Source organism: Bordetella ansorpii, assembly GCF_900078315.1.
GTDB lineage: Bacteria > Pseudomonadota > Gammaproteobacteria > Burkholderiales > Burkholderiaceae_B > Bordetella > Bordetella ansorpii.
In genome coordinates this window covers 1,096,768-1,185,525 of the sequence record NZ_FKBS01000029.1, presented here as the reverse complement: position 1 = coordinate 1,185,525, position 88,758 = coordinate 1,096,768, and the positions used below count along the sequence as shown (strand labels likewise).

General features: G+C 65.2%; 82 protein-coding genes, 1 tRNA gene and 1 pseudogene (1 of these 84 only partly in view). 47 read left to right on the top strand and 37 right to left on the bottom strand.

Annotated elements, in window-relative coordinates:
• Positions 1 to 189 precede the first annotated feature (189 nt).
• Genes A7W11_RS26940 through A7W11_RS28940 form a run of 3 tightly spaced genes read left to right on the top strand, consistent with a single transcriptional unit; the run spans position 190 to position 1,651 of the window.
• On the top strand, positions 190 to 1,053 hold the full coding sequence (locus A7W11_RS26940) for a hypothetical protein (RefSeq protein ID WP_218188635.1): 864 nt from the start codon (positions 190 to 192) through the stop codon (positions 1,051 to 1,053).
• Positions 1,054 to 1,104: 51 nt separating this feature from the next.
• Positions 1,105 to 1,431 (top strand): hypothetical protein, encoded by a 327-nt coding sequence (locus tag A7W11_RS28945; RefSeq protein ID WP_235816982.1) that lies wholly within the window; start codon positions 1,105 to 1,107, stop codon positions 1,429 to 1,431.
• A 10-nt stretch (positions 1,432 to 1,441) separates the two neighbouring features.
• On the top strand, positions 1,442 to 1,651 hold the full coding sequence (locus A7W11_RS28940; protein WP_235816981.1) for a hypothetical protein: 210 nt from the start codon (positions 1,442 to 1,444) through the stop codon (positions 1,649 to 1,651).
• A 220-nt stretch (positions 1,652 to 1,871) separates the two neighbouring features.
• On the opposite strand, the gene A7W11_RS26930 is transcribed toward A7W11_RS28940, so the two are convergent.
• Positions 1,872 to 2,171, bottom strand: a complete 300-nt coding sequence (locus A7W11_RS26930) for a DUF4148 domain-containing protein (RefSeq protein WP_066421554.1) — start codon at positions 2,169 to 2,171, stop codon at positions 1,872 to 1,874.
• Between the two features lie 308 nt (positions 2,172 to 2,479).
• A complete protein-coding gene (locus A7W11_RS26925) occupies positions 2,480 to 3,583 on the bottom strand; it encodes a porin (protein ID WP_066421547.1) in 1,104 nt (367 codons plus the stop codon).
• Positions 3,584 to 3,948: 365 nt separating this feature from the next.
• On the opposite strand from A7W11_RS26925, the gene A7W11_RS26920 reads away from it, so the two are divergent.
• The 3 genes from A7W11_RS26920 to A7W11_RS26910 all read left to right on the top strand — a co-directional run bounded on the left by A7W11_RS26920 (position 3,949) and on the right by A7W11_RS26910 (position 5,506).
• Positions 3,949 to 4,665 carry a winged helix-turn-helix domain-containing protein gene (locus A7W11_RS26920; protein WP_066421546.1) on the top strand — a complete coding sequence of 239 codons (717 nt, stop codon included), beginning with the start codon at positions 3,949 to 3,951 and terminating at the stop codon, positions 4,663 to 4,665.
• 146 nt (positions 4,666 to 4,811) lie between these two features.
• Entirely contained in the window at positions 4,812 to 5,141 is a 330-nt protein-coding gene (locus tag A7W11_RS26915) for a hypothetical protein (protein WP_066122522.1), read from the top strand.
• An 83-nt stretch (positions 5,142 to 5,224) separates the two neighbouring features.
• A complete protein-coding gene (locus tag A7W11_RS26910) occupies positions 5,225 to 5,506 on the top strand; it encodes a DUF4148 domain-containing protein (protein WP_066122519.1) in 282 nt (93 codons plus the stop codon).
• A 205-nt stretch (positions 5,507 to 5,711) separates the two neighbouring features.
• On the opposite strand, the gene A7W11_RS26905 is transcribed toward A7W11_RS26910, so the two are convergent.
• Positions 5,712 to 6,011, bottom strand: coding sequence for a DUF4148 domain-containing protein (locus tag A7W11_RS26905; protein WP_066122515.1), 300 nt, complete (start codon positions 6,009 to 6,011; stop codon positions 5,712 to 5,714).
• A gap of 525 nt (positions 6,012 to 6,536) precedes the next feature.
• Here A7W11_RS26905 and A7W11_RS26900 point away from each other — a divergent pair.
• Positions 6,537 to 7,691 carry a porin gene (locus A7W11_RS26900; protein WP_066122512.1) on the top strand — a complete coding sequence of 385 codons (1,155 nt, stop codon included), beginning with the start codon at positions 6,537 to 6,539 and terminating at the stop codon, positions 7,689 to 7,691.
• Between the two features lie 91 nt (positions 7,692 to 7,782).
• Here the strand turns inward: A7W11_RS26900 and A7W11_RS26895 are convergent, their stop codons facing one another.
• From A7W11_RS26895 to A7W11_RS26885, 3 genes are all read right to left on the bottom strand, one after another.
• Positions 7,783 to 8,469: a heavy metal response regulator transcription factor gene (locus A7W11_RS26895; protein ID WP_066123683.1), complete on the bottom strand. Its 687-nt coding sequence runs from the start codon at positions 8,467 to 8,469 to the stop codon at positions 7,783 to 7,785.
• 273 nt (positions 8,470 to 8,742) lie between these two features.
• Positions 8,743 to 10,077 carry a heavy metal sensor histidine kinase gene (locus A7W11_RS26890; RefSeq protein WP_173678839.1) on the bottom strand — a complete coding sequence of 445 codons (1,335 nt, stop codon included), beginning with the start codon at positions 10,075 to 10,077 and terminating at the stop codon, positions 8,743 to 8,745.
• Entirely contained in the window at positions 10,077 to 10,769 is a 693-nt protein-coding gene (locus A7W11_RS26885; RefSeq protein ID WP_066122508.1) for a heavy metal response regulator transcription factor, read from the bottom strand. Before A7W11_RS26885 ends, A7W11_RS26890 begins: the two co-directional genes overlap by 1 nt.
• 390 nt (positions 10,770 to 11,159) lie before the next feature.
• Between A7W11_RS26885 and A7W11_RS26880 the strand changes: the two genes are divergently transcribed.
• From A7W11_RS26880 to A7W11_RS26855, 6 genes are all read left to right on the top strand, one after another.
• Complete coding sequence (locus A7W11_RS26880; protein ID WP_231885871.1) at positions 11,160 to 12,326, top strand: TolC family protein; 1,167 nt, start codon at positions 11,160 to 11,162, stop codon at positions 12,324 to 12,326.
• Between the two features lie 15 nt (positions 12,327 to 12,341).
• A complete protein-coding gene (locus A7W11_RS26875) occupies positions 12,342 to 13,808 on the top strand; it encodes an efflux RND transporter periplasmic adaptor subunit (RefSeq protein WP_231885870.1) in 1,467 nt (488 codons plus the stop codon).
• Positions 13,809 to 13,823: 15 nt separating this feature from the next.
• Complete coding sequence (locus tag A7W11_RS26870) at positions 13,824 to 16,982, top strand: CusA/CzcA family heavy metal efflux RND transporter (RefSeq protein ID WP_066421545.1); 3,159 nt, start codon at positions 13,824 to 13,826, stop codon at positions 16,980 to 16,982.
• A gap of 121 nt (positions 16,983 to 17,103) precedes the next feature.
• Positions 17,104 to 18,138 carry a glycosyltransferase family 2 protein gene (locus A7W11_RS26865; RefSeq protein WP_066421544.1) on the top strand — a complete coding sequence of 345 codons (1,035 nt, stop codon included), beginning with the start codon at positions 17,104 to 17,106 and terminating at the stop codon, positions 18,136 to 18,138.
• Complete coding sequence (locus A7W11_RS26860) at positions 18,122 to 19,576, top strand: ArnT family glycosyltransferase (protein ID WP_066421541.1); 1,455 nt, start codon at positions 18,122 to 18,124, stop codon at positions 19,574 to 19,576. Before A7W11_RS26865 ends, A7W11_RS26860 begins: the two co-directional genes overlap by 17 nt.
• Positions 19,577 to 19,597: 21 nt before the next feature.
• Positions 19,598 to 22,048 carry a heavy metal translocating P-type ATPase gene (locus A7W11_RS26855; RefSeq protein ID WP_066421538.1) on the top strand — a complete coding sequence of 817 codons (2,451 nt, stop codon included), beginning with the start codon at positions 19,598 to 19,600 and terminating at the stop codon, positions 22,046 to 22,048.
• Positions 22,049 to 22,097: 49 nt separating this feature from the next.
• Here A7W11_RS26855 and A7W11_RS26850 read toward each other — a convergent pair whose 3' ends face one another.
• Entirely contained in the window at positions 22,098 to 23,087 is a 990-nt protein-coding gene (locus tag A7W11_RS26850) for a cation diffusion facilitator family transporter (protein ID WP_066421535.1), read from the bottom strand.
• Positions 23,088 to 23,529: 442 nt separating this feature from the next.
• Positions 23,530 to 24,915 carry an MFS transporter gene (locus A7W11_RS26845; RefSeq protein WP_156523250.1) on the bottom strand — a complete coding sequence of 462 codons (1,386 nt, stop codon included), beginning with the start codon at positions 24,913 to 24,915 and terminating at the stop codon, positions 23,530 to 23,532.
• A gap of 129 nt (positions 24,916 to 25,044) precedes the next feature.
• Between A7W11_RS26845 and A7W11_RS26840 the strand changes: the two genes are divergently transcribed.
• The 7 genes from A7W11_RS26840 to A7W11_RS26810 all read left to right on the top strand — a co-directional run bounded on the left by A7W11_RS26840 (position 25,045) and on the right by A7W11_RS26810 (position 30,874).
• A complete protein-coding gene (locus A7W11_RS26840) occupies positions 25,045 to 25,959 on the top strand; it encodes a LysR family transcriptional regulator (RefSeq protein WP_235816980.1) in 915 nt (304 codons plus the stop codon).
• A gap of 70 nt (positions 25,960 to 26,029) precedes the next feature.
• The gene (locus A7W11_RS26835; protein ID WP_066123668.1) at positions 26,030 to 26,350 is read left to right on the top strand and encodes an ArsR/SmtB family transcription factor; all 321 of its coding nucleotides are present in this window, start codon (positions 26,030 to 26,032) and stop codon (positions 26,348 to 26,350) included.
• A gap of 63 nt (positions 26,351 to 26,413) precedes the next feature.
• A complete protein-coding gene (locus tag A7W11_RS26830; RefSeq protein WP_066421532.1) occupies positions 26,414 to 27,700 on the top strand; it encodes an arsenic transporter in 1,287 nt (428 codons plus the stop codon).
• A gap of 30 nt (positions 27,701 to 27,730) precedes the next feature.
• Positions 27,731 to 28,159: an arsenate reductase (glutaredoxin) gene (gene arsC, locus A7W11_RS26825; RefSeq protein WP_066421529.1), complete on the top strand. Its 429-nt coding sequence runs from the start codon at positions 27,731 to 27,733 to the stop codon at positions 28,157 to 28,159.
• The gene (gene arsH / locus A7W11_RS26820) at positions 28,113 to 28,865 is read left to right on the top strand and encodes an arsenical resistance protein ArsH (RefSeq protein ID WP_082887512.1); all 753 of its coding nucleotides are present in this window, start codon (positions 28,113 to 28,115) and stop codon (positions 28,863 to 28,865) included. Before arsC ends, arsH begins: the two co-directional genes overlap by 47 nt.
• Before the next feature lie 227 nt (positions 28,866 to 29,092).
• Entirely contained in the window at positions 29,093 to 30,052 is a 960-nt protein-coding gene (locus tag A7W11_RS27810; protein ID WP_082887511.1) for a TonB-dependent siderophore receptor, read from the top strand.
• 303 nt (positions 30,053 to 30,355) lie between these two features.
• The gene (locus A7W11_RS26810) at positions 30,356 to 30,874 is read left to right on the top strand and encodes a DJ-1/PfpI family protein (protein ID WP_235816979.1); all 519 of its coding nucleotides are present in this window, start codon (positions 30,356 to 30,358) and stop codon (positions 30,872 to 30,874) included.
• Positions 30,875 to 30,990: 116 nt separating this feature from the next.
• Here the strand turns inward: A7W11_RS26810 and A7W11_RS26805 are convergent, their stop codons facing one another.
• From A7W11_RS26805 to A7W11_RS26785, 5 genes are all read right to left on the bottom strand, one after another.
• Positions 30,991 to 33,159, bottom strand: a complete 2,169-nt coding sequence (locus tag A7W11_RS26805) for a TonB-dependent receptor (protein WP_066421524.1) — start codon at positions 33,157 to 33,159, stop codon at positions 30,991 to 30,993.
• Positions 33,160 to 33,201: 42 nt separating this feature from the next.
• Positions 33,202 to 34,662 (bottom strand): ABC transporter permease subunit, encoded by a 1,461-nt coding sequence (locus tag A7W11_RS26800; protein ID WP_066421521.1) that lies wholly within the window; start codon positions 34,660 to 34,662, stop codon positions 33,202 to 33,204.
• A gap of 10 nt (positions 34,663 to 34,672) precedes the next feature.
• The gene (locus A7W11_RS26795; RefSeq protein WP_066421512.1) at positions 34,673 to 36,061 is read right to left on the bottom strand and encodes an ABC transporter permease subunit; all 1,389 of its coding nucleotides are present in this window, start codon (positions 36,059 to 36,061) and stop codon (positions 34,673 to 34,675) included.
• Positions 36,058 to 36,768, bottom strand: a complete 711-nt coding sequence (locus A7W11_RS26790) for an ABC transporter ATP-binding protein (protein ID WP_066421508.1) — start codon at positions 36,766 to 36,768, stop codon at positions 36,058 to 36,060. The genes A7W11_RS26795 and A7W11_RS26790 overlap by 4 nt, the downstream gene beginning before the upstream one ends.
• 129 nt (positions 36,769 to 36,897) lie before the next feature.
• Positions 36,898 to 37,809, bottom strand: a complete 912-nt coding sequence (locus A7W11_RS26785) for a LysR substrate-binding domain-containing protein (protein WP_066421500.1) — start codon at positions 37,807 to 37,809, stop codon at positions 36,898 to 36,900.
• A gap of 110 nt (positions 37,810 to 37,919) precedes the next feature.
• Between A7W11_RS26785 and metC the strand changes: the two genes are divergently transcribed.
• The 5 genes from metC to A7W11_RS26760 all read left to right on the top strand — a co-directional run bounded on the left by metC (position 37,920) and on the right by A7W11_RS26760 (position 43,231).
• Positions 37,920 to 39,068: a cystathionine beta-lyase gene (gene metC / locus A7W11_RS26780; protein ID WP_066421498.1), complete on the top strand. Its 1,149-nt coding sequence runs from the start codon at positions 37,920 to 37,922 to the stop codon at positions 39,066 to 39,068.
• Between the two features lie 67 nt (positions 39,069 to 39,135).
• Positions 39,136 to 40,215, top strand: a complete 1,080-nt coding sequence (locus A7W11_RS26775; RefSeq protein ID WP_066421495.1) for an amino acid ABC transporter substrate-binding protein — start codon at positions 39,136 to 39,138, stop codon at positions 40,213 to 40,215.
• Between the two features lie 24 nt (positions 40,216 to 40,239).
• Complete coding sequence (locus tag A7W11_RS26770) at positions 40,240 to 41,382, top strand: amino acid ABC transporter permease (protein WP_066421483.1); 1,143 nt, start codon at positions 40,240 to 40,242, stop codon at positions 41,380 to 41,382.
• Complete coding sequence (locus A7W11_RS26765) at positions 41,379 to 42,473, top strand: amino acid ABC transporter permease (RefSeq protein WP_082887510.1); 1,095 nt, start codon at positions 41,379 to 41,381, stop codon at positions 42,471 to 42,473. The genes A7W11_RS26770 and A7W11_RS26765 overlap by 4 nt, the downstream gene beginning before the upstream one ends.
• Before the next feature lie 29 nt (positions 42,474 to 42,502).
• Positions 42,503 to 43,231 (top strand): amino acid ABC transporter ATP-binding protein, encoded by a 729-nt coding sequence (locus tag A7W11_RS26760; RefSeq protein WP_082887509.1) that lies wholly within the window; start codon positions 42,503 to 42,505, stop codon positions 43,229 to 43,231.
• Positions 43,232 to 43,314: 83 nt separating this feature from the next.
• On the opposite strand, the pseudogene A7W11_RS27805 reads toward A7W11_RS26760, so the two are convergent.
• Together A7W11_RS27805 and A7W11_RS26755 are read right to left on the bottom strand one after the other, a co-directional pair.
• Positions 43,315 to 43,443, bottom strand: a pseudogene (locus tag A7W11_RS27805) (DUF1993 family protein); the annotation flags it as partial.
• Positions 43,419 to 43,916: an Lrp/AsnC family transcriptional regulator gene (locus tag A7W11_RS26755; RefSeq protein ID WP_066421479.1), complete on the bottom strand. Its 498-nt coding sequence runs from the start codon at positions 43,914 to 43,916 to the stop codon at positions 43,419 to 43,421. The gene A7W11_RS26755 and the pseudogene A7W11_RS27805, both read right to left, overlap by 25 nt.
• 130 nt (positions 43,917 to 44,046) lie before the next feature.
• Here A7W11_RS26755 and A7W11_RS26750 point away from each other — a divergent pair, with 130 nt between their 5' ends.
• Complete coding sequence (locus A7W11_RS26750; protein ID WP_066421476.1) at positions 44,047 to 44,991, top strand: DMT family transporter; 945 nt, start codon at positions 44,047 to 44,049, stop codon at positions 44,989 to 44,991.
• Between the two features lie 64 nt (positions 44,992 to 45,055).
• Here A7W11_RS26750 and A7W11_RS28230 read toward each other — a convergent pair whose 3' ends face one another.
• Positions 45,056 to 46,072, bottom strand: a complete 1,017-nt coding sequence (locus tag A7W11_RS28230; RefSeq protein ID WP_162270315.1) for a GlxA family transcriptional regulator — start codon at positions 46,070 to 46,072, stop codon at positions 45,056 to 45,058.
• On the bottom strand, positions 46,047 to 47,021 hold the full coding sequence (locus tag A7W11_RS26740) for a Bug family tripartite tricarboxylate transporter substrate binding protein (protein ID WP_066421474.1): 975 nt from the start codon (positions 47,019 to 47,021) through the stop codon (positions 46,047 to 46,049). The genes A7W11_RS28230 and A7W11_RS26740 overlap by 26 nt, the downstream gene beginning before the upstream one ends.
• 186 nt (positions 47,022 to 47,207) lie before the next feature.
• On the opposite strand from A7W11_RS26740, the gene A7W11_RS26735 reads away from it, so the two are divergent.
• The 5 genes from A7W11_RS26735 (at position 47,208) to A7W11_RS26715 (ending at position 51,383) form a co-directional block, all read left to right on the top strand.
• A complete protein-coding gene (locus tag A7W11_RS26735) occupies positions 47,208 to 47,897 on the top strand; it encodes a DJ-1/PfpI family protein (protein ID WP_066421471.1) in 690 nt (229 codons plus the stop codon).
• A gap of 101 nt (positions 47,898 to 47,998) precedes the next feature.
• Positions 47,999 to 48,838 carry a metallophosphoesterase gene (locus A7W11_RS26730; RefSeq protein ID WP_066421468.1) on the top strand — a complete coding sequence of 280 codons (840 nt, stop codon included), beginning with the start codon at positions 47,999 to 48,001 and terminating at the stop codon, positions 48,836 to 48,838.
• 110 nt (positions 48,839 to 48,948) lie between these two features.
• On the top strand, positions 48,949 to 49,848 hold the full coding sequence (locus A7W11_RS26725) for a helix-turn-helix domain-containing protein (protein ID WP_235816978.1): 900 nt from the start codon (positions 48,949 to 48,951) through the stop codon (positions 49,846 to 49,848).
• 135 nt (positions 49,849 to 49,983) lie between these two features.
• On the top strand, positions 49,984 to 50,958 hold the full coding sequence (locus tag A7W11_RS26720; RefSeq protein WP_066421465.1) for a Bug family tripartite tricarboxylate transporter substrate binding protein: 975 nt from the start codon (positions 49,984 to 49,986) through the stop codon (positions 50,956 to 50,958).
• A gap of 107 nt (positions 50,959 to 51,065) precedes the next feature.
• Positions 51,066 to 51,383, top strand: a complete 318-nt coding sequence (locus tag A7W11_RS26715) for an NIPSNAP family protein (protein ID WP_066421462.1) — start codon at positions 51,066 to 51,068, stop codon at positions 51,381 to 51,383.
• 50 nt (positions 51,384 to 51,433) lie between these two features.
• Here A7W11_RS26715 and A7W11_RS26710 read toward each other — a convergent pair whose 3' ends face one another.
• The 5 genes from A7W11_RS26710 to A7W11_RS26690 form a co-directional block, all read right to left on the bottom strand.
• The gene (locus tag A7W11_RS26710) at positions 51,434 to 52,042 is read right to left on the bottom strand and encodes an HD domain-containing protein (RefSeq protein WP_066421450.1); all 609 of its coding nucleotides are present in this window, start codon (positions 52,040 to 52,042) and stop codon (positions 51,434 to 51,436) included.
• Positions 52,043 to 52,186: 144 nt separating this feature from the next.
• Positions 52,187 to 53,203, bottom strand: coding sequence for a Bug family tripartite tricarboxylate transporter substrate binding protein (locus A7W11_RS26705; protein WP_066421448.1), 1,017 nt, complete (start codon positions 53,201 to 53,203; stop codon positions 52,187 to 52,189).
• Positions 53,204 to 53,284: 81 nt separating this feature from the next.
• Positions 53,285 to 54,247: a 2-hydroxyacid dehydrogenase gene (locus tag A7W11_RS26700; RefSeq protein ID WP_066421446.1), complete on the bottom strand. Its 963-nt coding sequence runs from the start codon at positions 54,245 to 54,247 to the stop codon at positions 53,285 to 53,287.
• A gap of 43 nt (positions 54,248 to 54,290) precedes the next feature.
• Entirely contained in the window at positions 54,291 to 55,010 is a 720-nt protein-coding gene (locus tag A7W11_RS26695; RefSeq protein WP_156523248.1) for a ribonuclease activity regulator RraA, read from the bottom strand.
• Positions 55,011 to 55,038: 28 nt separating this feature from the next.
• A complete protein-coding gene (locus tag A7W11_RS26690) occupies positions 55,039 to 56,238 on the bottom strand; it encodes a mandelate racemase/muconate lactonizing enzyme family protein (RefSeq protein ID WP_066421445.1) in 1,200 nt (399 codons plus the stop codon).
• Between A7W11_RS26690 and A7W11_RS26685 the strand changes: the two genes are divergently transcribed.
• The 8 genes from A7W11_RS26685 to A7W11_RS26650 all read left to right on the top strand — a co-directional run bounded on the left by A7W11_RS26685 (position 56,225) and on the right by A7W11_RS26650 (position 64,141).
• Complete coding sequence (locus A7W11_RS26685) at positions 56,225 to 57,034, top strand: FadR/GntR family transcriptional regulator (RefSeq protein ID WP_235816995.1); 810 nt, start codon at positions 56,225 to 56,227, stop codon at positions 57,032 to 57,034. The genes A7W11_RS26690 and A7W11_RS26685 overlap by 14 nt on opposite strands.
• 203 nt (positions 57,035 to 57,237) lie before the next feature.
• A complete protein-coding gene (locus A7W11_RS26680) occupies positions 57,238 to 58,212 on the top strand; it encodes a Bug family tripartite tricarboxylate transporter substrate binding protein (protein ID WP_082887505.1) in 975 nt (324 codons plus the stop codon).
• Between the two features lie 66 nt (positions 58,213 to 58,278).
• Positions 58,279 to 58,956 carry a hypothetical protein gene (locus A7W11_RS26675; protein WP_066421422.1) on the top strand — a complete coding sequence of 226 codons (678 nt, stop codon included), beginning with the start codon at positions 58,279 to 58,281 and terminating at the stop codon, positions 58,954 to 58,956.
• 447 nt (positions 58,957 to 59,403) lie between these two features.
• Positions 59,404 to 59,778, top strand: a complete 375-nt coding sequence (locus A7W11_RS26670; RefSeq protein ID WP_066421418.1) for a manganese efflux pump — start codon at positions 59,404 to 59,406, stop codon at positions 59,776 to 59,778.
• A gap of 8 nt (positions 59,779 to 59,786) precedes the next feature.
• The gene (locus A7W11_RS26665) at positions 59,787 to 60,707 is read left to right on the top strand and encodes a LysR family transcriptional regulator (RefSeq protein ID WP_066421405.1); all 921 of its coding nucleotides are present in this window, start codon (positions 59,787 to 59,789) and stop codon (positions 60,705 to 60,707) included.
• A gap of 153 nt (positions 60,708 to 60,860) precedes the next feature.
• Positions 60,861 to 62,405 carry an acetolactate synthase large subunit gene (locus A7W11_RS26660; protein ID WP_066421400.1) on the top strand — a complete coding sequence of 515 codons (1,545 nt, stop codon included), beginning with the start codon at positions 60,861 to 60,863 and terminating at the stop codon, positions 62,403 to 62,405.
• Positions 62,406 to 62,562: 157 nt separating this feature from the next.
• Complete coding sequence (locus A7W11_RS26655) at positions 62,563 to 63,543, top strand: Bug family tripartite tricarboxylate transporter substrate binding protein (RefSeq protein WP_066421397.1); 981 nt, start codon at positions 62,563 to 62,565, stop codon at positions 63,541 to 63,543.
• A 247-nt stretch (positions 63,544 to 63,790) separates the two neighbouring features.
• A complete protein-coding gene (locus tag A7W11_RS26650) occupies positions 63,791 to 64,141 on the top strand; it encodes a PaaI family thioesterase (protein WP_066421913.1) in 351 nt (116 codons plus the stop codon).
• Between the two features lie 52 nt (positions 64,142 to 64,193).
• Here A7W11_RS26650 and A7W11_RS26645 read toward each other — a convergent pair whose 3' ends face one another.
• On the bottom strand, positions 64,194 to 65,414 hold the full coding sequence (locus A7W11_RS26645) for a pyridoxal phosphate-dependent aminotransferase (RefSeq protein WP_066421394.1): 1,221 nt from the start codon (positions 65,412 to 65,414) through the stop codon (positions 64,194 to 64,196).
• Positions 65,415 to 65,628: 214 nt separating this feature from the next.
• Here A7W11_RS26645 and A7W11_RS26640 point away from each other — a divergent pair, with 214 nt between their 5' ends.
• From A7W11_RS26640 to A7W11_RS26625, 4 genes are all read left to right on the top strand, one after another.
• Complete coding sequence (locus A7W11_RS26640) at positions 65,629 to 66,129, top strand: DUF6314 family protein (RefSeq protein WP_082887504.1); 501 nt, start codon at positions 65,629 to 65,631, stop codon at positions 66,127 to 66,129.
• Between the two features lie 98 nt (positions 66,130 to 66,227).
• Complete coding sequence (copC, locus tag A7W11_RS26635) at positions 66,228 to 66,584, top strand: copper homeostasis periplasmic binding protein CopC (protein WP_066421388.1); 357 nt, start codon at positions 66,228 to 66,230, stop codon at positions 66,582 to 66,584.
• A gap of 4 nt (positions 66,585 to 66,588) precedes the next feature.
• Entirely contained in the window at positions 66,589 to 67,467 is an 879-nt protein-coding gene (copD, locus tag A7W11_RS26630) for a copper homeostasis membrane protein CopD (protein ID WP_066421386.1), read from the top strand.
• A 188-nt stretch (positions 67,468 to 67,655) separates the two neighbouring features.
• On the top strand, positions 67,656 to 69,095 hold the full coding sequence (locus A7W11_RS26625; protein ID WP_066421384.1) for an NAD-dependent succinate-semialdehyde dehydrogenase: 1,440 nt from the start codon (positions 67,656 to 67,658) through the stop codon (positions 69,093 to 69,095).
• 51 nt (positions 69,096 to 69,146) lie between these two features.
• On the opposite strand, the gene A7W11_RS26620 is transcribed toward A7W11_RS26625, so the two are convergent.
• From A7W11_RS26620 to A7W11_RS26605, 4 genes are all read right to left on the bottom strand, one after another.
• A complete protein-coding gene (locus tag A7W11_RS26620; RefSeq protein ID WP_066421381.1) occupies positions 69,147 to 69,647 on the bottom strand; it encodes a GNAT family N-acetyltransferase in 501 nt (166 codons plus the stop codon).
• A 175-nt stretch (positions 69,648 to 69,822) separates the two neighbouring features.
• Entirely contained in the window at positions 69,823 to 70,797 is a 975-nt protein-coding gene (locus tag A7W11_RS26615; RefSeq protein WP_066421378.1) for a 3-hydroxyacyl-CoA dehydrogenase NAD-binding domain-containing protein, read from the bottom strand.
• Between the two features lie 75 nt (positions 70,798 to 70,872).
• Complete coding sequence (locus tag A7W11_RS26610; protein WP_082887503.1) at positions 70,873 to 71,562, bottom strand: class I SAM-dependent methyltransferase; 690 nt, start codon at positions 71,560 to 71,562, stop codon at positions 70,873 to 70,875.
• Positions 71,563 to 71,937: 375 nt separating this feature from the next.
• The gene (locus tag A7W11_RS26605; protein WP_066421906.1) at positions 71,938 to 73,398 is read right to left on the bottom strand and encodes a phospholipase D-like domain-containing protein; all 1,461 of its coding nucleotides are present in this window, start codon (positions 73,396 to 73,398) and stop codon (positions 71,938 to 71,940) included.
• Between the two features lie 143 nt (positions 73,399 to 73,541).
• Between A7W11_RS26605 and A7W11_RS26600 the strand changes: the two genes are divergently transcribed.
• The 3 genes from A7W11_RS26600 to A7W11_RS26595 all read left to right on the top strand — a co-directional run bounded on the left by A7W11_RS26600 (position 73,542) and on the right by A7W11_RS26595 (position 75,352).
• Positions 73,542 to 73,617: transfer RNA gene (locus A7W11_RS26600), tRNA-His, on the top strand.
• Positions 73,618 to 73,885: 268 nt separating this feature from the next.
• Entirely contained in the window at positions 73,886 to 74,152 is a 267-nt protein-coding gene (locus A7W11_RS27790) for a PIN domain-containing protein (RefSeq protein WP_412778753.1), read from the top strand.
• Between the two features lie 306 nt (positions 74,153 to 74,458).
• Positions 74,459 to 75,352, top strand: coding sequence for a LysR family transcriptional regulator (locus A7W11_RS26595; RefSeq protein WP_066421375.1), 894 nt, complete (start codon positions 74,459 to 74,461; stop codon positions 75,350 to 75,352).
• Positions 75,353 to 75,518: 166 nt separating this feature from the next.
• On the opposite strand, the gene A7W11_RS26590 is transcribed toward A7W11_RS26595, so the two are convergent.
• Genes A7W11_RS26590 through A7W11_RS26555 form a run of 8 tightly spaced genes read right to left on the bottom strand, consistent with a single transcriptional unit; the run spans position 75,519 to position 83,504 of the window.
• Positions 75,519 to 76,817: an ABC transporter substrate-binding protein gene (locus A7W11_RS26590; protein WP_066421373.1), complete on the bottom strand. Its 1,299-nt coding sequence runs from the start codon at positions 76,815 to 76,817 to the stop codon at positions 75,519 to 75,521.
• 27 nt (positions 76,818 to 76,844) lie between these two features.
• On the bottom strand, positions 76,845 to 77,978 hold the full coding sequence (locus tag A7W11_RS26585; protein WP_066421371.1) for a zinc-dependent alcohol dehydrogenase family protein: 1,134 nt from the start codon (positions 77,976 to 77,978) through the stop codon (positions 76,845 to 76,847).
• A 19-nt stretch (positions 77,979 to 77,997) separates the two neighbouring features.
• Complete coding sequence (locus A7W11_RS26580; RefSeq protein ID WP_066421368.1) at positions 77,998 to 78,750, bottom strand: glucose 1-dehydrogenase; 753 nt, start codon at positions 78,748 to 78,750, stop codon at positions 77,998 to 78,000.
• A gap of 23 nt (positions 78,751 to 78,773) precedes the next feature.
• Entirely contained in the window at positions 78,774 to 80,210 is a 1,437-nt protein-coding gene (locus A7W11_RS26575; RefSeq protein ID WP_066421366.1) for an aldehyde dehydrogenase family protein, read from the bottom strand.
• 17 nt (positions 80,211 to 80,227) lie between these two features.
• The gene (locus A7W11_RS26570; RefSeq protein WP_066421364.1) at positions 80,228 to 80,884 is read right to left on the bottom strand and encodes an ABC transporter ATP-binding protein; all 657 of its coding nucleotides are present in this window, start codon (positions 80,882 to 80,884) and stop codon (positions 80,228 to 80,230) included.
• A 3-nt stretch (positions 80,885 to 80,887) separates the two neighbouring features.
• Positions 80,888 to 81,628: an ABC transporter ATP-binding protein gene (locus A7W11_RS26565; RefSeq protein WP_066421355.1), complete on the bottom strand. Its 741-nt coding sequence runs from the start codon at positions 81,626 to 81,628 to the stop codon at positions 80,888 to 80,890.
• A complete protein-coding gene (locus A7W11_RS26560) occupies positions 81,625 to 82,599 on the bottom strand; it encodes a branched-chain amino acid ABC transporter permease (RefSeq protein ID WP_066421346.1) in 975 nt (324 codons plus the stop codon). The genes A7W11_RS26565 and A7W11_RS26560 overlap by 4 nt, the downstream gene beginning before the upstream one ends.
• Positions 82,599 to 83,504: a branched-chain amino acid ABC transporter permease gene (locus A7W11_RS26555; protein WP_066421344.1), complete on the bottom strand. Its 906-nt coding sequence runs from the start codon at positions 83,502 to 83,504 to the stop codon at positions 82,599 to 82,601. Before A7W11_RS26555 ends, A7W11_RS26560 begins: the two co-directional genes overlap by 1 nt.
• Positions 83,505 to 84,363: 859 nt before the next feature.
• On the opposite strand from A7W11_RS26555, the gene A7W11_RS26550 reads away from it, so the two are divergent.
• Complete coding sequence (locus tag A7W11_RS26550) at positions 84,364 to 84,912, top strand: hypothetical protein (protein WP_066421341.1); 549 nt, start codon at positions 84,364 to 84,366, stop codon at positions 84,910 to 84,912.
• A 46-nt stretch (positions 84,913 to 84,958) separates the two neighbouring features.
• On the opposite strand, the gene A7W11_RS26545 is transcribed toward A7W11_RS26550, so the two are convergent.
• Both A7W11_RS26545 and ligD read right to left on the bottom strand, forming a co-directional pair.
• Positions 84,959 to 86,056 carry a porin gene (locus tag A7W11_RS26545; RefSeq protein WP_066421338.1) on the bottom strand — a complete coding sequence of 366 codons (1,098 nt, stop codon included), beginning with the start codon at positions 86,054 to 86,056 and terminating at the stop codon, positions 84,959 to 84,961.
• Positions 86,057 to 86,278: 222 nt separating this feature from the next.
• Positions 86,279 to 88,758, bottom strand: the 3' portion of a protein-coding gene (ligD, locus tag A7W11_RS26540) for a DNA ligase D (RefSeq protein WP_066421335.1). 64 nt of this gene lie beyond the right edge of the window; 2,480 of the gene's 2,544 nt are visible here — the last part of the coding sequence; its start codon lies beyond the right edge, outside the window; its stop codon occupies positions 86,279 to 86,281.

The following is an 88,758-nucleotide window of genomic DNA, read 5'->3' as shown; positions in this document are numbered from 1 at the left end:
ACCGCCGACGAGGCCGTTTTACTTTAACCAAATGGCCTCCGCGATACCCGGGGCGATTCAGGTCTGTCTGAGGACTACAAGAGCTGGCGGTTCGAGAATACGAAGAGCATCCTGCGTGCCATTTACACTGCCGATCCGACTTCGTTGAAATCGCTTAAGAAGAGTCAGAAGAAAATTGTCGTGCGACTCTTGGACAAGCTCGCGGTGTCCAATGAGAACGATGCAATCTTCGAGATACTCAATAGTGTTCTGGAACTAGACGATGCCTCAACTAAGTTGCTCGCCAAGCAGCTCAAGAGTGTGTCGCTGCAAAGTATCGTGTCGGCGATTGAGGTGCTGCGTCACAGGCACGAGGTGGCTGACAAGCTGCGAACGTTGATGAACGATCACTATACGGAGACGCTCGAGACGCCGGACTTGCAGGGCATCATCGAAGCCAATACGTGGTTGTTCGGCAGCTCCTATGAAACGCTCGGGGCCGAGGAGGATACATTCACAAAAATCGCAAAATCGCTTCGCGATGCGGTCAAGGGAATCGACGATCTTGTCTTGGAGGACTTGGACTCGACTGACGCTGAAGCCATTGAAGGCGCAAGCAAGCAGACCGATTTGTTCCTCGCGCGTAAGGTGCCGCATCACGACTCCATGGGGCGCAGAATTTATCGCTGCATCGTGATCGAAATCAAACGGCCAAGTATTTCACTCAACTACAAGCACCTTCAGCAGCTTGATGGTTACGCGCAGCTCATAAAAAAGCATGCGGAGTTTGGCAGTAGCGCGATGCACTTCGAGCTCATTCTGATTGGGCGAAAGATCTCCGAGGCGGACACAGAGATTCGCAGTCGTATGCAAGGCCAGGTCGCGAAGGGGTTGCCTGGTCTGGTCAGTGATGATGAGCGCATGAAGCGTTTCGTGCTCAACTGGTATACGTTGTTGGACAACTTTCTACTGACGAATCAGACGATGATCGACGCACTGAAACTGAAGCGTGACTCCTTCGATGACGTCTCGCGCCAGGATTTGGTTGCAGATATGCAGAAAGCGACCGCGTGACGTTAGTGGCACTGACCTGCTCCTCGTGCCGAACTGTCGTCCAGCGCGCAGTTGCTGCGTTCCACCGCGATTGCTGCCGGTGTTGCCGTCGTGCTGCTCGTGACGACCATCTTGCCTGGTGAGTACGGCATTGATCCGACGGGCGCAGCCCGAGTCCTGGGGTTGACGTCGATGGGCGAGATCAAGGTTCAGCTGGCTCAGGAGGCCGAGGCCGGTGCGCAAGCTGGCGTGGCACCGACGAGTACGCCTGGCATGCAGGCCGCCGTCGTGGCGCCTGCCCCCGACTCCGACGCAGGCTGCTACACCCGTGCAGGCGCAGACGCCGGTACAGGCGCCGCCTGCTGCCTCTGCTTCACCGACGCAAATGGCTGCCGCTAAGCGCGACCAGATGACGTTGACGCTCAAGCCGGGACAGGGCGCGGAAGTCAAGATGGTGACGAAGCAGGGCGCCAAGGTCACGTTCGTCTGGACGACCAACGGGAGACCCGTGTTTTGGCGCAATCGGACCAAGAGTGACGTGACGATCACGCTGGAGACCGAGGGCGACTACCAGGGGCCCAAGCGCGTTATGTGGTCTGCCTGCGGTGTTGAGACTTGATTTCTGCACCGCAACCTGCAGCAGGCGGAAGTCAGCTTCTGCTTGCTGCATTACTGAGTACCACCGGCTTGCACAGGCTAAGTGTGCAGTGCACCGACTGATCGCACAGCAGAATTTCTGTGCATCCAGGTGAGTGCCCAGAAAAAAACGCATAGCACCGAAGTGGTATGCGTGGAATAAGATCTCTTCCCCCCGCGGTGGGGGAATTCAGGATCGTTGGCTATTGCGTCAGGCGTTGCAGTTCCTGCTGATATTCGGGGCCGTTGCGCATGCGTCGGTACTCGGCTTCGGCCGTGCGGTACTCGCGGCTGTATATGTCGGGAGTGCTTTCCATGCGCCAGAACTTGTCCATCCCTGCGCGCCGCCAGACGGCCAGATCGGCTTTGACTTCTGCGCGCGTTAGTTCATGGGGTTGATACGCCTGTGCGTCTGCGGTTCGCGGCGTCGAGGCGCTCGCATAGGAGGCTGATGCTGCGCAGAGTGCCAGCGCGGAAAAAAGGAATTTCAGGGGGGCTTTCATCTATCGCTCCTTGACAGGTCCGCGCGACACAGTCGTGGCGGATCGTTGGGTACGTTGATCGTTGGTGCATCAGAACGTAGAGAAATTCTATCTATGCGTTCTCGACCTGAACCCCACGCCGACATTACGTTTTAGTCAGCATCCCGGTATTCGCCGATAAAGAAAACTGACTCGCCAGATTGGCGAAGAGCCCATGAAATCAATGAGACGAAATACTGCTCTGTAGCGGCCTTTGTTCGTCAGGCAAGCGGCTTCTCGAGCATACAGAGCCGACGCGCACGGAGCGTGGCGTCGGCCTGCTATCGACTTTAGAAGCTGTGGCGCATGCCGATGCCGATGGATTGCGTCGTGTTGCCCGACACGAAAGCGACGTTGCGGCCATAAGCGCCTTGCGCGTACAGATTGGTGCGCGCGGACAGCTTGTAGGTGTAGGCCAGGCTGAAAATGTGCTGCGGCTTCAGGTCGCGGCCGGCATAGGCGGTGCCGCCGTCACGCGGATCGACCATTCCCCAGCCCGCCAGCACCTTGCCGCGCGAACCCGCGTCGACACTCATGCCTACGCCGTACGAATAGGCGCGGAAGCCATCGTTGAAGGGGCGAATGCTGCCGAAGCCCATGTCGGAGTTGCGCAGTTGCGACGGGGTGCCGAACCAGCCGTCGTCGGTGATGCCGAGGCCCAGGTTCACTTCAAGCACTTCGAAGTCATAGCTGCCAGCCAGGTTCCACGACTTCGCCGTCACGCCCGTGGCAGTCTCAGCGTCCTTGTTCTGGTCGTAGGTCAAGACGGTTTTCAGCGGGCCGTTCACGTAGCGCAGCCCGGTGGTCAGGGCGCGCGTGTTGGGATCCTGTCCGTCGTTCCGCTTGAACCTCTGCTCTCCGTCGGCGTTGAAGGAGTAACCCACGCCGACCTGGAAGCCCGAGAAGGTGGGGCTCAGGTATTGGATCTGGTTGTCATAGCGGACTTCGGCGGGGCTGAACGTGCCGGCTGTGCGCGACTGGTCGTAGTTGTTGCCGAAGGGGGTGGCCACGCCCGCCAGCCAGCGGTAGGCAATGTTGCCTTGACGGCCCATCGTGAACTCGCCCCAGGAGGCCGACTTCAGGCCAACGACGGCTTCACGTCCGAACAGGCGGCCGCTTTGGCTTTGCGTGCCGTTCATCAGGCTGAAGCCGCCCTCCAGGGTGAAGATCGCTTTCAGACCATCGCCCAGGTCTTCGCTGCCGCGCAGGCCCCAGCGATTGCTGGACTGGCCGCCGTCCCATGCGCCGAAGCGCGAACTCTTGGCATCGTCGCTCTTGAACTGGGTGTAACCCACGCCGCCATCGGTCAGTCCATACATCGTAACGGACGACTGGGCGTAGGCCGTGCCCGAGACAGCGCTGATGACAGCGGCGGCCAGAATACTCTTCTTCATGAAAACTCCAGAATTTTTGATCTTCCCAATCCGTTGGCCGGGTAAGAGCCATCGGGGGGACTTCGTTTGAGGAAGTGGCGGCATTTCATCAAGCTGTTGTTGCGTCGCTTGTGAAAGAAAGCCGCGATCCGTGTTTCATGACGCAGATGTAATGAATGGGAAATAGCCGCGTTAGAAAGGTCTCCTCGACACCGCACTTTCACGTGCCCTCTGTCGCAACCGGACCACACGGAGAGACGTACCTGGCGTTTGCATGCAGGGTCTGGGCAACCTTACGGTTGTGTAATCGGCGTGTTCGCGGATTGTCGTAGTGGTGCCAGTACAGTGGCGCGCAAAACTTCTGGCTTGACTAGGCATGATCCGCAGTGAAGATTCTGATCATTGATGACGAAGATGATTTCTCGGCCTACATCGGCCAAGCTTTGCAGGACGACGGCCATGTGATCGATGCCGTCTGTGATGGCGTCAGTGGCCTGCAGCGGATACGGGAGGCCCCTTATGACCTGGCCATCATCGATGTAGCCTTGCCCGGCATGAATGCGTTCGAGCTGTTGTCCCATCTGCGTCGCAACGATCATCTGTTCATCATGATGCTGGGCAGAGACTCGCGTATCGACGTGCGGGTGCGCAGCCTGCGTGAGGGCGCGGATGACTACCTGACCAAGCCGGTCTCGCTGTCGGAGCTTCTTGCCCGGGTGTTTGCATTGGGGCGCCGCAGTCTGCGGCATCGTGCGGATAGCGCGGGAAGCGGATTGATCAAGGTGGCGGACCTCGAACTCGATCTTTTTCGCAGGCGTGTGTTCAGGAATCGAAAGCGACTCGATCTGACCGCGAAGGAGTACAGCCTGCTGGCGCTGATGATGCGCAAGCGCGGTGAAGTGCTGTCCCGTCTGGTCCTGGCGGAGCAGGTCTGGGATATGAAATTCAAGAGCAACACCAACGTGGTCGAGGTGGCGATCCGGCGTCTGCGCAGCAAGATGGATGACCCGTTCTCGCGGCGGTTGCTGCACACGGTGCGCGGCATGGGATATGTGCTGGAAGACCGTGGTCCGGTTCCCGGCATGCGACTGCACGCTTGCTGAATTTCCATTTTCAGATGCCTGGCCTGGCGCCGCCAACACCCATTACCGAAACGTAATCCGACAGACCGGGAACTGTCGACGGCCTGTCCTTAAAGTACGTTCATGCGCCTTCGTGCGCGGAACTCTTAACGATCAAGGACTGCAAGATGAAATACCTTCCCACCGCCATTGCACTGGCCGTTTCCCTCGGCGCCGCTTCCGCCGCACAGGCGGATACCTGGCACCAGACGAATACCGAGGCTGGCTACGAAATCCACATCGAGAACAACGCAGGAAAGAGCGCCGAGACGGTGCGCCAGGAACTGTTGGCCGCCAAGGCCGACAAGCAGGCCTGGTACTACTCGTATCGCGCCCAGCCCAAGCCTTTCTGGTTGACGGAATCCGAGAAGACCCGCGAGCAGGTGCGGGCCGAGCGTGACGCCGTCACGCCGCAACAGCGGGCCCGCCTTGCCGAGATCTACGGCGCCGGCGCTTGACAGACCATGCCGTCTGACGTGCTCGGCCGGTCTATGCCGGCCGCACGCATGGCGGAGCGTTTTCCACAGGAATGGAGTCGACCATGAAATCCCTGATTCTCGCCCCCGTCGTTCTCTTGGCGCTCGCAGGATGCGCAGGCGCCTCTCAGGATCCAGTGTCCGAAGGAGGACGGTCGCGCGCTGAAGTGCAAGCCGATCTGGCCATGTGGAAGCGCGCGGGGATGGACAAGTACTACCGTGGGCACAACACCCAGGCGTTTTTTTCGCCCGAGTATCGCCGTCGCTATGCGCAGTACGAAAGCCTGCGCAACGGTCCTGCTTATCAACAGGAGCTGGAGCGTTTGCGTGGTCGGCAGAGCGATTGAGTGTGCCGGCGTCGTCCACGCGTATCACCCGCCCGCTTTCATGCGGGCTTTTTTTTGGGCGCGGCAATCGGCAATCGGCAGGGGATGCAGATCCGCTTTCCGACAGTCATGAGCACAGGCAAAAAAAACGCATACCACCGAAGTGGTATGCGTAAAAAAGGACCTCTTCCCTTCGCGGTGGAGGAGGTCACTCAGGATCGTCGAGTTACTTCGTCAGGCGTTGCAGTTCCTGTTGGTACTCGGGGCCGTTGCGCATGCGGCGATATTCAGCCTCGGCGGTGCGGTACTCGCGGCTGTAGATGTCGGGCGTGGTGTCGGTGCGCCAGAATTCATCCATGCCGGCGCGCTTCCATACGGCCAGATCGGCGCGCACTTCCGCGCGAGTCAATTCGCGCGGCTGGTAGGCCTGGTTGTTGGCGGGCTGTTGCGACGCGGATGTGGCGTATGCGGCCGAGGTTGCGGCCAGCGCCAGCGCGGCGCAGAGGAATTTCACGGGTGCCTTCATAAGTCGCTCCTTCTGTACTGATCCACACATCACAAGCGTTGCGGATCGTTGGCTACGTTGATCGTTGATTCATCAGAACGTAGAGAAATTCTAGCGATGCACCTTCGACCAAATGCGCACTGCGAGATTACGTTTTCGTCAGCAATTCGACATCGTGCGTGGCGTGCGATATCGCTACAGAAAAACACGCTATGAATGTGGCGGGATTGCTACAGAAGAGCATCTTCATGAACATTGAAGGCGCTGCATTTGAATGGCCTTTGCAATGCGGCTTCCTGTCCTCAATCAATGGAAAAACATGGACTTGGAGAGAGTTTCCGGTCAGTGCGAAATGGCTCGATGACAGCAGGCAAACATATTTGTAATTCTCGCGTTCGATTCCTGTCGATTGCCCCTGCACACACTTGCCTTGGCTAATGCCGATGGACGAGAGGGTTGTCATTTTTCTGACGACGCAGCGACCCCTGCACCCGATTCGGACACCGGCCTGGCACCTCAGTCTGACTCTGTGCAAAGGAGCACTTCTTGAAAAAGACGATCCTGCTGGCCGCATCCGTGGCCGCCTTCTCCACCACCGCGCAAGCGGAAACGTCGGTCACCTTGTATGGTCTGATCGACACCGGCATTGGCTATGCGAATGTCGATGGCTCGGTCAGGAACCCCGCGACGGGCGCACGTACTTCGTTCGACGCCAGCCGCATCGGCTCCACGACCGGCACCACCGCCGGTTCGCGTTGGGGCCTGCGTGGCAAGGAAGATCTGGGCGATGGCCTGTACGCCAGCTTCCGCATGGAGTCGGGCTTCGACAGCAACAACGGCAACTCGCTGCAGAATGGCCGCCTGTTCGGCCGTGAAGCTACCGTGGGCCTGGGCAACAAGGCTTGGGGCGACTTCACCATCGGCCGCCAGTACAACGTGGCCAGCCGCCTGTACTCCGCCATGTTCGGCGCCCAGTACGGCGGCTTCAGCCAGCTGAACACCGGCGCCGGCCTGGGTTTCAGCGCCGCGAACTTCGTGCGCTACGACAACCTGGCGCTGTTCGAAAGCGCGCGCTTCTCGGGGTTCCAGTTCTCGGCGGGCTACTCGTTCAACGCCGATGACCGCAACACCGCGCAGACGGGCTTCGCCACGGCGGACAACACCCGCGCGATCACCGGCGGCGTCAGCTATGCCAACGGTCCCGTGATGGCGTTCGTCTCCTACGACCAGCTCAATCCGTCGGGCAAGCTGTCGAACGCGCAGCGTGCGACGACGCCGCGCTCGTTCACCGTCGGCGGTTCGTACGATTTCGAGGTGGTGAAGCTGGCGCTGGCATACGAGCGCATGAATGATGGCTGGTTCGCCGGCAAGAGCCTGCCCAACGGGGCCGCCATCGGTTCGTTCCGCGGCACGCCGTCCACGTCGTTCGTCGATGGGTTCAGCACCAATTCGTACCTGCTTGCGCTGTCCGCACCGATGGGCAAGGCCGGCACGATGTTCGGTTCCTGGCAGCGTGTTGACCCCAACAACGATTCGCTGACCGGCGGTGACTCGACCACCAACACGTTCTCGCTGGGCTACAGCTATGCGCTGTCGAAGCGCACCAATGTGTATGCGGTGGGTCAGTACACCAAGAACTATGCGTTCCTGGATGACGCCAAGGCCACCGAGGCCACGATCGGCGTCCGCCACGCGTTTTAAGACGCGGGCGTAGTTCGTGGGAGGGCCGGAAGAAATGACAGTCTCTTCCGGCCTTTTTCGTGGTCTGGCTCATGCCGTCGAAGACAGCAGTTCAATCGGCCTGATGCTCCAACATATACCCCATGCCGCGCACGGTGTGCAGCAGCTTGATGTCGAAGGGATCATCCACCTTGGCGCGCAAGCGTCTGATGGCGACCTCGACCACATTGGTGTTGCTGTTGAAGTTCATGTCCCAGACCTGCTCGGCGAGCACCAGGCGAGAAAGAACCTCGCCTTGTCTGCGCATCAGGAACGTCAACAAGCCGAACTCCTTGGCCGTCAGGTCGATGCGGGCGCGTCCGCGCATGACGCGGCGGCGCAGTAGGTCGAGCTCCAGGTCGGCGACCCGCAGTACATTTTGGCCCTGGGCGGTGTCGGCGCCGGCACCGCGCCGTTTGATCGCCAGCACGCGTGCATGCAGTTCGGACAATGCGAACGGCTTGATGAGGTAGTCATCGGCGCCTTGCTCCAGTCCGCGGACCCTGTCTTCCAGGCTGGCCCGCGCGGTCAGCATCATGATCGGAACCGCGTCGTTCTGCCGGATCCGGTGCAGTACTTCAAAGCCTTCCATATCCGGAAGGTTCACGTCCAGGATGATCAGGTCGTACTGGGATTCGTAGGCAAGGTGCAGTCCGCTGGCTCCATCCAGGGCAATGTCGACGAAGTAGCCATTCTCGGTCAGGCTGCGCCTGAGTGTCTCTGCAAGTTTTTTCTCGTCATCGATAACAAGTATTTTCATCTGATCGTTGGTGCTGCCTGCCACGGCTGCGGCATGAGGGTGATGTCGCATGTGCCAACGTGGAGCTGCTGCCGCTGTCTCGGCGATTCGTGCGGTGAAGACGAACGCCTTCGCAGCGCGGTGCAACTGCACGCCAGCGCCTGCGATCGTAGACACTCACTTTAGCGATCAGGCCGCGTCAGAACCCGAACGTGCGAATTACGAATATGCAATCGCTGGATAGGGCGTTTGTAATCTCGCTGACGGAATCGGCGCCGCGGCACGGGCTTCGCGTTATGCCTGCGCGACCGCCATGCAGAAGCCTATGCTGGTGACCCCGCCTTCCGACATCGCATGGGGCTTGCCGCCATGCATGCGCGCGATGGCCGCAACGATCGCCAATCCCAACCCGTGATGATTGGCCTCGCTGGTGCGCGAGGAGTCCTGGCGATAGAAACGATGAAACAGGCGCGGCAGATGCTCGGCGCCGATGGGGTCGCCCAGGTTCTGCACGCGCACCAGAACTTGTCCTGGCTGCGGGCTGTCGATGAGCACCTTGACCTCGGAGTCCGGCCGCGCGTAGCGCACGGCGTTGGAGAGGAGATTGGAGATGGCGCGCTGGAACAGCGGCGCATCCACCTGCGCAAGGTGGTCTCCCATGACGCTGAGCCGCACGCCGGCATCCAGGGCTTCGGCCTCGTGATACTCCAGGACTTCTTCGACCAGCGCACGCAGTTGGGTGGGCTGGCTGACCCGGGCCTGGGCGCCGCGGTCGGCCTGTGACAGGAACAACATGTCGTTGATGATGGCCGACATGCGTTGCAGCTCCTCCAGATTCGAGCCCAGCACTTCGCGCAGGTCCAGGGGGTGCCGGCGTGAAGACAGCGCCAGTTCGGTCTCGCCGATCAGGGTGGCAAGGGGCGTGCGCAGCTCGTGCGCGACGTCCGCGTTGAAGCCTTCCATCTGGACGTAGGCGCGTTCCAGGCGTTGCAGGACGGCATTGAACTGCCGTACCAGCGGCTTCAGTTCAACGGACAGGCCGCTTTCATCCAGCCTGTCGCCGATGCGGTCCGGAGACAGCATTTCGGCCTGCTTCCCCACATCGTGCAGCGGGGATAAGGCGCGGCGAACCATGATGTCGCCGATCAGGCTGACGACCATGGCGCCGACCACGGCGCAAGCGAACAGCGTCCAGGCCAGCACCGCCCTCAGGTGATGATCGGCCGAGGTGTCCAGCAGCAGCTCTCCATGCATGCTGAGATTGGGCTGTTCGGGGATGGACATGCTGAAGATGACCTGACGGAAGTGCCCCTCGTTTTCATACAGGTTGTTCTCGCCGTAAAGCGAGGTGGCCTTGTCGATCGTCAGGCTCAGGCTGAACTCGGAACGTCCGTAGAAGAAATCCCGCAGCTTGTGGTCCATCTGGGATAGGTCGCCTTGACGGGCGTATTCCTCGACCAGATGTTCGATGACTTCCTTTTTCTGTTCCAGCAGGGCCCGTTGCCGGGATTGCAGGTTCATGTTCAGGGAGACGTACACCACCAGGCAGACGAGCCCCAATGCCGCGAATGTCAGCAAGGCCAGCCAGCGCGACAGCCAGCGGCGCAGGGACTTGGGCGAACGCAGCATTACTCGTTGTCTCGCAGTTCCAGCACATAGCCCATGCCGCGCACCGTATGCAGCAGCTTGACCGGGAAGGGATCGTCGACCTTGCCGCGCAAGCGGCGCACGGCCACCTCGACGACGTTGGTGTTGCTGTTGAAATTGATGTCCCAGACCTGTTCGGCCAGATCCAGCCGGGACAGCACTTCGCCCTGGCGTCGCATCAGCAGCGCCAGCAGCGTGAATTCCTTGGCGGTCAGGTCCAGGCGCGCGCCGGCGCGGTTGGCACGGCGGCGCAACAGGTCCAGTTCAAGGTCACCTACCTTCAAGACGTTCTGGCGGCTGGGCTCGATGATGGCGTTGCCCCGGCGGCGTCCCAGCGCCAGGACGCGGGCCAGAAGTTCCGACAGGGCAAAGGGCTTGACGAGGTAGTCGTCCGCGCCATCCTGCAGTCCGCGCACGCGGTCCTCCAGCTTGTCGCGGGCGGTCAGCATCAGGACGGGGACGCGGTCGTGCTTGCGAATCTCGGCCAGGACGGAGAAGCCGTCCATGCCGGGCAGCATCACGTCCAGCAGGATCAGGTCGTACTGCGTCTCCTTGGCCAGGTGCAGCCCGCTGATGCCGTCCGACGCCACGTCCACGACGTAGTTGTGCTCGGACAGCGCCCGCTTGAGGTATTCCGCGAGCTTGCGCTCGTCTTCGATGATCAGGACTTTCATGTGTCGCCACTCGATGCGTGGTCTGTCTTTTGTTCGCGCAAGGCCACTTGGGATCGGGTCTGGTAGGCCCGTGACGGTCATTCTACGGACGGGGCCTCGCCAATTCGCCTACCGGCAGATTACGAAGTTGTAATGCGCCGGCGGGATGCCGCCAGATTACAAAATTGTCATTTTTCTGTCGAAGATCTGACTGTTGCCGTTAGCTAGAGTACCAGCCGTTCCCGCCGACCCTCTGCCGGCGCCTCTCTCTACAAGCGTTGCGTGCGTCGCGCCGCTTTCCCCCAGTCAGGTCGAATCATGCGTTTCAAGCCCTTGCCGCTCGTGGTCGCGGCGCTATGTCTTCTCGCGCCGCCGGCGTGGGCCCAATCTGGAGATAGCGGCGCGTCCGCCGTGCTTCAGCCCTCGGCGTCGGTCACGGGTGTACTGACGCTGCAACAAGCCCTGGATCGTGCGTTGGAAGACAGCCCCCTGTTGTCCGCGGCGCGTAACGAGGCCAAGGCCGCGGATGGCCTGCTCGAGCAGGCGGGCCTGATCCCTAACCCCAGTCTGGACGTCAGTGTCGAGGACCAGAAGAAGGCGACGCGCACGACCACGACCATGCTCAGCGTGCCCATCGAGTTGGGCGGCAAGCGTGGCGCGCGGACCGAAGCGGCACGGCTGGCACGCGACGTCGCGCGTTTGGATGCCGACGCCAGCCGCGCGGAGGTGCGCGCATCGGTCATGGCGGCATTCTTCGACGTCGCCGTGGCACAGGAAAACGTCCGGGTGGCGGGCATTTCGCTGGATGTCGCGCGACAGGCGCAGCGGATCGCGACCCAACGCGTGGAGTCTGGCAAGGCGGCGCCCATCGAGCGCACTCGCGCGGACGTCGAGGTCAGCAATGCGCGCCTGGCCGAGCGGGCGGCGCGGATCGCCTTGGAAGACTCCCGCCGTACGCTGGTGCTGTCCTGGGGCGAGAGCACGCCGGGATTCGAGAAAGTCGACGCCGATCTGGACAGTCTTCCGGCCCGGCCCTCGCTCGACGAGCTGCGCAACAGCCTGAACGCTTCGCCGCGCATGGCGTCCAGCCGCACCACTGTGGAACTGAGCCAGGCCGAACTGGAGGTCGAACGCAGCAAGCGCTTTCCCGACATCACGCTGAGCGCTGGCGTGGCGCGGGACAACGAGATGGGCCGCAATCGCGGACAAGTGGGCGTTTCGATTCCGTTGCCTTTGTTCGATCGGAATCAAGGCAACGTCTATGCCGCCTCCATGCGCGCCTACAAGGCGCAGGACGTCTATCGGGACATGACGGCCCGCAATACCTCCGAACTGCTTCAGGCCGCATCGCGCTACGACCTGGCCGTGGCGTCCGCGCAGGAGTATCGGGACGCCGTGCTCCCTGGCGCGGCCCAGGCATTCGACGCCGCGCGAAAAGGCTTCGAGGCCGGAAAGATGGGCTACCTGGAAGTCCTGGACGCACAGCGCGCGCTGTCGCAGGGCAACGTCTCCTACCTGAACGTTCTGGCCGAGGCTTATCAGGCCCGGGCGCAGATCGATCGCATCATTGGCCGATAAATGAAAGAGCAATCCATGACCCGTCGTCCCCCTTTACTTTCTTCAGTGCGTATCCTGGTGCTGGCCGCCGCTTTGTTCGGTCAGCCGATGGCCTGGGCCGAAGAGGCCGGGCATGCCGCCGAGGGCAGCGAGGCGAAAGCCTCCGGCCCGAATGGCGGCGTGGTCACCCAGGATGGCAGCGATGCCGTCGAACTCAACGTGGCGGAAGCCAATGGCCAGAGCCGCCTGCAAGTGTGGGTGACGGCCGGCGGCAAGCCGGTGAAGCCGGCGGATCTGACCGTCAGCGCGGTGCTGAACCGTCCTGGTTCGAAGCCGGAGCCGTTGAAGATGATGGTGGAGCCTGGCGTAGTGTCCAGCGCGGGCAGCATCGATGAGCCGCATTTCTTCGATATCGACGTCGAGGTGAAGTGGCCAGGCCGGACCGCGCCGTTGCGTGCTGAGTTCCACAAGGATGAGGGGCTGATTGCCCTGACTGCGGAACAGATCGCCAATGCGGGTATCAAGACATCGGAAGCCGGTCAGGGGAATGTGGCCACCAGCGCGCGCTTTCCCGGCGAGGTGAAGTTCAACGCGGACCGCACGGCGCACGTGGTGCCGCGCGTGGCGGGTGTGGTCCAGCAGGTGTCGGCCGAGCTGGGGCAGGCGGTGAAGAAGGGCGACCTGCTGGCGACCATCTCCAGCCCGACCCTGTCTGAAATGCGCAGCGAGCTGGAGGCGGCGACGCGTCGCCGCGAACTGGCGCGCACCACGTACGATCGTGAGCAGAAGCTCTGGAAGGAACAGGTCTCGGCGGAACAGGACTTCCAGCAGGCGCGAACCGCCTTGCAGGAGGCGCAGATCGCCGTGCAGAACGCCGAGCAGAAGTTGCGCGCCATCGGCGGCGCATCGCGCGCGAAGGACCGCAGCCTGCTGGAAGTGCGAGCGCCGTTCGACGGCATCGTCGTGGAGAAGCACATCGCCCTGGGCGAGGCCCTGCCCGATACCGCCAACATCTTCACGATTTCCGACCTGACCACGGTCTGGGCCGAATTCCTGATCGCGCCCAAGGACCTGCAGCAGGTGCGCGTGGGCGAGTCGGCGCAGGTCAGCTCCACCGCGTTCGAGCAGACGGCGCATGGCAAGGTGTCGTACATCGGTTCGTTGCTGGGCCAACAGACCCGCACCGCCACGGCCCGCGTCACGCTGGACAATCCCGAGTCGGCCTGGCGTCCGGGCCTGTTCGTGTCGGTCAATGTGGTGGTCGACAGCGCCGACGTGGCGGTGGCTGTTCCGGCCGATGCCGTGCAGACGGTCGAGGACAAACCGACGGTTTTCATCGCCGTGCCGGGCGGATTTCTGCCGCAGCCGGTCACCTTGGGCAAGACGTCGGGCAAAGAGGTCGAGGTTATCTCGGGCCTGGCGCCGGGAACAACCTACGCCACGCAGAACACCTTCGTGCTGAAGTCCGAGCTCGGCAAGGCCAGCGCCGAACACGGCCATTGAACGGAGCGACGCGACATGTTTGAACGTCTTATCCGTTTCGCCATCGAGCAGCGATGGTTGGTGTTGTTCGTCAGCCTGGCCATGGCGGCGATCGGCGTGTTCAATTACAACCGCCTGGCCATCGACGCGGTGCCTGACATCACGAACGTGCAGGTGCAGATCAACGTCAGCGCGCCCGGTTATTCACCGCTGGAAACCGAGCAGCGCATCACCTATCCGATCGAAATCGTCATGGCGGGCCTGCCCGGGCTGCAGCAGACCCGTTCGCTGTCGCGCTACGGGCTGTCGCAGACGACGGTGATCTTCGACGACAGCACCGACATCTACTTCGCGCGGCAACTGGTCAGCCAGCGGCTGCAGGAAGCCAAGGAAAATCTGCCGGATGGCATCACGCCGGTCATGGGGCCGATCTCGACGGGCCTGGGGGAAATCTTCCTCTGGACGGTCGAGGCCGAACCGGACGCCCGCAAGCCGGATGGGTCTGCCTACACGCCGACGGATCTGCGTGAGATTCAGGACTGGGTGATTAAGCCGCAGATGCGCAACGTGCCTGGGGTAACCGAGGTAAACACCATCGGTGGGTTCGCCAAGGAATACCAGGTTGCGCCCAACACCGAGAAACTGGCCTCGTACGGCCTGTCGCTGGCCGACATCATGACGGCGCTGGACCGCAACAACGCGAACGTCGGCGCCGGCTATATCGAGCGCAAGGGTGAGCAATACTTGATCCGTGCACCGGGCCAGGTGCAATCGATCGAGGATATCCGGCAGATCGTGCTGACCGCCGTCCAGGGGCAGGCCATCCGCGTCGGTGACGTCGCGGACGTGACGATTGGCCGTGAACTGCGCAGCGGCGCTGCGACCGACAACGGCAAGGAGGTCGTGCTGGGCACGGTGTTCATGCTGATCGGCGAGAACAGCCGCGCCGTGTCGCAAGCCGTGTCCGATCGCCTGGCGGCCATCAACAAGACCATGCCGGAAGGCGTGAAGGCGATTCCGGTCTATGACCGCTCCACGCTGGTGGACAAGGCCATCGCCACGGTGAAGAAGAATCTGGTCGAGGGGGCGACGCTGGTCATCGTGATCCTCTTCCTGTTCCTGGGCAACATCCGTGCCGCTCTGATCACCGCGATGGTGATTCCACTGTCCATGCTGTTCACGTTCACGGGGATGGTCACGTATAAGGTCAGCGCCAACCTGATGAGCCTGGGAGCGCTGGACTTCGGCATCATCGTCGATGGCGCCGTGGTGATCGTGGAGAACTGCGTCAGGCGCCTGAGCCATGCGCAGGAGCACCATCGGCGTCCGTTGACGCGCAGCGAGCGCTTCCACGAAGTCTTCGCGGCGGCGCGAGAGGCCCGGCGTCCGCTGCTGTTCGGCCAGTTGATCATCATGGTGGTGTATTTGCCGATCTTCGCCTTGAGCGGTGTCGAGGGACGTATGTTCCATCCGATGGCGCTGACGGTGGTGATGGCCCTGCTGGGCGCCATGATCCTGTCGGTGACGTTCGTGCCCGCCGCAGTGGCCCTGTTCATCGGCAAGCGCGTCTCCGAGAAGGAGATCCGCGTGATGTCGTGGGCGCGGCGCCGCTACGAGCCGCTGCTGGATCTGGCGTTGCGCCGCACGCCGGCCATGCTGGGCGGCGCGCTGGCCTTGCTGGTGCTGTGCGGATTCCTGGCCACGCGCCTGGGCAGCGAGTTCATTCCGAACCTGAATGAAGGAGACATCGCCATCCAGGCGCTGCGTATTCCGGGGACGAGCCTGACGCAATCGCTGGAGATGCAAAGCCGCCTGGAGGTTCGGCTGAAGGAGAAATTCCCGGAAATCGAGCGTGTGTTTGCGCGTACGGGTACGGCGGAGATTGCCTCCGACGCCATGCCGCCGAACATTTCGGACGGCTATATCATGCTCAAGCCGCTGGACCAATGGCCCGAACCGCGCAAGACCCATGCGGAACTGCTGGCCGCGATCCAGGAAGAGGCGGCCAAGATGCCGGGCAACGTCTACGAGTTCTCGCAACCAATCCAGTTGCGCTTCAATGAACTGATATCGGGGGTGCGTAGCGACGTGGCGGTCAAGATCTTCGGCGACGACAACGATGTGCTGAACAAGACCGCGTTGGAGATCTCCGAGGCGCTGCAGAAGGTATCCGGCGCATCGGAAGTTAAGGTGGAGCAGACCACCGGCCTGCCCATGCTGACCGTCGACATCGACCGGGCCAAGGCCGCGCGCTATGGCCTGAGCATGTCCGACGTGCAGGACACGATCGCGATTGCCGTGGGCGGCAAAGAGGCCGGTACGTTCTTCCAGGGCGACCGACGTTTCAAGGTGGTGGTGCGTCTGCCGGAGAGCGTGCGCGAGGACGTGGATGCACTGCGCAGGCTGCCCATTGCCCTGCCCGCCGTCGAGGGGCAACCCACGGCCTACGTCCCGCTATCCGAGCTGGCCTCGTTGACCTTGGCGCCCGGACCGAACCAGGTGTCGCGCGAGGATGGCAAGCGTCGTATCGTGGTCAGCGCCAACGTGCGTGGCCGCGACCTGGGTTCGTTCGTTCAGGAGGCCGAGCAGGCGATTGCGCCGGTCCGCATTCCGGCGGGGTACTGGACAGCCTGGGGCGGCACGTTCGAGCAGCTCGAGTCGGCCACCAACCGCCTGAAGGTCGTCGTGCCGGCGGCGTTGGTGCTGGTGTTCGCGCTGTTGTTCGCCATGTTCGGCAATGTCAAGGACGGCCTGATCGTCTTCACCGGAATTCCGTTCGCGTTGACGGGCGGCATCCTGTCGCTGTGGATCAGGGGATTGCCGCTATCCATCACCGCGGCGGTCGGCTTTATCGCGCTATGCGGGGTGGCGGTGCTCAACGGCCTGGTGCTGCTGTCCTTCATCCGCACGCTGCGCGAGGAAGGGCTACCGCTGGAGGCTGCGGTGCGTGAAGGCTCGTTGACGCGTCTGCGGCCGGTGCTCATGACTGCGCTGGTGGCGTCATTGGGCTTCGTGCCGATGGCGCTGGCGACGGGCACGGGCGCCGAGGTGCAGCGGCCGCTGGCCACGGTCGTCATCGGCGGCATCATTTCCTCGACCATCCTGACGCTGCTGGTGCTGCCCGCTTTGTATCGGTGGCTGCATCGCAAGGATCCCGAGGAACTGGAGTTGGAGCAGGCCACGCTGCCGTCTTGACCCATCCGGTGAGCCTGCGGAAGCACCCTTCCGCAGGCTTTCAAATTTGTAATGTACGAGTCCAGGGATTGTCGCAGCGCCACTTATAGAGTGGCGCTTCGTCATTCTTACTGCGACTTCCATGCAAGACCACGCACGTTTTTCGCGGCATCCGGGGGCCGGGCATACGCCGCCGGAATGCCTGTCCATCGTCATTCCCTTCCTGAACGAGCTCGATGTCCTGCCACTGTGCGTGCTTCGGCTCGTTTCGTTGCTGGAGCAACAGCGAGAGTCCTACGAGCTTGTCTTCGTCGACGACGGCAGCACGGATGACAGCGTCGCGTGGTTGCGTGGCGCGATGCGCGCCAACCCCGCGATTCGCGTCGTGCGCCTGAGCCGGAATTTCGGAAAAGAGGCTGCCATGACGGCCGGCCTTGCCCATGCACGCGGCGACGCCGTCATCGTGCTGGACGCGGATCTGCAGGATCCCCCCGAGCTGATCCCCGACATGCTGCGGGCCTGGCGGGACGGGGCCGATGTCGTCTGCATGCGGCGCCGGTCGCGGCAGGGCGATGGCTGGCTCAAGCGCCTGTCTGCGCACATCTTCTACCGCGTGCTGCGCCGGCTGAGCCGCGCCGATATCCCCGCGGATACCGGTGACTTCCGCCTGATGAGCCGGCGCGCGGTGGATGCGCTGCTGAGCCTGCCCGAACGATGCCGCTACATGAAAGGCCTTTACGCTTGGGTCGGCATGCCGACCCGGGTCATTGATTACGACCGGGCGCCACGGGCGGCGGGCAGCACCAAGTGGAGCTACTTCGCGCTGTTCGGATTGGCGCTGGAGGGGATCACTTCGTTTTCTGCACGTCCCTTGCGTTGGGCCACGGGGATCGGGGTGCTCGTCGCGCTGTCGGGCGGCATCTTCGGGCTGACCATCGTGTTGAAGACGCTGATACTGGGTCATCAGGCACCCGGCTATCCCTCGTTGATGGCCGTGATCACCTTGTTCAGCGGCATCCAGCTGGTGACCATCGGCCTGCTGGGCGAGTACCTGGGCAAGGTCTACATCGAGACCAAGCAGCGTCCGATCTATCTGGTGAGCGAGATTCTGGAAACGGCCGAGCGGGCTGAGACGCGCGGTGCGCATTTGGAGTTGGTCGATGCGCGTCAGCAGTAAGGTGTTCTGGTCGGTCATGGGCGTCGCCGCCGTGGCCAGGTTGTTCTCGATGGCGGTGCTGCCTTTGGCGGATACCTCCGAACCGAGGTATGCCGAAGTGGCCCGGCTGATGGCGCAGAGCAATGACTGGATTACGCCGTGGTTCGAACCCGGTGTGCCATTCTGGGGCAAACCGCCGCTGGCGTTCTGGGCCCAGGCGTTGAGCATCAAGCTGTTCGGCGTGAGCGAGTTAGCCGTGCGCCTGCCCGCTTTCCTGGCGATGGCGGCGTTGCTTGCCATGGTGTATTGCTTCGCGCGTCGAGTATTCGGCCAACCCGCCGCGCGGTGGTCGGCCTTGGTGCTTGCGACGATGCTCCTGCCCCTGCTTAGCGCGGGCGCCGTGCTGACCGATCCGTTCCTGGCCTTTGCTATCACGTTGTCGATGCTGTCGTTCATATCGGCAAGACGGGATGGGCCTTGGTATCAAGGGCTGGGATTCTTCCTGGGCCTGGGACTGGGCATGTTGGCCAAGGGCCCTTTGGCCGTCGTGCTGATCGGCGGCGTCTGCGCGGGCTGGATGCTCTGGCAACGTAATTGGCGCGGACCGTTGCGGGCATTGCCCTGGGCGCTGGGCATCCCCCTGGCGCTGATGGTGGCAGTGCCGTGGTATGTGGCCGCGGAGTTCAAGACGCCCGGCTTCCTGCAGTACTTCATCGTCGGAGAGCACTTCCTGCGGTTCGTCGATTCGGGCTGGGAGGGCGACCTGTATGGCACGGCCCATGCGCGTGCGTTGGGCGCGATATGGCTGGATTGGATCGGCGCGGCCGCGCCCTGGAGCGTCCTGGTCATCGGGGCGGGGGTTCTGGCGTTGTTCCGGCCCGCCGCACGCCAGGCCGTGCGCGTGTCGCTCGCGGATGGCGGGCGACGGTTCCTGCTGCTGTGGGCGGTCGCGGCGCCAGCCCTGTTCACGCTTTCCGGGAACATCCTGTGGACCTACGTGTTGCCGAGTCTTCCCGCGGTGGCGCTATTGCTGGGATGTGGCTTGGCGGCATGGCAGCCGGGCCGCTTCGTGGGCCTGGCCAACCGAGCATTGCTGGCCGGCATGCTGTTGGTTCCCTCGGCGGCGGCGGTTCTCAGTATCCAGGCGCTGGGGGACCCCTTGCATTTCAAGACCGAGAAGGGGCTCGTTCAGGCCGCGGCTGCTCTCAGGAATGCAGACCAGACACTGTATTACGTGGGGGAGCGGCCATTCTCGGCCCGTTACTACTCGGAGGGCGCCGCTGTCCTGCTGCCTTGGGACACGGCTGACCTGCGGCCATTCTGTCGCGGTAGCGGGATGCTGACGGCGGTTCGCCGTGATCGGCCCTGGCCCATGCTGGCGGCGCCTGGCGTCACCGCGCGGGCGGTGTACTCCAGCAAGCGATACACCCTGTACGAGATCCAGGGCTGCGCCCAGTGACTTTCCAGTGAACCTGATGATATGACCGATACCCTTCGCCTGGATGTTCCCATTGTGCTACCCGCTGCCAGCGGCGCTTCGGATGCCTGCGTCGCACGACTGATCGGTGCGCTCGAGGCGCGTCGCGATGTCGAGCGTGTGCATGTAGAGAGTCCGGCGGGGCAGCCTGCGCAGCTTTGCATTCACTACGATCCGCAGCGTCTGTCGATGTCCCGCATTCGGGCGATCGTCATCGCCGCCGGCGCTGAGGTATCGGGACGGTTCGGCCATGCTGCCTGGCGCATGCGCGGCATTACGCATATGCGGCGGGCCGCCACCGTGAGTGCCCATCTGCGCGGGGTGACAGGCGTGGTCGATGCAGACGTCGATGCCACCGGCGAGGTACGCGTGGAGTTCGACCGGCAGCGGGTGGATGAGGGCGTCATTCTGTCCGAATTGGCATCCTTGGATGTGACGCCCGCTGAAGCCCCGCGGGATGCGTCCCGCGGTGGCGATGAGGACAAGCACGATCATGGCGCCTGGCTTGGCCCTCGCAGCGAGTTGGTCTTCTCCCTGGCATGCGGCGCCTTGCTGGGCGTGGGCGTCGCCGTGGAGAAGCTCTGGCCTGCCGTGGCGGCCTGGCTGCCGTTGGCGTGCTTCATGGCGGCCTACGTGGCCGGCGGCTTCTTCACGCTGCGTGAGGCCTTGGACAATCTGCGGTTGCGCCGTTTCGAGATCGATACCTTGATGCTGGTGGCCGCGGCGGGCGCGGCCGCGCTGGGAGCATGGGCCGAGGGGGCGTTGCTGCTGTTCCTGTTCAGCCTGGGGCATGCGCTGGAGCACTACGCGATGGGGCGTGCGAAGCGGGCCATCGAGGCGTTGGCCGCGCTGGCGCCGAAGACCGCCACCGTGCGCCGCGACGGCATGACCCGCGAAATGCCCGTGGATGAGCTGGTTGTGGGCGATGTCATCCTCGTGCGGCCCAACGAGCGGGTACCGGCGGATGGATTCATCACGCGGGGGACGACCAGCATCGACCAGGCTCCCGTCACCGGTGAAAGCATGCCCGTGGACAAGCGGCCGGTGACGGATCCTGCGGCCGCAAGGCAGCGTCCAGATGCCATCGATGCGCAGTCCCGGACCTTCGCGGGCACGATCAACGGTGCAAGCGCCATCGAGATCGAAGTCACCCGGCTGTCTTCGGAGTCGACGCTGGCGCGTGTCGTGAAGATGGTCGCCCAGACCGAGGTCCGGAAGTCGCCCACTCAACGCATGACCGACAGGTTCGAACGCATCTTCGTCCCATCGGTTCTGTTGCTGGCGGTGGCGATGTTGTTCTCGTGGCTCGTGGTCGATGAGCCGTTCCGCGATAGCTTCTATCGCGCCATGGCGGTGCTCGTGGCCGCCAGCCCGTGTGCGCTGGCCATCGCCACGCCCAGCGCGGTGTTGTCCGGCATTGCCCGGGCCGCGCGCGGCGGCGTGCTGATCAAGGGCGGGGCTCCACTGGAGATGCTCGGCGGCCTGGATGCGATGGCCTTCGACAAGACAGGGACATTGACGCAAGGCCGTCCGCGCATCACGGATGTGATGCCCGTCGGCGGTACGACCAAGCAGGAGCTGTTGCGGGTGGCGGTGGCGGTCGAATCGCAGAGCGATCATCCCCTGGCGGCAGCGATCACCCGTGATGGCCGCGAGTTGTTGGACGCGACCGAGCTTGACCTACGCGCGGATGCCGTCGAAAGCCTGACGGGGCGAGGGTTGATGGGCCGGGTAGATGGCGAGCCGGTGTGGGTCGGCAAGGCGGAGTGGTTCGGTCAGGATGGCATGGCGCCGCTGGGCAACGAGGCCGAGCGCGCGATCACTACGCTGCGCAACGCGGGCCGCACGACCATGGCGGTGCGCATGGGCAGTCGTGATCTCGGCGTGATCGGCCTGCTCGACACGCCCCGAGAAGGGGCACGCGATGCCTTGCAGGCGCTGCGTGACGTCGGTATCTCGCGCATGATCATGATCTCGGGCGATCACCAGAAGGTCGCGCAGGCCGTCGCGGACGAGGTGGGCCTGGACGAAGCATGGGGAGATCTCATGCCGCAGGACAAGGTCGATGCCATCAAGAAGATGGGGGCCGAGACGAAGGTCGCCATGGTCGGTGATGGGGTGAACGACGCACCCGCCATGGCCAGCGCCACCGTCGGGATCGCCATGGGCGCGGCGGGTTCGGATGTGGCGCTGGAGACCGCTGACGTGGCCCTCATGTCGGATGACCTGCGCAAGCTGCCTTTCGCGGTCGGCCTGAGCCGGCATACCCGGGCGGTCATCCGGCAGAACGTGTTCGTCAGCCTGGGTGTTGTCGCCATCCTCGTGCCGGCCACCATCATGGGAATGAGCATAGGCGCCGCCGTGGCGGTGCACGAGGGCTCCACGCTGCTGGTGGTGATCAATGCCCTGAGATTGCTGGCTTATCGGCCAGCGGCAGATTCGACACAAGCATGATGCGAACGTAGAAGACGCAAAGCGCAGTTTGAATGCAGCGCGGGTGATCCTACCCGTGTTCGCGATCCAGTCGTCCTGGAGGATCGACCTGCACAGTGACGTGATCGATAGCGTAGCGCTTCTTCAGCCATGCGGAGACCAGTGGCGGCAATGACAGTGGATCCACGCCCATCGCAGGGCTGACGTGTACCGTGGCGATTGCACTGTCATCGGTCAATGTCCAGGCGTGGAAGTGACCCGCTTCGGCGATCTCGGGCAATTCGGCCAGGCCGCGCTCGGCCGTCTCGGCGTCCACGCCCTGCGGTACCGCTTGCAGCAGCACCCGTATCGAGTCCTTGACGAGGCCCCAGGCGGAACGCACGACCAACAGCGCGACCAGGACGGACAGCAAAGGGTCCAGTATGGTCCATCCCGTCAACATGATGCCGATGGCCGCCGCGATGGCGCCGACCGAGCCCAGCAGGTCGCCCATGACATGGAGCAATGCACCGCGCAGATTGCCGTCGCTCTTGTCACCGGACCATAGCGCCCAGGCTCCCCCAAGGTTTACCAACAGGCCAACTACGGCCACGATCAGCATGGGGCCCGCCAGAACTTCGGCTGGCGAGTTGATGCGAGCGATGGCTTCCCAAGCGATCCAGGCGACCAGGGCAAGCAGCGCGGCGCCATTGGCCAAGGCGGCAAGGACGCGTACGCGATGAAAGCCATAGGTACGCGTGGCGTCCGCCGGGCGGCGCGCGATGCGGTAGGCGATCAGCGCCAGCAAGAGCGCGGCGGCATCGGACACCATGTGGCCCGAATCCGCTATCAGGGCCAGCGAGCCGGACATCCAGCCGCCTATGGCTTGCACGATCGCGTAGCCAGCGGTGAATAGAAAGACGAGCCTCAGCCGGCGTTCGTTTGAGGCCGTGACGGCCTGTTTGTGGTCATGCCCATCGGCATGATCGTGGCTGTGACTGTTATGGTCATGGGCGCCACCTTCATTGTGATGGTGAGTGGGCTCAGCCTTCTGTTGGTCCAGCGGTTCGGTGTTCGGCATATGTGTCGTCCCTTTAGCCGGCGTCCTGGATGGTCAGAGACACCGAGGAGCATGTCCCGGATTCTATCGATCTTCACTGGACAATTTCAGCTGCGCAGCTCTTTTCGTTATTGGCAGATTAGGGCTGCATCACCTGTCGTGAGCAGCGCCGCGGCGGGCTACAGGCGATGCTTGGGAACAGTGGCCAACCGCTTGTACTCAATGGCGTTATCAGAGGACCGCGATGGCATGTCTTTTGAGTCTGTTTTTGAGTCAGATTGGGCTGCTTTAAGAAAATCTACCTGCTGGTTCGAATCGTGTAGGGCGGGCCAATCTACAGGCGGCCGAACCCGTCGACGGTTCCGAGCACAGTAAGCCTAATGTGGTCGATGGCGCTCGGCATCGACATCGGGCCGCTTCACCCCTGGCATACGGGCTCACCCCTTTCAGTCCAACAGGTCCTTCAGCGCGGGTGCAGGCGCATCGCACTGAAAAAACTGCCGAGCAGGGCGCAACCTCCCCCCAGCCATAACGCCATGACCGGCCCCGTGGCTTGCCACCAGTGAAAACACTGAGCGACCACGGCAGCGCCACAGGTTTGTCCCAACAGACGCGAAATCGCTACCAGCCCGCTTGCGCCACCGCTGCGGTTGGTGGGCGACTTGCTCATGATTTCGCGCATGTTGGGTGCCTGAAACAAGCCGAAGCCGGCCCCGCACAGCGCCAGCCGCAAGGCGACGCCGGCCTCGGAGGTTTCATGGGGCATCGTCGCCAGCGCCAGCATGCCCACCGTCAGGGCAAGAAGGCCGGCACTGCACAGTACGCCCGGCGAGAGCCGCCCTCGGTCGCTCAAGGGGGCTGCCACGAGTGCCATCAGCCCGACTACAAGCGGCCACGCGGCCAGGAGAAATCCCGTACCGACCACGGACACGCCCAACGACCGTTGAAGGAAGAACGGCAAGGAAACCAGTGCGAGCGACTGCGTGGCAAACGCGCAGATCGAAGTCAGCGACGAGAGCCGTACGACGCGAATGCTCAACAGGTCCACGGCGAGCATCGGCGCTGGATGGCCGCGCTGCCTGCGCAGCAACAGCACAAGACAGAGGCAGGCCAACCCCACCGAGATTAGCGCGAAGCCCGCTCCGCCACCATTTTCGACCGAGCACACCCCCAGCGTGAGCAAGCCGAGGAATGCCGCGCATAGCGTGGCGGGCACGACCTCGAACCGATGCCGGTCGCCTGCGGCATCCGGCAGGAAGCGCAAGGACAGCGCAATCGACAAGGCCGCCACCGGCACATTGATGAAGAATAGCCAGTGCCAGCTGGCAACCGTCAGCACCATCGAGGCGATGACGGGGCCCAGCGTGAAGCCGACCGCGACGAACAGCGCGTTCATGCCGACCCCGCGGCCCAGCCTGTGGGGGGGATAGATATGGCGAATGAAAGCGGTAATGACGCTCATGACGGCCGCTGCGCCCATCCCCTTGATGGCCCGGCCGACGACAAGCATCGGCAGCGCCGAGGCTGCGCCGCACATCGCCGATGCCAAGGCAAAGGCGATCAGTCCGCCGATGAACACCTTTCGATAGCCGATGGATTCGCCCAGTGCGGCAAACGGCAATAACGCCGCGATCATCGCGATCTGGTAGGCATTGGCGACCCAGACGATGGCGGCATCGCTGGATCGAAGGTCCGTCGAAATCTGGGGCAGGGCCGTGTTGGCGATGGTGGTATCGAGAGCTGCCAGGATCGCGGCGCTCATCAACGCAAGCATGCAGAGCAGACGCTTGCGCGCAGGCACCGGCAGGTCCGCGGCCGCTGTCGAATGGGGAGGGGCAGAAGTCATCATGGCCAAGCATTCCGCATCACACAGTTCATGAATGTTCGATGATCCCAGGGCCATCATCATCTGTACAATGAATAGTAATGATATTCACATTCACGAAATGGATTAATGGCTCCGATGAGTCTTCGCCGAGTGGATCTCAATCTCCTGGTCGCGCTCGACGCCTTGTTGGCGGAACGCCATGTCACGCGCGCGGCGTTGCAGGTCGGGCTCAGCCAGCCCGCGATGAGCAATGCGCTGCGCAGGCTGCGTCATGCGATGAATGACGAGTTGTTGATTCGCACGCCTTACGGCATGGAGCCTACGCCGCGGGCACAGGAACTCATCGAGCCGGTCCGCCAGCTCCTGCGGCAGGCCGAGCGCATGCTCGCGTCTCCCAACTCATTCGATCCGGGGACGTCCACCCTGCGATTCCGGGTTCGCATGTCGGATGTGCTCGGCTACCTGCTCATGCCAGGGCTGCTCGGCTTGATGCAGCGCGAGGCGCCGGGCGTCACGCTCGACGTGGTGCATCTTCCCCCTGTCGATACGGTCAGCGCGCTGGAGTCCAACGACATCGACCTGGCCGTGAGCATGAACCTTGAACTGCCTTCCTCCGTGCGCAGCAGCCCTTTGCTCGATGACAGGATGGTGTGCGTCATGTCGGCGCATCATCCGCTGGCTCGACAACGCCTCACACTGCCGAAGTTTCTGAAGCAGGATCACATCAAGGTATCGATCAGCCCTCTCGACGGCCGGTATGTCGACAGCGCACTGGCGAGAATGGGCAAGGCCCGGAGAGTCGCCGTGAGTGTCCCGCACTGGCTGCTTGTCCCGCATCTGCTGAGAAGTTCAACCATGGTATCGGTGTTGTCCGAGCGACTGTTCGAGCGCGCGGGTACAGGCTTGGCGCGTCGCGACCTGCCGTTCTCCAGCGATATTTTCAGTTGGTCTCTGTACTGGCACAGGCGCAATGACGTGGCGCCGGCCCAACGCTGGCTCCGCGCGAAGTTCGATGAAACCGTTGCGGGTCTACGGACTGGGGATTTTGTTCATGGCCCGTCGTAACCGTTTGGGGTCCCGGCAATCTTGGAGTCCATTATTTTCATAATTCTAGAAATATCATAGAATGTACGCCATGAACGAAATAGAGATCGTCGATTCCCTGAGCGCGCTGGCGCACCCTCTGCGGCTGCGCGTGTTCCGTGCGCTCGTTGTCGCTGGGCAGGAAGGCCTTACGCCGGGCGTGATGAGCGAGGGCCTGCAAACGCCTGCGCCGACCTTGTCGTTTCATCTCAAAGAACTGACTCGCGCGGGGCTCGTTACCCAGGAGCGCGCGAGCCGCCACCTTGTCTATCGGGCAGCCTTCGAGCGCATGGATGGTCTGCTGAGATACCTGACTGAAAACTGCTGCCAGGGAGCGGAGTGCGCGGTAAGCACAGCGTCATGTAAGTGCTGACCTGGATTCAAGCCCTGGCCCTGGCCCCAACACGGGGCGCCTCACCCTCCTCAAGTTGGAAAAATGCTTACGGCCGTATCGATATTCGTCCTGACCCTGGTCTTTGTGATCTGGCAACCGCGGGGACTTGGCATTGGCTGGACGGCAACGTTGGGGGCCGTCATCGCGCTGTGCCTGGGCGTCGTCCAGATGGCGGACATCCCTGTCGTCTGGGACATTGTCTGGAACGCCACCACGACCTTCGTTGCGGTCATCATCATCAGCCTTCTTCTGGACGAGGCGGGCTTCTTCGAATGGGCTGCGCTGCATTTTGCGCGGTGGGGTGGGGGCAGCGGGCCAAGACTCTTCTCGCTCCTGGTTCTTCTGGGGGCCGCAGTCGCCGCGCTTTTCGCAAACGACGGCGCCGCACTCATCTTGACGCCCATCGTGATGGCCGTCCTGCTGGCCCTGGGCCTCTCGCCCGCGGCAACGCTGGCCTTCGTGATGGCGGCGGGGTTCATCGCAGACACCGCGAGCCTGCCTCTGGTCGTGTCCAATCTGGTCAACATTGTCTCCGCTGACTTCTTCGATATAGGCTTCACGCGATACGCATCGGTGATGATGCCGGTGAACGTCGTGTCGGTGGCGGCCAGCCTGGCTATTCTCTACCTGTTTTTTCGCCGGGATATCCCCGCTACCTACGACCTCGCGCGGCTGAGTACGCCGGCGGCGGCCATCCGCGACGCCCGGACCTTCAAGGCGGGTTGGGCGGTGCTGATTCTGCTGCTGGTGGGCTTCTTTGCCTTGGAGCCTATCGGTGTGCCCGTCAGCGCCGTCGCGACGGTGGGGGCCTTGATTCTTTTAATGGTGGCCTCTCGTGGCACGGCCATCCAGACCCGAAAAGTTCTGAAAGGCGCGCCTTGGCAGATTGTCGTCTTCTCCCTGGGCATGTACCTGGTCGTTTACGGGCTGCGCAATGCCGGGCTGACCGGCTACATCGCGGAATTGCTCAATTGGGTCGCGCAGGGCGGGGTCTGGGGCGCTGCGTTGGGCACGGGCATCCTGGCTGCCGGCCTGTCATCCGTCATGAACAACATGCCTACCGTGCTCATCGGGGCACTGTCCATAGACCAGTCCTCCGCCACTGGGGTGCTCAGGGATGCGATGGTCTATGCGAACGTCATCGGCTGCGACCTCGGCCCGAAGATCACCCCCATAGGCAGCCTGGCCACGCTGCTGTGGCTGCATGTGTTGTCTCGCAAAGGAACCACGATTTCCTGGGGCTATTACTTCAGGGTCGGCATTGTCCTGACTGTTCCCGTCCTCTTGGCCACGCTCGCGGCATTGGCGCTGCGCCTGACCTTCGTCTAAGCCTTTCTGCACCCATCGCGGAGACTGGAAATGAGCCACATCACCATCTATCACAATCCCGCCTGCGGGACCTCTCGCAACGTCCTGGCGATGATTCGGAATTCGGGCGAAGAGCCCGAGGTCATCGAATACCTGAAGACACCTCCGGACCGTCCAACGCTCGAGCGCCTTATCGCTGCATCCGGCCTCTCGGTCCGCGAGGTGCTCCGACGCAAAGGCACGCCGTACGACGACCTGAAGCTGGACGATCCTGAATGGACGGACGAGCAACTGATCGGTTTCATGCTCGAGCATCCCATCCTGATCAATCGTCCCATTGTCGTGACGCCGTTGGCGACCAGGCTGTGCCGCCCCTCGGAATTGGTGCTTGATATCTTGCCCAATCCGCAGCAGGGCCCGTTCAGCAAGGAGGATGGCGAAGTCGTCATCGACAGGGATGGCCGCCGTGTCGGCAACTGAGGACCTGGGCAATCTGGACCGCAGCCATTTCGAGCCCCTGGATGCCGCGCGTCTCTTTCCGGGCGAACGTTCGACCCATCCTCCGCGAATCCTGTTGCTGTACGGGTCTCTGCGGGAACGCTCCTTCAGCCGTCTGGCGGCTGAAGAGGCGGCTCGTATTCTGCGAGCGTTGGGCGCGCAGACTCGAATGTTCAGCCCGCGGGACCTTCCGCTTCCCGACGGCGCGACGGATGACCATCCCAAGGTGGTCGAGCTGCGCGACCTGGTTCAGTGGGCGGAAGGAATGGTGTGGAGTTCTCCCGAGCGGCACGGTGCAATGTCGAGCGTGCTTAAGTCCCAGATCGACTGGATACCCTTGTCGATGGGGGCGGTGCGGCCCACGCAGGGCAAGACGCTGGCAATCATGCAGGTCTGCGGTGGTTCCCAATCGTTCAACGCCGTGAATCAAATGCGGATTCTGGGCCGTTGGATGCGGATGCTGACCATTCCGAACCAGTCGTCCGTGGCCAAGGCCTGGCAAGAGTTCGATGATGCTGGCCGGATGAAGCCATCGGCTTACTACGACCGAATCGTCGATGTGATGGAGGAACTGGTCAAGTTCACGCTGCTGACCAGAGGCGTTTCTCCCTATCTCGTGGACAGGTACAGCGAACGCAAGGAGTCGGCACACGCGCTTTCTATGCGCGTCAACCAGCGCTCGATCTAGCTTGAGGTCGCCTTACCGCTGACGCGACGAGTGGCGTGGACTCCGGAGATGACGTGCCTCGAGGGGGCCGTACTGCCGGGGCAAGTCGTGCAGGGCGGGCCAATTGAAGGCCCAAGGTGGCCCGATGAATCTCAAGATCACCATCCAAAACGTTGATCCGGCTGGCGCCACGGCGCACGCGTGGGCCAGCCAGCCTGGGCCGATCAGGAACTCAGTATTTCACGCTGATGCGCGCCCAGACGGTTCGGCCAGGCTCGTTTGGCGACCTGGATTTGGCCAACCCTGCCTATGGCCTCGATTTCGGCGCGATCCCTGCGGCAACCTATGCCCAGACCAACCGCTACGAGACGACGGCGTTGTACCTGCAGGACCAGGCTACGTACGGGCGTTTCCACCTGTTGGGTGCGGTGCGGCTGACGCAGTTGCAGTTGCGCCAGAACGAGCAGGGCGTCGACCAGACCTACCACCGCGCCACGCCCAGGCTGGGCATTACCTACGACCTGACGGATTCCGTGTCCGTCTATGCGGCCTATGCCACGGGTTTTCGCGGCGCCGTCAATTTCGTCGGCCTTCAGCCGCCGAAACCCGAGACGTCGCGCAACTATGAGGCCGGCTTGAAGCTGGCGATGAAAGACATCGGCCTGTCTGGAACCGTTGCGGTTTTCGAGCAGACGCGTCGCAACGTCACCACGGCGGACCCTGATCCTGCCCATCTCGGTTATTCGATCCAGACCGGCGAGCAGCGCGCGCGCGGGATCGAGACCGATCTGGTCTGGGAACCGACCGCCGCTTTCTCGTTGTTGTTCAACTATGCCTACACGCAGGCCGAAGTGACCCAGGACACGTCCATTCCCGTGGGCGATGGACTGCCGCGGGTACCCCGTCATAGTGCGCGCCTGGCGGCGCGCTACCGGATTCTTGACGGCGCCGCCAAAGGGCTGTCATTCGGCGCGGGCATCACGGCGGTCAGCGGCCGTGAGCTGACGCTGCCCAATACGGTATCCGTGCCCGGCCACGCCTTGGTGGATGCGCAGGCCAGCTACAGCTTCGACAGATATACCGCCACGCTGTCCGTGGTCAACCTGACCAATCGCAAGGTCTACGACACCTATCAGTATCTTTCGTCGCCGGTCGTGATGCCCGTGCAGCCGCGTTCGGCTTATCTGACCTTGAGCGCCTATTTTTAAGGAGTTGGATGATGACAGACAATACCCGCCGCAACGTGCTGTTGGGCGCGTTGCTGGCCCCCTTGGCGGCCAGCGCCGCCGAACCCATGCCGGCGCATCCCATGCCCAGAATGGACCGCGACATGGACAAGGTGCCTTGGATGGGCACGGAACAGATCGCCATGCTGGTCTATCCGGGCATGACCGTGATGGACCTGGTCGGACCGCACTGCATGTTCGGGTCGCTGATGGGAGCGAAAATCCATATCGTCGCCAAGTCGCTGGACCCCGTGATCAGCGATGCCGGGTTGACCGTCGTGCCCGATGCAACCTTCGAAACCTGCCCCCCGCGACCTGACCGTGCTGTTCACGCCGGGCGGTACGGAGGGTACGCTGGCCGCCGCGTCGGATGCCGAGACGCTCGCGTTCATGGCGGATCGCGGCGGGCGTGCGAAGTACATCACCAGTGTGTGCTCCGGTTCGTTGATTCTGGGCGCGGCGGGACTGCTCAAGGGTTACAAGGCGACTTCGCACTGGTCCTGCCGGGATGCGCTGGCGGGCTTCGGCGCCATTCCGACCGAGGCCAGGGTGGTGCGCGACCGCAACCGGATCACGGGCGCTGGCGTGACGGCAGGGCTGGATTTCGGTCTGGCGATGGTCGCCGAGTTACGTGACCGGACCTATGCCGAGTGCAGCCAGCTGATGAGCGAATATGATCCGGATCCGCCTTTCAACGCGGGCTCGATGAAGACCGCGCCGCCAGCGGTGAAGAAGGCGATGGTCGACCTGGCCTCGGATTTCTCCCGGAAGGCGCAGGCACTTGCTTTCGCAAAGACCCGTTGAAGCCCGATTGATCGCTGCGCTGGCAAGGGGGGGAGTGCGAATTTGAGAAAGACTCCTCCTTGGCCAGCTTTACGCTGCTGGTTCGCATCTTGTAGCGGGCCAATCAACGGTCCGGATCAAAAATAGAACGTCGCACCCAGTTCGTAAGTACGGCCTGGGGCCAGCAGCACCTGGCTGGTGGCGCGTCCGCCATAGTAGGCATAAAGCCTGTCGGTCAGATTGCGCACCCGGAACGTGACGACAGCCGGATCGAAGCGGTAGCTGATGGCGGCATCCGCCGTGGTATGGCTGTTGATGCGGATCTGGTTGGCGCTGTCCGTGTAGATCTTGCCCGTGTGGTTCAGCCCTACGAACAAGTCCATCGGCACGTCTTTGAAGCGGTAGGTCGCATAAAGATTGGCCACGCGTTCGGGGACGTTCGGCGGGGTGTTGCCGACTCTCGATGTGCCGTCGGCTTCGGTCAGCGAGTCGTACCGGGCGTTCAGCATCGCGATGTTGCCCGACAGCGTCAGCTGCGGGGTGATTCGCCAGTCGGCCGACAGTTCGACGCCACGGGATGATTGACGGCCATTGTTGATCGTCACGCGCGGATCGTTGGCATCGCGCGTCAGGACGTTTTCCAGTTCGATGTGATAGACGGCAGCGGTCCAGTCCACGTCGCCCAGTGTCTGCTTGAAGCCCGCTTCCCATTGCTGCCCTTTGGCCAGCGGGAACGAGGCGTTGGCTTCGGACAGCAGGAACAGCGAGCCGACGGGAATGGTGGCGTTGGTGTACTGCGCGTAGACCGACGATGAAGGGGTGACGTCATACACCGTGCCAAGCCGCAAGGAATTCGCGTTGTAGCGGGTGCTGAACGACGAGCGGGAGTTGGCGTTCAGGTCGGTGACGCCGCGATCGACGTCGAGGTGGTCATACCGATAGCCGCCCACGACGGTCCAGCGGTCGGTCAGTTTGAGCGAGTCCTCCAGAAACAGTGCGGCGCCGCGGACGTCGGTGGTGTAGTCGGTGCGGTTTCCTGCGCCGCTCATCAGTTCGGGATCGTCGTTGTAGTAGCCCACATTCGGATTGCGCAACGATGCGCGCAGCGCATCGGCAGTGCTGGCGGAACGGTTGGAGAAGCGTCGTTTGCTATCCAGAGACGTCTTGCTGAATTCGGCGCCGACCACGAATTTGTTCGACAGCCCACCCAGGGTGCCTGTGTGCGTCGCGTCGAACCGATTGATCAGGTAATGCTGGCCGTGCGTGATGATCGTCTGGTCGCGGTCGACCGAATCGGGTGCGCTGAAGGTGGCCGACTCGGAATTCTTCCAGAGGCGATCCACCTTGTTCATCGCCAGCTCGTTGCGCAGCGTCCACGAGGACGAGAGCTGGTGGGTGAGGCGCGCACGCCACCAATACGCTTCGGCCTCGTTGCGATCATCGCGCACGTTGTAGTTCTGGCTGGCCAGTGAGCGATCCAGGACGCGGCCATCGGAGGTGCTGACGATGCCGGTGGGATCCTTGGCCAGGCTGCGCGGCACCAGCGGTGTGCCCCAATACGCGTGGCCGGTGTCGCGCGAATAGTCGAACGAGAGATCCAGGCGCGTGCGCGGCGCGACGTCGAAGGCAACCCCGGTTGTCAGGTGATCGAGTTTGTTGCTGTTGCGGTCGATGGTGCCGACGCGGCTGTCGTTGTGGCTGTAATCGAGGCGGTAGGCGCCGGTCTCGCCGAAGTTGTCGCCCAGACCGATGCCGGTGCGTACGCTGCCATGGCTTCCATAGGAAAACATGGCTTCTCGTGAAGGGTTGTCGCGGTCGGGACGCTTGGTCTGGAAGTTGACGATGCCGCCGATGGCGCTGTCGCCCTGCAGTACGGATGCAGGTCCTTTCAGGACTTCGATGCGTTCATAGTTCCACGTGTCCTGCACCCGATTGGTGGAGCCTGCCCCCGACATGCGCAAGCCGTCATACAGATAGAGAATGTCCGTGAACCCGCGCGAAGACAAGGTGGTGGGCGAGGAGGGCGGGCCGCCGCCCGCCAGGCCCGTCGCGCCGCGCAGCGCCTCGCTGAGCGTCGTGGCGCCGCGCTGCTGGAGCGTCTGCTGTGTCAGTATTTCGACGGATGCCGGCGTTTCGCGCAGCGTCAGTCCCAGGCGTGAGGCGCTGCTGCTGCGGCTGTTCAGATGCAGACTGTCGTCGTCGCCGGCGGCCTCCACCCGTATGGTTGGCAGTTCCGCTTCCTGCGCTTGTGCTGCAGGTACGACGGTGCAGGCCGCGAACGCGGCGCGGGTGACGACTTTTCTCATTCTGATGGTCCGTAGGGGCAATGAGGGCGGCGGAAAGAATGGCTAGACGACGCGGTAGCGGCGCAGACGCCAGCAAGCCAGGCCCAGCAGCAGCGCCGTGGGTGCCAGCAATTGCACCAGTGCGCGCAGTGCCTGGCGCTGAACCGCATCGGTTTCCTCTTCCTGCCAGTGGAATACCGGTATGTGCGTGAAATCCTCACGCGTGAGCGCGCGGCTGGCTTCGATCCGCGGCAGGAAGAAGTCCTTCCACTGCCGGTGATAGGCATCGATCTGCCGCATGAAGTGCCCATGTCTCTGCTGGCCCGTACCGGCCAGCGCGGTGATGCCTTCGAAGGCCGCCGCGGCTGGGGACAGCACGCTGTACTGGGCAATGAGCGCCTGCTGCCGGCCCATCTGCTGGTCGAAACGGTCCAGTTCGGGCTGCATCGCCGCATCGACCTGGCGTTCGACACGGGCATGGCCCAGGGGGCGGCCGCTGATTTTCAGGTGGCCGTCGCGTGGGATCAGGGCATCGGGCTTGTCCATGTGCTCATAATCGGTCGACAGCAAGGCAGCGTGGTCACGCATGGCCAGCGCGGTGGCGACGCGGGTGCGCGTGGCCAGTTCGGCACGCGAGGGCGCGGGATGGACATATGCGGCAGCCAGGTTCAGCAGCAACGGCACCACCAGCACCAGCAGCACCCAACTGACCATCAGGATCATGGCGTTGGCCGCGGAGGACCTGCCGAATGCATTGACGGCCACCACGGCGGCAAACCAGAACAATGCGTACGCGCCGACCAACAGCGCCCACCACATCGTGGCGCCTGCCGCCTGAAGCGCCTGAGGGCGCGCAATCAGCAAAGCCACTACCGGCAGCACCACTGCCGCAGTCAAAAGCACCGCGGCGCGCAAGGCGACCTTGCCGCTGATCAGTGTCATCAGCGACAACGGCTGCGATAGGAGAAGGCGCAACGTGCCGTCTTCCTTCTCTGCGGACAGCAGGTTATGCCCGAGAGCGAAAATCAGAAGCGGCAACAGATAGACCACGACGAATGCCAGGTCGAAATGCCCGCTGAGCAGATGCCAGGGATTCTCGATGTCATTGTTGTGGATGAAGTTGACCTTGCTGTCGTAGCTGACCTTGAATTGAGAGGGGAAGAGATCCGTCTGGCCCAATGCGACGGGCGCCAGGGGCAGGCTGGGCATCACGGCGTAATGCGCGCCCAGGCCGCCGCCCATGTTGGCGGGGCTTGCGGGATTGCCGAACGGGGTCGGTGTCTCGCTGCCGTCGGTGATCCTGTCCAGCTGCATCAGCTGGTTGGCGCGATTCTGCGCATCGGCGCGCATGAGCGCCGCCTGAGCCTGATCGCGCAACGAGGTCTGCAGCATGCCGTTGAAGACCGCGTATCCCACCAGGAGCAGGAACAGCAGGCCGCAGACCCACAGCGCCCGTTCGCGCGTCAGCAGGCGGAGCTCATGCCGCAGGATCATCCCGAAGCGGCGGAATTGCGTATCTTGCACCGGGGGTCTCCTACAGCGCTTTCTGGCGGGCCACTGCACGCCAGGCGAAAGCCAGGCTCAGCAGCAACGCGATGCCCAGCATCAACAGGCTCAGGCGTGCCTGGTGCAATGCCCAGTTCGCCGTCGGCGGTTGATATTGGAAAGGGGGAACGCGCGCCCACAGCGAGGGACTGGCGTGGTACGAGAAGTGCTGGTGTTCCAGCGTGTCGGCATGCGCCACCAGATCGGTGCTGACAATGTCCTGGATCACGCGGCGATGGTGCTCGGCAGCCGTCGTGAAGGCGCGGTGGTGGGCGAAATCGGTGCCGGCCATGGAGGCCGACAGCGCACGCATCGCCAGTAGCGGCATGGCCCAGCCCATCGACTCCTGCACGGCCTGCTGATGCTCCCAGGTATCCCAGAGCTGGCCGAAATGGCGGTCATAGACGGCATAGCTGGATTGGTCGTCCAGCTTCAGCGCCAGGCCCCATTGATTCAACGGCACGTCCCGGCTCCAGCGCTCGGTCGTGCCGAAAGCCTGCATCCAGACGCGGTCGGAGGTGGCCTTGAGATCGTTCTGCAGGGCCTGGTTGAACTCCAGCCGGGTCGGGCTTGGATAGAGGCCGCGTGACAGTTCAGCCATGACGCGCGGTGCAATCACGGTATTGGCGATCCATACCGCCAGCAGCACCGTGATGGCCACGCGCGAGGAGCGCGCGGCGGCCGAGATCCCGAGCGTAAGAAAAATGAATGCGGCCAGGTACATGGCATAACCGCACGAGAGCATGGCGAAGCGCGATAGTGCGTCGCCCCGCCCACCGGCGAGCCATATCGCCACGGAGGCGGCGGCCGCGGCCGGCACGAGCAGCAGGCTCAAGCTGATCGCCAAGGCGGTGGCCTTGCCCCAGAGCAGGCGCCACGGCGCCACGCCCAGGCTCAGTGTCTGGCGCAGAATCCCTTGTTCGCGCTCGCCGGAAAAGGCGTTGAAACCCAGCACGATCACCAGAAGCGGCCCCAGCGCCTGCAGGATCCAGGCAGCCGATAGATCACCGAAGCGTTGCAGGCCGGAGGCGTCCTGCGCAGGCCGGAATTTCACTTCGCTCTGGCGATGCGCCTGCAGCCAGATGGTGCTGCCGATGTAGGGATTGATGCCTGGGTCCAGCAGCGCCAGCGCCGTATCGGGCTTGAATACGTGCATGCCTTGGTGGGCGGCGTCGTGCGGATGGCGGGCGTCCTGGCGCAGCCAGTCCTGGTAGTCGTTGTTCTGGGCCGCTGCTTGCTCGGTGTGCGCCTCGCGCTGATGCAGGTAACCCACCGCTAGCGCCGTCATCAGCAGGATCACCACGATGCCGCCGGCCCAGTAAAGGCGGCCGTCGCGCAGTCGCTCACGCAGATCCTTGAGCGCGACCAGCATGATCATGCTTCGGCCCTCATGTGCGACAGATACAGGGCTTGCAGGTCGACATCGCCGATTTGCCGGGCCTCCAGGCTTTCGACCAGCCGGCCCCGCTTCATGATGCCGATGCGGGTAGCCGTCTGGCGGGCATGGAAAAGATCATGCGTGGTGGCAAGGATGGCCACGCCCTGGTTGGCGGCACGTTGCAGCAACCGGGTGAACTCATCGGCGGCGGAGGGGTCCAGGCCGGACGTGGGTTCGTCCAGTAGCAGCGCACCGGCATTCTTCGCCATGGCCACCGCGATCCACACCTTCTGTCGCATCCCTTTGGAGTAAGCCGCGACGCGTTTGTCTGCCGCGGAGGGATCCAGTCCGACCTCTGCCAGCAAGGCCAACAGGCGCTCACGCGAAGGCGGTTCACCCAGGGCCAGCGCCGAGAAGTAGCGCAGATTCTCCAGCCCGGTCAGGGTGCCGTAGAGATTGACTTGCTCCGGGATATACGCCACATGGCGTTTGCTGGCCAAGGGTTCGCGCGTCACATCCAGACCGTTGATCAAGGCCTGGCCGCCATCGGGGGCGATGAAGTTCAGGAACAGGTTGACGGTGGTGGTTTTGCCCGCGCCATTGGCGCCCAGCAGGCAGTAGATTTCGCCGGGCTCGATACGCAGGTCGAGCGGGTGGAGCGCGATCTGGTTGCCGTAGCGTTTGGTGAGACCGATGGCTTCGAGCACAACAAATCCTTCATCGTTCGAAGTCGGCAATTGTATGTAATGTTATAACATAACGCAATTGAAACGTAGCTGAAGCGTTTCCCGCTGATGTGCTGTGCCCGGCAAGCCCTCCGGTCTTGATAACGGTTCCTAGCCCAGCGCCGCATGCATCTTTTTCAAGTCGCTCTCAAGCTGGATCCGCATGATTTTCAGCAACGCCTTCGCATTGCCTGACAGCGGCGTGCCAGAGCGGAAAACCAGCAGCGTGGCAAAGCTGACCTCCAGCGACAGCCGCTTGATCGTGAGCCCTCGCGACAGATAGTCCAGCGCCATGATCGGATGCACCATGCCGATGCCCACGCCATTGAGCGCGAATTCGCAGACCGAGTTCGAATAGGGCGTCTCCAGCATGGGCCGCAGGTTCAGGTCGACGGTCTGCAGCGCCGCCTCCAGGCGGCGACGGCTGGCGTCTTCGGGGTTGAGCGCAATGAAGGGATGCTCCACCAGGTCCCGCGCATCGACCACCGACTTGTTGGCCAGGGGATGGCGGCTGTGCATGGCGATCACGCCAGGCGTGCGCAGAAACACCGAGTGTTCCAGCCCCACCACCGACAGTTCATCGGCCATCAGGCCAAAGTCGAGTTGGCCCGCGGCCACCTGACGCAGCACCTCGCGCGAACTCATGATCTGGAACGACATCTGCAGCCGACGGTCGGCCAGGCCGAACGCGGAGATCGCGCGCGGCATGAAGCCCGTGCCCAGCGCGGGCAGCGAGCCGATCGCCAGGCGGCCCACGCCGAAGGACTTGAGACTGCGGATACGGTGCTCGATCAGTTCGAAGCCGGCGAAGCAGCGGTCCACCTCTTCCATCAGCGCACCCGCTTCGGGCGTGGCCACCAGCCGCCCGCGCACCCGCTCGAACAGGCGCAGCCCCGAGGCGTCTTCCAGCTTACGGATCGACTGGCTGATGGCCGGTTGCGACACGCCCAGCAGATTGGCGGCCTTGCTGGTCGTGCCGGCCTGCATGACGGCACGGAAGACCTGGATTTCACGCATGTCCATGTATAAGCCCAGCTTATCGACTAAGTCAGTTCAATTGTTGAGGGAATGGGGCGGACCGACCACACTGCGTTTCATCGAGTCCCACCTCTTAAGCCTCGCAAATAGATTAAATGAACTCTATCAGCCCAAGTAATACGGATTTCGCCAGCCTGTCGCCCGCGGTGCAGCGCGCGTCCACCGTGGTGTTCGGCTCGCTGGCCGACTTCGTCAACCGCAAGCAGCGCCAGCCCGACGGCTACAGCTACGGCATCACCGGCACGCCCACCGCACGTCTGCTGGAGCAGCGCATCGCGGCGCTGGAGGGCGCCCGCCATTGCGTGATCACGCCGTCGGGCGCCTCGGCGCTGATGACGGTGGTGATGGGATTCGTGCGCGGCGGAGACCATCTGCTGGTGTCGGCGGCCTGCTACGGCGCGTTGAAGACCTTCGCGCAGAAGTGGCTGGCGCAGATGGGCGTGGACGTCGAGATATACCGCCCCGCCATCGGCGCGGAGATCGAGGCGTTGATCCGCCCGACCACGCGCATGATCTGCATGGAAGCCCCCGGCACCGTCACCATGGAAATGGCCGATATTCCGGCGATCGCCGAGGTGGCGCGGCGCCACGGCGTGCTGACCATGATGGACAACACCTGGGCCAGCCCGCTGGGCTTCCAGCCCCTGGCGCATGGCGTGGACTTCAGCATCGAGGCGGCCACCAAGTTCTTCAGCGGCCATTCCGACGTGCTGATGGGCAGCATCAGCCTGAACGATGCCGAGCAGTACGCCGTGCTGCGTGAAACCCAGAGCATCCTGGGCCAGCAGGTCAGCCCGGACGATTGCTTCCTGGTGCTGCGCGGCCTGGAAACGCTGGAGCTGCGGGTGCGCGCGCAGAGCGCCGCCACGCTGGACATCGCGCAGTGGCTGCAGGCGCAACCGCAGGTCGAGCGGTTGCTGTATCCGCCGCTGGAAGGCGACGCGGGCCACGCGCTGTGGCGGCGGGATTTCCGCACCAACGGCTGCCTGTTCTCGATGATCCTGAAGCCGGCGCCCGAACACGCGTTCAACGGTTTCTTCGACACGCTGGAGCACTTCGTCATTGGCGCCAGCTGGGGCGGCGTGCACAGCCTGGCCGCGTACTATCCGGCGCCGTTGCAGGCCGATCGCGTCCATCCCGCCACGGACCAGCCGGTGGTGCGGCTGTCGGTGGGCCTGGAGGGCGTGGACGTACTGAAGGCGGACCTGAGCCGCGCCCTGGCCGCCTACGACCAGGCTCGCTGAACATTCATCCTCGGGCCGGCCGACAAGAGCCTCGATGGCCCGATCACACATCGCAAGGGGAATTGCCATGCTTCGTATCCGTACGTTTTCGCGCGCGCTCGTCCTGGGCGGCGCCATCGTGCTGCCCGCCTTGGCGGGCGCGCAGACCGCCGCGCCCGCCGCCGTGGAATCGCCGGTGGCGCAGACGTCCAGCAACAGCCCGACCGTGGACCAGATCCGCGCGCGGGGCTATGTGATCTGCGGCTCGGGCCACGGCACCACCGGTTTCTCGGCGCCCGACAAGGACGGCAACTGGAAGGGACTGGACGTGGAGACCTGCCGGGCCATCGCCATCGCGGTGCTGGGCGACGGCAACAAAGTGCGCTTCGTGCCGCTGACCGGCCAGCAGCGCCTGACCGCGTTGCAGACCGGGCAGATCGACGTGCTGCCGCGCACCACGTCCTGGACGCTGCGGCGCGATGCCAATGGCATCAACTTCACGTACCCCAACTATTACGAGTACGACGCCTTCATGGTCCGCAAGGAGCTGGGCATCACCCAGACCAAGGACATGCAGGGGGCGACCATCTGCGTGCAGACCGGGTCGACCAACGAGGTGACGGTGGCCGACCTGTCGCGCAAGTTCAACCTCGGCTTGAAGACGGTGCTGTTCGACAACGTGGCGGCGTCGCGCCAGGCCTTCTTCACGGGGCGATGCGACGGGCTGATCACCGATGCCTCGGCGCTGGCCGCGGTGCGCGCCACGCAGGCGCAGAATCCCGACGACTACGTCATCTTCCCCGCCAGCGGCAACAGCGAGGCGCTGACGCCGGCGGTGCGGCATGGCGACGACCGCTGGTTCGACATCGTCAAGTTCGTGATCCAGGTGCCCATCGCGGCCGAGGACATGGGCATCACGCAAGCCAACGTGGACGCGATGCTCAAGTCCGAGGATCCGCGCATCGCGCGCTTCCTGGGGGTCGAACCGGGCAACGGCAAGGCGCTGGGGCTGGACGAGCGCTGGGCCTATAACATCGTCAAGGCGCTGGGCAACTACGGCGAGATGTTCGAACGCAATGTCGGCAAGAACAGCCCCCTGAAGCTGGAGCGCGGCCTGAACCGGCTGTACCGCGACGGCGGCCTGATGTACCCCTACGTCTTCAACTGACCGATACGCGGGCGGGCCGGACCCATGTTCAAGCGACTTTGGTATGACGCGCGGGCGCGGTCCGTGCTGGCGCAGGTGTTCATCGCCTGCGTGTTCTTCGGCACGCTGGCCTGGCTGGCGTGGAATGCCCACTACAACCTGACGCAGCGCGGCATCACGACCGGCTTCGGCTACCTGGCGGACGCCGCGCGCTTCCCGATATCGGAAAGCCTGCTCGATTACCGGCCCACCGACAGCTACGCGCGCGCCTTCGCCGTGGGGCTGGCCAATACGCTGTACATCTCGGTGCTGGTGATCGCGGCATCGACGGTGCTCGGGTTCCTGCTGGCCCTGGCGCGGCGCAGCCGGCATCCTCTGGTCAACGGCATCGCCACGCTGTACCTCGAGATCACGCGCAACACGCCGTTGGTGGTGCAACTGCTCTTCTGGTATAGCCTGGTCACCATCAATCTGCCGTCGCCGCGGCACGCGTTCAATCCCTTGCCGGGCGTGTTCCTGTCGATTCGCGGGCTGTTCTTTCCCAGCCTCCAGGTGCATGGGCAGTGGTGGCCGCTGCCGTGGTTGCTGCTGGCGGCGGCGGTGGCCTGGCTGCTTCTGCGGCCGTTGCGCAAGCGCCGCCCTGCGCTGCCGCTGGGCCGCATCATCGCCGGCATCGCTGTAATCGCCTGCGCGCTGGCCTGGCAATGGGGGGGCATGGCATTGAGCACCAGCGCGCCGCAATTGAAAGGGTTGAATTTCGTGGGCGGCACGGCGCTGACGCCGGAGTTCACGGCGTTGCTGGTGGGCCTGACGCTGTACTCGGCGGCGTTCTCCGGCGAGATCATCCGTGGCGGGATCGATGCGGTGGCGCCAGGCCAATGGGAGGCCGCGCAATCGCTGGGCCTGCGGCCCTGGACCACGCTGCGCCAGGTGATCGTGCCGCAGTCGCTGCGCGTGATCGTGCCGCCCATGACCAGCCAGTATCTGTCCATCGTGAAGAACACCACGCTGGCGCTGGCGGTCGGCTACCCGGATCTGTCGTTCGTGATCACCACCACCATCAATCAGACGGGGCAGGCCATCGAAGGCCTGGCCATCCTGATGGCGGTGTACCTGTGCATCAGCCTGAGTGTTTCGCTATTCATGAATCTCTACAACCGGCGCATCCTGCGGACGGAGCGCAAATGAACACGACCATGATGGCTTCGGCCACGCCATCCCGGCCCGCGCCCGTGGATCGCCGCAGCGGCATGGCGCACCGCCTGTTCGGCAATGTGCCCAGCAGTGTGGCTACCCTGGTCGCATTGGGGCTGGCGCTGTATGCGCTGGGCCGATTCGTCGATTGGTCGTTGCTGAACGCGGTATGGCCCGGCGAACCCGGCGCCATGTGCCGCCAGGCTGGCGGCGCCTGCTGGGCCTTCCTGGCCGAGAAGATGAACCAGATCCTGTTCGGCATCTACCCGCGCGGGGAACAATGGCGGCCCGCCGTGGTGTGCGTCTTCATCCTCGCCATGGTGGTGGTGTCGCTGGATCCCCGCCAATGGCGCCTGCGCACCGTGGGGCTGTGGCTGGCCGGCATGGCCGCCGCGCTGGCGCTGATGCTGGGCGGATGGGCCGGCCTGACTCGGGTGCCGACCGCATCGTGGGGCGGCCTGCCGGTGACGTTGCTGCTGGCCGTGTGCGCGCTGGGCGTCGGCATGCCCCTGGGCACCCTGCTGGCGCTGGCGCGGCGCGGATCGTTGCCGGCCGCGCGTTTCATCGCCATCTGCGTGATCGAACTGATACGCGGCCTGCCGTTGATCAGCCTGCTGTTCATGGCATCCATCGTGCTGCCCATCATGTTGCCGGCCGGCATGACCATCGACAGCCTGCTGCGCGCCGGTATCGCGCTCACCGTTTTCTCGGCGGCCTATCTGGCCGAGGTGATCCGGGGCGGCCTGCAATCCCTGCCTGCGGGGCAGATCGAGGCCTCGCGTGCGCTGGGACTGTCGTGGTGGCAGATGACGCGGCTGGTGGTGTTGCCGCAGGCCATGCGCAAGGTGATCGCACCGCTGACCAATACTGCCATCGTGATGATCAAGAACACCAGCCTGGTGCTGATCGTGGGGCTGTTCGACCTGCTCAGTTCGGGCCGCGCCGCGCTGACCGATCCGGCCTGGCCCACGCCGTACGTGGAAACCTATCTTTTCATCGCGGCCATCTATTTCTGCCTCTGCTTCGGCCTGTCGCGATACTCGATGTGGTTGGAGCGGCGCTTCAAAAAAGGGGAACTCCGTTGACGCAACAGCATGGCGGCCCGGCCGCACCGATGGCCGTGAGCATTTCCGGCATGAACAAGTGGTATGGCGATTTCCAGGTGCTTTGCGATATCGACCTGCAGGTCGCGGCCGGCGAACGCCTGGTGATCTGCGGGCCGTCGGGCTCGGGAAAGTCCACCATGATCCGGTGCATCAACCGGTTGGAGCGCCATCAGCAAGGCCGCATCGTGGTCAACGGGGTGGAGCTTGCCGATGACTTGCGCGCCATTGACGGCGTGCGCGCGCAGGCGGGCATGGTGTTCCAGCACTTCAACCTCTTTCCGCACCTGACGGTGCTGGAGAACTGCATCCTGGCGCCGATGCACGTCAAGCGCATGGCGCACGCGCAGGCGGTCGAGCTGGCGATGCAGTATCTGGCGCGGGTACGGATTCCGGATCAGGCGGGCAAGTACCCGGGGCAGTTGTCCGGCGGGCAGCAGCAGCGCGTGGCCATCGCGCGTTCGCTGTGCATGCAGCCGCGCATCATGCTGTTCGACGAGCCCACCTCCGCGCTGGATCCGGAGATGGTCAAGGAGGTGCTCGATACGATGACGTCATTGGCCGAAGACGGCATGACCATGCTCTGCGTCACGCACGAGATGGGCTTTGCCCGCAACGTGGCAGACCGGGTGGTGTTCATGGATGGCGGCCGGATACTGGAGTCGGCCAGGCCGGATGCGTTCTTCGGCAATCCCCGGCATGAGCGGACCCAGGCATTTCTTGCACGCATTCTGCATTAGGGCCTGTCAGCCCGAAAAGGAGCCCGGTACAGGTTGACTGCCTTGTGGCAGCCAGCGTTGACCCGTGTCCACTCAGCCCGGAATCAGTACTGGCCCATGTAATCGCGCTTGCCAATCTCGACGCCGTTGTGGCGCAGGATGGCGTATGACGTGGTGACGCGAAAGAAGAACTGCGGCAGGCCATAGTTCAGCGGGTAGGTACTGCCCGACAATGCGCCGTCGGCAACGCCGTCGTGTATTTCACCTGGCTCAGCGCGAAGCTGGAACGGATGCTGGCCACGCCGGGAATCTGGGTCAGGCAGTCGATCAGCAGCGTCTGGTACTTGATCAGGTCCTGGATCACCACGCGCAGCATGAAGTCGGCGTCGCCGCTCATCAGGTAGCACTCCATCACTTCGGGGCGCTGGCTGATGGCTTCCGTGAACACGTTCAGCGAGTCCTTGTCCTGCTGCTTGAGCGAGACGTGCACGAAGACGTTCACGGCCAGGCCCAGCTTCAGCGGATCCACCAGATACACCGAGCCGCGCAGCACGCCGCTCTGCTTCAGCTCGGACACGCGCCGCCAGCAGGGGGACGGCGACAGGCCGATCCGCTCGGCCAAATCCGCATTGCTCAGCTCGGCGTTGTTCTGCAATTCATGCAGGATGCGCAGGCTGGCTTCGTCGAGTTCGATGCCGTTCAAGATGTTTTACCTATATTTTGATATTTATGGGTAAGTTTATCCTTATATTGAGAAATTACAGGATAAATAGAAGAGATATACCCGCGCCGCTTCGATAAGATTCTCTGCCTCGAAGCCGTTGCCCTGGTTGTGTATGTCCGGTTCAAAATCCCTGGTTGCCATTCCCCAACGCCGTATGTCGCCGGGGCAGCTCGACACTGCTGCCTGGCTCGCGGTCATGGTGCTGCTGTGGGGGCTGAGCTGGCCGGCCACCAAGATCGCGCTCGAGTCGGTGCCGCCGCTGTGGCTGGCCACCATTCGTTTCGGCAGCGCCGCGGCATGCCTGTTCGTGTTCACGGCGGCGCGCGGCCTGCTGCGCTTTCCGCCGCGTGCCGATTGGCCGATCGTGGCCAGCATGGGGCTGCTGCAGATGATGGTATTCACGGGCCTGGGCATGATCGCCATGACCCACGTCGACACCAGCCGCGCGGTGCTGCTGGCCTACACCACGCCGCTCTGGTCGGTGCTGGCCGGCTGGATGCTTCTGCGCAATACGCCCACGCGCCTGCAATTGCTGGCCCTGTTCGTGGGATTGGCGGGCATCGGGCTGATCTGCTCGCCTTGGGAAATGGACTGGTCCGCGCCGGGCATGGTGATGGGGTCGGCGTTCCTGCTGGTGGGCGCCATCAGTTGGTCGGTGGTGATCCTGCACGTGAAACGGCACCGCTGGCAGGCCTCGCCGCTGTCGTTGGCGCCCTGGCAGATGTCGCTGGCCACGATTCCGCTGGCCGCATTCGCCTTCGCGCTGGACGGCCCGCCCACGGCCATTGCCTTCGACCTGCCCTTGCTGGAGCTGCTGTTCTTCACCGGGCCCGTCGCCACGTCCGCCTGCTTCGTCATCTCGGCCGAGTATGGCCGGCGCATCAGTACGTTCGCCATGTCGAACCTGACCTTGGGCGTGCCTTTGATCGGCATCGTCTCGTCGGTGATCCTGCTGAAGAATTCCCTGTCGTTCGTCTTCATGATCGGGCTGGGCCTGATCCTGCTGGGAATGACGCTGGCCGCGGTGGCCGCGACGCGGCGGGGCAGGGCGGACTGAGTCGATCGCCGTCGCCTTGGCGGCTGCCGCTCGAACGATGCGAGCGGCATGGCGCCGGCCGGTCTCAGCCAGTCCCCCGTATCGCCATCGGCCCCACTCCCAGCCTGCGCTCGAACGCCCGCGCCATCTGCTGCCTGCCCGAGAACCCGCAACGCAACGCGATCTTGTCCAGCGACTGGTCGGTGCCTGACACCAGTTCCCTGGCCAGGTCCACCTGCGCGGCGCGGATGTACTGGTTCGGCGACAGGCCCAGCGTCTCCTTGAAGATGCGCGACAACTGCCGCGAGCCGACGCAGACGTGTTCCGCCACGTCCTCCACGGTGACGCCGTGCTCCAGGCGCGAGAGGATGAAGTCCGTGGCGCGCTTGAGCCTGTCCGACGATCCGCCATAAGCGGCCAGCGCCATGCTTTGCTGGCCCTGGCCCGGCGAGCGTACGCGGAATACCACCAGTTCACGGGCGATCACAAGCGCCAGCCCGCGGCCAAAATCCTCGTCGACCAGATTCAGCGCCAGGTCGATGCCGGCCGAGGCGCCGGCGGCGGTGAAGATCTTCTCTTCGCGCGTGATCAAGGCATCGGTATCGACCCGAACGGCCGGATACAGTTGCGCAAATCGCTCGATATGCCCCCAGTGAGTGGTCGCGGCCCTGCCCGCCAGCAGGCCGGACTCGGCCAGCACGTACGCACCGGTGCACACGGACCCCACGCGCCGCACGCGGGGCTCGACCGCCAGCAACCAGTTCCGCAGTTGCAGGTCGTGCTTGGCGTTCATCACGCCAGGTCCTCCGGCCACGATCAGGGTGTCGAAGGCGCAGATGTCGGGCGAGGGCAGGGCGGCGGTCTGCAGGCGCAGGCTGGACGACGTGGTGATCTCGCCGCCGAACGTGGACAGCGCCGTGATGCGGTAGCGGTCGGGCTCGTTCTCGTGGCGCAGATGGTGGTTCGCGCGGCTGAAGACGTCGGCCGGGCCGGTGGCGTCCAGCAGCAGCACGTCATCGAACACCACGATGCCGATCTCGTGCGTCCCCCTGCGCACGGCAGCGGGCGGGATCGCGTCAGTTCGCGACGAAGCCGATGTCATCGACGACTTGCTTCCACTGCGCATATTCCCTCTTCATGGTGTCGGCCAGAGTGTCCGGATTGCCGTCGCCGATCTCCAGCCCGGCGGCCAGCAGGGGCGCCCGGACACGCTCGTCGTTCACGGCCTGCTGCACGGCGGCACGGTAGCGCGCGATGGTCTCGGCGCTGGCGTTGTGCGTCAGAAAATAGGAGAACCATTCCTGGCTGACCAGATCCTTGAATCCTTCCTCGGGAAAGACCGGCACGTCGGGCAGTTGCGAGGCGCGCCGGGTGCCCGTCACTGCCAGGATGCGCAGCTTGCCCGCACGATGGTGATCCAGAATATCACTGGGCGCCAGGAACGCGAATGGCACCTGTCCGGACAGCACGTCCGCCAGCGCCGGCGCCGATCCACGATACGCCACCTGGCTGAAGTCGCTGCCCAGCGCGCGTTGCAGCAGTACGCCCGAGAAATGGAAGGCGCTGCCCGATGCCGGGGTGCCATAGAAGCCCAGCTTGGGATTCTTCCGGATCAGCTCGACCGCTTCCTTCAGGGTCTTGGCCGGCACGGTCGGCGCGCAGACGAAGGCGATCGGCGCGGTGGCGACGGTGCCGATCGGGACGAAGTCCCGGAAGGGATCGTAGGGCAGGTTGCGGTAGGTGTGCGGGTAGATGACCATGGATGATCCGATGGTCTGCAGCAGTACGCTGCCGTCGGCCGGCCCCGCCTGCGCGTAGCTGACCGCCAGTTGTCCGCCCGCGCCGGACTTGTTCTCCACGACGACGTTGGATTGCAGGCTCGCGGCCAATGCGGGCGCCACCACGCGGGCGATGCGGTCACCGGTGGCGCCGGGCGGAAAGCCTACCAGCAGCCTCACCACGCCAGGTTGATTGCCCTGGGCCATCGTCAGTCCCGGCGGCAGCAACGCCAGGCCGGCCAGCGTCTGCAGGAGTTTCCTTCTGTGGTTCATGATCGATCCTTGTTTTCGACCGCTGAATGCGGTTCCCCTTGGCGCCCAGTGTTGCGCGGCAGCATTCGCGGCACCGGACGTAAGCGGCCTGTTTTCGGACATCGCAGGGAAAACACGCGGTTGGCATGTCCGGAAATACCCGCACTTTGTCCGGCGGCGGAAGGGCTTCCGGCGCAAAGTACAGGCATGGATACCGCACCCAGAACCCGCATCGGCATGCTTGTCTTCCCCATGATGACCTCGCTGGACATCCTGGGGCCCTTCGAAGTACTGGCGCGCGCGCCGGATTGTCAGGCGGAACTGGTCTGGAAAGACCTCGATCCCGTCCGGGGGGACACGGGATTGCGCATCCTGCCGGACCGGACCTTCGCCGACGCGCCGCAATACGACGTGATCGTGGTGCCGGGCGGACCGGGGCAGACGCCCTTGATGGAAGACGCCGAGGTACTGCGGTTCCTGCGCGGCCAGGCGCTGGGCGCGGAACTGGTCACGTCGGTGTGCACCGGCTCGCTGCTGCTGGCTGCGGCGGGGTTGCTGCAAGGACGCAAGGCCACGTCCCACTGGCTGTCCATCGATCAACTGGCGCTGTTCGGCGTCGAGATCGTGCCGGACCGGGTGGTGGTGGATGGCGACCGGATCACCGGGGCCGGCGTGACGTCGGGCCTGGATTTCGCCTTCACCGTGCTGGCGGCGCTGCGGGGCGAACCGGCCGCGCAAGCGCTGCAGCTGATGCTGGAATACGATCCCGCGCCGCCGTTCCAGAGCGGCCATCCGCGCGTGGCCGATCCCGCGCTGGTCGAGCAGGTGCGCCAGAAGGCGGATGCGATGATCCGTCAGCGGCGCGAGGTGTCAGCCCGGGTGGCGAAGGGCGGTTAGCCCTTTCCCGGTCCGCGGGCGCTGCGGGCCGCCGGCCACGCCAGCCCGCGAATTGCCGCCGCGCCAACCCGCTTGTCTTCTGGCGGCGGTAATCTAGCCGGATGAAAATCCAGCTACTGTCCGACCTGCACCTAGAGACCAACACCGATTTCATGCCGATGGCCGCGGCCGACGCCGACCTGCTGATCCTGGCGGGAGACATCGGCGCCTGTCGCCCGGATGGCAAGCCGTTTCCCGAGGGATTCGGCTTGCGCCAGTTCTCGCCCAAGGACCGCTGGCCGGTGCCCGTGGTCTATCTGCCGGGCAATCACGAGTATGACCATCAGGACTTTGACGCGGCCCACGACCGACTGCGAAATCTGTGCGCGTCGCTGGGCATACAGTGGCTGGAGCGCGAAACCCTGGTCATCGATGGCGTGCGCCTGCTGGGCACCACGCTATGGGCCGACTTCGACGCGCTGGTGCAGGCGCGCGACTCGCCGGAGCAGGCCCGGGTCAAGCGCGAGAAGGCCTTTCGTGCCGCCAATTTCTATCTGGAGAAGGCCGGCACCACGCGCGGCGGGCAGCCCTTCATGGCCGATGCGGTCAGAGAGCAGGCGCTGGTTTGCCAGCAATGGCTGACGGCGGCACTGGATACGCCTTTCGACGGCCCGACCGTGGCGGTGACGCATTTTGCGCCGACGTTGTCCAGCGCGGATCCGCGCTATGGACTGACACCCGGCACGGCGGGTTTCTGCAACAGCCTGGACGGCTTGATGCCCAAGGCCGATCTCTGGTTGCACGGCCACCTGCACTGCGCCTTCGACTATGTGCAACAAGGCTGCCGCGTGGTGGCCAATCCGCTGGGGTACGCCCGCAAAGGCGAGCAGGATAGGTTCGAAGCCACCCTGGTACTGGACGCCGGGGCGTGCGGCGGTGCCCGGACGCCCAGTACGGTCTGACTCCGCACTCTTGGTCATGCAGGGGAAACGCGACGTATCCCCATCGTGATCCGTGTCCTATGATTGCGCAAAACAAGCCCTCATGGGCGCACATCATGGAGACACAGGCCTTGCCGGCTTCCGCCAGCGGTTCCGTTGCGCAACCCATCCCCACCATCGAGACCACGGACTTCTCCGGCGCAGGGACGTTCTATTTCGATCTGGCCCGCCTGGAGAATTGCACGGACATTCCGCGCGGTTTCCTGCATCGGCACAACTACTATCATCTGTTGTGGATGACGCGCGCCGATGGCACGCACATGCTGGATTTCGAACAGTTCGACGTGCGTGACCATTCGGTGTTCTTCCTGTCGCCGGGGCAGATCCACACCTGGACATCATCGGTGCCGCCGCAAGGCTATGTGTTGAACATCAGCACCGAATTCTTCGCCAGGATGTTTCCCCGCGAGGACGACATCGCCAAGTTTCCCTTCTTCCACCTGACGCGGGGCGCGCAGGCGCTGTATCTGACGGCGCCGCAACACGACGGCATGCTGTCCCTGCTGAAGGAAATCGAACACGAGATGCAGGCGCGCAACACCGGCCGCTTCGACGTGGTCCGGTCCTACCTGCTCATCCTGCTGACGCAATTGCGGCGGCTGTGTCCAGTGGAAGAGATTTCCGCAGGCGCGGGAGACAGCCACGCCCTGACGCGCAGGCTGGGGTTGTTGATCGAAGCGCATTACCTTCAGTATGGCGCCATCCGGCAATACGCCGAGGCGCTGTGTGTCAGCGAGCGGCAGTTGAACGAAGCGGTCAAGCGCACTGTGGGCCGTACCGCCAGCCGGCTGGTGCAGGAGCGTATCGCGCTGGAGGCCAAGCGCCTGCTGACCAACACGGGCAAGGGCGTGTCGGAGATCGCCTACCAGCTCAATTTCGAGGATCCCGCCTACTTCGCGCGTTTCTTCAGGAAGCATAGCGGCTGCGCACCGGGCGAATTCCGCCGCCGTTACCAGCATCTCATCGACTGAATGCGCGGCTCCCGCGCGGAAAAGTCCAAGACAAGCTCCGATCTGTCCTAACGCTGCGGCGGCGAGGATGCGTACAGTTCATCGGGTTCCAGCGCCGCCACCACGAAAAAGACAAATCCAGAAAAGGAGACAACCATGAACTCGTTCCGCTTCATGTGCCTGCGCCTGTGCGCCGGCCTGATGTTCGCAGGCGCCGCATCCGGCGCGCACGCCGATTATCCAGAGCGCCCGCTGCGCATCGTCGTTCCCTTCGCGCCGGGCGGGGCCACCGATGTGATCGCGCGCACGGTGGCGCAGGCGATGTCGGTCCGGTTGGGACAGCCCGTGGTGGTGGAGAACAAGGCGGGGGCAAACGGCAACATCGGCGCGGTGACCGCGGCGCGCGCCGAGCCGGATGGCTATACGCTGCTGATGGCGACGTCGGCGCACGCCATCAACGCCACGTTGTATCCCAAGCTGGACTACAGCCTCACGGGTGATTTCAAGGCACTGTCCAACCTGGCTTCCGTGCCGCTGCTGCTGGTGGTCAATCCGCAAGTGCCCGTCACGTCGGTGGCCGGGCTGGCCGACTATGCGCGCGGCAACGGCACCCGGGTCAATTATGCGTCGGGCGGCACGGGCACGGCCGCTCATCTGGCGGGCGCGCAGTTCAATCAGCTGGCCGGCACGAAGATGACCCATGTCCCGTACAAAGGGGGCGCACAGGCCCTGAACGACCTGCTGGGCGGCCAGGTGCAGATCATGTTCGCCAACCTGCCCGAAGTGCTGTCCCAGGCGCAGGCCGGCCGCCTGAAACCGCTGGCCGTGACCGGAGACAAGCGCCATCCCGCGCTGCCCGAGGTGCCGGCGTTCTCCGAGACGGATTTCAAGCAGATGAGCGCGCGGTCGTGGTTCGGGCTGTTCGCGCCCGCGGCGACGCCCGCGCCGGTGATCGAGAAACTGTCCACGGCCATCACGCAGAGTGTGGCCGATGCGGCGGTGCGCGACAAACTGGTCGGCCTGGGCGCGGATCCCATCGGCGATGGCCATGCTGCGTTCCAGCAGTACGTGAACCAGGACGTGTCGCGCTGGAGCGCATTGGTCAAGCAGTCAGGCGCCACGGCGGACTGAGCGCCTTCATCCGGTTTCCCGGCAAGGCCCATCGCACGTGGCCAGCGAGGCGCGAGGGGCGGCTTTGCCGCGCGTGTTTCCCCCTTCTTCGACACGAGGACATTTCCATGCTTTACGACGTTCGTACCTACACCTGCCGCGCGGGCACCATCAGGAAGCACCTGGCACTGTATGCGGAGCATGGCTACGCGGTGCAGTCGCGCCATCTCGGCCAGCCATTGGCTTACCTGCAGACCGAGACTGGCAACGTCAACAGCTACATGCACATCTGGGTCTACCGCGACGCTGCCGACCGCCAGTCGCGCCGCGAGGCCTTGCAGAAAGATCCGGAATGGGCTTCCTACCTGGCCAGGAGCGCTGAGGCGGGATGGCTGGTCAGCCAGGAGAACCGCCTGATGACCCCCACGTCCTTCTTCAAGCCCTGACGCGTGCGGCATCGTTCCGGGTGAAACGCGCGCAGGGAGCGGCGGGAACGCTACTTCAGCGCCTGGCCATCGCCGGAAAAATGCTTGCGCACCAATTCGTGCGCGGCATCCCAGAGGGAGGATGAGCCGCGCGCGATGACGGGGCCGTAGCGGTCGACGACCTGCTGTTCCGTGACGCCGTTCTCGGTCCAGGTGCCACCATCGGCCTGTGTGTTGACCAGCAGGGGTTGCAGCCGGTCCAGCGATTTGGCGAAGATGGCCTCCGGTGTCTCGGCGGCCTCGAATTCCTGCCAGAGCGCGATCAGTTCATCGGCCTGCCGGGCAGGCAGCATGCCGAAGATGCGCCGGGCGGCGTCCTGCTCCGTTTGAGCGATGGCGTCGGCCTGGGCGCCCGGCGCATGGAAAGGATGGTCGCCAGCGTCGATCTCCACGATGTCGTGGACCAGCAGCAGCTTGACCACGTGCAGCGCGTCGACGTCTTTGGCGTGTTCGGACAGCACCAGCGCGAACATGGCCAGATGCCAGGAGTGTTCGGCCGAGTTCTCCTTGCGGCTGCGGTCGATCAGGGGCGATTGCCGCAGGACGGACTTGAGCTTGTCCAGCTCGATCAGGAATTCGAGCTGTGCGGCCAGCGTGTCGGCGGGAAGGTCATGCGCCAAGGCGGTTCCTTGTGTGGAGAGGGCGCGGCGGTTGCCATGGGCGGGCGCGCGTCCGGATGCCTCAGTCTACAGGGACGCCAGGCCGGCACAGGGAGTGCCGGCGTCGTGGCGGGCGGGGGGCGCCACGTTCGCCGGCCATGCTCATCAATTGCTGGCCTTCAACCCCAGCTTCCGCACTACCTGCGCATACCGCTCGCTGTCCGCCGCGATCACTTTCGCCAGTTCCTCCGGCGTGCTGCCGACCGCGGTGGCACCCTGTTCGAGCAGGGTGCGTTTGATCTCGGGCGTTGTGATGATCTCGTGAATGTCCCTTGAGATCTGTTGCGCCATGTGGGCGGGCAGGTTCGCGGGGCCCAGCAGCGCGATCCATGAACCGGCCTCGGCATGGGACACCCCGGCCTCGGCCAGCGTCGGAACGTGGGGCAAGGCTGGCGTGCGTTGTGCGCTGGTCACCGCCAAGGCACGCACCAGTCCGCCCTTGATATGCCCCGTGGATTCCAGCACCGACGTGAACTGGATATCGACATGTCCGGCGATCAGATCCGCCGTCGCCGGTCCGCCGCCCTTGTACGGCACATGCAGCATCTTCAGCTTGGCGGCATCCTGGAAGATCTCGCCGGCCAGATGCGTGGAATTGCCGGATCCCGAACTGGCGAAGGTGTATTTCTCGGGATTGGCGCGCGCCAGCGTGACGAAGTCCTGCACCGATTTCACGGGCAAGGACGGCGAGGCCAGCATGACGATGGGCAGTTCCGCGATCAGCGAGATTGGTGTGAAGGCGGTCTTGGCGTTGTAGGGCAGATGCGTATAGAGCGCCGGGTTGATCGACTGCGTGCCGACGTTGCCGATCAGCAAGGTGTAGCCATCGGGCTTGGCCTTGGACGCCCAATCCGCGCCGATCAGGCCTCCCGCGCCCGCGCGGTTCTCCACCACCACGGCCTTCTTCCACTTCTGGCTGAGCTTGGTGGCGATCAGCCGCGCGGTGACGTCGGTGCCGCCGCCCGCCGAGAACGGCACGACGAAAGTGACGGCCCGGTCCGGGTAGGTACTTTGCGCATGCGCCATCTGTGCCGCGCTTGCCAGGCCCAGCATTGTTGCGGCGGATAGCGCCAGCCGCGCAGCCAGGCGCGGCGCATGCCATTCAAAGCGGGTGTTCTTCATGATGTCTCCTCGTAAGGGGCAGCCCTGGCGCAGCCGCGCCGGGCCGTTTATGGAATCGTTATGGTCTTGCGCGGCTGGCGATCAGGCCGGTGATGGCGGCCACATCTGATTGGCCGGACGTTCTCCGGCCGCCAGCCGCAGGATGTTCCGGGCAATGGCCTGATAGCGCCGTTCGATCAGGCCGCGGCTCCAGCCAGAGATGTGCGCGGTCATGGACGCGTTGTCCAACTCGTCGAATGGATAGGCCGATGGCGCCAGGGCTTGATCGTCCGCCGCCGGATAGCGATACCAGACGTCCAGCGCGGCCGCGGCGATCGTCCGGTCCCGCAAGGCGAGATACAGCGCTTGCTCGTGCACGACCTCGCCGCGCGCCACGTTGACTAGCAGGCTGGTGTGGGGCAGCAGGCCCAGCCGGCGGCCGTCGATTAACTGTCGCGTGGAGTCATCCAACGGGCAGCACAGCACCAGCACGTCCGTGTTTGGCAGGGCCTCGTCCAGCCGGGTCACCGGCAGCGTCCTGTCGAAGCCGGCGGCCGCACGACCGCTGCGGTTGACGCCCACCAGCGTCATGCCAAATGCGCGGGCACGGTGCGCGATTTCCTGGCCGATGTGACCCGTGCCGACCACCGTCATACGCTGCCCGTGGATTTCGCCGCGCAATGGACGATGCAGGTAGGCGGACGGCCAGGACCATGCCGTCAGCGCTAGCGGCGCATGCGCACGCAACACATGGCTGAGCGCGGCGTGCAGCACGTATTCCGCGATCGGGATTTCGTGGCAATACACGTTCGCACCCAGGCACCCGGCGGGCAGGCGCTGCCAGGCGATGCCTTCGGTGCCCGCGCCCGGCACCTGGATCAGGCGCGCCTGAGTCGTGGCGGCTTCGTCCGGCGACAGATGCGTGGTGACTAGCACGTCGGCGTCGGCCGTTGGCGCGGCCGCGCCCTGCACGTCGAACGCTTCGCCCAGTAGCGACGCCAATCTGGCGGCATGGGGGCGATGCTGCCTGAGTACCCGCACTTTCAACGCACTGCCTGCCTTCATCCGTGTCTCCTGTTGTGCTGGTCTGGATGCGCCTGGCGCGCGATCAACGGCCTTGCTGGGCGCGCCATGCCGCGAAGCGAGCCGCGGTCTCGGGATGGGTCGCCGGGTACAGGCCGATGATGGATTGCCCTTCCCGCACCTCGTCGATGACGAAGTCCTCGAAGGCGGTCATCTCGGTCGCTTCCGCGGTGATCTCCACGACCAGGTGCGCGGGGATGACGATCACGCCGTCGTTGTCGCCGACCAGCACGTCGCCCGGAAACACCGGGGCCTGCCCGCAGGAGATGGGCACGTTGATGTCCAGCGCCTCGTGCAGGGTCAGATTGGTGGGCGCCGAGGGACGGCTGTGAAAGGCCGGCATCTCGATCTGCGCGATGTCGTCGGCGTCGCGGAAGCCGCCGTCGGTGACGACACCGGCCACGCGGCGTTTCATCAGACGGGTAACCAGGATGCCGCCCGCGGAAGCCGCGCGCGGGTCCCCCCGGCTGTCCATCACCATGACCGCGCCGGGCGGGCAGGTTTCCACGGCCTTGCGCTGCGGATGCTCGGGATTGCGGAACACTTCCAGGCCGTTGCGGTCTTCGCGCGCGGGGATGTAGCGCAGCGTAAAGGCCTCGCCCACCATGCTCTTGCTCAGCCGCCGCAACGGCGTCACGCCCTGGATGGCTTGCTGGCGCAAACCGCGCTTGTACAGCGCGGTGGCCAGGGTGGCGGTGCTGACTTTCTCCAGTGCCTGGCGCAGTTCGGGGGTAAGAATGCTCATGCTCGTATGTCCAATGCGGAAAAAGGGTTCAGTGCGATTCGCGCGCGACGGCGTCGGCGCGTTGTTTCACTTCGGGATGCAGGGCCGTGCCCAGGCCGGGCAGGGTCGGGGCGGCCACCACGCCGTGGTTCAGCGCAGGCAGTTCGGTGACCAGCTCGCGATACCAGGTCGACAGCGTGGCGCGTACCACTTCCTGGAAGATGGCGGTGGACGCATGCAGCGCCAGATGCAGGCCTGCCATCAAGGTGACGGGGCCGGTGCAGTCGTGCGGCGCCAGTGCGCGGCGGTGCGACTCGGCAATGGCCGCAATCTTGCGGCCCTCGGTCAGTCCACCGCACCAGGCCAGATCCAGCATCACCACGTCCACGGCCTGCGCGGCCATCAGCTCGCGGAACTGCGTCGAGCCGGACAGCGTCTCGCTGCCGCAGATCGGCACCTTCACGCGCGAGCGCAGATCCGCCAGCGCGTCGATGTCGTGCATCTTGTTGATGGGGTCCTCCGCCCAGAATACGCCGTAGTCCTCCAGCGCCCGGCAGATGCGTTCGGCGGGCAGGGCGCCCCACAGGCTATGCAGCTCGCACATCACCTCGATCTCGTCGCCCACGGCATGACGGATCTGCCGGAACGGCTCGAGTCCCTGTTTCAAGTCGCGCAGCGAAATATTCTGGCCGCCGGTAGCGGCGGCAAACACGTCGAACGGCCAGATCTTCATGGCCCGATAACCCTCTTCCAGCAGGCTGTTCGCCAGCCGGCCGGCATCTTGGTTGAAGGCCACCTGGTCGTCGTAAGGGCCTTGCGCGGTGTCCTGTCCGCTGATGACGCGGCGCGCGACGTTGTTGCTGTTGTACGAATAGCCGGCGCAGGTGTTGTAGGCAGGGATCTCCAGCCGGTTGGCGCCGCCCAGCGCTTCGTGGATGGGAATGCCGTGACGCTGGCCCTTCAGGTCCCATAGCGCGATGTCGACGGCGCTGGCGGCGCGGATCTCGGCGCTCGCACCCTGGAAGCCGACGTACGGCGTGTGCAGCTGACGCGAGATGGCTTCGATGTGGCGCGCATCCTGGCCCAGGATCTGCGCGGCGATCTGGTCGTGGATGACCGCTTCGACGGCGTGCGCGCCGCGGAAGGTTTCGCCCAATCCCGTCAATCCGTCTTCGGTCTCGATCTCGATCCAGATGAGGTTGGGACGCTCGGCAATACGCACGGTGCGCAGCTTGGTGATTCTCGACATGATTCTGTCCGGGCTGGTTGGCAATGCCGGGCATCCTCGCAACGCTGTGGCGCGCACGTCAAAAATTTGCTTAAGCTGTAATACAACTTCTAGAATGCATGCGAGGATCCACGCCATGCACATTTCCCCGCTGACCGACCTGGCCTACCAGGGCATCCTGGGCTTGATCGACCGTATGCAATTGCAGGCGGACCAGCAACTGCCTGGGGAAAACGCTATGGCTCAGATGCTGGGCGTATCCCGTCCAGTGGTGCGGCAGGCGTTGGCCCGCCTGCGGGCCGAAGGGTGGGTGGTCTCCCGTCGCGGGTCCGGCAACTACGTGGGGCAGCCGCGGTTGCGCAGCGTCCCGTTCGACCCCATCGGCAATGTCGACGAGGTACGCGCTTTTCTTGAGTTTCGCTGCGTGATCGAAGGCGAGTGCGCGGCCTGGGCGGCCAACAATCCAGACCGCAGGCTGGTCGAGGAGATCAGTACGCGGCGGCGCCTGCTGGAGCTGGCGGTGCATCGCGGCACGGAAAGCATCGAGGAAGACATCGCGTTCCACGAAGCGATCGCCAAGGCCAGCGCCAACAACTTTTATTCGATGACCATGGCCGCCATCCGCGACCACCGGCGCATGGCCACGCGGCTGATCCGCGAGTTCTCGGCGCAGCCCAACATCCGCCGCTTGCGCGACATCCGCGAAGAGCATGCGGCCATCGATGCCGCCATCTCGCGCGGCGATCCGGAGGCGGCGCGCCAGGCGATGGTGGCGCATATCCGCAGCGGCATCGCCCGGCTGTTCGGCCCGGGCTGAGGATCAGGGATTTCCCCAGAGTGGCGTAGCGGCCGCCACACGCTTCTCGCAGGTACGTAAGCAATCAGGCGCGCGGCATTAGGCACAAAGCATGTAATACAACTTTCTCGAAAAGTTGCCCGCGCACCAGTCCCTTCCAAGAATCTCACACGGCACGACAAAAGTGCCCACGAACAACCATTCTTGGACGCAGGAGACACGCAATGAAATGGACTACCGCCTTGGCTGGGGTTGCATTGGGCATGACACTGAGCGCCGGCGCGCGGGCCGAGACGTCCTGGCCCAAGGAGAAGCCCATCACGATCGTGGTGCCGTTTCCCGCCGGGGGCTCCACCGACACGATCGCCCGAATGATGAGCAAGACCATGCAGAACAATCTGGGCCAATCCATCGTGATCGACAACAAGCCCGGCGCCACCGGCATCATCGGCATGAGCCAGGCCAAGCGCGCCGCGCCGGACGGCTACACGCTGGTATTCGCGTCGCTGGGGCCTTTCGTCATCGTGCCGCACCTGAACAAGGCGACGCCTTACGATGCCCGCAAGGACTTCGACTACATCACCATCCCCGTGCAGGCGCCCAACGTGCTCGTGACCCGCACCAGCCATGCCGTGAAGAGCGTCGCGGAGGCGATTGCCGAACTCAAGGCCAAGCCGGGCACCGTCACCTTCGCCAACTCGGGTTTCGGGGCCTCGGATCATCTGTCGGCCGAACTGTTCTTTCAGCAGACCAAGACCGCCGGGCTGCACGTTCCGTACAAAGGGGGCGCGCCCGCGATCAATGATCTGATCGGCGGTCAGGTCGAGTACTCGTTCCAGAACGTCAACGCCGTGCTGCCGTACATCCAGGCAGGCCAGATGCGCGCGCTGGCGGTCACCGGCACGCATCGTTCGCCCGTGCTGCCCGACGTGCCCACGCTGGCCGAGTCGGGAGTGACGGGAGCGGAGGTCTATTCATGGCAAGGCCTGGCCGCGCCAGCCGGCCTGCCCGCTGACGTGAAGGACAAGCTGGCGCAGGCCGCGGTCAAGGCCATCAAGGACCCTGCCGTGGCGTCGCAGTTGGAAAAGCAGGGCCTGGAAATCGTGGCCAATGATCCGGCTACGTTCGCTGCCTACCAGGCCAAGGAATGGGACCGCTGGGGGAGGCTGATTTCCACCCGCGGGATCAAGATGGAATAGAGGGGGGCCGGCAGGGCGCGCGGGCGGGTACGCTAGAGGCCTGTCATCTTCAAACAGGTTTCTCGCATGCGCTTCGATTTTTCCTCCGGCAACCCGCTGCCCGCCGAACTGCTCGAATACTTCCGGCAGGCCGAGGCGGCAGGCCTGTGCGATCCGGACCTGGAAGAGAGCCTCTTGCTGGCCGAGCCCGATGCGCGCGCGCTTTCCGCGCAGTTGAGCTTTCATCCGCTGGTCCGCATCCTGGATGGCGTCGCCTTGGACGATGCGCAGACCAGCAATCATCATCTCTACGTGATGGCAGGTCCGCTGCACGGCTCGGTATTCTTTCTATCGCACGATGACGGCAGCCGCGTGGTGTATGCGTCCTTGCTGGATTATCTGACGCAGGTCCAACTTGCGCGCGATGCCGGATCATCGCTCGAAGCGCGCCATCCCGAACGCGCTCCCATCGGCCAGGATCCACTCGCCCTGGCCGCGTGGATCCGAAGCCTGGCGCACGACGAAGAGGCCGACGCCATCCTGCCCGCCTTGATACCCTCGCTCGACCTGGCGGACCACGGCTTGCTGCGCGAGCTGGCTGCGTACGAAGATTTCTACGTGGCCGAGGCGGTCGCGCGGGAAATCACCGCGCGCCCGGATCGTTCGTTGCAGGACATCGCGGACCTGTGCGCCCAGCATGCGCATCCTCAGGCGGCCGAAGCCGGTCGACGGGCCCTGAAGCGGATCGGCGCCTTGCAGGCATGAGGGCCGGCGCATCTGGCCATCGTTCAGGGCGAGAAACGACGTCGCCCTCTCTGAAACCCCACAGCCCGGCCCGTTTTTTCCCGCTGTCACAACAACAGGCTGCACTGCGGCTCCTTCTTTGGGAGTAGCCCGCTTCCGTTTAATTCGGAAGACGCGTTTGTCAACATACTCGGCAGTCTTGCCGTGGCGAACGCAACCAATCAGGTAGGCGGGACCAACGGGCAATAGTCGCGAGGCATGGCCGGGCGCGGGTGTTGTTCGTCTGTGTCCGTTGCCCCGGCCTTGCTTCCGTGAATCCTATCTCCATGCTCATGCCCGGTCTGCCCATGTCCACCGATGCATTCGCCGCGTCCCTCGCCCGTGGGGCCGGCATGTTCAAACCTCGTCTGGCCGAAGCGCTGAAGATCGGCCTGATCTTCGGCGTGGTCGAAGCTATGACCACCCGCGGTGGGCTGGCTGCTCGGCTCGGTCGCGTCCAAGTACATCGAAGCGTACGACCACTGGGTGGCGTTCAGTTTGCTGTTCCTGCTGGGCGCGCACATGATCCGCGAGTCGTTCAAGGTGGATGACGAGGAAGAGGAAGAGTCGCCGAACAGCCGCGGCATTCTCGGCACCGCGCTGACGGGCCTGGCCACCAGCATCGACGCCATGACGCCTGGTACGCCGGGCGCCCGCGCGGCGACCCTTGCGCCGACCGCTTACACTCGGTCGGTCAAGGCCTGTCCGCCATGGTATCGCCTTTTCGAAGGCTTGCCGGGGGACGAGGCCCGACCCCGCCAGCCCGCATTGTGCGGGGCTGGTTGCCCTTATCTCGCCGAGTGACCTGAATCATGCGCCGCATCCGCACGCCGAGCATGGCCGCGCTGAGCGCGTTCGAAGCCGCTGCCCGCCACGAAAGCTTCACCCTGGCCGCCCGTGAGCTGTCTCTGACGGAAAGCGCCGTCTCGCGCCAGATCAGCCTGCTGGAAGAGGGGCTGGGCGTGTCGCTGTTCATCCGCGTCAAGCAGCGCGTGACGCTGACCCGTTCCGGCCGCCTGTACAGCGAGCAGGTGCGCGAAGCATTGCGCGCGCTGCAGCGCGACACCATGTCCATCGCCGCGCACGGCAGCGGACGCGGCAACCTGGAACTGGCCGTGCTGCCCACGTTCGGGCAGGAATGGCTGATTCCGCGCCTGCCGCGCTTCTACGCGGCGTATCCCGACATCCGCATCAACATGGGCGTGCGGACCGAGCCTTTCTCGTTCGAGGAAGAACACTTCGACGTCGCCATCCACCACGGCAAGCCGGTGTGGCCGCACGCGAAGCTGGAACTGCTGTTCGGCGAACGCATGATCGTGGTCGCGCGCCGCGACCTGATCGGCGACCGCATCGCGCGCGCCGAGGACCTGTGCGAGTTTCCCTTGCTGTACTCGACGACCCGGCCGGAATCCTGGCGGCAGTGGTTCGATGCCGCGGGCGTGCCGTTCAAGCCCGATGCCGTGCACAGCGCGGGGTTCGAATTGCAATCGCTGGTGGTGCGCGCAGCCGAGTCGGGCCTGGGCGTGGCGCTGGTGCCCGAGTTCTTCGTGCCCCAGTCGGCCTGGGACAACGGCCTGGTGCGGGCGCACGAACTGGTGCTGCCGGGCGAGGATGCCTATCAGCTTTCCTACCCGCTGGAGATACACGACAAGTACCCCTTGCAGTGCTTCCGGCAGTGGATCCGCGACGAGGCCAGGCAGTTCGCGCAGGAGCAGAAATTGCCCACCTGGTGACGCATCGCAGTCATCGTTATCCCTAGTTGTCCCAGGGAAATATCCGAAGTTAATGAGTAATTCTCATCACGTGGCAATTATTAATTGCTTTACGCCGGCTCCCTTCGCGCCAAAAATCGACAGGTTTTGGGCAAAATTTCCGGAGATCCCCTGATGAATGGCGCGAAGAGCCTGGTCAAGACGCTGCTTGCCGCCGGCGTCGATACGTGTTTTGCCAATCCCGGCACCAGCGAGATGCACTTCGTGGCCGCGCTGGACCAGGTTCCCGGCATGAAATGCGTGCTGGGCCTGCAGGAGAACGTCGTCACGGGCATGGCCGACGGCTACTTCCGCATTGCCCGCAAGCCCGCCTGCACGCTGCTGCACTGCGGCCCGGGCCTGGCCAACGGCATGGGCAACCTGCACAACGCGCGCCGCGCGCGCAGCGGCATCGTCAACATCGTGGGCGACCAGGCCACCTATCACCGTCCGTTCGACGCGCCGCTGACCGCCGACACCATCGGCATGGCGCAGACCGTGTCGCAATGGGTGCGCACCAGCATGCGCAGCGAAGACCTGGGCCGCGACGCGGCCGAAGCCATCGCGGCGGCGCAGGTGTTCCCGGGCCAGATCGCCACGCTGATCCTGCCGGCCGACACCTCGTGGAACGAGGGCGGCGCGGTGGGCGCGGCGGCCAGCGTGCCGACGCCGCCGGCCATCGACGGCAACGCCATCGAGAACGCGGCGCGCACGCTGCGCCAGCATGGCAAAGATACGCTGATCCTGCTGGCCGGCCACGCCGTGCTCAGCGAGGCGCAGGCACTGGTGTGGCGCGTGGCGCAGGCCACCGGCGCGGCCGTGATGGCCGACTACGTCACTTCGCACGTCTCGCGCGGCCGCGGCCGCATGCAGCTCGAACGCGTGCCCTACGTGATGGAGGTGGCGATCAAGGCGCTGGAGCGCTTCAAGCACATCATCCTGGTCAACGCCAAGGGCCCGGTCGGCTTCTTCGGCTATCCGGGCATGCCGTCCGAGCAGTACGCGCCCGATGCGCAACTGCACGTGCTGTCGCGCCCCGATCAGGACCCGGTGCAGGCCTTGGCAGGGCTGGCGCGCGCGTTGAACGCGCCCGAGGCCGCGATTCCCGATCCGGGTCCGCGCCCCGAGATCGTCACGGGCGCGCCCACGCCGGAAGGCCTGGCGCAGACGCTGGCGGCGGTGATGCCCGACAATTCCATCGTGTCCGACGAGAGCGTGTCGTTCGGCCGAGGCTTCTACAAGTTCACGCACGCCGCGCCAGCCAACGACTGGCTGCATCTGGCGGGCGGCGCCATCGGCGACGGCCTGCCCGTCGCCACGGGTGCGGCCATCGGCGCGGGCAAGCAGCGCCGCGTGATCAGCCTGCAGGCGGACGGCTCGGCCATGTACTCGCTGCAATCGCTGTGGACGCAGGCGCGCGAGCAACTGCCTTGCACCACGATCATCCTGAACAACAGCAAGTACAACATCCTGATCGGCGAGTACAAGAACGTGGGCGCCACGCCCGGCGCCACGGCCATGAGCATGCTCGACCTGGGCAACCCCGGCATCAGCTGGGTCGGCCTGGCCAACGCGATGGGCGTGGAGGGCGCCCGCGCCACCACGCTCGAGCAATGCGCCGACCTGATGAAGAGCAGCTTCGGCAGGCAGGGGCCTTTCCTGATCGAATTGATGATTTGACGACTGCACGTCCGGTCCGGGCGGGCGCCGTGCACGGCGAGGCGCCCGAAAAGGAGGACCGGATTCACTGCGCATGTCGAATGCGGCAGCGTATTGGCGGCAGCCCGGAAAGAGGCGCGGGCCATGACAGCCTCGGCAGCACTAGGAGACAACACCCATGAAAACAACGTCGATCTTGAAGGGGCTGGCGGCCCTGGCGCTGGCGGCCGCAAGCGTCGCCGCCCACGCGCAGGCGTATCCCGCCCGGCCCATCACCCTGATCGTGCCGTATCCCGCGGGCGGCACCACCGACCTGGCCGCGCGCATCATCGCGCAGGCCATGGGCCCGTACCTGAACCAGTCCATCGTGGTGGACAACCGCGCGGGCGCCGGCGGCAACATCGGCATGGGCATCCTGAAGCGCTCGCCCGCCGATGGCTACACCATCGCCATGGGCACCATCGGCACGCAGACGATCAACCAGTACATCTATCCGGACATGCCGTTCGACGCGGCCCGCGACTTCGCCCCCCTGTCGATGGTGTTCACCACGCCCAACGTCATCGCGGTGCAGAAGGACTCGCCGATGAAGACCATGCAGGACCTGCTGGCCCGCGCGAAAGCCAGCAAGGACCGTCCCATGACCTACGGCTCGCCGGGCGTGGGCTCTTCCGTGCACGTGACCGGCGCCTACCTGGAGCAGGCGGCCGGCATCCAGATGCTGCACGTGCCGTTCAAGGGCGTGTCGGCCTCGATGCCCGCGCTGATCGGCGGCCAGATCGACATCCTGATGGACAACCTGCCCAGCACGCTGGCGCAACTGAAGGACGGCAGCCGCGTGCGCGCGCTGGCGGTGACCTCGGCGCAGCGGTCGGCGGCCTTGCCCGACGTGCCCACCGTGGCCGAGTCGGGCCTGAAGGGCTTCGACGTGACCGCCTGGTTCGCGCTGTATGCGCCCGCCGGCACGCCGGACGGCGTGCAGAAAAAACTGATCGACGCCGCGAACAAGGCACTGGCCTCGCAAGGCGTGAAGGATCAGCTGGCCGCGCTGGGCGCCACGCCGGGCACGATCAGCGGCAGGGCGCTCGGCGACTTCGAGGCGGGCGAACGCAAGCGCTGGAGCGCGCTGATCAAGGAACGGAACATCACGGCCAATTGAGGGCTTGACCGCCCGGCGTCGGTCTGCAGGCGAAAGGCGGCGCGGACATCCGCGCCGCTGCCGTTCATGCAGGCGGATCCGCTGGCGTGCCGATTTGCGGCCCCGCGGGCCTCTCGCTCCGCGCACGCCCGTTTCCATCGTCTGCTATCTTGCGTGCGATGCCTCGCCCGTTTGCCGAGGCTTTCTCGCGGAATCCGTTTTGAACATTCCTGACCACTACGTCCCCTGGGACTCGACCAGCGCTTTCATGACCCGCATGGCGGAGCTGGGCGAGCTGTACTGGGACGCCTCGAAAAAGGTACTGGCGGTGCGCATCGCGCCGCCGCACGCCAACGTGCACGGCATCGCGCACGGGGGCTTTCTCGCCACGCTGGTCGATTGCGCGCTGGGCACCGTGCTGGTCGAAGAGACGGGCACGGCGGTGGTCACGGCGCAGATGGCGCTGGACTACCTGAGCAGCGTGAAGATGGATGACTGGGTCGAGGCGCACGTCACGATCGACAAGCGCGGCCGCCGGCTGATCTATGCCACCTGCCATCTGCGGGTGGGCGACCGCAATGTGCTCAAGGCCAATGCGATCTTTGCCGTGCGTGACTGACGCAAAGGGACGACCGCGCGGCGCACGGGCTGCCGCGCGGTCCTGACGGAACTCAGCCTTCCTTGCGCATGCGCGACAGGAAGCGCTCGATGCGGCCGATGGCTTCCGTCAGGTCTTCCATATTGGGCAGGAACACCATGCGGAAGTGGTCGTGGTTGACCCAGTTGAAGCCCGTGCCCTGCACGATCAGCACACGCTCCTGGTCCAGCAGGTCGTAGGCGAACTGCTGGTCGTTCTGGATCGGATAGACCTTGGGATCGAGCCTGGGGAACAGGTACAGCGCGCCCTTGGGCTTCATCACGTGCACGCCCGGGATCTGCGTCAGCAGGTCGTAGGCCAGGTCGCGCTGGCGGCGCAGGCGGCCGTTGGGGCCGACCAGGTCGTTGATGCTCTGGTAGCCGCCCAGCGCCGTCTGGATGGCCAACTGGCCCGGGGTGTTGGAGCACAGGCGCAGTGAGGCCAGCATGTTCAGGCCCTCGATGTAGCCCTGGGCATGGCGCTTCTCGCCCGACACCACCATCCAGCCCGCGCGGTAGCCGCACGAACGGTAGTTCTTGGACAGGCCGTTGAAGGTCAGGATCAGCACGTCGTCGCACAGCGAGGCCATGCTGATGTGCTCGTGACCGTCGAACAGTGTCTTGTCGTAGATTTCGTCGGCCAGGATGACCAGGCCATGCTCGCGCGCCACCTGGATGATCTCCAGCAGCGTTTCGCGCGGGTACAGGGCGCCCGTGGGGTTGTTCGGGTTGATGACGACGATGCCGCGGGTGCGCGGGGTGATCTTGGCGCGGATGTCGGCGATGTCGGGCAGCCAGCCCGATTCCTCGTCGCACAGGTAATGCACCGGACGGCCGCCGGACAGGCCGGTGACGGCGGTGTACAGCGGGAAGTCGGGCGAGGGGATGAGCAGTTCGTCGCCGTCGTTGAGCAGCGCGTTGATGCTCATCGAGATCAGCTCGGAGGCGCCGTTGCCCAGGTAGACGTCGTTGACGTCGACGCCCTGGACGCCCTTGCTTTGCATGTAGTGCACGACGGCCTTGCGCGGCGCGAACAGGCCCTTGCTGTCGGTGTAGCCGGCGGCATCGGCCACGTTGCGGATGATGTCCTGCACGATTTCGTCGGGCGGCTGGATGCCGAAGGCCGCCACGTTGCCGATGTTCAGCTTGATGACCCGCTGTCCCGCCTCTTCCATCTCCCGCGCTCGGTCCAGCACGGGCCCACGAATATCGTATGCAACGGCGTTGAGTTTGGTCGACTTGTCTATGACTTTCACGACGAATAATCCTACGGGGGGAAGAGAGCGGGTGGTCGGCCATGATAAATCATGACAAGCAGGCGACGCAGACTGTCCGGCATCTGAATGACAAGGTGTCATGGTGGACCGGCCGGAAAGCGCGAAAGCGGTACGCTATCGGCTTCGCGCGCCGGTTTGCGGCGCGTCCGTACCGTGTCCCCGTTTCTTGCGCCGCCCGCCGGCGTGCCGCCCCATGACGAATTCCTCCGCAGACCCTCAGGCGCATTCCCGTCAGGACGAGGGGCGTTGGTCGGCCCCGGCCGTGTTCGGCTGCCTGGGCGGCGCCTGGACCTTCGAGCGGACCATTTCCAACCAGGCCAACATGACCGGACAGGCCCGTTTCCTGCCCGGCCAGGGCGATCACCTGCGCTACGAAGAATCGGGCACGCTGGTCCTGCCCACAGGGCAGGCGATCCAGGCGCACCGGTCCTATCTGTATTTCGCGCTGGAGAACGGCTTCAGCGTCTGGTTCGACGAGCCGGAACCCCGCCTGTTCCACGAGGTCCGGCTGGCCGCCGCCGGCGACGTGCTGCGCGGTTCGGCCACGCATCCGTGCGGGCAGGACCAGTACGACACGGTGTACGAGTTCCGGCCCGATGGCTCGTTCATGATCCGCCACGACGTGAAGGGGCCGCGCAAGGACTACGTCTCGGTGACGGTGTTCCGCCGGGATGAATCCCCCTCGGCCCGGTAGGGCCCCATCGCCAGATTGTTTTGGGCAGCCGTCAGCCTGACGGTCTAAGCTGGCGCCTGGCGCGGCTCGGGCCGCGGAAGTCACCGGAGTATCGAAAGATGAAGAAAGCCCTGCTGGCCATCGCGGCCGCGGCGCTGGCCCCTCAACTGGCCTGGGCGCACGCGCACCTGGACACGTCCACGCCCGCCGCCCACAGCGCCGTGGCTTCGCCGGCATCCATCCGCGCCACGTTCACCGAGCGCCTCGAACCGGCGTTCTCCAGCCTGTCGGTGGCGGGCGCGGACGGCAAGGCGGTGGATCTGGGCAAGGCGGCGTTGGACCCGGACGACGGCAAGACGCTGGTGCTGAAGGTGGGCAAGCCTCTGCCGCCCGCCGACTACAAGGTGACGTGGAAAGTGCTGTCCAAGGACGGCCACAAGACGAACGGCCAATGGGCCTTCACCGTGAAGCCCTGATCCGGTGAACACCCTGGAGACGGCCAACGTCGTCTGCCGTTATCTGGCCGCCCTGGCGCCGATGCTGATCTTCGGCGCGCAGGGCATGCTGGCCGCGTGCGGGCAATCGCCGGCCGCCGCCCAACTGGGCCTGCGCCTGCGGCCGATGTGGCGGACGCTGGCGATGGTGGGCCTGCTGGCGACCCTGCTGCTGCTGGGTATCCAGACGGCCTCGATCACCGGCGACCTCGCTGAAATGACTTCGCCCGGCACGCTGTGGCAGGTGGCCAGCCTCACCACCTACGGCCAGGCGTGGATCGCCAAGGCCTGCGCCGCGGCGGCCCTGTGCGTGGCGCTATGCCTGCCGGGCGTGCGCTCCCCGGCATGGCTCGCGGTGCTGTCCGGCTGCGCGCTGGCCGCCACGGCCGCCAGCGGCCACGCCCGCATGGACGACGGCCTGCCGGGTCTGGCGCACGTGCTGAACAACATCGTGCATATTCTGTGCGCGGCGTTCTGGATCGGCGCGTTGACGGTGGTGCCGCCGCTGCTCGGCCTGTGGCGCACGCATCGCGGCCTGGCTACGCCGCTGCTGATGCGCTTTTCCACGCTGGGCCACATCGCCGTGGCGGGCGCCTTGCTGACCGGGGCAGTGAACACCTGGCTGATCCTGCGGCACGTGGGCGTGGATGCCGGCTCCGTCTACCAGCAGTGGCTGGCCGCGAAGATCGTGGCCGTGGCGGCGATGGTCGTACTGGCGCTGATCAACCGGTACGTGCTGGTGCCGCGCCTGGCGGGCGATGCCGGCGCGCTGCGCCGCTTGCGCCGGCAGACCGCGTATGCCCTGTGCGCGGGCGCATTGGCGGTGCTGTGCGTGGCCGTGCTGGGTACCCAATCGCCTGGGTGAACGAACGGTTTGGTTTCGGCACTGGGGTGGCGGATAATGTTCTTCGGTATTCCCTGATGACTGGCCTGTTTCAGGCGCCGGGGAAACGGCCGCGCAGGGTTACGCGATCCGGGCTGGCAGTGATAGTCTCTTGCCCGAGACCGGCGACGTGACGCCGTGGCACCCAGACACAACTTTATGGAGATGGCATGAGCAACTACCCCGACACCCTGCTGTTGATCGACAACGAATGGCGCGAAGCCCGTGGCAACCAGCGCATCGACGTCGTCAACCCCGCCACCGGAAGCAAGATCGGGCAGGTGGCCAGCGCATCGCGTGAAGACCTGGATCAAGCCCTGGACGCCGCCCAGCGCGGTTTCGAGACCTGGCGCAACATGTCGGCCCACGAGCGCTGCGCCATCATGCGCAAGACCGCCGTGCTGGTGCGCGAGCGCGCCGAAGCCATCGCCCGCCTGCTGACGCAGGAACAGGGCAAGCCGCTGGTCGAGGCCAAGGGCGAAGTCATGGCCGGCGCCGACATCATCGACTGGTTCGCCAACGAAGCCCTGCGCGTCTACGGCCGCATCATCCCGGCCCGCAACGTCAATGCCCAGCAGATGGTGCTGAAAGAGCCCGTCGGCCCCGTGGCCGCCTTCACGCCCTGGAACTTCCCCGTCAACCAGATCGTGCGCAAGATCGGCGCCGCGCTGGCCTCCGGTTGCTCGTTCCTGGTCAAGGCGCCGGAAGAAACCCCCGCTTCGCCCGCCGCGCTGCTGAACTGCTTCGTCGACGCCGGCATTCCCAAGGGCGTGGTCGGCCTGGTGTTCGGGTCGCCGGCCGAAATCTCCAGCTACCTGATCCCGCACCCGATCATCCGCAAGATCACGTTCACGGGCTCCACCCCGGTGGGCAAGCAGCTGGCCGCGCTGGCCGGCCAGCACATGAAGCGCGTCACCATGGAACTGGGCGGCCACGCGCCGGTGATCGTGGCGCAGGACGCCGACGTCGAACTGGCGGTCAAGGCGGCTGGCGCGGCCAAGTTCCGCAACGCCGGCCAGGTGTGCATCTCGCCCACCCGCTTCCTGGTGCACAAAGACCTGAAGAGCCAGTTCGAGCAGGCCATGGTCGCCCACGCCGAGAAACTGAAGCTGGGTGACGGCCTGGCCGAAGGCACCACGCTGGGCCCCCTGGCCAACGACCGCCGCCTGTCGGCCATGGACAAGGTCGTGAAGAACGCCGCCCAGAAGGGCGCCCGCGTCGCCACCGGCGGCGAGCGCGTCGGCAACGCCGGCAACTTCTTCGCGCCCACCATCCTGACCGACGTGCCGCTGGACGCAGACGTGTTCAACGAAGAACCCTTCGGCCCCATCGCGGCCATCCGCAGCTTCGAGAACCTGGAAGACGCCATCCTCGAGGCCAACCGCCTGCCGTTCGGCCTGGCCGCCTACGCCTTCACGCGTTCGTTCAAGAACGTCACCGAACTGTCGCGCCGCCTGGAAGTGGGCATGGTCTGGATCAACCAGCCGGCCACCCCGTCGGCCGAACTGCCGTTCGGCGGCGTGAAGGATTCCGGCTACGGCACCGAAGGCGGTTTCGAGGCGCTGGAACCGTACCTCGTCACCAAGGCGGTGTCGGTGGTGGGCGTCTAAGCCTGCCGCGCAAGACGCACGGCGGGCCTCGTCGCCCGCGGTGCGGCGCGCTCAGCCGTTGAGCGTCATCACCATTTCGTGCCAGGCCATGCCGCCGTGGTTCGAGGCAGAGGGCTTCACGTAGCGGAAGCCGAACTTCTGGTACAGCGCGACGTGGCGGTCCTTGCACATCAGGTGGATGGTCTCCTTGCCCATCTGGCGCATCCGGGCCACGAAGGCCTGCATCAACCGCGAGGCGTGGCCCTTGCCCTGTTCGGCGGGGGCAAGCACCACCGACATGATGACGACGTTCGGCGCTTGCGGATCGTGTCCGACCAGTTCCTTGAAGGCCTCGTCGGACATTATTACCTGATGCGCGCAACCCGAATTGATGAAGCCAATGACGCGGCCCGCGCGTTCCAGGATCAGGAAGCCTTGCGGATACTGCGCGATGCGGGTGGCGATCTTTTCCCGGGTGGCGGCCTCGTCGCCTTCATAAGCCGAGATTTCGATGGCGTGGCAGCGGTCGGTGTCCTGCGGCCGGGCCTGGCGGAAAGCGAGTTCGTGATCCATGGCGATGCATACTCAAAGTCGGGTCGATACCCGCCTATGCGAGGCTCCTTTGGGTGTTGACAGGCCCTGGCGCAATGCCGGAATGCGTGCGCCGGGTCAGGCCGCGCCGCCGCATCCGTCCGGCTTGTACACCCGCGTCGAGGCCGGGAATTTTTCCAGCCCGCGCCCGCGGTGATCAGGACGTTCCTGCCGCTCCTGTCGCGGCGTCCGGAGGCAGGTTGGTCGCCGCCTTCAGGCGCAGCAGCTCGATCAGCACCTTGTCGCGCCGCGCTTCCAGCCAGAAGGGCGTGAGGTTGCCGGTGGCCTCGTCCACGCCTTCGACCACCTTGTCCTTCAGCGATTCCGTCAGCACCGGCTGGCCCAGGTCCTTCCACCAGTCTTCGATGGGGCCGCCCAGGTGCGCCAGCATGTGGTCGATGCCGCCGTTGCCCCCGGACAGGTGCATGTTCAAAAAGGGGCCCAGCAGTGCCCAGCGCAGGCCGGGGCCATGCGCGATCACGGTGTCGATGTCGGCCACGCTGGCCACGCCCTGGTCCACCAGATGGAAGGCCTCGCGCCACAGCGCGGCTTGCAGGCGGTTGGCGATGTGGCCGCTGACCTCGCGCTTCACGTGGACGGGACGCTTGCCCAGGCCTGTGTAGAAATCCATGGCGCGCTGGATGGCTTCGGGCGAGGTCTTCTCGCCGCCGCATACCTCGACCAGCGGAATGAGGTGCGGGGGGTTGAAGGGATGGCCCAGCACCACGCGCTCGGGGTGGATGCAGGCCTGCTGCATGGCCGTGACCGACAGGCCGGAGGAACTGGACGCCAGCAGCGTGCCGGCGGGCGCGGCGGCATCCATGCGGCGGAACAGGTCGACCTTCAGGTCGATGCGTTCGGGGGCGCTTTCCTGCACGAAGGATGCGCTCGAGACGGCCTCTTCCAGCGACGCCGTGAAGCGCAGGCGGGCAGGATCGGCGCCGGGCGACAGGCCCAGCGCCTGCATGGTCGGCCATTGCGCGGCGACGCGCGCGTGCAGGGCCGATTCCGCCTGCGGCGCCGGGTCGGTGGCGACGACGTCATAGCCGCGGGCCAGGAACAGCGTGGCCCAGTTGGCGCCAATCACCCCGGTCGAGACAATTGCGACTTTCTTCGTGCTTTGTGCGTTCATTGGGTCTCCTCCTGCCCGCATTTTTTGCGGGATGATGAACAGTACCATCCTGGCGGCAGCAGCAGACCGTCGGCCTCAATCGATCCAGCGCCTGCGCCGCGTGATCTTCCAGACCTGCGCCGGCGGCACGTTGAGGTACACCACGCGCGTGCGGCGCGCGCGCAGTCCCAGGCGCGAGAGGACGCGCGGCGAAATCGGACAGCGCCAGCCATACGTGAACAGATAGCAGGCCCCACCCGGTTGCAGGTGCGAGAACGTGCCGCGCATGATGTGCGCCTGCTGGCGCACCGGGAAGTTGAGCAATGGCAGGCCGCAGACGGCCGATGCGGCCTGCCGGCCGCCGAACAGCGGCACGTCCATCAACTTGCCGGCATCGGCCTGGCAGACCTCCGCGCGCGGGAAGCGTTCGGCCAGTTGCCGGGCGAAAGTCTCGTCCATCTCGATCAGCGCCAGGTCTTCCTGCGGCACGCCGCGCGCCAGCAGGGCACGCGTGAAGACGCCGGTGCCGCTGCCCAGCTCCAGCACGGGGCCGTCCTCGGGCCGGATCTCGCTGGTGATGGCGGCGGCCAGCGCGGGGCTGGACGGCAGCACGGCGCCGATGCCCTTGGGATTGGCGCGCCAGGCGCGGTAGAAATTCCATTGCTCGGCCAGCCAGCGCGACGTGGCGCCAGGCTCGCGCTCGGGGCGGCATTGGCTGACGCGCTGCCAGAACACGCCGAACAGGGCGTACAAGGGATCGAGGTGCTGCCGGACTCTGTAAGTCATCGTGCGGTTCCTGAATGCGGGGAAGACGCCGGTCGCCACGGGCGGCCGGATCTTGGAATGGGGGCGGAAGCAACGGGCGGTTGGCAGGCGGGCTTCACGCGAAAAGGGCGTTGCTGTCAGGCGGTTCCGGTACAAAAAAGTTCCGGATCGCCAACGGGCACGGGCGCAGCCCCTTCGGGGCATGCCCGTCGGCGGTCGTACGATCCACCGTCGGGGCCGCATCGTTTCGAGGCAGGCATCGTCCAGGCACTCGGGCGGGACGCCGGGCGGCAGGGGCCCACGACGCCCACGGCCAGGCACGGGCGGGCAATGCGAGGCGCATGCGGGCGGGCGCGCCGGGCAGGCCCCTAGCGTATCAAACGTCGCGGCGGTTTATCAAAGATAGGGGCTGGCCAGCCAGATCACGCGGTTGCGCAGGCGCCGCGCGAAGGGCAGGGCGCGCAGTTCGTCCAGCGTGACGCGTTGGGCGTGCGCGATCAGCGTGTCGATGCGTTCGCCGATCCAGAATGCCAGGTCATGGTCGTACACCTCGGTATCCAGCTCGAAATTCAGCCGCAGGCTGCGCGGATCCAGGTTGGACGAGCCGATGTACGACCAGGCGTCGTCCACCGTCATCAGCTTGGAATGGTCGAACGGCCCGTGCGTGCGCCATACGCGGCAGCCGGTGCTCACCACCTGGTCCAGTTGCGCCGTCATCGCGTAGTTGACCAGCCGCAGGTTGTTGGACCCCGGAATCACGATGTCCACTTCGATGCCGCGCCGGGCCGCGGTGGCCAGCGCGCCGATCAGCGTCTGGTCGGGCAGGAAATAGGGCGATTGGATGCGCACGTGGCGTTGCGCCACCGCCAGCGCGCCCAGCAGCATGGCATGCGTGGAACCCAGCGCGCGGTCGGGGCCCGAGGGCACGCAGCGCATGGGCACCGTGCCCGCGCCGCGCGCCAGCGACTTGGGAAACCAGTCCTCGCCCTGCAGGGTCTCGCGCGTGGTGAAGTTCCAGTCATGCGCGAATACGGCGCTCAACTGGGCCACGACGGGGCCTTGCAGGCCGAAGTGCGTGTCGCCGTTGGTGCGGTCGCCGGACAGCGCGCGCACGAAGGCGGCGCGTACGTTCATACCGCCCGTGAAGCCATGCACGCCGTCCACCACCAGGATCTTGCGGTGGCTGCGCAGGTTGGCATAGGGCATGCGCAGCAGGCCCAGCGGGTTGGTCATGAAGCGCGCGGTGGGCACGCCCGCGCGCGCCAGCATGCGCACGATGGGCGGACGCGAATAATGGCTGCCGATGGCGTCGATCAGCACGCGCACCTGCACGCCCCGCTTGTGGGCGTCGATCAGGGCCAGGGCCAGTTCGCGGCCGACCGCGTCGCTGTCGAAGATGTAGCTTTGCAGGGCGATGCTGTGCCGGGCAGCGTGGATGGCGTCCAGCATGGCGGGATAGGTTTCGTCGCCGCCCGCCAGCGGTTGGATGGCGTTGCCGCCCACCAGCGGAAAGCGGCTGACCTGGTCGCCCAACAGGCGCAGCGAGGCGAACTGGGCGGCGCTGTAGGGCACCACGTCGATCACGTCGCGCGATTCCAGGTGCACGGCGTAGTCCAGCATGGCCTGGTCGCGTTGCTGCGACATGCGGGTCTGGCGGATGCGGTTGATGCCGGCGGCCACGTAGAACAGGGCGCCGAACAAGGGCGAGAACAAGGCGAGGCCCACCCAGCCGATGGCCGCGCGCACGTCGCGCTTGGTCATGGCCGCGTGGACCGCCGCGGCGGTGCCGGCGACGATGCTCAGGGCCAGCGCGACGTGCGGCCAGTAATGGGTGACGAAATCCTCGAAGACGTCCATGGGCATCGGGGGCGTGTCGTGGGCGGAGCGGCGGGGACGGATAGATAGGTGCCACAAGGATAGCAAAGGGGCGCGTGAAGATTTCTTGACAGCATATTTTGCAAACGCCAAAAGCCATGCTATAGTTTCGCTTCTTTGCAGCGGTGGCTGTAGCTCAGTTGGTAGAGTCCTGGATTGTGATTCCAGTTGTCGTGGGTTCGAGCCCCATCAGCCACCCCAAGAATTCTTTAGAGATCAGCCGCCTTTGGGCGGCTTTTTCTTTTCTGCCGGGTCAAAAGTCTAATAAATAAATATCGCCGCTTCTTATTTCTTGGAACATCGGCGTGGCCTTCACCTTGCGGGGGTGGCCGAGCAGGGCCAGAGCGAGTAGGAATAGGGAGGTCAGGAGCACCGATTCGGCTCAGATCGCGTTTTCCGCCGCCTATGAAGCGTTTGCGGTGTTCGAGCAGGTGCGGGATAAGGCGACAGCCAGTCCGGTGAGCTTCGAATGATCCTGCTCGGCACCAATGTGATGTCGGAGTCGCTTCGACATGTCCCGGAGCATCGGGTGATCGATTGGATCGACGCCCAGGCGATGGAGACCCTGTTTCTTTCCGCCATCACGGTGGCGGAATTGCAGGCAGGAGTTGCGCTATTGCCGCCCGGAAAGCGGCGTGCAGGCTTGCAGCAAAATTTGGAAAAGCGCGACTGCCCTTGTTCGCCGGCTGTGTGCTGCCTGTTGACCTGGCCTGCACCCAGGCCTATGCCGCGTTGATGGCAAAAGCTCGAAGTGCTGGCCAGCCCGTTCGATGTTGCGGGCGTTACTGTGATCAATCCGTGGACACATGCGTGAGCGTGCGCGGGGCCATACGGCTCCTGCGCCGTGCCGCCGCGGGTCAGCAGGATGCGGTGATCCGCGAACGACAGCTTGTCGGTCAGCGACAGGTTGGACAGCGGCGGCATGGCGGCACGATCGCGCCGGTTATGTTCCGTCCCCCAAAATCGGGGACAGGGGTTATGCTTCGTCATGGCCCGGCGTGCCGATGACGCGCACCTCGGGCGGACCCTTCTTCCGCCTAAGATGCACTTCGACCTCGCAGACCTCCAGCTTTTCATCCACGTCGCCGAATCCTCCAGCCTGACCAAGGCGTCGCGCCGGGCGCACCTGTCGTTGCCGTCGGTCAGTTCGCGCATCAAGGCGCTGGAGGGCCAACTGGAAAGCGTGCTGCTGTATCGCACCCGCAGCGGGGTGGAGCTGACGCCGTCCGGCCATCGCCTGTACGACCACGCGCGCGCCATCATGCGCAACGTGGATGCGTTGAAGGGCGACTTCAGCGCGGGCGGCATCGACGCCACGGGCCGCATCCGCATCTTCGCCAACACCACCGCCGTCAACGGCTTCATGCCCGAGATCCTGGCGCCGTTCCTGGCCGAGCGGCCCGCCATCGTGGTCGACATGCAGGAGCGCAACACGCGCGATACGGTACGCGCGGTGGCGGAGGGCTCCATCGACCTGGGCATCACCGCGGGGCCGGTGGCCACGCAGGGCATCGAGCGCATTCCGTTCTACACCGACCGGCTGGTGCTGGGCGTGCCCGTGGGGCATGAGCTGGCCCAGCGGCAGGACATCTCCATCCTGGATTCTTTGGAGTACCCACACATCAGCCTGCATGACAACAGCACGCTGCTGACCTTCCTGCGCGACCAGATCGAGGCTAGCGGCCGCGCATTCGCCCTGCGCATCCAGGTGCCGGGTTTCGAGTCGGTGTGCCGCCTGATCGAGGGTGGGGCGGGCGTGAGCGTCGTGCCGGAATCGACGGCGCGCCGCTATCAGCGGTCGATGGCGCTGAAGCTGGTGCCGCTGCAGGAGCCGTGGGCGGTGCGGCAGCGGGACATGCTGGTGCGGGATCTTCAGGCGCTGCCGACGTATATCCGCGCGCTCGTGGACGCGGTGGCGGCATATAAGGACTTCTGAGAGCCGCCACGGATGCACGCGGCCGGACGGTGGGCCGAAAACCGGCCAGCGCAGCGAGGTCGCGTGATCCGGAGCATGAAAGAAAGCGGCCGGCATGCCTGGTCGAGGCAACGCCGGCCGCAGGTCCGCGAACCCTCACGTCCACGCACCGTCGGATCCGCGAGGATCAGTTCTTGTAGACCTTGATCTGGTCGCTGTTCAGCACCTCCGGCTTGAGCTTGTTGGCGATCCAGTCCATCGACGTGTCTTCCACGCCCGGGGTGACCAGCTCGGCCGGGATGATGGTGATGTCGGAGAGTACCTTGAACGGATACTTGTCGCTCTTTTTCGTGACGCCGAACAGTTGCGCTTCCAGGGCCTGGCCGTCGGCGCGCTGCAGCTTCAATTCGCGGCCGAAGCCCTTGAAGTCGACGTGGTGCATGGCGGCGGCCACCTGTTCGGGCGTGGGCCATGCGCCGTTGTTGTCCTTGATGGCCTTCTCGTAGCCGGCCTTCAGGCCGTGGATCGCCTGCACCATGTGATAGACCGAATAGATCGGATAGGCGCCGGTCTTGTCGTGGAACTTCTTGATGAAGGCCTGGTGCTGCGCATCGTCCTTGGTTTCAGGATGCAGGAAGTAGTGGTCGCCGCGCGCGCCCACGTACACGCCTTCGGGCAGCGAGCCGCCCAGGCGTTCCAGCGAGCTTTCGGCCAGCGACAGCACGAAGGTCGAGTTCTTGAACAGGTTGCGCTGCGAGGCCTGGCGCACGAAGTTGTCCAGGTCGCCGCCCCAGGATGTCGACAGGATCACGTCGGGCTTGAGCGCCTGCAGGCGGCTGATCTCGGTCGAGAAGTCGGCCGCGCCGAACTTGGGGAACATCTCGGCCACGATCTTCACGTCGGGCTTGAACTTCTTGAGCGCCGCCAGGAAGATGTCGCGCGAGTCGCGGCCCCAGGCGTAGTCCTGGTTGACGATGGCCAGGGTCTTGAAGTCGGGCTTGACCTTCATCAGGTACAGCACCTGCGCCACCATCTCGGTGGTGGCGTTGGCCTGCGTGCGCACCACGTACTTGTATTTCTTGCCTTCCAGCGCCTTCTCGGTGCCGCAATCCCACAGCACGTTCAGCACTTTCAGGTCTTCGGCCACGGGGGCGACGATGTTGCAGTGGCCGCTGGAGATGGCCGACAGCATGACGCGCGTGCCGCCTTCGGCCAGGCGGCGGTATTCGGCCAGCAGTTTCTCGCCGCCGCCGCCTTCGTCGATGTAGCTGGGCTTCAACTGCACGCCATCGATGCCGCCGGCCGCGTTGATGTCGGCGATCAGGATGTCGGCGGCGTCGCGCGCGGGCACGCCGAACACCGAGGCCGAGCCGGACAGGAAGGTGGAGATACCGATGCTCAATTCCTTGGGCTTGTCGGCGGCATGGGCCGCGAACGCGCTGGACAGCAGCGCGGCGCCCAGCAGGCAGGCCAAACGGGTTTTCATGATGTCTTCTCCGATAGGGGGGCGGGTCTATTGCCCTTGGAAAACGATGGCGTCGCGCAGGCTGCCACCGGTGGCGAGGTGGTCGAATCCCTCGTTGATCTGGTCCAGTGTGAAGGTCTTGCCCATCAGGCGGTCCACCGGCAGGCGGCCCGCCTTGTACAGGTCGATGTAGCGGCCGATGTCGATGGCCGGCACGCCCGATCCGAGGTAGCTGCCGCGGATCTCGCGCTCTTCGCCCACCATCTGCGACAGGGACAGCGGGAACGTGCTGCGCGGATTGGGCAGGCCCGAGGTGATGGTGGCGCCGCCGCGGCGGGTGAGCTTGTACGCGGTCTCGAAGGCCGGCACGGCGCCCGCCATGTCGAAGCCGTAGTCCACGCGCCCGCCGGCCAGGTCGTACAGGTCGTCGTCGCTGGCGATCTGCTTGGGGTTGACGGCGTGCGTGGCGCCCAGCGAGCGGGCCAGCGCCAGCTTCTCGTCGCTGAAATCCACGGCCACCACGCGCCGCGCGCCCGCCGCCACGGCGGCCAGCAGGGCGCTCATGCCCACGCCGCCCAGGCCGATGATGGCGGCGGTGTCGCCCGCCTTGATGCGGGCGCGGTTGATGACGGCGCCCGCGCCCGTCAGCACCGCGCAGCCGAACAGCGCGGCCTCGCGGTGGCTCAGTTCGGCATGCACCTTCACGCAGGAACGACGCGACACCACGGCGTACTCGGCGAAGCAGGACACGCCCGTGTGGTGGTTGAGCCAGTCGCCGCCCACGTGCAGGCGGCGCCCGCCGCCCAGCAGCGTGCCCTGCGTGTTGGCGGCGGCGCCGGGTTCGCACAGGGCCGGCCGGCCCTCGGCGCACGGTGTGCAGCCGCCGCAGCTGGGCACGAAGACCATCGCCACGTGGTCGCCCGCGCGCAGGTCCGTCACGCCCGGGCCGGTCTCGACCACTTCGCCCGAGGACTCGTGGCCCAGCACGATGGGCAGGGCGCGCGGCCGGTCGCCGTTGATCACGGACAGGTCGGAATGGCACAGCCCGGCGGCGCGGATGCGCACCAGCACCTCGCCGGGGCCAGGCGGATCGAGCTCGACCTCGGTGATGGCCAGGGGGCGCGTCTGCGCGTAGGGGCCTTGCACGCCAGTGTGGCGCAGCACTGCGGCGTTGATCTTCATGGTCTGCCTCGCTGCGCCGTCAGATGGTGCGGCCGCCGTCCACGGGGAACTCGACGCCCGTGATGAACTCGGCGGCATCGCTGGCCAGGAACAGCGCGGCGGCGGCCACGTCGGACGGCTGGCAGAAGCGGCCCAGCGGGATGGTCGACTGGAACTTGGCGCGGTTCTCGGGCGTGTCGGGCAGGCCCATGAACAGTTCGAACATGCCGGTCACGCCCATCACCGGGCAGATGGCGTTGACGCGGATCTTCTCGGGGCCCAGTTCCACGGCCATCGACTTCGACAGCACGTTGACCGCGCCCTTCGAGGCGTTGTACCAGCTCAGGCCGGGACGCGGACGGATGCCCGCGGTGGAGCCGATGTTGAGGATGACCCCGCGCCCCTGCTTGCGCATCACCGGCACCACGGCCTGGGCCATGTGATAGATCGACTTCACGTTGACGTCGAACATGCGGTCGAAGGTGGCTTCGTCCACGTCCAGCATCGGCTGGTTCTTGTGGGTGATGGCGGCGTTGTTGACCACGATGTCGACCGCGCCGAACTGGTCCTGCGCAGCCTGCACGATGGCATCGATGTCTGCGCGCACCGACACGTCGCCCTTGATGGCGAAGGCGGCCGCGCCCAGCGCGCCGGCCACGCGGTCGGCGGCTTCCTTGTTGATGTCGGCCACCACGACCTTCGCGCCTTCCTGCGCGTACAGGCAGGCGATGCCCTCGCCGAATCCGCCGCCCGCGCCCGTGACGATGGCGACCTTGCCTTGCAACTGACCCATGCTGTCTCTCCGTGATGACGCGCTCAGGCGCCGTAGTACTGAATGATGGTCTTGGTCGTGCTCATTTCCTCGAGCGCGATGAAGCCTTTCTCGCGGCCGTGGCCGCTGCGCTTGACGCCGCCGAACGGCAGCTCGATGCCGCCGCCCGCGCCGAAGCCGTTGATGTAGACCTGGCCGACCTGGATGGCGCGCGCCACGCGCTGCTGGCGGCCGCCGTTCTCGGTCCACACCGCGCCCAGCAGGCCGTAGGCGGTGTCGTTGGCCAACTGGATGGCCTGCGCCTCGTCCTCGAAGGGCATGGACACCAGCACGGGCCCGAAGATCTCCTGCTGGAACAGGTCGCTGTCGTGGCGCGCAGCCGAGAACAGCGTGGGCTTCACGAAGAAGCCGTTCTCGGGCACGCCGTCGGCGATGCTGCCCTCGGCCACGACCTTCATGCCCTCGGCCAAACCCTTGGCGATGTAGCGGTTGACGCGCTCGAACTGCGAGCGGTTGACCACCGGGCCGCAGGTCAGGTCCATCTCGGGCGTGCCGGCGCGCACCTTCGAGAATTCGCGGGCCAGCGCTTCCATGAACTGCGGATAGATACCCTTCTGCACCAGCAGGCGGCTGCCGGCCGTGCAGGTCTGGCCCGCGTTGTGCACGATGCCCTTGACGATGGCGGGAATGGCCAGCTCGGTGCGCGCGTCGTCGAACACGATGTGCGCCGACTTGCCGCCCAGTTCCAGCACGCATTTCACGGCGTTCAGCGCGGCGGCCTGCTGGATCAGCACGCCGACTTCGTTCGAGCCGGTGAAGCTGATGAAGTTGATGCCGGGATGGCGCGACAGCGCCGCGCCGGCTTCCTCGCCCAGGCCGGTGACGACGTTCAGGGCGCCGGCCGGGAAGCCGACCTCCAGCGCCAGCTCCGCCACGCGCACGATGGACAGGCAGGCGTCTTCCGCGGGCTTGGCCACGGCGGCGTTGCCCATGGCCAGCGCCGGCGCGACGCTGCGGCCGAACATCTGGGCGGGATAGTTCCAGGGGATGATGTGCGCGGTCACGCCCAGCGGCTCGCGGATCACCTGCACCGAGTAGTCCTGCTGGAACGGGATGGTCTGGCCATGCACCTTGTCGGCGCCGCTGCCGTAGAACTCGAAGTAGCGCGCCAGCACGGTGATGTCGGCGCGCGCGGTGGACAGCGGCTTGCCGGTGTCGCGCGACTCGATCTGCGACAGTTCCTCGTGGTGCGCCAGCACGCTCTCGCCCAGCTTGATGAGCAGGCGGCCGCGCTCCAGCGCAGTCATGCGGCCCCAGGCGCCGTTCAGGGCGCCGCGCGCGGCGGCGACCGCTCGGTCCACGTCGGCGGCCTGCGCGCGCGGCAGGGTGGTGAATACCGCGCCGTCCACCGGCGACAGCACGTCGAGGGTGCGGCCGTCCTGGGCCGCCACCGGTTTGCCATCGATGATCATCTTGGTCATGTCCCTCTCCATCGTTGTCAGTTCAAGGTGATCGAGCCGCGCTCGATCGTCCAGATCTGGTCGGGTATGCCGCCCAGCAGTTTCACGTTCGATTCGGTGATGACGACGCACAGGTCGGGCTGCAATTCCTTCAGCCGGGCCAGCGCCTCGGTGTAGTCGTGCGCCAGCTTGGGCGCCAGGCCCTGGAAGGGCTCGTCCAGCATCAGCAGGCGCGTGCCGATCATCACGGCGCGGCCCAGCGCGACCATCTTTCCCTGGCCGCCCGACAGCGCCGAGCCGGAGCGGGCCAGCATGGGTTCGAGCTGCGGCACGACCTTCAGCACCGTCCGCAGGCGGGCGTCGATCGCCTCGCGGCGTTGTGCCTGCACTTCGCAGGGCAGGCGCAGGTTCTCTTCCACGCTCATGGTGGGGAAGATGACCCGGTCTTCGGGGGCGTAGCCCACGTGCAGCGCGGCGCGGCGGTGGCCGGGCATGGCGCTCAGTTCGGCCCCATCGAGTTCGATGCGGCCCGAGCGGATGCGCGTCAGGCCCATGATGGTGCGCAGCAGCGTGGTCTTGCCCGCGCCATTGCGGCCCACGATGCCGATGGTGCGCGAGGATTCGAAGCGGGCGGTGACATCGCGCAGGATGCGGTTGCCGGCCAGGTCCACGTTGATGGCGGAGAGGTTCAGCATGCGTCAGGCTCCCAGCACTTCGCTCTTGATCTGCGGGTTGTTCAATACGTCCTGGGGGCTGCCGTCGGCGGCCACCTTGCCGGCGATCCAGGCCGCCACGCGCGTGGCATAGCGCGCCACGATGTCGACGTCGTGTTCGACAAACCAGCTGGTGACGCGGCGTTCGGCCAGCGCGGCCATTACCGTCTCCATCAGGCCGTGCTTGTCCTCGGAAGCCACGCCGCTGGTGGGCTCGTCCATGATCAGCAGCTTGGGTTGCAGGGCCAGCGCCATGGCCACGTCCAGCAGCTTGCGCTTGCCTTCGGGCAGTGAGACGCTGAGTTCGCCAGCGTCGTCGCGCAGGCCCACCAGTTCGAGCGTGGCGTCGACCTCATGCGCGGGAATCGTGCTTTGCAGCGTGCGGAACCAACTGAGGTCGCGGTTGCGGCGCGCCGTGGCGATCTCGACGCATTCGCGCACGGTGTGCTCGGTGAACAGCTGCGGCAACTGGAACGAACGCCCCAGGCCCAGCCGCACGATGCGGCGCGGCGCCATCGCCGTGACGTCGCGGCCATCGAAAAACACTTTGCCGCGTTCGGGCCGCAGGTAGCCCGTGCAGATGTTGATGAAGGTGGTCTTGCCCGCGCCGTTCTGGCCGATCACGGCCAGGCGCTCGCCCTCGTGCAGTTCGAAGTCGATGTTGTCGGCGGCCACCACCCCGCCGAAGGCCAGGTACAGGCCGGTGGTCTTGATCAGTGCGCTCATGCTTGTGCTCCCGTCGCCGTGCGGGTCGCCAGGCCGCGTTGCGGGCGGCGGCCCATGCGCTTGCTGATCTGGCCCACGAAACCGGTGGGGAACAGGAAGATCACCAGGATCAGCGTCAGCCCCAGCACGAACTGCCACAGCCCGGGGAAATAGGCCGCCGACACCAGCTTGACGGTTTCGAAGGCGGCTGCGCCCAGGAAGGCCCCGGCCGCATGGCCCGCGCCGCCCAGGATGGTGATGAAGACGAATTCACCGGAACGCAGCCACGAGCCCAGGTCGGGCGTGACCAGGCCCTGCATCAGGGCCAGCAGCGCACCCGAGATGCCCACCACCACGGCGGACAGCAGGTAGCCCTTCCACAGGATGCCGTACGCCGAGTAGCCCAGGTATTCGATGCGGGTCTCGTTGGTTTTGATGGCGGCCAGCGCCTGGCCGCTGCCCGAGCGGAAGTAACGCTGCACCCACCAGGCCAGCGCCAGCGACAGCACCAGCGACAGGGCCAGCAGGCCGCGCTCGAACGGCACGCGTTCGAGCGCCATGCCGGCCAGGCTGGGACGCGGGATGCGGATGCCGTCCGAGCCGCCGGTGTATTCGTAGAGCTTGCCCAGCAGGGCGAACAGCACCATGCTCAGCGCCAGGTTCAGCATGCCGAAGAAGATGCCGCGGTAGCGCACCACGAACGATCCGATCAGCAGCGCGGCCACGAAGCTGGCGGCGGCGCCGGCCAGGATGAGGACCAGCGCATCGGCACCCGGCATGGCGCGCGACACGAAGGCGACGGTGTAGGCCGAGATGCAGGCGTACATGGCGTGGCCGAACGAGACTTGTCCGGCGCGTGCCATCACCGACACGCCCAGCGCGGCGATGGCGTAGGTCAGGCCGAAGACGATGGGCGTGATGGTCCAGGCCCAGCCCAGGCCGATGGCCATCGCGGCCACGGCGGCGATCAGGCTCGATGCAACGACTTTCATCAGATCTTCCTCGCCTGGGCCACGGTGAACAGGCCATTGGGCCGGACGATCAGGACCAGCACCATGATGATGTAGGGAATGGCGACCTCGAGTTCGGGTGCGACGTAGACGGAGAGGGCGCGCACGATGCCGATCATCAGCGAGGCGATCAGTGCGCCGGTGATCTGGCCCAGGCCGGCCGTGGCCACCACGGCGAAGGACAGCACCGTCATGTCGGTGCCCGCGCCCGGCACCAGCGACGTGGTGGGCGCGGCCAGCGCACCGCCCAGGGCGCCCAGCACCGTGGCGATCACGAAGGTGGCCAGGCCGATCTTCTTGGTGTTGATGCCCAGCGAGGTGGCGACCTCGCGGTGGTGCGTGGTGGCGACGGTCTGCTTGCCCAGCCGGGTGCGATGCAGGAACCATTCGAGCACCGCGTAGGCCAGCAGCGCCACGGCAGGCACCACCAGCAACTGGTACGTGGTGTAGGTCATCTCGCCGATCTCGATGTTGCCCAGCCGGCTGACGACCTCGCTGGCCGTGTAGGGCTGCGCGCCCCAGATCATGCGCTGGATGTCTTCCAGCATGAGGAACGCGCCGAAGGTCAGCAGCAGCTTCAGGATGGGGTCGTAGTTCTGCGCGCGGCGGATCAGCACGAATTCGAGCAGCCCGCCCAGTATCAGGCCGGCCACGATGGCGGCGGCGAACAGGGCCAGGAACAGCAGGATGGACGATTCGGTGCGCGGCGCCAGGAACATGACGAACGAGGCCGCGGCATAGCCGCCGTAGGCATAGAAGGCCCCGTGCGCGACGTTCAGGATGCCCATGACGCCGAACACCAGCGTCAGGCCCATCGAGACCAGGAACAGCAGGCTGGCATACGCCACGCCGTCCACGAGGGCCAATTGCAAGATATCCCAGCTCAAACGTGTCTCCTTCGTGAGGGATGCGCGCCGGTCCCAGGCCGGGGACCGTTGCGTGTGGGGGAGCGGCCAGGCCATGCGCCGCGCGGATCGCGCGCGCACCGGCCGCGGCGGCGGCCCGCGCGTCAGCAGTCGGCGCCGCGCCGCGGATCGGACGTGTTCTTGAGGGGGAGCGGGGCCGGGCCGGCCTGGCCATGCAGGGCGGCCGTCGCGCTATCGGCGTGCGGGACGGCGCCTGCGCCGGGCAGCCGTTTCCAACAATGGTCCATCGTCGCGTTGTCTCCTTATTGTTCTGCCTGAAGCAGGGCTCGGGCGCTTCGTGTGTGCCGGGTGGGACCCCGTGTCTTCGATGCGAGCGTGCGCCGTTGCGAGGAGCACTCTGCCCGACGCCCCTCCGACTGGCTATTAGCCATTTCTTAAGCTGGACTTTGGTGCGAACAAAGGATGGTGCATGTTCACGGCCCGCGGAGGGCTCGTTGGGCGGCTGGGTGCGCCGCAACAAAACCGCGCGGGTCCGCGCGGCGCGGGGCGCGGCGGGCAATGGCGTCGCTGCCGGGCCGGGATGCGTCGGCCTGCGCCGCGCGCAGTTGCTTCAGGATGCGCGAGCGCCTGCCATTCGGGTTTGCCCCGACGCGATGGCATAATCGGCCAGATTGCTTTGGGGATATGCCATGAATGCCTTTTCCACCGCCGCCATTCCCTCTTGGCTACACTGTTTCAATGGCTTGTTGTCTTGACGCTCTAGCGGGTGTTTACTGGATAACTGGCGCCGCGGCACTGCCGTCGCTGTACATGCGGCGGATCGCAACATCGCTGATCGACCTCCGACGTCACTTCGGCAAGTCTCGAAATGAGGATCGTCATGTACGAGGGAATCTTTCGCTATCTCGACCAGCAGCGCGCCGAGATGGACCGGTATCTGCGGCAGGTCCACATCGCCATCAACGCGGTGGAGCAGGCGCTCGAGACGCGGTTGCTGACGGCCGTGAACGCCGAGCCGGAGACGTCGCTGTCCGACCGGGGCGTGGAGTTCTTTTCCTTGATCGAGCCTCGTCCAGACAGCGGCACCGTCTGCAGCGTGATCGACTTTGCCCCGCCCGATGCGTCGGGCGCCGTGCCGTTCAGGATGGGCGTGCGGGTGTCGTCCGAGTACGAATACGCCGTGTTCGATTGCAGCGCCAAGGTGGGGCAGCAGTACGTCATGTTCTGGATGCCTGGCCTGGAAGGCTGGACGGTCGAGGACGAGTCCGTCGACCACGCGGCGCAGCAGATGGCCGAGGCGATGCTGCAACGCATCACGGCGCATTTCGACGGCACGCCGTTCGAACCACGCGGGCGGCATCATTTCGCGCCGCCCACCAGCTTCCGCATCCTGAAGCGCGTGCGCAAGGAAGACCTGAGCATCCGGTGAGGCGTCAGGCATGACGCCCATGCCCGGCGCGGCCTGGCCCATCCCATCAGAAATAGTGCCGCAGCCCGATCGCGAGGGTCTGCGGGCTGGCGCCCGCCGACACCGGAATGTCGTTGATGGCGAAGTCGTAGGCCGCGTTGCCGCGGTTCTTGATCTTCGAGTAATACGTGTACAGCGAGGTGCGCTTGGATAGCGCATAGTCGTAGCCCAGCGTGTACTGGATCGCGCCGGTATCCGGGCCGCTGCTGACGAAGCCCACCGCCTGCCGGGCGCTGCCCGTGCCGTTAGCCGCCACGCCCACCGCGCCGATCAGGTTGCCGCCCCACAGTCGCTGCTTCACCGAGGCGTAATAGCCCTTGCGCGACAGCGTGCCCGTGGGTGTCTCGTAGCGCAACTGCTCGAACACCAGGCTGACCAGCGTGGTCGGGAACTGATAGGACACGCCGGTCTTGATGGCATGGTCCTGCGTGCCCGCCGCCTGGTAGTTGCGGTGCAGTTCGTAGGCCAGCACCAGGCTCAGCGCGCCATCGGTGTACTTGCCCGACCAGGAGAAAAGCTGCGGATTGCGCGGGTCGACGCCGCGTTCCTGCGGCAGGCCCCACGAGAACCCGCCGCTGAAACCGTTCACGATGGGCGAGCGGTAGTGCAGCGAGTTCTTCTGGCGGCGGTCGAACGAACTGGTGTTCTCGACGTTGTCGGTCTGCGCGGCCGACCCGTTGCCGATCAGGGACATGTAGCCCGCGGTGGTCGGATAGTACGGATCGAAGGCCGTGGTCGATTCGGTGTAGGCGGTGTGCCATTGACCCAGGAAGAACGTGCCGTAGGGGGAGTCCAGGCCGACGCGGGTGTTGCGGCTGGCGATCTGGCCTTGGCCCGTGGCCAGCGAGATGCCGCTTTCGATCTGGAACACGGCCGACCATCCGCCTCCCAGGGCTTCGGTGCCCCGCAGGCCGAAGACGGAGCGGTTGTTGGTCATGCGGGTGCCGCTCTGGTCGTTGCCGGAGCCGCTGACCCAGCTGTGTTCCAGGGCGGTGTTCAGGCGGCCGTACAGGGTGACGGACGATTGGGCGTGTGCGGCGCCGGCGGCGGCGAGGAAGAAGAAGGCGGCGGACGTGGCGCGGCGCGTGCAGGCGAGTCGGGTCATGGGCGCGGGTCGGGAGGGAGGGAAGGCGTGACGGTAGCCTTTCCATGCCGCGATGCACCATTGCACGATGGTATGCCGTGGGCAGGGAGATCGCCTTGGCCGGGCGGGGACGCCTGCGCGGCGGGGGTAACACCATGGTCTTAGGGGCGGATCCGGCCTGCTGCCGGCGGATCGGGCGCTTCTGGCCCGACCGCCACGGACTCTCTTGCGAAAACGCGTGCGCTATGGAAAATCCAGCGCCTTCATCGCCTTGCCCAGCGATTGCGCCGCGTAATCGTTCCAGGGCGCGTTGCCGACATCCAGCCGGTCATGGATGTCGGAGATGGTCCAATGCGCCGAGCCGGACAGCTTGGGCAGTTCGTCCCAGGCAACCGGCACCGAGATGCCCAGGCCGGGGCGGGCGCGGGCGGACCAGGCGGCGACGGTGGTGGCGCCGAAGCCGTTGCGCAGGTAGTCGACGAAGATCTTGCCGACGCGGTTCTTCGGCCCGCTCTTGGCGACGAAGCGGTCTGGCACGGTGCCGGCGAGGTGGCGGACGATGGCTTCCGAGAAGTGGCGGACGGTGTCCCAATCGTATTGTCTGCGCAACGGGACGACGACGTGCAGGCCCTTGCCGCCGCTGGTCTTCAGCCAGCATTTCAAGTGCAGTTCGTGCAGCAGAGCGTGCAGCAACCGCGCGGCTTCCTGCATCGCCTTCCACGGCACGCCCTCGCCGGGATCCAGGTCGAACAGCATGCGGTCGGGACGGGCGATGGCGGTCTTGACGGCATTCCAGGTGTGGAACTCGACGACGTTCATCTGCGCGGCGGACAGGATGCCCAGGTCGGACATCACTTCCATCATGGGGGGATGGTCGGGGCTCAGCTTCCGGGGCAGCGGCTTCACGCCGGCGATGTCGTGGTCCAGGTGCTTCTGGAAGAACTGCTGGTGGTCGACGCCCTGAGGAGCCCGCATGAAGGCGACGGGGCGGGCCTTCAGATGCGGCATCATCAGCGGGGCGACCAGTCCGTAGTATCGGGCCAGGTCCAGTTTGGTCAGCCCGGTGGAGGGGTCAATGACGCGTTCGGGGTGCGAGAGTCTGCCGATGTTTTCGTGCGGCGATGCCGTCTTCGCCCGGGCGGTCTTGCTCGCCGGGGCGGACGGCGCCGGCTTCGTTCTGGCCGCCCGCTTGCCGCCGGTCTTCGCTGGTTCCTCATGCTCGATGCGCTGCGGATCGAGCGGCTGCTCCCGCATGATGGCCTGCGCGGGCTTGTCGGTGCGCAGCCCGCGGAAAACGGGGTGGCGCGCATGGCCGGACTGCGTCCATTCGCTGAACGACACCTCGGCCACCAGCTCCGGCCTCACCCATTGCGGACGGCCTTGCACGCCCTTGGCGCTGGCCAGGGGGCAATCGTCGGTGCGCAAGGCGTCGAGCTGTTTTTTCATCCGCGCGAGCCGCGCATCGTCGACACCCGAGCCGACGTTGCCGGCATAGCGCAGCGTGCCCCCTTCGTCGTGCACGGCCAGCGCCAGCGCGCCAAAGCCCACGCGGCTGCCCTTGGGGGCGGTGTAGCCCACCACCACGAACTCCTGCCGCTGGCCGCATTTCAGCTTGATCCAGCTGTCCGAGCGGCGCGACACGTAGGTCGAATCGCGCCGCTTGCCGATGATGCCTTCCAGACCCATGCGGCAGGCGCTGGCCACGAGATCCTCGGGGCGGGCGTCCAGCGCCGCGCTGAACTGCACGGCCTTGCGGCGGATGGGCGCGATCATCTGTTCGAGCAGCGCGCGCCGCAGGTGCAGCGGCTCGCCGCGCAGGTCGCGGCCCGCCACGTAGGGCATGTCGAAGGCGAAGAACTGGATGCGGGCGGGGCGCTCGGCGTCGAAGGCGTTCTGCAGGGCCTGGAAGCTGGGCACGCCGTGTTCGTCCATGACGACGATCTCGCCATCGATCCAGCCGTCGGCCTTCGCGCGGCCCAGCGCCTGCGCGATCTGCGGCAGCCTGGCGGTCCAGTCGTGGCCGTTGCGGGTGTACAGCCGGGCTTCGCCTGCCTCGATACGGGCCAGGATGCGGTAGCCGTCGAACTTCAGTTCGTACAGCCAGTCTTGCGGCGACGCGGGGGCATGTTCCACCAGGGTGGCGAGCTGCGGGGACAGGGTCCGGGGCAGCGCGCAGGATACGCCGGGCAGGTCGTCGCCGCGGGCCTCGGCCCCGCGTTCGCCCGGCTTCCCGGTGGCCTTGCCGCGCAAAGGCACCACGCTGTCCGGCATCTCGTCCACCACGCTGAAATCCCCCTCGTCGCGCGCGAACTCGTCGCGGTCCTTGATCAGCAGCCAGGTCGGTTTCTTCTCATCCCGCCGCAGCCGCACCAGCGCCCATTCGCCCTGCATCTTCGATCCGTGCAGCGCGAATTTCAGGTGCCCCTGGCGATAGCCCTGGCGCGGATCGCCCAGCGGTTCCCAGGTGCCTTCGTCCCAGATGATGACCTTGCCCGCGCCGTATTGGCCCTTGGGAATATTGCCTTCGAACTGGTTGTAGGCGATGGGATGGTCCTCGACCTGCACGGCCATGCGTTTGATGGACGGGTCGTAGCAGGGGCCCTTGGGTACGGCCCAGCTCTTCATCGCGCCGTCCAGTTCCAGCCGCAGGTCATAGTGCAGCCGCGTGGCCCAATGCTTCTGGATGACGAAGGCAGGCTGGCGCGGGTTGGCGCGGCCGCCAC

Excerpts from the sequence above, each read along its gene's own strand:
- A7W11_RS28940 (WP_235816981.1), top strand. The coding sequence starts at position 1,442 with ATGACGTTGACGCTCAAGCCGGGACAGGGCGCGGAAGTCAAGATGGTG.
- A7W11_RS26930 (WP_066421554.1), bottom strand. The coding sequence starts at position 2,171 with ATGAAAGCCCCCCTGAAATTCCTTTTTTCCGCGCTGGCACTCTGCGCA.
- A7W11_RS26925 (WP_066421547.1), bottom strand. The coding sequence starts at position 3,583 with ATGAAGAAGAGTATTCTGGCCGCCGCTGTCATCAGCGCTGTCTCGGGC.
- A7W11_RS26915 (WP_066122522.1), top strand. The coding sequence starts at position 4,812 with ATGAAATACCTTCCCACCGCCATTGCACTGGCCGTTTCCCTCGGCGCC.
- A7W11_RS26910 (WP_066122519.1), top strand. The coding sequence starts at position 5,225 with ATGAAATCCCTGATTCTCGCCCCCGTCGTTCTCTTGGCGCTCGCAGGA.
- A7W11_RS26905 (WP_066122515.1), bottom strand. The coding sequence starts at position 6,011 with ATGAAGGCACCCGTGAAATTCCTCTGCGCCGCGCTGGCGCTGGCCGCA.
- A7W11_RS26895 (WP_066123683.1), bottom strand. The coding sequence starts at position 8,469 with ATGAAAATACTTGTTATCGATGACGAGAAAAAACTTGCAGAGACACTC.
- A7W11_RS26890 (WP_173678839.1), bottom strand. The coding sequence starts at position 10,077 with ATGCTGCGTTCGCCCAAGTCCCTGCGCCGCTGGCTGTCGCGCTGGCTG.
- A7W11_RS26885 (WP_066122508.1), bottom strand. The coding sequence starts at position 10,769 with ATGAAAGTCCTGATCATCGAAGACGAGCGCAAGCTCGCGGAATACCTC.
- A7W11_RS26875 (WP_231885870.1), top strand. The coding sequence starts at position 12,342 with ATGACCCGTCGTCCCCCTTTACTTTCTTCAGTGCGTATCCTGGTGCTG.
- A7W11_RS26870 (WP_066421545.1), top strand. The coding sequence starts at position 13,824 with ATGTTTGAACGTCTTATCCGTTTCGCCATCGAGCAGCGATGGTTGGTG.
- A7W11_RS26865 (WP_066421544.1), top strand. The coding sequence starts at position 17,104 with ATGCAAGACCACGCACGTTTTTCGCGGCATCCGGGGGCCGGGCATACG.
- A7W11_RS26860 (WP_066421541.1), top strand. The coding sequence starts at position 18,122 with ATGCGCGTCAGCAGTAAGGTGTTCTGGTCGGTCATGGGCGTCGCCGCC.
- A7W11_RS26855 (WP_066421538.1), top strand. The coding sequence starts at position 19,598 with ATGACCGATACCCTTCGCCTGGATGTTCCCATTGTGCTACCCGCTGCC.
- A7W11_RS26850 (WP_066421535.1), bottom strand. The coding sequence starts at position 23,087 with ATGCCGAACACCGAACCGCTGGACCAACAGAAGGCTGAGCCCACTCAC.
- A7W11_RS26845 (WP_156523250.1), bottom strand. The coding sequence starts at position 24,915 with ATGATGACTTCTGCCCCTCCCCATTCGACAGCGGCCGCGGACCTGCCG.
- A7W11_RS26835 (WP_066123668.1), top strand. The coding sequence starts at position 26,030 with ATGAACGAAATAGAGATCGTCGATTCCCTGAGCGCGCTGGCGCACCCT.
- A7W11_RS26830 (WP_066421532.1), top strand. The coding sequence starts at position 26,414 with ATGCTTACGGCCGTATCGATATTCGTCCTGACCCTGGTCTTTGTGATC.
- arsC (WP_066421529.1), top strand. The coding sequence starts at position 27,731 with ATGAGCCACATCACCATCTATCACAATCCCGCCTGCGGGACCTCTCGC.
- arsH (WP_082887512.1), top strand. The coding sequence starts at position 28,113 with ATGGCGAAGTCGTCATCGACAGGGATGGCCGCCGTGTCGGCAACTGAG.
- A7W11_RS27810 (WP_082887511.1), top strand. The coding sequence starts at position 29,093 with ATGCGCGCCCAGACGGTTCGGCCAGGCTCGTTTGGCGACCTGGATTTG.
- A7W11_RS26810 (WP_235816979.1), top strand. The coding sequence starts at position 30,356 with ATGCAACCTTCGAAACCTGCCCCCCGCGACCTGACCGTGCTGTTCACG.
- A7W11_RS26805 (WP_066421524.1), bottom strand. The coding sequence starts at position 33,159 with ATGAGAAAAGTCGTCACCCGCGCCGCGTTCGCGGCCTGCACCGTCGTA.
- A7W11_RS26795 (WP_066421512.1), bottom strand. The coding sequence starts at position 36,061 with ATGATCATGCTGGTCGCGCTCAAGGATCTGCGTGAGCGACTGCGCGAC.
- A7W11_RS26785 (WP_066421500.1), bottom strand. The coding sequence starts at position 37,809 with ATGGACATGCGTGAAATCCAGGTCTTCCGTGCCGTCATGCAGGCCGGC.
- metC (WP_066421498.1), top strand. The coding sequence starts at position 37,920 with ATGAACTCTATCAGCCCAAGTAATACGGATTTCGCCAGCCTGTCGCCC.
- A7W11_RS26775 (WP_066421495.1), top strand. The coding sequence starts at position 39,136 with ATGCTTCGTATCCGTACGTTTTCGCGCGCGCTCGTCCTGGGCGGCGCC.
- A7W11_RS26770 (WP_066421483.1), top strand. The coding sequence starts at position 40,240 with ATGTTCAAGCGACTTTGGTATGACGCGCGGGCGCGGTCCGTGCTGGCG.
- A7W11_RS26765 (WP_082887510.1), top strand. The coding sequence starts at position 41,379 with ATGAACACGACCATGATGGCTTCGGCCACGCCATCCCGGCCCGCGCCC.
- A7W11_RS26760 (WP_082887509.1), top strand. The coding sequence starts at position 42,503 with ATGGCCGTGAGCATTTCCGGCATGAACAAGTGGTATGGCGATTTCCAG.
- A7W11_RS26750 (WP_066421476.1), top strand. The coding sequence starts at position 44,047 with ATGTCCGGTTCAAAATCCCTGGTTGCCATTCCCCAACGCCGTATGTCG.
- A7W11_RS28230 (WP_162270315.1), bottom strand. The coding sequence starts at position 46,072 with ATGACATCGGCTTCGTCGCGAACTGACGCGATCCCGCCCGCTGCCGTG.
- A7W11_RS26740 (WP_066421474.1), bottom strand. The coding sequence starts at position 47,021 with ATGAACCACAGAAGGAAACTCCTGCAGACGCTGGCCGGCCTGGCGTTG.
- A7W11_RS26735 (WP_066421471.1), top strand. The coding sequence starts at position 47,208 with ATGGATACCGCACCCAGAACCCGCATCGGCATGCTTGTCTTCCCCATG.
- A7W11_RS26730 (WP_066421468.1), top strand. The coding sequence starts at position 47,999 with ATGAAAATCCAGCTACTGTCCGACCTGCACCTAGAGACCAACACCGAT.
- A7W11_RS26720 (WP_066421465.1), top strand. The coding sequence starts at position 49,984 with ATGAACTCGTTCCGCTTCATGTGCCTGCGCCTGTGCGCCGGCCTGATG.
- A7W11_RS26715 (WP_066421462.1), top strand. The coding sequence starts at position 51,066 with ATGCTTTACGACGTTCGTACCTACACCTGCCGCGCGGGCACCATCAGG.
- A7W11_RS26705 (WP_066421448.1), bottom strand. The coding sequence starts at position 53,203 with ATGAAGAACACCCGCTTTGAATGGCATGCGCCGCGCCTGGCTGCGCGG.
- A7W11_RS26700 (WP_066421446.1), bottom strand. The coding sequence starts at position 54,247 with ATGAAGGCAGGCAGTGCGTTGAAAGTGCGGGTACTCAGGCAGCATCGC.
- A7W11_RS26695 (WP_156523248.1), bottom strand. The coding sequence starts at position 55,010 with ATGAGCATTCTTACCCCCGAACTGCGCCAGGCACTGGAGAAAGTCAGC.
- A7W11_RS26690 (WP_066421445.1), bottom strand. The coding sequence starts at position 56,238 with ATGTCGAGAATCACCAAGCTGCGCACCGTGCGTATTGCCGAGCGTCCC.
- A7W11_RS26680 (WP_082887505.1), top strand. The coding sequence starts at position 57,238 with ATGAAATGGACTACCGCCTTGGCTGGGGTTGCATTGGGCATGACACTG.
- A7W11_RS26675 (WP_066421422.1), top strand. The coding sequence starts at position 58,279 with ATGCGCTTCGATTTTTCCTCCGGCAACCCGCTGCCCGCCGAACTGCTC.
- A7W11_RS26665 (WP_066421405.1), top strand. The coding sequence starts at position 59,787 with ATGCGCCGCATCCGCACGCCGAGCATGGCCGCGCTGAGCGCGTTCGAA.
- A7W11_RS26660 (WP_066421400.1), top strand. The coding sequence starts at position 60,861 with ATGAATGGCGCGAAGAGCCTGGTCAAGACGCTGCTTGCCGCCGGCGTC.
- A7W11_RS26655 (WP_066421397.1), top strand. The coding sequence starts at position 62,563 with ATGAAAACAACGTCGATCTTGAAGGGGCTGGCGGCCCTGGCGCTGGCG.
- A7W11_RS26650 (WP_066421913.1), top strand. The coding sequence starts at position 63,791 with ATGACCCGCATGGCGGAGCTGGGCGAGCTGTACTGGGACGCCTCGAAA.
- A7W11_RS26640 (WP_082887504.1), top strand. The coding sequence starts at position 65,629 with ATGACGAATTCCTCCGCAGACCCTCAGGCGCATTCCCGTCAGGACGAG.
- copC (WP_066421388.1), top strand. The coding sequence starts at position 66,228 with ATGAAGAAAGCCCTGCTGGCCATCGCGGCCGCGGCGCTGGCCCCTCAA.
- A7W11_RS26625 (WP_066421384.1), top strand. The coding sequence starts at position 67,656 with ATGAGCAACTACCCCGACACCCTGCTGTTGATCGACAACGAATGGCGC.
- A7W11_RS26620 (WP_066421381.1), bottom strand. The coding sequence starts at position 69,647 with ATGGATCACGAACTCGCTTTCCGCCAGGCCCGGCCGCAGGACACCGAC.
- A7W11_RS26615 (WP_066421378.1), bottom strand. The coding sequence starts at position 70,797 with ATGAACGCACAAAGCACGAAGAAAGTCGCAATTGTCTCGACCGGGGTG.
- A7W11_RS26610 (WP_082887503.1), bottom strand. The coding sequence starts at position 71,562 with ATGACTTACAGAGTCCGGCAGCACCTCGATCCCTTGTACGCCCTGTTC.
- A7W11_RS26605 (WP_066421906.1), bottom strand. The coding sequence starts at position 73,398 with ATGGACGTCTTCGAGGATTTCGTCACCCATTACTGGCCGCACGTCGCG.
- A7W11_RS27790 (WP_412778753.1), top strand. The coding sequence starts at position 73,886 with ATGATCCTGCTCGGCACCAATGTGATGTCGGAGTCGCTTCGACATGTC.
- A7W11_RS26595 (WP_066421375.1), top strand. The coding sequence starts at position 74,459 with ATGCACTTCGACCTCGCAGACCTCCAGCTTTTCATCCACGTCGCCGAA.
- A7W11_RS26590 (WP_066421373.1), bottom strand. The coding sequence starts at position 76,817 with ATGAAAACCCGTTTGGCCTGCCTGCTGGGCGCCGCGCTGCTGTCCAGC.
- A7W11_RS26585 (WP_066421371.1), bottom strand. The coding sequence starts at position 77,978 with ATGAAGATCAACGCCGCAGTGCTGCGCCACACTGGCGTGCAAGGCCCC.
- A7W11_RS26580 (WP_066421368.1), bottom strand. The coding sequence starts at position 78,750 with ATGGGTCAGTTGCAAGGCAAGGTCGCCATCGTCACGGGCGCGGGCGGC.
- A7W11_RS26575 (WP_066421366.1), bottom strand. The coding sequence starts at position 80,210 with ATGACCAAGATGATCATCGATGGCAAACCGGTGGCGGCCCAGGACGGC.
- A7W11_RS26570 (WP_066421364.1), bottom strand. The coding sequence starts at position 80,884 with ATGCTGAACCTCTCCGCCATCAACGTGGACCTGGCCGGCAACCGCATC.
- A7W11_RS26565 (WP_066421355.1), bottom strand. The coding sequence starts at position 81,628 with ATGAGCGCACTGATCAAGACCACCGGCCTGTACCTGGCCTTCGGCGGG.
- A7W11_RS26560 (WP_066421346.1), bottom strand. The coding sequence starts at position 82,599 with ATGAAAGTCGTTGCATCGAGCCTGATCGCCGCCGTGGCCGCGATGGCC.
- A7W11_RS26550 (WP_066421341.1), top strand. The coding sequence starts at position 84,364 with ATGTACGAGGGAATCTTTCGCTATCTCGACCAGCAGCGCGCCGAGATG.
- A7W11_RS26545 (WP_066421338.1), bottom strand. The coding sequence starts at position 86,056 with ATGACCCGACTCGCCTGCACGCGCCGCGCCACGTCCGCCGCCTTCTTC.